Here is a 110,875-nt window from a genome sequence, read left to right as displayed (position 1 = left end):
TGCGTGGGAACCGGTACGGCCCGGCGCGCCCGCTCGGGCAGGAACGGTGTCAGCAGACGGGCGGCGCGTCCTCTCCGCGTGCGGCCGAGGTGGGTTCTGACCAGGGAGCGACGTACGTAGAAGTCGACGTCGTCGCGCGGGATGCGCCGCCAGCGGGCACGGACCCGGGCCAGCGTGGTCCGGACGAGATCCTCGGCCTCGTGGAGGTCGCCGGTGAGCAGGTGCGCGGTGCGGACCAGACGGGGCCAGGCCGCGGTGGCGTACGGGGCGAACTCGCCGTTCCCGGCAGGCGCGCCGGGGGTTTCGGAGGCGGCGTGCGAGGCGGCGTCGGAGGGGGTGTGGGAGGAGGTGTGAGGCACGGCCTGCGGTCCCTCGGAGTCGGGTACGTGGGGGGTGTGGGCGGGCGGGGAGCCGGGACCTGAACACCCGGCTCTCCCGCCCGCACGCTCACTTCAGCGCGCTGCCGGCCCGCCACTGGGCCCAGTCCGCGTTCCAGTCGCCGTAGCCGTTGCCCACGGCCACCGTGTCCTTGGAGCCGACGACGGTGACGACGTCGCCGGGGATGACCTCGTCGTAGAACTTCTTGGCGGTGCCGTCCGTCGCGAGTCCGACGCAGCCGTGGGTGACGTTCTGGTGCCCGGCGTACGTATTGGCCTTCGGGTTCTGGTGGAGGTAGGTCCCGGAGGTGGTGAGGTGGACGGCGTAGTAGTAATAGCCCGCGTAGGCGTCGCCGTAGCCGACGGTCTGCGAGTTCATGAAGACCTTGGTCGTCTTGTCGGAGACGACCATCGTGCCGTTCCAGGTGTCCATGCCCGGGGCGCCCGCGGTGATGGGCACATTCAGGGTCTGCCCGTCCTTGACGACCCTCATCATGTGCGTGCGCACATCGACCGTGGCGACGAGCGAACGGCCCACGGTGAAGTGCCGGGTGATGCCCGAGCCCGCCCGGACGGTGACTTCGGTGCCCGGGCTCCAGTACGCGCGGGGCCGGAAGTCCACCCGCTGCCCTTCCAGCAGATTGCGGTCCTTCACCCAGCTCCAGGAGCCCTCGACATCGGCGTCGACCTTCAACTGCCGTTCCACCTCGGCCCGTTCACCGGTCGGTATCGCGTGGTCGAAGGTGACGGATATCGGCATGCCGACGCCCACGGTCTGACCGTCGGCGATGTTGATGTGCGCGCCGGTCAGCTTCGCGAGGGGTTTGGCCTTGACGGGCTGGGCGGTCGGCTTCTGACCGGTTGTTGTACCCGGCTTCGTCGCCGTGTCCACCTCGGTGCCCGCGTTCCCCGTCACCGCCCCCTTCGAGCAGCCCACGAGCGCGAGCGCGCACACGGCGGCCGCCGTCCAACCGGTCGCGATACGACGGCTCCTGGCTCTCCTGGTCATCCTGATCCCCCTGCGGTGTGTTTCGATGTGCGGCGTACGGGACCTGTACGCACGGCACGGACCGCCGGGTTGCACGGGGCGGTGGAAATTCCGAAGTCTCCGGCGGGGGCACGACCGAGGAAGAGACGGGGGGCATGACCGAGGAAGAGTTCGACGCGTTCTACGCCGCCGCGTTCCCTCGGCTGACCGGTCAGTTGTACGCGTTCACCGGGGATCACGGCGAGGCGCAGGACGTCGTCCAGGAGGCGTTCGTCCGTGCCTGGGACCGGCGGCGGGATTTCCTCGCCGAAGGGGCGCCGGAGGCGTGGATACGGACCGTGGCGATGCGGCTCGCGGTGAGCCGCTGGCGCCGCGCGCGCCGCTGGCTGGAACTCGTCCGCCGCACCCCGCCGCCCGAGCACACGCCGGGCCCCGACCCCGAGCGCACCGCGCTGGTCGCCGCGTTGCGCACGCTGCCCGAGGCACAGCGGATGGCGCTGGTCCTGCACCATCTGTGCGACCTCAGTGTCGAGCAGGTAGCCTCCGAAACCGGTGCCCCCGTGGGCACGGTCAAGGCCCGGCTGTCCCGCGGCCGGGCGGCGCTGGCGCAGACGCTGGCGACGGCGGACGAGTGGGAGACCACCGACAGGGGCAAGAAGCGCGCGGACAGGGGGAAGCCGTCCGCGGGCTTCGCGGACTCCCCGGACTCGCCGCGCTCCGCGCGCTCGCTGAATCCAACGGACGAGGGGAAGAGGGAGGACGACCGTGTCCGATGAACTCGCCTCCGGCCTGCGCGAGTTGGCCCAGGACGCCGAGACTCTCCCGGCGGTGTCCGGTGCCGAGATCCGGCTGCGGGCCGTACGCCGCAGGCGCCGGCGTTTTCGATGGACCGCCGTGACCGGTGCCTGCGCCGCCGCGAGCCTGGCCCTGGTCGTGGCCCTGAACCTGACCGGCGGTGACCGCGAGGACCGCCCCTCCCCGGCCGCGAGCCCCACCGCCCCGCCCAGCACCCCCTCCCCGGCCGCGCCCGATGCCACCGTCGACCTCTCGCGGCGCATGCTGACGGTCGCGGGCCGCGACCTGCCGATCTCCTCCGGCTCCGTCCGCTACCCAACGGCCACGGGACGGATGACGGTCGTCACGAAGGACAGCGCCAGGGCACTGTCCTTGTTCGCGGGCAAGTACATGGAGAAAGTGGCCTGGGTGATCGGTCTGCGTGCCGCCGACGGGACGACGAATTTCATCGGAACCCTCACGAGCGACGAGAAGGCCCCCGGGACCTACGACGTCACGACCGGCTGGATCGGCCTGCGCCGCGCGGACGCGGTGTGGCTGTACAAGAAGTTGGCGCCGGGCGCGGTGGTCGAGATCAGGGGCGCTACCACCCCGACCCCGGCGACGGACCTGTCGCCGTCGGCGACCGAGGGCACGGTCCTGCCGGGCGGCACCGGCGGCGCCGCGACCTATCCCGATCGGACCGTTGTTACGCCCGTGCCGTCGGTGCCCACAGCGCCGTCGGTGACGGCGGGTCTTCCCTAGGATGTGACTCCATGGGAATACTCGGCTTCTTCGTCCTCGCCATGATCGTCTTCGCGTGCTACACGGGCCTCGAAGGCAGACTGAGCCGCAACGACCGCAGGGTCGCCCGCGTCGAGAAGAAGCTCGACCGGATCCTCGACCACCTGGGTCTGACGGAGGTCGACCCGGAGCTCGAACAGGTCGCCGCGCTCGCGCGCGACGGCAAGAAGATCCAGGCGATCAAGGCGTACCGGGAGGTCACGGGCGCGGGCCTCAAGGAGGCGAAGGACGCGGTCGACCGGCTGGTCTGACCGCCGCCGCGAGGCCTTCCGGTCCTCGGGGGTCAGCCCTCCTGGGCGGCATCGGTGGTGTCGGTGGTGTCGGTGGTGTCAGCGGCGGTGTTGTCGTCGGTGTCGGCGGGGCTCTCGGTGAGGGGTTCGGTGGGCGCGTCGGTGAGGGGGCCGGTCGGCGCGGTGGTGGGGACGGCCGGTGCGGTGGTGGGAATGGCTGGCGCGGTGGGGACGGCCGGTGCGGTGGTGGGGACGACCGGCGCGGTGGTGGGAACGGTCGGCGCGGTGGCCGGGGGGCGGCCCGCCAGGACGTCCTGGAGCCGCTGCGTACCGACCTGGACGGCCTGCTGGGTGGAGTCCTGCGCCGCCCCGCCGAGCCCGCCGTTGGTGAGGGAGACCGCCCGGTCCCCGACCCGCACGGCGGCGAAGTCCAGCGTCAGCATCGGCGCCCCGCCGGAACCGTCACCACGGTCGCCGGACGACGCACCGCTCATCGTCAGCCGCAGCCCCTCCCGCGCATCGCCCACCCCGGGCAACACCGTCGGCACGACCGTCACGTTGAGCCGCCCACCCCGCACGTCCGTGGACGTGAACTGCGCGCACTTCGCGGGCAGCGTCCGCAGCCAGGCCAGCTTGGCGTCCACCTCCGAAGGAGCGGCGTACGCGGCGACCTGGTAGCGCAGCTGCGCCGCGTTGCCGCTCTCGTCGAGGCCCACGACGGCCCGGGCTCCCGTCGGCTCGCCCAGCAGATCCTCGGCGTACAGACCGTCGAGCAGTCGCTGACAGTCCGGCGTGTCCGTCCTGGTTTTGAGGAGCCCGTCCCGCCAGGTCGCCCCGCCCTGCGTCGCGGACCAGCGACCGCCCAGCTCGCCCTGGGTGATCAGCGCGGCCGAGGCCTGGGCGTCGGTGAGGGAGGGGGTGGCGGAGTCGGGCACGACGGACGGCGCTTCCGCGGGCCTCACGATGCCGTGCAACGAGCACGCGGACGCCGACACCAGGAGGCCCGCGGTCAGGGCGCGGACGAGGAGACGGTACGGACCGGTAGGACCGTTCGGAACCTGCATGGCGGAGGCCTCCTGGGGGGCGGACGCGCGAGTGTCCCTCCCACGCCACCACCGGGCCCGGCGGCCCGCCAGCCGTACCGGGCTGTCCGGGTGAGCGGCCCGGCCGATCATCCCGCCGCTGCCCGCAGGACCGCCCCGGCGAGGTCCTGCGGGCACATATCTGTCATGGCCGTGGTAGAAAATGAGCCGCCGTCCGGGCGGTTTTTTTATTCCCCGGGGTGGGGTGAGATAGTGCGCCGCCCTTCGGGAGCTGCACGTGCTAGTGTCGATATCAGTTGCAGTTGTGGTTCCCAAAGTCTTGGAGCGTACTTTCCGGTCCGTACCGGTCGGTCGCTTCTGAATTATCCGGGAGTTTTTCCGGATGGGGCAATCATTGCGGCGACGCGGACCCGCACAGTGTGGGTCCTCGAGCTTTGCCCCGAAGGAGATTTGACATGGCTACTGGCACCGTGAAGTGGTTCAACGCGGAAAAGGGCTTCGGCTTCATCGAGCAGGACGGCGGCGGCGCCGACGTCTTCGCCCACTACTCGAACATCGCCACCCAGGGCTTCCGTGAGCTCCAGGAAGGCCAGAAGGTGACCTTCGACGTCACGCAGGGCCAGAAGGGCCCGCAGGCGGAGAACATCGTCCCCGCCTAGTCCGGGACCTGCTGACGCCTGACTTCTGAGTCGGCCGACGCTTACAGGTGGCCGGGACCTGCACCATGAGGTGCGGGCCCCGGCCACCTGCTTTTTTCTTCCGTCCGGGTCGGCCCCGGTTCAGCACCGGCCGTTCCCGGTCGTTCCGGATTGAATTTCCGGCGAATTTTCTGGCAGCTGTGCCCACTTTCCGGTCTGCCGTGCCCACCTTCCGGCGCCGTGAAACTTCATCCCGCGGAGACACCATGCGTTGTGTGATCGCCCGTTTCCCCTTCGACCTCATCAAGAGTGAGGTCGAGCACTCGATGGCGGGCCGCGAGCCCGAACCCGTCACCAGCGCGTCCGTGGTCATCGGCCCGCACACCTACCCCGTCAAGCAGGTCGGGGAGGTCATCACCAAGCAGGACCGCCGCGACTTCACCGAGGTCGAGGTCGCCCGCGCGCTCACCCGTCTGGGCTTCGTCTGCCGCCCGGCCGTCACCCCGGCCCGCTCCGCCGTCCCCAGCTGGGCCGAGACCGCGTAACACCCCGTCCGGCCCAGCATCCCCGTTTTTTCTCCTCAGCCCTTCATCCACGGGGCGCCGGGGACGTCCGTCCGTACCCTCGTCGCCACGAAGTCCACCGTCGCGTAGTGGCCCGGCGACATCCGGGCCGTGACGCGGCGGAGATTGCCGTCGGTGTCGATCCAGTAGGTGAGGGTGGAGTCGTCGGCTGGGCTCCCGGAGGCGCTCGGGCCAGGGCGCGGGCCGGAGAAGACACCGTAACCGTGGCCGTCCAGGCGTTCGTCGCGCAGCCACAACGGACCTGAACGGGCGAGGAGTTCCGCGTTGTCGGGCCGGTCCGCGGCCACGGAGAGCACCAGGCGCAGGGCTCGGTCCAGGGGCGCCGTGGAGTAGGGGCGGCGGGTCCACTCCTCGCGCTTGAGGGTGCCGGCCCTGCGGACGGCCCCCGCGGCGGTCGTCACGATGTCCGGGGCGGGGGGCCTGGCCGTCGTCCGGCCGGGCTCGGCGCCGCGCGCGGCAGCCGACGGGCGGGCCACGGCGAGGCCCTCCAGGTCCCAGGCGAGCAGGCCCTGCACGGTCCGGGTGTCGTCGACGATCTCGTACGCGCCCACGGCCCGGCGCACATGGTGGTCGACCACCGCACGCACCGTGATCGTCCCGTCCCCCGTCTCCGCCGCGGGCAGCCGGACCGTCACCTCCGAAGGACTCGCCTCGTAGGCGCGGAACCGGGCCAGTGCCATGCGCTGGGCCTCGTCCGCCGAGACCGGGTGCGGGGACGTGTCTCCGTTGCCGGAGAGCACGAGCAGGAGGGCCGTCAGGGCGCCCGCCAGCGCCGTCGTGGCCGCGACCGCCGTCACCCAGATCTTCTTGCGCGGCTCGCGCGGCGTGCGCGGAGTGCGTGGCTCGCGTGGCGGTTGCGGCACGTGGGGCTCACGGGGCTCACGGGGCCCGTGGGGCCCGTCAGGAGAGAAGCGCATGCTTGTCTCTACCTGTGGGCGGGCTCTCCACCGGTCGACTCCGCTGGACGGTCCGCCCCGGGTCACTCTCCCGGGTGAGGCGGGGCGGGGCTACACCGCCAGGATCGCCCGGACGGTCTTGCCGCCGACGCCCGTGTTGACGACTTCCAGGCGGTGGGCGAGCTGCTGGACCATCGCGAGGCCGCGGCCGCTTTCGGCGTCGGCGTCCACCAGGCCGACCCGGGGGCGGCCGGGGCTGTCGTCATGGACCTCGACGGTCACCTCGCCGCCGTGTCCCAGCTGGAGCCGCAGCCGGCAGCCGGTACGGCCGTGCCGGACGGCGTTGGCGACGAGCTCCGAAGCGATGAGCGTGGCGTCGTCGACCTGGTCGGCGGTCGGCGCCGCCGTCCGCGGACGGGGACGGGTCAGGAACGCCGAGGTCAACCTGCGGGCCCTGCCTGCCGAAACGGCCGCGCGCGGCAGTGTGTACTCCACGCGGGCGGTCAGTCGGACGGCGCGCTGCTGCGCACGCATGACAACCTCACTTCCCCTCCCAGGACAACCGCTACCCGGCGACCGGACCCCCGCCGGCCGGGACCCGCGCGAAACGGTGCGCGGACGGCCCTGCCCCCGGGTGATGCCCGCCCCCGGCGATCGGCAACCAGGGGCGGAGGTCACAAAGCCGCCAAGGATGTACAGAGTTGCTGGTGGTTCACGGCAGGGTTGCCGTCGGTTCACGGCCCGTTGCCGAGGAGGCGGAAGTCCGCGTAGTCGAAGCCGGGGGCCACCACGCAGCTGACCAGGACCTCTTGGTCACCGGCCGGCCGGGCGGACTGCCAGACGTGGCCGGGGACCAGGGCCTGCGGGCGTTCACCGCTTTCCAGGGCGGGGCCCAGACGCAGGACCGTCGGCTCCGCGTCCGGGGCTTCGCCGTCGCCGCCGAGGAGGAGGTCGAGGGGGCCGCCGCGGTGCCACAGCCACAGTTCGTCGGAGCGGACCGTGTGCCAGGCGCTGGTCTCCCCGGGGGACAGCAGGAAGTAGATGGCGGTGGCGGCGGCCCGGGGACCCGGGTAGCCCTCGGGGTGGAAGTCCCGCGCCGCCCGCCACGTCTCCACGAACCAGCCGCCCTCGGGATGCCTTCGCATGCCCAGTGCGGCGGCCGTCGCCGGTTTCTCCGGATCGGTGCTCGTGTTCACTCGCCGTCCTTCCTCTCGAAAGTTCTCCGACCACTCCCGTGTCTCACAGGAGTCTGAAAGGGTGTGGGGATGCCGACCCTCTACAGAACAATGCTCGGTCTGCTGCCCCGGATCGGGGTGCGGGTTCTTGATCTCGGTTCGGGTGCGGCGGTGGTCTACCGGCGCGGCAAACGTACCCGCGTCCCCGTGGGGCGCGCCGCCGATCTGATCGCCCGCGGCAGCGGACAGTACGTGGTCACACCGGTGGGCGCGGAGGCCAAGGCGGACATGTGGGTGGTCGCCCGGGAGCCCTCGTCGCCGGGAGACGTCTGGGGCAGTGTCTCCTTCGGTGAGTCCGGTGGGCGGCTGCTGGTCGACGAGACGGCCTCGGCGGCCGACGAACGCCGTTTCCAGCTGGCCGCCGCCGAGTATCTGTGCACCCAGCACGTTACGGCCCTGCTGGAGAAGTACCAGGTCAACTGTGTCTTCGACGTGGGCGCCAACTCCGGCCAGTACGGGCGGCGGCTGCGCAAGCTCGGCTACACCGGCCGGATCGTCTCCTTCGAACCCACCAAGGACGCCTTCGAGAAGCTGGAGCGCGCCGCCAAGAAGGACGACGACTGGTGGGTGTACAACGTCGGGCTCGGCCGTGAGGACTCCGCCCAGTCCATCCACGTGGGCTGGAACACCATGAACTCCCTTCTCCCGCCGAGCGACTACGGCAAGGACCGCTACCTCCGGTTCGCGAAGACCAACACCGAGGAGATCGAGATCCGGCGCCTCGACGGGATGCTGGAGAAGGCGCTCGACGGCATCGCCGACCCCCGGCCGTATCTGAAGATGGACACCCAGGGCTACGACCTGGAGGTGTTCGCGGGGGCCGGGGAGCGGATCGCGGACTTCGTGGGCATGCAGTCGGAGGTCGCGGCCCTGCGGCTCTACGAGGGCAGCCCCCGGATGAGCGAGTCGATCGCCACGTACGAGGGCAGCGGGTTCGAGATCTCGGGGATGTACCCGGTGACGCGTGAGGAGAGCACCGGCCGGGTCGTCGAGTTCGACTGCGTGATGGTCCGCGCGGACGCGGTACCCAAGGCGGAGTGACCCGAAGGAGTGACCAGAAGGAGTGATCCCACCTGGTCACTCCTCGTCAGGCCGGATACGCGTGCGTCTGGGCGGCCTTCACCGTCGCCCAGACCGGCGCCCCGGTGTGCAGGTCGAGCTCGGCCGCGGCGACCGTCGTCAGGTCCGCGGCGAGCGCTAGTTCTCCGGTGAGGTCCGCGCGGATCTGGTCGCCGTGCGTCTCCAGGCCCGCGACCTCGCACCGCCACACGTTGCGCGCGCTGGAGCCGGTCGGACGGTCGCGGTACAGCGTGACGGCGCTGGGCGGGAACGCCACGAGGACGGGACCGGCCAGATCCTCGGTCGTGGTGATCGCCGGACCCGTGTCCAGTCGTACGGTGTGGCCCTCGGCCGCGCCCCGGTAGAGGTTGAGGCCGACGAGCTGGGCGATGTAGTCCGTGCGTGGATGGCGGGCGATGTCCGACGGCGTCCCCTCCTGGACCACCCGGCCGTGCTCGACGACCACCAGCCGGTCGGCGAGCACCATCGCGTCCAGCGGGTCGTGCGTCACGAGTACGGCGACGGCCTCGAAGTCGCTTAGATGGCGCCGGAGTTGGGAGCGCACGTCGAGGCGGGTGCGGGCGTCGAGCGCGGCGAGCGGCTCGTCCAGCAGGAGCAGCCGGGGGTGGGTGGCCAGTGCGCGGGCGAGCGCGACGCGCTGTGCCTGTCCGCCGGACAGCCGGCGCGGCTTGGCGGCCGCGTGCTCGGCCAGCCCCATCCTGTCCAGCCACTCGGCGGCCCGCTCCCGCGCCACCGCTTTCGGTACGCCCTGGCAGCGCGGCCCGAACGCCACGTTGTCCAGGGCGGACAGGTGCGGGAAGAGCAGATAGTCCTGGAAGACGACGCCGACCGGACGGGCCTCGGGCGGCGTACGCCCCAGGTCCGCGCCGTCCAGCCGGATCCGGCCGCCGTCGGACAACGGGGTGAGCCCCGCCAGCGCCCGCAGCGCGGTGCTCTTGCCCGCCCCGTTCGGCCCGAGCAGCGCGACGACGTCACCGGGCGCGGCGGCCAGGGCGATGTCGAGACGGAAGGCGTCGCGGTGGACGACCAGGTGGGCGTCGAGCCCTTTGTCGGAAGCGGGGGGCTTGCCCAGGGGGAGCGTCGGGTCCGTCATGACGGCGCCGCCGTCCAGCGGTCCCTGAGGCCCGCCAGGACCGCGATCGACACCGCCAGCAGGACCAGGCTCAGGGCGATCGCGGCGGCCGGGTCGTTCTGGAGGGCCAGGTAGACGGCGAGCGGCATGGTCTGGGTGCGGCCGGGGAAGTTGCCGGCGAAGGTGATCGTCGCCCCGAACTCGCCCAGGGCGCGTGCCCATGCCAGTACGGCACCGGCGGCGATCCCGGGCGCGATCAACGGCAGGGTGACCCGGCGGAACGCGGTGAACCGGGAGGCGCCGAGCGTCGCGGCGGCCTCCTCGTAGCGCGGATCGGCTGCCCGTAGCGTGCCCTCCACGCTGATGACCAGGAACGGCATCGCCACGAACGCCTCCGCGACCACGACGCCCGCCGTGGTGAACGGCAGCGTGATCCCGAACCACGAGTCCAGCCACTGCCCGACGACGCCGTTGCGCCCGAGCGCCAGCAGCAGCGCCACACCGCCCACCACCGGAGGCAGCACGAGGGGCAGCGTCACCAGGGCCCGCACGAAGCCCCGCCCGGGGAAGTCCGTACGGGCGAGGAGCCAGGCCAGTGGCACGCCCAGCACCAGGCTCACCCCGGTCGCCGCCGTGGCGCAGACCAGGGACAGCTGGAGCGCCTGCCAGACCGCCGTACTGGTCAGCTGGTTCGGGAGGTCCCGCCAGGGGGCCCGTACGAGCAGGGCGATCAGGGGGAGCAGGAGGAAGGCCAGGCCGACCAGGGCGGGGAGGAGGAGGGGGAGCGGAATCCCGGCCGCCCGTCGGCCCGTCCGGACGCGCCGGCGCCGCGGCCCACCGGTGAGGGTGTCGGCCGCGGCGTCGGAGGCGTCCAGTTCGGTCACGGCTGCAGGAATCCCGCGGCGGTGAGGACCTTCTGGCCCTCGGCGGACTGCACGAGCGCGATGAACGCCTTCGCCGCCTCCGCGTTGGGCGCGTCCTTGAGCAGGGCGATGGGGTATTCGTTGACGGCCTTGGCCGACTCGGGGAACTCCACGCCCTCCACCTTGTCACCCGCCGCCTTCACGTCGGTCTTGTAGACGACGGCGGCGTCGGCCTCCTTCAGCTCCACCTTCGTCAGGGCGCTCTTGACGTCCTGTTCGTAGGAGACCGGGGTGAGCTTCAGCTTGCTCGCGTCCAGCGCCTTCTGCGCGGCGGCGCCGCACGGCACCGTCTTGTCGCAGAGCACGACCTTGAGGCCGGACTTGGTGAGGTCCTTCAGGGAGGCGACCTTGTCGGGGTTGCCGGGCAGGGTCGCGATCTCCAGCTGGTTGCGCACGAAGGTCGCGGGCGTGGTCGCGGCGTCCTTCTTGTCCGTCACGATCGCCATCGTCTTGGGGCTGGCCGCGGCGAACACGTCGGCCGGGGCGCCCCCGGTGATGCTGGCGGCGAGCGCGTCGCTGCCGGCGAAGTTGAAGGTGACCTTCGTGCCCGGGTTGGCCTTCTCGAACTCCTTGCCCAGGGTCGTGAAGCTCTCCTTGAGCGAAGCGGCGGCGAACACGGTCACCGTGCCGGAGAGCTTCGCCGAGGAGGAGGCCGAGGTGTCCGACTTCGGGGAGGAGTTGGAGGAGGAGTCGGAGTCGGAGGACGAGCAGGCACTCAGGGCCAGCAGCGCGGCGGCGCCGACGCCGGCCACACGCAGAGTGCGGGTGCGGGTCCGGCGCGTGGATCGGGTCATCACGGGTCTACTCCCTCAGAAGCCTCAGGCATGCTTACACCGATCATACTTCCGCAGATGCAAGCCGGAAGTCTCCTGTCACATCGCATGAGCTGCACGATCGTTGCCTGGGTGTACGCATGTGCGTTTGTACGGGACCGCCTCCTGGGTACGGACATTCGGGAGGTGGTGCCCAGTGGGCCAGTCCCTGACGCAGTCGCCCGCTCACTCGCTCGCGTCGGTCGCCCTGACCGGCGACCTCGCCCGTCCGGTCCGGCTGACCGTGCCCGACCTGTTGGCCTGGCCCCAGCACCGGGCCCGGGTCAGCTTCGAGTGCGCCACCAGCGGCGTACAGCACCACCGCTTCGAGGGGCCCCTGCTGCACGACGTCCTGCACGACGCCGGACCGGGCTTCGACCCCGCCCGCCGCAAGGACCGGCTGCGCTTCCTCATCGCGGTGGCCGGGGCGGACGGCCATCACGCGCTCCTCACCTGGGCCGAGATCGACCCGGACTTCGGGCACGCCCCGGTCCTCCTCGCGGTCGGCATCGACGACACCCCGCTGGACCGGGCGGGCCCCCAGCTCGTACTGCCCCAGGACCGCTGCGGCGCCCGGCACATCAGCGGCATCAACGCGATCCGCGTGGACGGGCGCTACCCGTCGTGGACCTAGGCCCTGTCGTCACATTCCCGTCTGCCCCGCGACGCCATGCACGCCCTCTCGCCGCACCGGGCACAGACCCAAGTACATCCAGTACGAGGGCCTGCGCCCGGCACGCCGAGAGCACGCACCTGACCCCGCAGGGCCCGCCCTCCGGGCGGACGACGGGAATGTGACGACAGGCCCTAGCCGCCGAGGGCATGGACGTGGCGCGGGGGCGCCTGCGAGCCTGGCCCGCCGGGGAGGTCGTGGATGCTGCTGCGTCAGCTGGAGTACCTGGTCGCGCTGGCCAGGGAGCGGCACTTCGCCCGTGCGGCGGCCGCCTGCTTCGTCTCGCAGCCCTCGCTGTCCGCCGCGATCCGCCGTCTCGAACACGAGCTGGACGTGCCGATCGTGCGCCGGGGCAGACGGTACGAGGGGCTGACCCCGGAGGGGGAGGTGGTACTCGCCTGGGCGCACCGCATCCTCGCCGAGCGCGACGCCCTGCACCAGGAGTTGTCGGCGCTGCGCGGCGGCCTCACCGGCACCCTGCGCCTGGGTATCGTCCCCACCGCGCTGCCCGCCGCCTCCCTCCTCACCACCCCGTTCTGCGAACGCCACCCGGGGGCCCGCGTCCGCCTGGAGTCCCTGTCGTCGGCCGAGATCACCCACGGGCTCGCCGAGTTCGAGCTCGACGCGGCGATGACGTATCTGGACGACGCAGAGCTTCGTCACGTACGCCGCTTCCCGCTGTACGAGGAGCGGTATGTGCTCCTCACCCCGGTGACCGGTCCGCTCGGCGCGGCGACGACCGCCCGCTGGGCGCACGCGGCCGCCCTGCCCCTGTGCCTGCTGAGTCCCCGGATGCGCAACCGGCGGATCATCGACGAGTGCTTCGCGGCGGACGGCGCGAAGGCGACCCCGGCGATCGAGTCGGACAGTGTCGCCGGGCTGTACGCGCATCTGCCCAGCGGCCGCTGGTCCAGCGTGATCTCCCATGCCTGGCTGCACATGTTCGGGGTGCCGGAGGGGATGCGGGTGGTGCCGCTGGAGGGGCCCGCGCACGGGCCGAGGGTGGGGCTGGTCGTGGCGCGGGACGATCCTCCGTCCGTTCTGGCGGAGGCGCTGTTGAAGGTGGCGCGCGAGGCGGGGGTGAGGGACGCGCTGGACGCTCTGCTCCACACCTATCTGGGCGGGCGCGGTTGAGGGCCTGTTGATAGCCGCCGTCTATCCGGGCATAGCGACGTTCGCTTTGACCAGCGCGATCGGCTCCGAGGATCGTGACAGCACCGTCCGTTCGACGGAGCCCACGATCAACGGAGTTGAGGAGAGCCGCGTCATGGCCAAGGTGCTCTGCGTGCTGTACGACGACCCGACCGACGGATACCCCACCACGTACGCCCGGGACGATCTCCCCGTCATCGACCACTATCCCGGCGGCCAGAGCGCGCCCACCCCGAAGGCGACCGACTTCACCCCCGGCCACCTTCTCGGCAGCGTGAGCGGCGAACTCGGTCTGCGCCGCTTCCTGGAGGAGCGCGGGCACACCCTGGTGGTCACCTCCGACAAGGAGGTGCGCGGCGGCGTTGGCTCGGTCTTCGACCGGGAGCTGCCGGACGCGGACGTCGTCATCTCGCAGCCGTTCTGGCCCGCCTATCTGACCCCCGAGCGGATCGCCGCCGCGAAGAACCTGAAGCTGGCGATCACGGCGGGCATCGGCTCCGACCACGTCGACCTCGACGCGGCCATCGCGCACGGTGTCACGGTCGCCGAGGTGACGTACTGCAACAGCATCAGCGTCGCCGAACACGTGGTGATGATGACGCTCTCCCTCGTCCGCAACTATCTCCCCTCCCACCAGGTCGTCCTGGACGGCGGCTGGAACATCGCGGACTGCGTGGCCCGTTCGTACGACCTGGAGGGCATGCACGTCGGTACGGTCGCCGCCGGGCGCATCGGGCTCGCGGTGCTGCGCCGCCTCGCGCCCTTCGACGTGAAGCTGCACTACACGGACCGGCACCGGCTGCCGGCGGAGGTGGAGCGGGAGCTCGGGCTGACCTTCCACGCCACGGCCGCCGAGATGGCGCCGCACTGCGACGTCGTCACCATCAACGCGCCGCTGCACCCGGAGACGGAGGGCCTGTTCGGCGACGAGTTGCTCGCCACGATGAAGCGCGGTGCCTATCTCATCAACACGGCGCGGGCCCGGATCGTGGACCGGGACGCCGTCGAACGGGCCCTGCGCGGCGGGCAGTTGGCGGGGTACGCGGGTGACGTCTGGTATCCGCAGCCCGCCCCGGCCGACCACCCCTGGCGCACCATGCCGCACCACGGCATGACCCCGCACATCTCGGGTTCGTCGCTGTCCGCGCAGGCCCGTTACGCGGCGGGCACCCGGGAGATCCTGGAGTCGTGGCTCGACGGGACCCCGATCCGCGACGAGTACCTGATCGTCGACGGGGGTGCGCTGGCGGGGACGGGGGCGCACTCGTACTCCGTCACCCGATGAGCGGGTAGACCGACGGCCGTCGAGGCCGCCGCCCGAGGGCCTGATTCGAAGGACAGGCCCTAGTCTCCTGACTCAGGAGACTAGACCCGGTCGATGTGCACGTTCGTCGACTTCACGCGGGCGGTGGCCTCCATGCCGACCTCGAGGCCGAGTTCCTCGACGGCCTCCCGGGTCAGCAGGGAGACCAGCCGGTGCGGTCCGGCCTGGATCTCCACCTGGGCGGCCACGTCGCCGAGCTTCACGGCGGTGACGATGCCCGGGAACGCGTTGCGCACAGAGGTGTAGGAGGCGTCCTCCTCACCGCTGCCGCCCTTGGCGAGCTCGACGGAGAACGCGGCCAGATCCCGCCCGTCGATCAGCCGCCGCCCGCCCTCGTCCCGGTGCGTCGCCACCCGCCCGGCGTCCGCCCACCGTCGTGCGGTGTCCGGGCTCACGCCGAGCAGCCGGGCCGCCTGACCGATGGTGTAGGACTGCATGCGCGCCAAGATAGGCGCGAGATCCTTGCATATGCAAGCAAGCCCGTGGGGTGCGTCAGAGATCGCCCTTGACGTACGAGCGGGCCGCCGCCATGACGTCCTTGTGCCGGTCCTCGGCGATGGCCTGCAGCGGTGAGTCGTCCTCCAGCTGCGGATTCATGCCGATCATCCAGGCGCGTGCCGTGTGGCAGTTCTCCTGGAGCTCGATGATCTGGAAGACCTGGTAGGCCGCCCGCAGGCGCAGCTCGGAGTCGATTCTCGGGCTGTTCTGGGCGCTGGACCACTTGCCGACCTGCTTCGGGTCCTCGATACCGGCGATGAACGCGGTGAGTTTCTGCCCGAAGTTGTCCTGGAGGAAGCGCGCTATGTCGGCGATCGACTTCTGGACCGTGTTGGCGTGCGCGGTGGTCTCGGTGACCTTGTCGGTGACGCTCGTGGTGACCGTCTTGGCCGCGGACTCTCGCAGTGGCTGCATGATTCCTCGCTTCGTGGCGGTCATGAAACGGGTAAGACGCGGGATGGCGCGAGGGGTGACAGACGGGGTGTCAACATGGCGTCTCCTCAGTTGTGTTGAGGGAAGTCTACCCGTCGGAGGGTCTCTCACTCCACCGTTTTCCCCCCTTCAATCCCCTGTGAAATCCCACCTCGAAAATGGCGTGAGGGGTTTGACCAGGGGTTTTCTCCGGTGCCGTCGATGGGTACGGGACGGAGCACCGCTCGATCGGGCGACGCGGGTGCGGCCGAACGCCCGGGGGGCGGGCGCCGTTCGGCGGACCCGAACGCCCCGTTCAGGAGATCGCGAGTCCCGTTCAGAAGATCCGAGAGTCCCGTTCAAAAGACACGCAGGCCGTATTCCGCCGCGACCGCGCGCAGTTCGGGGGACTCCGGCTGGATGGGGCGCCGCTCGGCCTCGACGAGATCGACGTCGTGGAAGATGGCCCAGCAGGTGCGCCCGCCGTATCCGGAGCGGTAGGCGATGCCCTGGGCCAGCCGGTGGCCGGCGTCGTTGCGCTGGGCGACCGTCCAGGCCGCGATCTGCCGGGCGAGCCTGCGGTCGCGCCCATGGATGTGCAGGTCGGTGAGCGGGGGCTCGATGTCCCACGCCGTCAGCTCGCCCCGGAGTTCGCGTGCGAGGACGGTCCGGGTGGCCTCGGCGTCGACGTCGAGGAACTGGGCGTCCTTGGCGGGTTCGAGCCGGACCAGGATGTGGTCCTCGCGCCAGCCCGAGGCCAGGTGGCCGAGCCTCATGTGGCTGGGCCGCTCGTCCCACTCGTGGCCGATGAGCCCGCGCAGCTTGGGATGGACGCGGAAGGGCGCGAGCGCCTCGGCGTAACAGCCGGCCGGATCGCTGGCGCAGTACAGCATTCCGTAGGTGGCGAGGCTGAAGCGGCCCGCGCTGGAGCCCTGGCTGGTCTCGGGTTCGAGCCGGTTGTACTCCTTGGGGTGATCCCTCTTGCCCAGCCGCCACACTCCGCGTTCCGGAGCGGGGACGAGGGACGGTAAGTGGGCTGTGGTCACCGCCGAAGGGCTGTTGTTCATCCTGGTCCTCGCTGCTGAGCCGATGGTCTGCGGCCGCTGCCGCACTGCCGGGGCGCCGCCCGGCGGGCCGAGGGGCCCCGGGCCCGGGTGGCCCGCGCGGCCCGCGTGCCGTGCGGAAGGTGCCGCGCGGTCCGCACGAGGCGCGTGATCCCTGTGTCCCGCAGGTTTCCGAGCCCGTACGTTCCCGTAGCCGTACGTTCCCCTCGCCCGCATGTTCCGCCGGAACATGCGGGCGATCATTCTCCCGTGGCGCGCGCCCCAGGATGCCCGCTTCCACGCCGTGGCGGGGGCGCGAGAGGGGGGCGCTGGGGCACACGGGAGGCGCACGCGCACATTCGGCGGCCCGGCGGGCGCCGGATCAGCGCCCCTCCACTCGAACGTCGAACACGCATACGCCGGCGACTCCCGCCGCGAGGAGGACGGGGTGCTTGGGGTGCGGGCCGCCCGGCTGCCGGGCGTCGAGGGTGCCGAGCGGGCTGCCCGTCACGATCCGCAGCAGGTGCGAGCCGGTGTCGATGTCCCACAGGTGGATGGTTCCGCCGGGGCCCGTCGCCGCGAGGCAGGGGCGGCCGGTCGCGGTCCGGAAGAACGCCAGCGCGGCCACCGGCCCGTCGCCGATGTCCAGCCGCCGCCCGACCGGCCGCCCGGTGCCGGGATCCCAGAGCCGGACCGTGCCGTCCTCCCCGCCGGACGCGACGAGGACGGCACGGTCCGAGTCGTCGACGGGCACGGCGGCGACGGCGTTGACGACCCGCTGCTCGCAGTGGAGCGGCGCCCCCGCGGGCCGCAGCGTGGCCGGATCCCAGAGCCGTACGGTCCCGTCGGTGCCCGCGGAGACGATCAGCGGACCCTGTGCCGTGTCGAGCACGGCGACGTCCCGGACGCTGAGCAGATGGTCCTCCCGGCACGCCAGCACACACCCCCGGTCGAGGTCCCAGAGACGTACGGTGCCGTCGGCGCCCCCGGTGACCAGCAGGGTCCGTCCGTCGTGCGGGAAGGCGGCCATCGACCGTACCGGCAGGCTGTGGCCGAGGAGTCCGGCCAGCCGTGCGGGAGCGGCGTGGGCTCCCCGGTCCAGGGACCACAGCTGGACCCCGGCGTCGCTGTGCGCGGTCACCAGCAGGGGCTCGCCCCGGACGAGCGCCGAGGCGAAGGCGGTGACCGTGGCGTGTCCCGCCGGGAGGGCGACCGAGCGGCCGGTCCCGGTGTCCCACAGCGCCGTACCGGACTCGTCGGCCACGGCGATCAGCGGCGCCCCGGCGGTGGACCCCGGACCGGACAGCGCCGCCGCGGTGACGGGCCGCCGGACCGCGCGCCCGGCGCCGACGCCCGGGCCGCCCGGCTTCCAGCGCCGCAGGGTGTGGTCCGCGCCGGCCGAGACGAGGAGCTCCTGCGGGGTGCCCGGCAGCGTGGTCAGAGCCACCGGAGGAGCGGTGTGTCCCTCCAGGGCGCCGCCGATCGCCGCGCCCGTCCGCGCGTCCCAGACCCGCAGGGTGTGGTCGCTGCCCCCGGACGCCACCGCCGCCCGGCCCGCCACGGTCAGGGCGGTCAGGGCGATGGCGGGCCCCGCGGGCGGAGCCGGCGCGACGGCCGTCTCCCGGCCCGTCGAGGCGTCCCGGAAACCGACGTACCCCGAGTCGTCGCAGAGCGCGTACCGTCCCGGCGCCGCGAGGTCCACCAGGGCCCGCACCGCCCCCTGGTGCTCGTGCTCGTGCGTGTACCCGTCGGGCCGCCGGGGATCCCAGACGCGCACCCGTCGGCCCTGGGCCACGGCCAGCACCATCCCCTCCGCCCCGCCCAGACCGACCCCGCTCAGCAGGGCCGGAGCGGGATCGAGGGCGGGCAGCGGGGTGTCGACGGGTCGGAAGGTGACGGGGTCCAGCGCGCCGAGAGCGCCGTCGCTGTGGGCGACGAGGACGACCTCCGGGGCGTCCTTCGCCGCGAAGAGTGTGAGGGCGCTGACCCAGGTGCCGGGGCGGTGGACGGGTTCGGCGAGCAACTGGCCCCGGGTGAGGTGCCAGACGCGCACCGAACCGTCGGTGCCCGCGGAGAGCAGCAGGTCGCCCGGGAGCGGCAGCAGATGCTGGACCGCGCCGCCGTACGTGTGCAGCGGCGCCATCGCCGGTACGCCGTGCGGCTCCCACATGCGGATCGTGCCGTGGCTGTCGCCGCTGACGAGCAGCGAGCGGCCGTCGGCGGTCGTGGTGCGGGTCAGCGATTCGAGGCGGGTCTCGGAGACGGCCAGTACGTTGTCCTGAGCCGTCCAGTCGCTCCACAGCGGCGTGATGCGCGAACCGGACACCCGCGCGGCGGACGTGTCGAGCGGGGTGCGGGGGCGGGTCGCCGCGTGCTGGGCCAGGTGCAGGCTCGTCAGCCGGGAGTCCGGACCGGCGCCGCCGATGAACGGCTCGATGCGGGCCCACGCCTCCAGCCACTCCTGCCGCAGCGCGGCGCCCACGGCGCCGCTCTGCCGCAGCAGTGTGCGCACGTTCGCGCTGGACTCCCAGGGCAGTACGGCCAGCGGCACATGGGCGTCGTCGAGGACCTCGCCCCGGGCCGCGTGCTGGGCCAGGTGGCGGCTGAGATACGGGTGGGGCGGGATCGTCGGGTCCGCGGCGACGAGCCGGGACAGCGCCTCGGCGATGAGCCGGTGCGCGTCCTTCGTGTCGGCCCACGCCTTCGAGTCGTCGGCCCACGCCCTCGAGCCGCCCGTGTCGGAGCGGCCCGGCCGGGGCGCGCGGTACGGGGTGTCCGCGTCGCTCATACGGCGTCGCCCCCGACACCGGCCAGCAGGTCCTGGCGGGGATCCCGCAGGAGCTCGGCCAGGGCTTCGTGGGCCGGCCGGTACACCAGCCGGTCGTCCTCGTCGTCGTGGGCCAGATATCCGGCGAGCCTGCTCTTCAGCAGGTTCTCGATCATCCGGTCCGGCTCCTCGAGGGGCCGGCCGAGCAGCGCCCCGGCGACGGCAGGCCACACGTCCGACCAGGGGATGCCCGCGCCCAGCGCGAACGCGGCGGCCCGCAGCAGCGCGAGAGCGACCTCCGGGGGCAGCCCCTCGTCCTCGACGAGCGCCAGATCGCGCCGGAGCAGACCGACGGTGCCCGCCTGCAGCAGTTCGAGCCAGTCGGGGTTGTCCGCCAGCGCGCCGGGGTCGGACGCGTGGTGCAGCTGCTCGCCGGCCAGCCGGGCGTCCAGGAACGAGGGCCAGACCCGCTTGGCGACGGTCTCGGCCGCCTGCCGGGTGCTGTCGCCGCCGGACGTCTCGTCGCCGACCAGCGCCTGGACATAGTCGGCGATGTCGCTCTCGCTGTCCGTCTCGTCGGTGCGCAGCACGGACGCCGTGGGGAAGACCTCCCGGAGCGCGCCGAGCAGCCCCACCTCCCGCCCCGCGGGCCCGGCAGGGACGGCGCGGTCCGTACGGGGACGGCTGCTGCGTACGCCGATCAGCAGCCGCAGGGACCGCTGCCGCTCCGGACGGCGCTGGCCGGGCAGGGCGGGGGCGCCGCCGCAGTGGGCGGTGAGCGGGGCGAGTACGTCCCTGACCACGCGGAAGGGTTCGACGGACTCGTCCAGGCCGTCGAGGACGAGCGTGACCGGGTCGCCCGGCTCGTCCAGGTGGGCCATCAGCTGGGCGCGGCGCAGTTCCACCGGGTCGTCGCTCGGCCCGGCCGGGCGCGGTCGCAGTTCCAGGGCGCGCAGCAGGTCGCCGAGCACGTCGGAGGCGGTGCGGTGGCGGGCCAGTACGGCGGCGGTGACGGAGTTCTCGGGCGGGACGGTCTCGGGTGCGGCCGAGCGCAGCGCGGGGCCGTAGCGCGGGTCGTCGCGGAACAGCGGGTCGCTGAACGTCACGGCCCGCGCCAGCACGGCCGACTTGCCGCTGCCGGCGGTCCCGGTCAGCAGCAGGACGCCGCGGGGACGGCCGAGGAACGCGGTGATGGCGCGGCCCAGTCCCTCGCGACCGCTGAAGTACCAGCCGGGGTCGGTCTCCTGGGGGCGGCCGCTGGCGCGGTCGAGCCAGTGGTCGACCTCGTCGGCCGGGGTGGCGACCTGGCGGCGCGCGGGCCCCACCAGTTCCCGTACGGGCCGGTAGCCGGGGTTCGGCAGACAGGGCGTCAGGGCGGTCTGGCCGCCGCCGTCCAGGACCCGCTTGAGCCGGTGCTTGCGCCGCTCGGTGTCGGTGCCGAGTTCGCTCTCGAACTCCGTCATCAGATGGGCGACGCTCAGCCAGGGCGTGGTGATCTGGGCGGTGGTGCGCAGCCGCTCCAGCACACGGCGCATCACCGAGGGGAACTGCCGTACCTGGACCAGCTGGTCGTGGGCGCAGGTGGCGACGACGTCCAGGCTGCCGCCGGTGCGCCGGCTCGGCAGGATCTCCTGGTGCAGCTTCTCCAGCTCCTCGGCGATCCCGGCCGCGTAGCAGGTGTTGATGACGACCAGGACGTGTTCGGCTCGGGAGTCGAGGGCGGCGGCGACGATCTCGCTGGTGCGGATGGCCGTGGCCAGCTGGCGCCGGGGTTCGGTCCTCGGCAGCTGGAGGAAGTGGGTGCGGGAGGCGCCCAGTTGGCCGTGGCCCGTGATGAAGACGACCAGGGCGCGGCCGCGCATCTCGCGCACCTTGCTCTCGTGCAGGAAGCGCTCCACGTCGAAGCGCTCGCGCAGTTCCGGCGCGGGGACGTGGGTGAAGGGCTCCGGTGCTCCCGGGGCGCACCACCAGTCGGCCACGACGGAGAGCTGTTCGTCGATGCCGGCGGTGAACTCCGTGTCCCCGTCGTCGTAGTCACGGACGGCGAGGGTCAACAGGGTGCGCCGCGCGGAGTGCTCGTCCACGGCGGTCACGGCGTTCACCGACGCACGGCCCGCCGTGGCCCGCCCCGTATCGCCGGCGTCACCCGGCTCCCCGATCCTGACAAGCCCGCCCGCCCGCCCTCGCATGGTCTCTATTCTTCCCGCCATGACCGAGTCGTCGCAGCCCAATACCGCAGGCCGCCGCCTGGACGAGCGTCCCTACAGCCTCCCCGGCCTCTCCCCGAACACGACGCAGGACGCCGTCGTCGTCGTTCCCGGCATCATGGGGAGCGAGTTGTACGACACCGAGTCGGGCGACGTCGTGTGGGGCCTCGCGAACGCCGGATGGCTGCTGAAGGCCTGGACGGCACCCCGGGGCTTACACGCCCTGAGCCTCACGCCCGACGAACGCGAGGGCCGCCTCGGCCGCATCCGGGCCCGGCGCCTGCTGAGCACCCCCGCCTGGAGTCCGTTCCTGCGCGGCATCGAGCCCTACGGCGACCTGGTCGCGACGGTCACCCGGAGCGTGGCCGACCCTCGGGCCGTGCTGCCCTTCGCCTACGACTGGCGGCTGTCCGTCGCCACGAACGCCCGGTTCCTCGCCCAGGCGGCGCGCGAACATCTGGAGCGGTGGCGGCTCCACCCCGCACACGCGCTCGCCCGCAAGCACCGGGTCGACGAACGGGAGGCACGGCTCGTCTTCGTCGCGCACTCCATGGGCGGACTCCTCACCCTCGCCGCTCTCACCGACGGCCCCGACGCCGACCTCGCGGCGGACACCCGTGGGGTGCTCACCCTCGGTACGCCCTTCCAGGGGGCGGTGGCCGCCGCCGCGATCCTCAACACCGGGCAGGGCGCGCCGGTTCCGCTGCCGCACGGCAGGCTCAGGAGACTCGCGTACACCATGCCGGGTCTGCACGACCTGCTCCCGACGTTCCCCTGTCTCGACGAGGGCCTGAACATCCGCCGGCTCAGCCCCACGGACATCGCCGACCTGGGCGGCGACAAGGACCTGGCCGTCGACTCCCAGACCCTGCACGACACCCTGCGCGGGCGGGCACTGCCCGGACACCGGGCGCTGGTGGGCATCAGCCAGCCCACCCTCCAGTCCCTGACGCTTCATCAGGGCGTGGTGACCGTCTCCGAGCACTGCTATCGCGAGCACAGCGACGGCGAGCTGATGCGCGACGAGACCGGCGCCCCGCGCCGCTTCGACGTGGGTGGCGACGGCACCGTACACAAGGAGTCCGCGACATCCCCTTTGAACCGCGCCATCGTGCCCCTCGCGCTGCAGCACGGTGCGCTGGCCCAGGGGGAGGCCGCGTTGGAGGCGGTGACCTCGTTCCTGGAGGAGGACGAGCACCTCGGTCCTCCGCAGGCCGGGGCACGGGTCGGCATCGAGGTCCCGGACCTCGTCGCCCCGGGCACGCCCTGGACGGTCCGGGTGCGCGGCGCCGACAGTCCCGCGGGGCTGGACTGCGTGGTCGAGGAGGTGGGCGGGGCCTTCGCCGGACCCGCCCGGCTGTACGGCGACGACGACCACCTCGCGGCCCGTGTCACCGTGCCCGCGCCCGGCCTCTACCGGGTCACCCTGGACACGGGCGACCCCACCCCGCTGACCCAACTCGTCCTCGCGGCCCCGGACGAGCGGGGGAACGACGGCTGAGATTCGCCCGCAACCTGCGCCGACTATGGTGTCGACACGAATCGAACGCGAAATGGTTCGAACCTGTCCGGAGCGAGCGGTCCGGAAAGAACGGCAAGGGGCACGCGGTGGCGGACGAGGGGCGGCTGGTCGCCGGGCGCTACCGGCTGATCGAACAGATCGGCCGTGGCGGCATGGGCACGGTGTGGCGTGCCGAGGACGAGGTCCTCAACCGCGAGGTCGCGGTCAAGCGGCTGCATGTCCAGCGGCACCTGACCGACGACGAGCTCGCCACCCTCCACGAACGCACCCGCCGCGAGGCGCGCAGCGCCGCCCGTATCGCCCATCCCCACGTGGTCGTCGTGCACGACGTGGTGGACGACGAGGGGCTGCCCTGCATCGTCATGGAGTACGTGCCCTCCACCACCCTCGCCGCACTGCTCACGGACGGCGGCGCGGTGCCGCCCACCCATGCCGCCCGGATCGGCCTCGGCATGGTCGCCGCGCTGCGGGCCGCGCACGCCGCCGGGGTGCTGCACCGTGACGTCAAGCCGGGCAACGTCCTGCTCGGCGCCGACGGCCGCGTCGTCCTCACCGACTTCGGCATCGCCATGGCGACCGGCACCTCGACGCTGACCAAGACCGGCGAGATCATCGGCTCGATCGACTACATCGCGCCCGAACGGATGCGGGGCAAGAAGCCCGGACCCGCCGCGGACCTGTGGGCGCTCGGGGCGACCCTCTACCAGTCCGTCGAGGGGCGGCCCCCGTTCCGCAAGGCCACGGCCGTGGAGACGGCGTACGCCATCGCCGTCGACCCGGTCGACCCCATGAAGCAGGCCGGCCCGCTGGAACCCCTCATCGAGGCGCTGCTCGCGAAGGAGCCGGAGGAGCGGCCGTCGGCGGAGGAGGTGGAGCGGGTCCTGAGGGAAGTCGTGTCGGGGGTACCGACGCAGCTGACGCCCACGCGCCCGGTACCGGCGACGGCGCCGATATCAACACGGACACCGGCACAGTCTCCGCCGACCGCCACGACGGTCGCACCGGCGCGGGAAGACGCACCGCCCCGGGCCCGCGGGCGCCGTGTGGCCGTCTGGAGCGCGCTGGCCGTGGTGCTGGTGGCCGCGACGGTGGCGGGCGGGTGGTCCCTGACCCGGGACGGCAAGAGCGGCAACCACCACAAAGCCGCCGCTTCCGCCGCCACCTCCGCGCCCCCGGCCGTTCCCGCGGGCTACCACCTGGTCACGGAAAAGAAGCTGGGCGTCTCCTTCCCGGTCCCGGACGGCTGGAAGCGCGGCAAGGCGTCGGCCGAACAGGTCACTTACGCCGACGAGACGGGTCTCGTGGGCCTCACGATCGGCATGGTCGAGCCGGCGGGTGCGAACCCCGAGTCGCACTTCACGAACATCGAGGCGAACACCAAGCTCAACTACCCCTCCTCGTACCGGAAACTGCGTATGCAGCGCACCACGTTCCAGGAGAAGCCCGCGGCCGTGTGGGAGTTCACCTTCAAGGGCAGGGTCCGGGCGTTCCGCGCGATCGACCTGGGCTTCGGGCAGGAGGGCGGCCGGGAGTACGACATCTACCTCTCGGCCCCGGACCTCAAGTGGGACACCGCCCGCCCGGTCTTCGACACGGTCTTGGCGGGCTTCCGGGTCGGCTGAGTCGGGACGGCGGTTCAGGACCTGCCGTCCGTCAGTTCACTGGCGTCGAGCGGCAGGCGCAGGCTGACCCGGCGGCGTACGGAGGCGAGTTCGCGGTGCAGGGGTGAGCGGGGTACGGCCAGCACCGGGCAGGCGGCGTGCGCGAGGCAGTAGCGCGCGACGGACGGGAACAGCGCCCGGCGCATCCGGCCGCGCCGCCCGCCGCCGATCACCAGGAGGTCGCCGATCCGGTCGGCGGTCCGCACCAGGGCGCGCCCCGGCCGGTCCCACACGACCAGCCCCCGGCACGGCACCCCGGGCCCGTCGGCGCCGAAGGCCGTGCCGAGCGCGGTGAGCAGCCGGTCGTCCGCCATCCGCCGGAACTCGGTCATCGGCGGCGCGAGCATCGAACTCGGGTGGGCGAGCGCGCCGTGCGGCGGTTCCCAGGCACCCACGGCCAGCAGCACGGCGCCGGTGCGGCGCGCCTCGAACGCGCCCCGGTGCAGCGCGGCCAGACTTCCCGGCGAACCGCTCACCCCCACGACGACCCGCCGCCGCTTTCCCTCGCCCATCGTTCGCTCACCCCTCGGCGTACGTCGACACGGGTATCCGCGTTCCATCGAACGCGGGGGGAGGGCGGCGGGCCAGGGTGTTGGCGTTCACCTGACGAGGTCCCGACCGTTCATGACACTTCGGCACACACCTCTGTCCTTGGCCGTTTCGAAGCGGCGCCTTTGAAGTGATGCCTTTGGAGTGATGCCTTTGAAGCAGTTGCTTTAGAGCAACGTCCAAGATCTCGGCCGGTGACGCTCAGGGTCTTCTGCGGATCGCACTACTCCGACATAGTGACGCCCACCACGATGTGGAATCGAGTTTCCACATGGCAGAAGTTGCTCTGGAGGAATACCGTGCCACCGTCCGTACCGTCCCTGCCGCGACGCGTCGCACGCACGCTGCGCACCTCACTGTTCGCGCAGGTCGCCTGCGCGCTCGTCCTCGGCATTCTCGTCGGAAGGCTGTGGCCCGACGTCGCCACCGCCGCCCAGCCGCTCGGTGACGGCTTCGTCCGCCTCATCAAGGCGATGATCGCGCCCCTGGTGTTCTGTGTGGTCGTCGTCGGCATCACCAGGGCCGGAGACCTCAAGGCCTTCGGCCGGATCGGGCTCAAGGCCCTGGTCTGGTTCGAGGTCGCGACCTCGTTCGCGCTGCTCGTCGGGCTGCTCGCGGGCAACCTCGTCGCGCCCGGCACCGGCATGAACGTCGACCCCTCGAAGCTGGACGCCTCGGCGGTCGACGGCAAGACCGGCGGCGGATCGCTGCCCTCGACCAGCGAGTTCATCCTGCACGCGCTGCCCGACAGCGCGGTCGGCGCGTTCGCCGAGAACTCCCTGCTCCAAGTCCTCGTCCTCGCCTGCCTGGTGGGCGCGGCCGTGCTGCATCTCGGCCACGGCAAGGTGCCCGCGATCCTGCCCGCCGTCGAACAGGCACAGGAGGTCGTCTTCGCGGTCGTCGGCTTCATCATGAAGCTCGCCCCGCTCGCCGTCTTCGGCGCGACGGCCCATCTGGTGGGTCAGTACGGGGTCGGCGTCATGTCCACCTACGGCAAGCTCATCGGCGTCTGTTACGCGGCCGCGCTGATCTTTCTGCTCCTGCTGGCCCTCGCCCTGAAGGCGGTCACCGGCATCAGCCTGTGGAAGTTCGTCCGTTACACCCGCGAGGAGATGCTGCTCGCTCTCGGTACCGCCTCCAGCGAGACGGTCATGCCCCGCATGATGCAGAAGCTGCGCCAGGCGGGCTGCCGCGACGACGCCGTGGGCCTGGTCCTGCCCACCGGCTACTCCTTCAACCTCGACGGCGCCTCGATCTATCTGTCCATCGGTACGTTGTTCATCGCGCAGGCGGTGGGGGTGGATCTGAGCCTGGGCCAGCAGATCACCGTCGTCCTGGTCCTCATGCTGACCAGCAAGGGCATGGCGGGTGTGCCGGGTTCGGCATTCCTCGCCCTCTCCGCGACGGCCTCCGCCCTCGGGGTCATCCCCGTCGGAGCGGTCGCCCTCCTTCTGGGCGTGGACCGCATCATGGACTCGATGCGCGTCGCCACGAACCTGCTCGGCAACTGCGTCGCCGTCTTCGTCGTGTCCCGTTGGGAGGGCGCGCTCGACACGGAGCGGGTGAAGAAGGTGTTGGACGGTGAGATCGCGTTCGTACCCGATCAGGCGGACGGGTCCGAAGAGTTCGACGGGTCCGCCGGGTCCGCCGGGTCCGCCGGGTCCGACGAGTCCGACGAGGACGTACCGAAGCGGGCGGCCACCGAGGTGGGCTGACTCCGTCCGCCCCGGTCGTCGGAGCTCGCGACGACTGGGGCGGGGTGGCCCGGGTGGCCGGGGTGTCCCGGATCAGCCGGCGCAGAGGGCCAGGTTGATGGTGGCGCCGATGGACACGGTCTTCGGGCTGTGCGGGTCGACCGAGTGGACCGAGCCCGGCTTGCCGTTCTTGCCGCAGTCCACCTTGCTGACCGTGCCGAGCTTGAGCCGGCCCTTCAACAGCAGTTGCTTGGCGAAGTCCAGGTCCAGGCCCGCGAACTCCAGCGGGAACTTGCTGCCCTTCAGCAGCACGTTGGTGGCGTCGTTGCCGGTCGCGGTGGTCGCGGCGGCGGGCTTCGCGGCGTGGGAACCGTTGGTGACGACGGTGGCCAGGGCGGTGCCGCCGCCGGCCACGATCAGGGCGGCGGCGAGACCCGCGATGGCCGTGACGCGCTTGCGGCGGGTCCTGCGCACGATGCCGACGGTGTCGACGGACGGCGCGTCGGCGGAGTTCGCGAATTCGTTCATGGCGTTCACCAGTTCCTCTTCGAAGGATGTGTAACCGGTGCGGCTGGAAGGCCGTGCATCGTGTGAAGTCATCGGTTTCCTTCCGTGGGCCGCTGCGGTGAAGGGCCGGAGAGCGCGGGGAACTGGCTTCTCAGCTTCTCGATCCCACGAGCGAGCTGGGACCGTACGGTACTCGCCGAGATCTTCAGATCGGCCGCGATCTCCGCATCCGACAGATCGTGGAAGTACCGCAGGACCACGACCGTGCGCATACGCATCGGCAACTGCTGAAGAGCGCGAACGAGCTGGTCCCTGCTGTCTATCCGCCCGTACTCGTCCCCCGGAGCGGCCCGGTCGCCGCCGCTGTCGGGGTGCGGGGTCGTGCGGCGGAACCTTCGCCAGCGGTCGTTCGCCAGGTTCACCATGATCCGCCGCACATAGGCGTCGGGGGCGTCCTTGGCGGCGATCGTGCGCCACTTGCGGCAGGTCCGTTCCAGCGTTTCCTGGAGCAGGTCCTCGGCGGCTTCGCGGTTTCCCGTCAACACGAGGGCGCCACGGAACAGGGCGGCGGACCGGGCGGCGACGAAAGCGGGAAAGTCCATGTCCAGCGACTCGGTCCCGCCGCGCTCGGCGCCCAGCTTCCACTCGGTTGCCAGATCCACACGCTCCTCCCTTCCTGTCACCCCTCCTCGACGGGGGAGCCCCTTCATCTGCTGCATGGGGGAGATGAGAGCTGGGTCACAGCCGGCCGTATCGGTTCAGCATGCAGTCGGTATGCGGTCGGTATGCAGTAGGCATGCACTCGGCATGTACACGGCCCGACGGCCTGACATAGCGGGATTTGCCCTCGGGGCCGGTCGTTAGGGTGAGCGCGCCAAAACGTCCAGCGCGAAGAGCGAAGAGCGAAGAGTGAAGAGGTGACGGCGGTGGGGGCGCCGATGCGGTCGCACATATCCGACTACGCCGAGACCGGGTCACCCGAGCCACCGGCCACGGCCAAGTCGTCGAACCTGGAACTTCGTCCGTCGGACCCGGAACCTCGTCCGTCGAACCCGCAGCCGCGTCGTTCGCGCCTGCTCGACTACGCCGAGGCGGAGCCGCCCGTACGGCCGGACGCGGAAGGACGGCAGGCCCCGAAGCCCGGCGTTCCGGCCTACCACACCCCCGTGTTGGTCCCGGCCCATCCGCGCTATGTCGACGCGCTGGACCCGTCCGGCCGCCCCACCCGGGTGCCCTTCATCGCCTACGAGCTGTTCGAGCACCCCACGGACGGGACCGTGGCCCTCGCCTTCACCACGCCGGCCCGGCTGGTGGCCGCGCTCGGCGAGGCCCAGCCGTGGGTCGCCACGTCGATCGGGCCGCTGGCCGAGGGAGTGCGCGAGCACGGCGTCACCGTCCGCGTCGACCCGCGTGTCGCGCCCGGACACCACAACTGGCAGTCGGCCGACCTGGCCGCCTACGCACGGGAGGTGCGCTGATGCCGCCCGACTTCAAGGCGGTCCTGAGTGACCTCACCTCGATGTCCAAGACCTTCCACGACGAGGCCACCCACTACCGGAACCTGCACGACCAGGTCGCCCCGCCCGTCGTCAGCGGCGGTGACAGCGGCCTCGACCACGCCATCAAGGAGGTCGCCGACCTCATCGTCGCCCTGCACACCGGCTTCGCCGACCGGCTGGACGACCACGGCGACAAGGTGGCGTACGCCCGCGACTCGTTCCAGCGGCACGACATCGACGTACACGGTCTGTTCGAGGACCTGATGGTGGGGGACGGCTGATGGGCGACAGCTGGGTCGGCGGCGACATCGGTGGACTGCGCACGATGGCCGAGACGTACAAGAACGCGAAGAAGAAGCTCGAGGACGTCGTCCATCCGCTCAGCAGCGCCGTCGAGGAGCTGGTCGGCGACGCGAACTGGAAGGGCGACGCGGCCGAGACCTTCCGCGCCACCTGGAGCGAGGACGCCCTCACGGCGGGAGCCTTCGCGGGCCTCGTCCACGACGCGGGCGACATCCTCGACACCCTCGTCGGCGCGCTGTCCGCCTGCGAGACCGCCCTGCAGAACGCCGAGCACATCGCCGCGAAGAAGGGCGTACCCATGGGCGCCCAGGGCGCCCCGCTCCAGTTCGTCACGTCCGACCCACCGAGTGCCGACGAACAGAAGACGATCTCGGCGTTCGGCGAGTACGACAAGGCACGCACGGAGATTCTGCATACGGCGCAGCACGCGAGGCTGGTCGCGGCGGACAAGTTGCGGGGGCTGTACGCACAGGTCACCGCGTCGGTGTCGCCGGGCGACAAGATCACCCTTGCCGACTACCTGCGCGGCCTGTACGCCTATGACGCCGAGGACGCCCGGGCGGGCGGCGCCAAGGCCCGCACCGAGCTCGACGACGCCAAGGCCGAGGAGCAGGCGGCCAAGAAGGAACTCCGCGCCGAGCGCAAGGCCTTTCAGAAGGCAGGCCGCGCACTGCCCAAGGACCTCCCTGCCAAGAGCGCTTACCGCGACGCGATGACGAAGGTCGACTCGCTGGAAGAGGACATCGCCCGCGCCGATCACGGCAGCACCAGACTCCCCTACGACCGGGCCTTGAACGTCAAGCTGACCGACGCCGCGGCGGCGCTGCGCGCGGGCGAGAGCCTCGACAAGCTGCCCGACTTCCTCAAGGAGGTCCCGGTCCTGGACGTCGCAGCGGCCGGCGCCTGCGGAATCCTCGAAGCCTCCGACGACCATGACAAGGGCTGGTCCTGGCAGCACTCCGTCACGGTCGACGGCGGTGCCAACCTGGCCGGCCTGGCCGCCGGTACGGCCATCACGGCGGGCCTGGTGGCGGCTGCGCCCTTCGAAGCACCCGTGATCGTGGTGGCGGGGGTCGGCGGTGCGGTGGTGGTCGGCGCGACCGGGGTCATCGACCACGCCTTCCACGAGCACTGGAGCGAGGACATCCACGACCACGGTGTCGTCGGCGGCGTGCTGCACGGCACAGGCCATGTCTTCACGGAGACCGGGCACGATTTCGTACGACTGAAGGATGACGTCTGGCATGGCATCAAGAGCATCTTCTGAAGCCCCCGCCTCCGGAACTCCCGCCCGCATCCCGGCCCTGCCCGGGCTCGGTACCACCTGGTACGAGCGTGGCGCGCGCTACTGGCTGCGCCGTGCCTTCGGAGCGGTCCTCTGGTTCGCTGTGCTGGCCTTCGCCTGCTACATCGCGCTCGTGCTCTACCAGTCGTTCCGCGGCGACCTGCCGTCAGGCGTGCGCATGGTGTGGGACTGGGCGCAGGTGGCCGCCTCCTGCGTGGCGGTGGTCTGGGGTTGGGTGGTGCAGCGCCGCGGCCACCGCAGGGACCTCCTGGACCCGCCGACCCCCAGCGAGGCCCGCGGCCGCAAGCGTGACCAGACCCGCCGTTCCACGGGGCTGGCCCTCGCCGGCCGCATCCTCTTCCTGATCGCGGCGCCCGTCCTGCCCGCCCTGCTCGCGTACGCCGTCGGCTGGGTCCTCGCCGCGTTCACCGTCCGCGAGTACCCCAGCGAGGTCGGCGCGCGGCGGGTCGTGGAGGGATGATCGGGCGGGTCACATGGGTGGCAGGTGGAGCAGGCGGGTGATCGTGCGGAGGACACCGTTCTCGTTGTTGGACGGGGCGAGGTGGCGGGCCCGGTCGATGATGGCGGGGTGGGCGTTGGCCATGGCGAAGGACCACTCGGCGGTGTCGAGCATTTCGAGGTCGTTGAGGTAGTCGCCGAACACCATCGTCTGGGCGGGTGTGATGCCCAGGTCGTCCTGGAGACGGCGTACGGCCGCGCCCTTGTCGGCGGTGACGTTCATGATGTCGACCCAGTGTTCGCCGGAGACGACGACCTGGTGGGTCGAGGTGAAGGGGCTCAGGGCCGGGGCGGTGGTCCGCTCCACCGGTCCGAAGTCGAAGAGGGCGACCTTGAGGATCTCGTCGTCGACGGCGGTCGCGTCGGGGACGGGCTGGAGCCGGGTGTAGTACTGCCCTGCCTCGGCCAGGAACGCTTCGTCGGTCCGTTCGACGTACGCGGACCGCTTGCCGCAGACCACCGCGCCGACGTCCACGCCCTCGGCCCGCAGCCCCCGTGTCGTGGTGACGATCCGCGCGGCGACGGACGGGTCCAGCGGGTCGGAGCTGAGCTCCACGCCGTCCCGTACGACGTAGGTGCCGTTCTCGGCGATGAACACCATGCCCTGCCCCGCGTCGGCGAACTCCTTGGCCAGGGTGGCGTACTGACGGCCGCTCGCCGGGCAGAAGAGCACGTCCCGTCGGCGCAGCTCGGCCAGGAGCGACCACAAGCCGTCGGGTATGCGCTTGGCGTCGTCCAGGAGCGTGCCGTCCATGTCGGTGACGATGAGCCGGATGTCGGCGGCTCCCTCCGGGGGCTGGGGCGCGGTGACGGTCAGGGGGGTGGTCGCGGCGGTGGCGGTTGCGGCGTGAGAAAGGGGCATGTTCTTTCCTGTGGCGGAGATTGCGGGGCGACGCGCGGCAGTGGGCGTGCGGGGCTGCTTGGGGGAGTGGCCTTCGGGCGGTTCAGTCGGCGTCGCCGAGCGCCCCGGCTTCGACCGACGGCGGCGGTGGAGCCGGTGTATTCGCGGCGTCCCGTACGGGTTCGGGCGGGGCGGCGCCGACCGTCGCTTGGCGGATCTCCATTTCCGTCACCCTACCCGGGGGAAATGTTCCGTCCCCGAAGCTGAAACGGTCCGCGGAGCGGAGACGACCGCACCTGACCTGACCTGACCTGACCAGTTCCTCACAAGTCACCCCCAGGCTGACGATCATGGCTTCCTCCACCCGTCGCCCGGCCTCCCCCCGACAGCGTCTGCGTACACCGTTGATCGCCGCCGGGGCTCTGGTCCTGTCCGTCACGCTCACCGGATGCGGAAGCGCCGGCGCCGAACGGTCCGTCGGCGCTCCCGCTACGACGCAGGCCAGGCCCGGGCGGCCCGCACCGGACAGCGCGGAGTCCGCCGCGCCGGTCGTACCGGCGCGGCTGCCGGGTGTCGGCCCCGCGACGCTGGCCGGGATACCCGGGAACGCGCGGCAGGTCGTCCTGGTCACCGGACGGGGCAAGGACTCCCCGGTGTCACAGGTGGTGCTGTACCGGCGTACGAGCGCGGGCTGGGAGCCGGGAGCGACCTGGCCGGCCCACAACGCCCTCAAGGGCTGGACGGACGACCATCACGCCGGTGATCTCCGCTCGCCCGTCGGCGTGTTCACCCTCACCGACGCGGGCGGACTCCGGCCCGACCCCGGTGCCAAGCTGCCCTACGACCGGTCGGTCGGGTTCACCATCGCCGGCACGGGCTTCGAGGGGGAGTCACTGGCCGGCTCCTTCGACTACGTCGTCGCCATCAACTACAACCACGAGCCCGGCACTTCACCCCTCGACTGGACCCGCCCGCTCGGCGCGGGCAAGGGCGGCGGCATCTGGCTGCACGTCGACCACGGGGGCCCCACGCACGGCTGCGTGGGTCTGGCTCAGGAGCACATGAAGGAACTGCTGCGCACGCTGGATCCCGCCCAGCACCCGGCGATCGTCATGGGCGACGCCAAGTCCCTCGCCCGCTGACGTCCCTTTGCCCCCGGCGCGCTTGTCAGCGCGAGGGTGTCGCCGGACTTCCCGCGGCGGGCAGGGCCGGAAGTCCGGACAGTCCGCCGCCGAGTAGCCCCGTGACCACCCCGACCACCGGCGACAGCAGGCCGGTCACCGTGCCCAGTGCCCCCGTCAGGGCCTTGACCAGCCCGTCGACCGTCGACTGGAGCTGGGAGAGGAGATCCGAGACCGGATCGGCGACCGCGATCCCGGCCCGGTCCGTGATGCCGGGGGCGGTGGAGGATCGCTCCTTCAGCCGCCGTTCGAGGGACGCGTGCGCCGTCTCCAGGGCCCGCGCGTACCCGGCCGCCTCGGCCGCGTCGAGGCGGCCGCCCCGTTCGGCGACGGCGGAGAGCACGTTCAGCAGGGGGCGGAGCACGGCGTCGCGGTCGGCCCTGGCGAGGGCGTCGAGCTGTTGCACCACGGCGTCCCGCTCGGAGGAGGCCTCCTGGCGTACGTCCACGGCGGCCGCGGCCGTGCCGACCGGGGGTGGCAGGAGGGTTCCGCGGGATCGGGATATGAGGGCATGCATGCGTGGCCCTTTCGTCGGCTGTTTCTTCATGGGCCCACCGTGAGATCCACGACCCCCCGCCGCAACCCGCCCCGCGCCCCCGCCGCGCGCCCCGCTCCCTCCGCGGTGCGGCGCTGAACAGCACCTTCCCCCGATGTGCCGCGACCGTCCCGGCCCGCCGCCATCCGGCTGAATCGATCACGGTCTCCGCTCCCGGTGTCACCAGCCGGTCAGCAGGAGGTGGTTGAGGAGCAGGGCCAGGGTGGCCTGGGCGGTGAGCCAGGCACGGGGGCGGGGCAGGAACGCGCAGGTGGGCAGGGACCACATCGCGAACGGCAGCCAGATTCGTTCCGTCTCCGCCTTGCTCATGCCGGAGAGGTCGGCGGCCAGGAGGGCGAGCAGGGCGGCGAGAGCGAGGAGGGCGAGGCGGGGCTCGGGGGAGAGGAGGTGGGGGCGGCGGAGGGCGCGGGGACCTTCGCGTACGGCCGTCGCGACCGTTCGGCGCAGGCCCGCCACCGTCGCCGGGCCCACGATCAGCGCCGTACAGGCGAGGTTCGCCCAGACCCAGTAGCCGTACGGCCGTACGCCGCCGACCCCTTCGTAGTAGCGGGTGACCAACAGGCGGTACCCCTCCCACCAGTTGAAGCCGAGCAGCGTGAACAGGAGGGGGACGACGGCCAGTCCGGCGAGGACGTACGGGAGGGGGCGGAGTCGGCGGGAGCCGAGCAGCACGACGGCGGCGGCGATCACGGCGAACAGTGTCAGGCCGTAGGAGAGGTACGCGGTGAGGCCGAGGAGGAGCCCGGCGGCGAGGCCCGTCGCCCGGGGCCGGGGTCCGGTGACCGCGAGGGCGAGGAGGGCGACGGCCCAGGCGGCGACCGCGGCGAAGTAGCCGTCCGCGGAGGCGCCCACCCACACGGCGGCCGGGGCGAGGACCAGGAAGGGGGCGGCGCGGCGGGCGAGCTCCTCCGCGGCCAGCGCCCGTACGGCGACCATGACCGCGGCCGGCGCCGCCGCCCCGGCCACGATGCACCACACGCCCGCCCAGCCGCCGCCGGCCAGCCCGGCCCGGTCGAGGAGTACGAAGGTGACGGTGGCCCCCGGCGGGTGGCCGGCGATGTGCGCGGGCCAGGGAGCGGGGGAGTGACTCACGATGTGGTGGGTGAAGTCCCGCAGGGTGGCGGGGATGTCGTGGAAGCGGTCGATGACCGTGAGGTACTCGTTCGTGGCCGTCAGCCGCCCGGCGATCCCCCGCTGCCACCCGTCGACCAGCGCGAGGGAGAACGTCCAGGCGGTGGCGGTGCCCCAGGACGCCCACAGCAGCGCCCGCCACGGCAGACGCGTGGCGAGGAGCGGCCCGTGGGCGACGACGGCGACGGCCACGGCGAGCGCGGCCGGGGTGCCGGGGCCGACATGCGGCTCCCACTGGGCGAACAGGGGAGGCCAGCGTACGAAGAGCGTGTGGTGGCGGCGTTCGATCGACGTGCCGACCAGCGCGGCCGCCGTGACGAGCAGGGCGGCGGCCAGGACGGCGGCCAGGTCGAGGAGCGGATCCCGGCGCCGGTCGAGCCGTCGATCGTGACGCCGGTCGAGGTGAGGAGCGCCGGGGAGATCGCGGGGACCGTCCGGGGGAAGGCCCTGGGGAAGATCGCGGTTCACATCCGCACGCTAGGCCGCGGATCGGCCGCAGGAGCCGCCGCAGGAGTTGACGTCAGAGTTTCGTCATGGTTCGCGGACCCGTTCGGGGGGTGTCGCGGACCTACGGTCGAGGCATGCCACGGTCTCCCTCCTCCCCCGCGTTCTGGCGCAGCCCCTTGCGCGGCCCCTGGTTCACCTCGGTGCTCGGCGTCGTCCTGCTCGGCGGCATCACCGTGCTGTTCGTGACGGGTCTCGTGTCGTACGCCGCCTACAACCCGGACCTGTCGCCGGTGAACGACATGACCCCGGACAAGGGACTGCTCGGCTTCTACCTCTTCTCCTGGCCGACGAACCCGTCGTGGCTGTACCGCCTCACCCAGGGCGTCCACGTCACCCTCGGGATCACGCTGATCCCCGTACTGCTGGCGAAGCTGTGGTCGGTCGTGCCGAAGTTGTTCGCGCTGCCGCCCGCCCGGTCGCTCGCGCACGCGCTGGAGCGGATCTCGCTGCTCCTGCTGGTCGGGGGCGCCCTGTTCGAGTTCACCACCGGCGTGCTGAACATCCAGCTCGACTACATCTTCCCCGGCTCCTTCTATCCGCTGCACTTCTACGGGGCCTGGGTGTTCTTCGCCGCGTTCGTCGCGCACGCCGTGCTGCGGGTACCGGCGGCGCTCCGCAATCTGCGCCGCCTCCGGGACGAACACACCACGGAAGAAGGGGAGTTGGTCTCACCGGACCCCACCCCGCCCACCGTCTCGCGGCGCGGTGCCCTCGGGGTCGTCGGCGGCGGATCGCTGCTGCTGTTCGCCACGACGGCGGGCCGCAGCTTCGACGAGCCGCTGCGGGAGACGGCCGTGCTCGCGCCGCACGGCGGCCCCGAACCGGGCAGCGGACCCGGCGGCTTCCAGATCAACAAGACGGCCGAGGCGGTCGGCATCGACATGCGGGAGACGACCGGTGAGGTGTGGCGGCTGGTCGTCGAGGGGCGCGGGCGCACGGTCCGGCTCAGCCGGAGCGAGCTGCTGGAACTCCCGCTCCACAGCGCCGCGTTGCCCATCGCCTGCGTGGAGGGCTGGTCGACCTCCGACCAGTGGTGGCGGGGCGTACGGCTGCGGGACCTGGCGCGGCTCGTCGGATACGAGGAGGGCGCGGCGCCCGATGTGCTGGTGGAGTCGTTGCAGCGGCACGGGGCGTTCCGGCACGGGGCCCTGCGCTACAACCAGGTGCGCGACCCGCGCTCCCTGCTGGCCCTGTTCGCCAACGGCGAGGACCTGACCCCCGACCACGGCTATCCCGCGCGGATCATCGTCCCCGCGGCGCCCGGCGTGCTCAACACCAAGTGGGTGGCCCGGATGACGTTCGGAGAACTGTGATGCGACGGCCTGTGGTGCGACGGCCTGTGGTGAGACGACCTGTGGTGCGGCGGCCGTTCGGGAAGCCTGTCCTGGGCAGTCCGCTGCAGATCCTGCTGCTGGCCTGTTCGTTCGCGCTCGCCGGGTACGCCGGGGTGCGGCTGCTCGCAGGGGACTGGTTCGGGGTGGCTCTGTGGTTCGTGGGGGTGGCGGTCCTCCACGACCTGGTGCTCGTTCCGTTGTACGCGGGGGCGGACCGGGCCGTGGCGAGGGGTCTTGGCGCGGTCGGCCGCCGGGAGTGGACGGTCTACGTCCGGTTCCCGGCCGCGTTCTCGGCGCTTCTGCTGCTGATGTGGTTTCCGCTGATCAGCGGGCAGATGGCGGAGCACTACCGGTTGGCCACCGGGCTCTCGGGCGACGACTTCCTGGCCCGCTGGCTGCTGATCACGGCGGTGCTGTTCGGGGGTTCGGCGGCGCTGCTCGTACTGCGGCTGTTCCGGTCGTCCCGGTCGTCCCGGCCATCGCGATCATCGCGGTCGTCCGGGCCATCGCATCCGTCGCGGTTGCGCAGGGCGACGAACGAGCGGCCCCCGGCCGACCACTGACCCTCCCGGCGCCAGCCCGCGCGTGCCGCGTGCCGGAGCAGCGCCGGGGTGCCGAGGCGGGCCCACGGGAAGGCCGGCCCGTCCGTGCCCCGGGGGTCGGTGACCCGGACGATGTGGACGCTGACCCGTTCGTCGACGTCCACGTCCGCGAGCGTCTCGACGATCAACAGTCCGCCGGGGGTGAGGAGTTGGGTCATCCGGCGGAGCAGGGCGGCCGGGTCGCCACCGATGCCGACATTGCCGTCGAGGAGGAGCGCGGTGTCCCAGCGGCCCTCACCGGGGAGCGGCTCGAAGACGGAGCGCCGCAGGGCCTGGCCGCCGAGTCGGGCGGTGTGCGCGACGGCCGCCTCGCTGACGTCGATGCCGAGCGCGGGCCGGCCCCGGGCGGCGAGTTCGGCGACGAGCCGCCCCGGCCCGCAGCCCACGTCGAGCACGGTCCCCTCGCAGCGCCCCAGCACGGTCAGGTCCACCGCGTCGGCCCGTGCGCACCAGCGCTCCACCTCCAGCGGCAGCAGCCAGCCGTCGGTGCGCCGGAGGAAGAGCGGGCCCCGGCCGGTGACCAGGGCGTCCGAGTAGGGATCGGCGGACCAGGGGCGCGGGCCGGGCACCCCCGGCGGTGTCGTCGTCCCGTGCGCGGTGCTCATCGTCCGGTGGCCGTCCGCAGACGCCCGAGCTCGGCGGCGAAGCGGCTGCCGGGCGGCGCGACGGCGGCGACCGCCTCCGCGTCGGCGGCCGTGTCGACGTCCCGGAGGCGGGGCAGGTCGCGCACGCACAGCCCGGCGGCGACGAGCCGTTTCCGCTGTACCGCACCCGTCGTGGGCGTCGACATCGGCACGCCCCGCAGAAGCGCCGGATCGGGGGCGGCGAGCCCGAGGGCCCAGAAGCCGCCGTCCTCGGCCGGGCCGAAGTACGCGTCGCAGCCGGCGAAGTCCACGGTGAGGAGCTCGGGTGTCACCTGCGGTGTGTCCATGCCGATGAGCAGCGCGGGCCCGTCGCAGCCCGCGAAGGCGGCGGCCAGCCGTTCGTCGAGGCTGCCCGCGCACTGCGGTACGACGTCGAAGCCGCCCGGCAGCCAGTCGCCGGCCGCTCCGTCGAGCACGAGCACCCGGCGCCGTGCCGGGGTCGCCGCCACCGTGCGCAGGGTGTCCACGAGGGACGCCTCGGCGAGCAGCGCCGCCTCCCGGGGCGTGAACGGCGGGGTGAGCCGGGTCTTGACCCGTCCCGGCCGTGGTTCCTTGGCGATGACGAGGAGCGTCGTCACTGGCTGGTTCCTCCCTGGGAACGGGAATCCGTGGAGGTGCGGGAAGGGGCGAGGGCGGCGTGGGCGTGGCGCGGCGGCGCGGGCGGCTCGGCGAGGACGCGGCGCATGTCCCGTACCGCCTGCCAGGTGCCGCGCCAGGTGCCGGTGACCTTGGAGGCGCCGGTGCGCGGCAGATAGGGCACGTCGTGCTCGGTGACGCGCCAGCCGGCGTCGGCGGCGCGCACGACCATCTGGAGCGGGTAGCCGCTGCGGCGGTCGGTGAGGCCGAGGGCGAGCAGCGGTTCGCGGCGGGCGGCACGCAGGGGGCCGAGGTCGTGCAGACGCAGTCCGGTGCGGCGGCGGAGCATCCGGGCCAGGGCGAGGTTGCCCGCCCGGGCGTGCGCGGGCCAGGCGCCGGGGCCCTGTGGGCGGCGCCGCCCGAGCACGAGGTCGGCCTCGCCGTCCTGTACCTCGCGGACGAAGGGCAGGAGCCGGGCCGGGTCCAGCGAGGCGTCGCAGTCGCAGAAGCACACGATGTCCGCGGTGGCGGCTCGCAGACCGGCGTGGCAGGCGGCGCCGAACCCGCGGCGCGTCTCGCGCACGACGGTCGCGCCGAGGCCGCGGGCCAGTTCCGCCGAGCCGTCCGTGGAGCCGTTGTCCACGACCAGCGCGCGCCACCCGGCGGGGACGCGGGCGAGGACCCAGGGGAGGGCCTCGGCCTCGTTCAGACAGGGGAGGACCACGTCGACGGGCGCCGGTTCCGTGTCCGGGGGCTTGTCGGGGTCGGGTTGGGGAGAGGTCGTCACGGCTTTCACCCTACGAACGCGAAAGGGAGATATCGGACTTCGGGTCCTTACGAAACACGGACGTCGCGGCGGGATCGCGGCATGCGGGTGCGGCCGGTGGGACGCTGGATTCATGCAGCAGCCGTACGAATCCGCAGGTACCGGACCTGCCCCGGGCGGGCCCGGGCGGAGCGCCCGCGTCCTCGTCGTCGACGACGATCCCACCGTCGCCGAGGTGGTCTCCGGCTACCTCGACCGCGCCGGGTACGTCGTGGACCGTGCCGCGGACGGACCCGCCGCGCTCGCCCGTGCCGCCGCGCACTGGCCCGACCTGGTGGTGCTGGACCTGATGCTGCCGGGGATGGACGGCCTGGAGGTGTGCCGCAGGATGCGCGGCCACGGGCCCGTCCCGGTCATCATGCTCACCGCCCGCGGTGACGAGGACGACCGGATCCTCGGCCTGGAGGTGGGCGCCGACGACTACGTCACCAAGCCCTTCAGCCCTCGCGAACTGGTCCTGAGGGTGGAGTCGGTACTGCGCCGCAGCCGCCCCGCCGCAGGCGCTCGCCCCCTGCGGCTGGCCGGTCTCGCCGTCGACCCCGACGCCCGCCGCGCCACCAGGAACGGCGAGGATCTCGCCCTCACCATCCGAGAGTTCGATCTGCTCGCGTTCTTCCTCCGCAATCCCGGCCGGGCGTACAGCCGCGAGGACCTGATGCGCGAGGTGTGGGGCTGGGACTTCGGTGACCTGTCCACGGTCACGGTCCACGTGCGCCGGCTGCGGGGCAAGGTCGAGGACGATCCGGGCAGACCGCGGCTGATCCAGACGGTGTGGGGGGTCGGTTACCGCTTCGAGGAGCCCACGCCCGGCGAGGCCCCGACTCCCCGAGAGGAAGCGGTCTGACCATGCGCGCCATGCCCCTCACACACGCCCTGCAAGCCGCACACCCCGTGCAAGCCACACACTCCATGCAAGCCATGCAAACCGTGCACTCCACGCACGACATGCTGCTCATCGCCCTGTACGCCTTCCTCGGTGCCGCCGTGGCCGGGCTGCTCGGCGCGGGGGCGCTGTGGCTGATCCGGCGCCGGTCGCTGACCGTGTCCCTCGCCGTCGTCGCCGCCGTGGCGGTCACCGCGATGCTCGCGGGGACGCTGGCCGTCGCCTGGGCGATGTTCCTGTCCTCGCACGACCTGGGCGTGGTCACGACCGTGGTGGCCATGGCGGCGGTGGTGTCCCTGGCGACGGCGTTGTTGCTGGGGCGTTGGGTGGTGGCCCGCAGCAGGGCCCTCACCCTGGCCGCGCGTTCCTTCGGCGACGGCGGCGACTTCGCGGCCCCCGAGGGTCCCGCGACCGCCGAACTCTCCGCGCTGAGCCGGGAGTTGCAGGCGACCAGCGCGAAGCTCGCCGAGTCCCGCGACCGTGAACGCGCGCTGGAGACCTCCCGCCGTGAACTCGTCGCCTGGATCTCGCACGACCTGCGCACCCCGCTCGCCGGACTGCGGGCGATGTCGGAGGCGCTGGAGGACGGGGTGGCCGCCGACCCGGACCGCTACCTCCGGCAGATCCGCACCGAGGTCGAGCGCCTCAACGACATGGTCGGCGACCTCTTCGAACTCTCCCGCATACACGCCGGGACCCTCGCCCTGTCCCCCTCCCGCATCTCCCTCTACGACCTCGTCGGCGACGCCCTCGCGGGCGCGGACCCGCTCGCCCGCGAGCACGGCGTACGCCTGGTCGGGGACCGTATCGAGCCGGTGCCGGTCGAGGTGGACGGCAAGGAGATGAGCCGGGTGCTGGGCAATCTCCTCGTCAACGCGATCCGCCGGACTCCGGCCGACGGCACGGTCGCGGTCGCCGCCGAGCGCTCGGACGCGGGGGTCGTCCTGTCCGTCACCGACGGCTGCGGCGGCATCCCGGAGGAGGACCTCCCGCGCGTCTTCGACACCGGCTGGCGCGGCACCCACGCCCGCACGCCTCCCGCCGGAGCGGGCCTGGGTCTGGCCATCGTCCGGGGCATCGTCGAGGCCCACCAGGGCCAGGCCGCCGTCCACAACGTCCCCGGCGGCTGCCGCTTCGAGGTCACGCTGCCGATGTCGAGGGCGTGAGGCGGGTGCCCATGGCGAGAGCGTGAGGCGCGGGCCCCGGCCGCCGCGCTCCCGCTCTCCTGCCCCCTGCCCCCCCTACTCCCCGCGCAGCCTCGCCGTCGCGAACTCCCTCATCCCCTCCGCGAAGTCGGTCTCGGGCTTCCAGCCCAGTTCGGCGCGCAGCCGTGCGGAGTCGGCCGTGATGTGGCGTACGTCGCCGAGGCGGTACTCCCCGGTCACCACGGGCTCGGGTCCGCCGTGGGCGGTGGCCAGGGCACGGGCCATCTCGCCGACCGTGTGCGGCTCGCCGCTTCCGGTGTTGTAGGCCGTGAGGACCCCGGCGCGCGAACCCGCCTCCAGGGCCGCCACATTGGCCGCGGCCACGTCCCGTACGTGCACGAAGTCCCGTCGCTGCCCGCCGTCCTCGAAGACACGCGGCGCCTCGCCCCGGGCCAGCGCGGACCGGAAGAACGAGGCGACCCCCGCGTACGGGGTGTCGCGCGGCATCCTCGGCCCGTACACGTTGTGGTAGCGCAGCGACACCGCCGAACCGTCCGTCGACCGGGCCCAGGCCGCCGCCAGATGCTCCTGGGCCAGCTTGGTCGTCGCGTACACGTTCCGGGGGTCGGCCGGAGCGTCCTCGCGCACCAGGCCCGGCGTCAGTTCCTCGCCGCACCGCGGGCAGCGGGGCTCGAACCGTCCCGCGTCGAGATCGGCGACGGTCCGGGGCCCGGGGCGTACCGGCCCGTGCCACTCACAGCCGTACGCGCCCTCGCCGTACACGACCATCGACCCGGCGAGCACGAGGCGGCGTACCCCCGCGTCGGCCATCGCGGTGAGCAGCACCGCCGTGCCGAGGTCGTTGCGCGACACGTACTCGGCCGCGTCGTCGAACCCCTTCCCCAGCCCCACCATCGCCGCCTGATGGCACACGGCGTCCATGCCCGCCAGCGCCGCGCCGACCGCCTCGGCGTCCCGTACGTCCAGGCCGTCGCGCAGGTCGAACACGACCGCCTCGTGCCCCCGCGCGGTCAGCGCCTCGACGACATGGGACCCGATGAACCCGGCACCGCCGGTGACCAGTACTCGCATACGCCGAACGCTAGGACCGCGACCGTGGCGTACGGCAGCACCGCGCCCGTCACGTCACGGGTCCGTAAGACCCGCCGAGAGGCCCGGGGCCCACGCGGGCCGCAGCCGCGTCTCGTACACCGGCCGGATGACATCCGTATGGCACGGAAGTACTAACCGCCGGGCCGTATTCACCTCCGGAGTGCCGCCGAGTGGCGACCGGGCGTTCCTAGCCTGGCGCAAGGAGGCCACGAAGGCCTCTTTTCCCCTCCCCGGGAGTCATTCGTGGCCACGTTCCTCTATCGTCTCGGCCGGTTCGCGTTCCGGCGGCGACGACTTGTCCTCATGCTGTGGATAGCCGTCCTGGCGGCCGTCGGCATCGGTGCCGCCAGTGTGTCGGCCGGTACGTCGGACTCCTTCACCATTCCCGGAACCCAGTCCCAGAAGGCGCTGGACCTGCTGGGGAAGGAGTTCCCGCAGGCCTCGGCCGCCGGAGCCACCGCCCGTGTCGTGTTCGAGGCCCCGGACGGCCGGAAGCTGACGTCCGGCGACGACAAGGCCGAGGTCGTGTCCCTCGTCGCCGACCTCAGGAAGGCCTCCCAGGTTGCGAGCGTCGCCGACCCGTTCGCCGGCGGCACCGTCAGCAAGGACGGCTCCGTCGCCTACGCCCAGGTCACGTACAAGGTCGCCCAGGCCGACGTCACCGACCGGGCCCGCGAGGACCTGAAGTCCGTGGCCGACCGGGGCGACAAGGCGGGTCTCGCGGTGAGCATGGGAGGCAACGCCGTCCAGGTGAAGTCCGCGCAGAGCGCCGGTGAGCTGATCGGCCTCGCGGTCGCCGCCGTCGCGCTGGTCATCACCTTCGGCTCGTTGCTCGCGGCCGGACTGCCCCTGCTGACCGCGGTCTTCGGCATCGTGGTGGCGGTGTCCGGGATCACCCTCACCAGCGCGTTCGTGGACCTGAGTTCCTCCACCTCGACGCTGGCGCTGATGCTCGGCCTCGCGGTGGCCATCGACTACGCGCTGTTCATCGTCTCCCGCTACCGCGGCGAGATCAGGGAGGGGCACGAACCGGAGGAGGCCGCCGGACGCGCGCTCGGCACGGCCGGCTCCGCGGTGGTGTTCGCCGGTCTGACCGTGGTCATCGCGCTGGCGGGGCTCAGCATCATCGGGGTCGGCCTGCTCACCGACATCGGTCTCGGGGCCGCGGGCGCGGTCGCGATCGCCGTGCTCATCGCGCTCACCCTGCTGCCCGCCCTGCTGGGCTTCGCCGGTCCCCGGATCATGAAGGGGAAGCTCAAGACCCGCCGGATGCGGGCGATCGAGGAGCGCGGAGAGGGCGAACCCGCGGGCGTGCGCTGGGCGCGGTTCGTCACCCGCAACCCGGTCAAGGTCCTCGCCGTCGCGGTGGCCGCCCTGTTCGCCCTGGCCATTCCCGCCCTGTCGCTGCAACTGGCCATGCCCAGCGACAGTTCGGCCGCCCCCGGTTCCACCCAGCGCATCGCCTACGACACCATCACCAAGGGGTTCGGGCCCGGCTACAACGGGCCGCTGACCGTGGTCGTCGACGCCCGTAGGAGCGACGACGCCAAGGGCGCCGCCCAGGACGCGGTCACCCTGCTCGGCACGATGCCGGACGTCGCCTCGGTCAGCCCCGCGACCTTCAACCAGGCCGGTGACGTCGCCCTGATCCGCGCCGTCCCGAAGAGCTCCCCCAGCAGCCAGGACACCGTCGACCTGGTCTCCGCCATCCGCGACCGCGGCACCGCCCTGCACGAGGACACCGGCGCCGAACTGATGATCACCGGCACCACCGCGCTCAACATCGACATCTCCGCCAAGCTCGGCGACGCCCTCGTGCCCTATCTCGCCGTGGTCGTCGGCCTGGCCCTGGTACTGCTGCTCCTGGTGTTCCGCTCGGTCCTGGTCCCGCTCAAGGCCGCCGCCGGGTTCCTGCTCAGCGTCCTCGCGACCCTCGGCGTCGTGGTCGCCGTCTTCCAGTGGGGCTGGTTCGCGGGCGCCCTCGGCGTCGACCAGACCGCGCCGATCGTGAGCCTGCTGCCGATCTTCCTGGTCGGTGTGGTGTTCGGGCTCGCCATGGACTACCAGGTCTTCCTCGTCACCCGGATGCGCGAGGAGTACGTCCATGGCGCCGAGCCCACCGAGGCGGTGGTCGCGGGCTTCCGGCACGGCGCCCGCGTGGTCACGGCCGCGGCGATCATCATGATCTCCGTCTTCGCCGGGTTCCTGCTCAGCGACACCGCGCTGATCAAGTCGATCGGCCTCGGTCTCGCCGTCGCCGTGCTCCTCGACGCCTTCGTCGTCCGGATGACGATCGTGCCCGCCGTCATGGCGCTGCTCGGCCGCCGCGCCTGGTCGCTGCCGCGATGGCTGGACCGCGTCCTGCCCAACGTGGACGTCGAGGGCGAGAAACTGCGCCATCTGCTGGCGAAGACGCAGGACACCGAGGGCACGCGGGACTCCGAGCCCCTTCCCACCGCAAGGGGCTGACCTGTCGGCCGTACGATCCGCGGCAGGACGTACGGCCGCACCGGCCGTGACCATCGCGCCCCGTCCGCCGGTCCCCACTCCCCCGGGGGGCCGACGGACGGCTTCCCGTACCGAGAGGGCGTACGACGTGACCGCACCGACCGCGCCCGGGCCGACTTCCCGCCCCGTCACGCCCGAGAAACTGCTGGGCGGGGCGCAGCACCGCTCGGACGTCGCGGTCCTGCAGTGGCTCACCCGGGTGAGACGGGCCGACCTGGCCCATCCGTGGGTCAGGCGGGTGACGGCGCCGCTCCTGTGCGCGGCGCTGGGCGTCCCGGCCCTGCGGGACGCGGCGGACGGCATCGGACGCGGCGTCCCCGTGGTGCTGGCGGTGATCGTCGGATACTGCCTTCCCCTGCTGTGGCGGCAGCAGCGGCCCGTCCTGGTCTTCGCCCTCACCTCCGCCGTCGGCGCGGTGGGCCTCGCCATGGACGTCAGCACGGGCTCCGAGGCCGCGCGGATCGTCGCGCTGCTCAACGTGGGCCGCACGGTCGGGCCCGCCCAGCTGGTGGTCTGTATGGCGATCGCCGTCGCCCAGACGTCCGTGGGGGTCGTCGCCCGCGCCGCCGGCCAGCCGGCCAGTTCGTTCCTGGAGACCGCGGTGCTGGCGATCGTGCAGGCGGCCCTGGTGGCGGCCGTCGCCGCGGCGGGCCTGGTCGGCCGGGTCGTGAACGCGTACGTCGGGGCCCTGCACGAACGCGCCTTCCGCCTGGAGGTGGAGCGCGACCAGCGGGCCCGGCTCGCCGCCGCCGCCGAACGCGCCCGCGTCGCCCGGGAGATGCACGACATCCTCGGCCACACCCTCGCCGTCATCGTCGGCCTGGCCGGTGGCGCCGCCGGGCTCGCCGAGAAGTCCCCCAAGCGCGGCGCCGACACCCTGCGGATCATCGCCGACAGTGGACGCGGCGCCCTCGGTGAACTCCGCCGCCTGCTCTCCGTCATCGGTGAGGAAGGGGACGGGAGCGACGAACCGGGCGGCACCCCGCTCGCCCCCCAACCGGGCCTCGCCGACCTCGCCGCCCTCCTGGAACGGGTCCGGGCCGCAGGCCTCACCGTCACCCTGGACACCGAGGGCGACCTGACGGGCCTCGCCCCCGGTATCCAACTCGCCGTCTACCGCATCGTCCAGGAGGCGCTGACCAACACCCTCAAGCACGCCGTGCCCGACACCACCGCGCACGTCGGCGTCACCGCGGACCGCGACCGCGTCCGCCTCACCGTCGACGACACCGGCCCGCCCCGCACCCCGCGCGCCGACCACGCCCGGGACGACGCGCGCGGTCTGGTCGGCATGCGCGAGCGGGCCGCCCTCTACCAGGGAACCGTCACCGCGGGCCCGAACACTCGTGGCGGCTGGACCGTCCGTGCCGTCCTGATCCCCACCACCGCTCCCACGGAGAACCATCCGGCATGACCACCGTGCTCATCGTCGACGACCAGGCCCTGCAACGCCTCGGCTTCAGCATGCTCCTGGAACAGCACTCCGACCTGACCGTGGTCGGCGAGGCCACCCACGGCGCCGAGGCGGTCCGTTCGACCGCCGAACTGCGCCCCGACGTCGTCCTGATGGACGTCCGGATGCCCGGCATGGACGGCATCGAGGCCACCCGCCGCATCGTGGAGTCCGGCGGCCGCTCCCGGGTCCTCGTCCTGACCACCTTCGACCTCGACGAGTACGCCTACGCCGCGCTGCGCGCCGGGGCCAGCGGCTTCCTCCTCAAGGACGCGCTGCCCGACGAACTCGTCGCCGGAATCCGTGCGGTGGCCGCCGGGGACGCCGTGATCGCCCCCGGCCTGACCCGCAAACTCATCGACGCCTACACCGAGCGACGCCCGGGACACACCCCCGAGCAGGAGCGCCGGCTCGACGCCCTCACCGACCGCGAACGCGAGGTCCTCACCGCCATCGCCTCCGGCTGGAGCAACGCCGAGATCGCCGACCGCCTCTCCCTCGCGGAGTCCACCGTCAAGTCCCACGTCAGCCGCGTCCTCGCCAAGATCGGTGTACGGGACCGGGTGCAGGCGGTGATCTTCGCGTATGACGTGGGCCTGGTACGACCGGCCTAGAGCAACGGCTGATCTGGAACAACGGCTGATCTAGAACAACGGAAGGGCGTCCGTGTACGCGTTCACCGGCTTGGCGACCTTCTTGACGGTACGGGCGTCCAGCGCGGCCGGGGCGGAACTTGTGCCCAGCGTTCCGCCGGGGTGCCACGTTCCCGTGACGGTCACCCAGGTGTCGGCGGGCAGGGCCGCCGCCCCGTGGATCCGCACCTTCACGGACTGGGCGTCCGCCGCGCAGCAGGTGAAGATGATCCTGGTCAGGTACCAGCCGTCGGCCCCCTTGTCGGGCGTGACGAAACCGGTCATCCGGACGCTACGGCCGCCGATGTCCCGCTTGTGGTCCTGCTGCACCCGGCTGGTGAACTGGGTGAGTGTCAGCAGGACGGGCGAGGTCGCGGGCAGCGGATCGAAGTACCGCTGCTCCGTGACGGCCTTGGGCGCCTCGCGCGCGGCGGTGTAGGCGCCGAGGGCCGGCGGGGCGTAGAAGAGCAGACTCAGCGCGGGGAGGAACAGCAGCCAGGCGATACGGGGCACGGTGGAGTGGTCGTGGCTGTGATCGTGATCGTCGGCGGCGTCGCCGCTGCCCGGCTTCTGGCTCGACCACGCCTCCGCCACGCCCAGCACGAGCAGCAGCACCCCCGACGCGACCAGCATGGGACGCATCCCCTCCTTCACGAACCTGAGGCTCAGGTCGGTGAAGAGCGAGGCGTGCAGCAGGCCGAGGCCGCTGAGGACGAGCAGGGTCACCTGGAGGGGGCGTTTCACAGCAGTACTCCTCCGATGAGCGCGCTGCACAGGATCGCGACGACCGTCGTGGCCGTGGAGAAACGGACCGCGAAGGCCCGGCCGAAGGTGCCCGCCTGAAGGGCGATCAGTTTCAGGTCGACCATCGGCCCGACGACCATGAACGCCAGCCGGGCGACGGGCGAGAAGCCGGTGAGCGAGGCCGCGACGAACGCGTCGGCCTCGGAGCACACCGCGAGCAGGATGGCGAGCGCGGCCAGGAACAGCACCGACAGCCAGGGCGAGCCGGAGAACGCGTCGAGCACGGTGCGCGGGACCGCCACGTTGAACGTGGCCGCCGCCATGGCCCCGAGGACCAGGAAGCCGCCCGCGTGCAGGAAGTCGTGCTGGAAGCCGCGCCGGAACTCCCGCAGGCGGTTCTGCTCGGGCTGGTGACCGGTGTGCCGTACGACAGGCTTGAGCCATTTGTCGCGGCCCAGGAAGAGCCACAGCCAGCCCATCACGGCGGCGGTGGCGAGCGAGGCGAGCAGCCGGGCCAGCACCATCTCGGGGTGGCCGGGGAAGGCGATGGCGGTGGCGGTCAGCACGACCGGGTTGATGGCGGGCGCCGAGAGCAGGAACGCGAACGCGGCGGCCGGGGTGACACCCCGGCCGATCAGGCTGTTGGCGACCGGCACCGACGCGCATTCGCAACCGGGCAGCACGACCCCGGCGACTCCGGCGACCGGGACGGCGAGCACGGGCCGCCGGGGCAGCACCCGGGTGAACACCCGGGCCGGCACGAACGCGTTGATCGCGCCGGACAGCGCCGTGCCGAGCAGCAGGAAGGGCAGTGCCTGCACGGTCACGGCGAGACAGACGGTCCGCCACGCCTGCATGGCCGGTTGCTCCGTCCACCGGCCGAGGACGTAGAGCGCGGGCCCGGACAGCGCGCACGCTCCGAGCAGAAGGGGCCAGTGGCGGGGCCAGTCGCGCCGGGGACCTGTGGCACCCGCCTCCGCCGCGGGGACCGCGACGGCCGCCTCCGCCGCCTTTGTGGACGGTTCATCCGCCCCGACGACCCGTTCGTCTGTCTTCTGCACGCCAGCTCCGAATCTCGGATGATCGCACCGAACATAGCGGGCCCGGGCCCCAGCGCTCACCACGACTTCACCACATCTCGGTCATGAGTCGGACCACTGCGGCGACCGGCGACTCCGGGCGTCGGAACGCCCCCGCGTCCGGAGCCCTCTCAAGGTGTGGTGGGTGGGAGCCGTGCTGGGTCTCGGGCCGGGTTGTTATATTGCGCAACCATGCAAGTGAGGCGCCCCGCAACGCCTGACGTATGTCTGAACGGCCCGACCGTTTCGTGGGAGTGCGAACATGACTGACCTTGGGGACGCCCCCGCCGGCAACGCCACACGCAGCCACACACGCGGGGTGCCCGGGCAGCGCCACACCTCCGGTTCCGCTCCCTCCGGTTCCGCGCCCTCCCGTTCCGCGCACTCCCGTTCCGCGCCCTCCCGGACGGGGTCCCGTGCGCGTCCCAAGGTCGGCGCGGGGCGCCGGGGCAGGCCCGTACGCCGGGGCAGGCGGATCCTGCGGACGGCCGCGATATCGCTGTCGGTGCTGGTCCTGGCCACGGCGGGCGTGGGGTGGTGGTTCTACGAGCATCTGAACGGCAATCTCCACAGCGTCCCGCTGACCGACGGCACGGGCGACAGCGCGGGCAAGGAGAAGGCCGACTCCTTCGGCAGGACCCCGATCAACCTCCTGGTGGTGGGCAGCGACGGGCGTACCAACGCGAGCGACTGCAAGCTGGGCGGCGGTTGTTCGCAGACCGGCGTGCAGTCCGGGTCCAACGCGGACGTGGAGATGGTGATGCACATTTCCGCCGACCGCTCCAACGCCACCGTGATGAGCATCCCCCGCGACACCGTGACCACGGTCCCCGCCTGCAAGGACACCGAGACCGGCATCTCCACGAACGGCTACACCGGCATGGTCAACAGCGCCCTGCAGTACGGGCCCGCCTGCCAGGTGGCCACCGTCCACCGGCTCACCGGCATCCCCATAGACCACTTCGTCAAGCTCGACTTCTCCGGCGTGGTGAAGATGTCCGACGCGGTGGGCGGGGTGTCGGCCTGTGTCGACAAGGACGTCTACGACACCTACTCGCACCTGAAGCTCGCTCAGGGCACGCACACCCTCAAGGGCGTCGCGGCCCTGGAGTTCGTCCGCTCCCGGCACGGCTTCGGCGACGGCAGCGACCTGGGGCGCACCTACTCCCAGCACCTCTTCCTCAGCTCGATGATCCGCAAGTTCAAGAGCGCCGGCACCCTCACCGACCCCACCGCCGTCTACCGCCTGGCCGACGCCGCCACCAAGGCCCTCACCGTCGACACCGGCCTGGGTACCATCAGGAAGCTGATCGGGCTCGCCGCCGACGTGGACAAGGTCCCGGCGAAGCGCATCACCTTCACCACCATGCAGACGGCGCCCGACCCCAATGACAGCAACCGGCTCGTGCCCGCCGCCACGGCCCAGAGTCTGTTCGCCACCATCGCGAACGACCAGTCCCTGACCGGCTCGTCCGGCGAGAAGACCGCCGAGGCCTCCGCGACAGCCAAAGCCACGGCCACCGCCTCCGCGGTCCCCGCCGCGCAGATCGCGGTCACCGTGGAGAACGGCACCACCGTCACCGGCCGGGCCTCCGCCGTCGCCACCGCCCTGATCGACAAGGGCTTCAGCTCCGGCACCACCACCGGCAACGCCGCCGGCACCACGTCCACGACCACCCTCACCTACGGCAGCGGGCACAAGGCCGAGGCCCAGACCGCCGCCAAGGCCCTGGGCCTGCCGACCTCCCACCTCAAGCAGAGCGACACCACCGGCAGCACCGGCCTGACCCTGGTCATCGGCACCGACTGGACCAGCGGCACCGCCTACCCCGCCACCACCCCCGCACCCGCCGACACCAAGGCCGCCACCTCCAACGCCCACGCCGAGACAGCCGACCAGTCCAAAACCTGCGCCAAGGTCAGCCCGTACAGGACCGTCAGTCTCAACGGCGTCGCCATGACCCCCACCCAGGCCTACCGAGCAGCCTCCGGCACCAAAGACTCGGCACCGTGAGCCGGTGCTCGAAACCTTTGGGGATTGCGCAATCCGGGAACCATCACACTGGCGCGCGGCGACGGGGGAGACATGGCGGATCCTGAGCCCTCAGGGGCGGACATCGGCTACATCAGCGTGACTTTCGAACGGGTCCTGGACCAGGCCCTGAACTCCCGGCGGATCAGTGACGCGCTGGAGCGGTCCGCCGGGACGCTCAACCGGGAACAGTTGCGCACCCGCGCGCTGCGGGAGCGCGCCGCCATCGCCGCGGTGGCGGCCGTCGAGTACCACGCGTACACCGCGAGCAAGGCCTTGGCAGCCGAGCAGACCGATGAGCGCGACAGCAACGGCAACGGCGGCAGCGGCGGGAGCGGGCTGCTCCCCGTGCTGGCGGTGTTCGTGCCGAGTCTGTCGGCCGTCGCCGCGGCGGTGTTCCTGGTGTCCGGGCTCGTCCTGCGCGCCTTCGGCGGGCGCCCCTACATCGGCGCGGGACTGCTCACGGCCGGGTTCGTCGCGGCGGCCGTGGCCGTCGGAGGCGCGGTCGCCGATCTCGCCTGTCTGCTGGTCGCGGCGGCCCACAACCGCTCCGCGGTGGAGGACGGGGTGCCCGCCGGCGAGGACGCGGAGGTGAAGCGGGCGCGCGAAGCGTGGCAACTCGCCCTGCGGGAGCGCGGGATGATGCCGTTCCTCCTCGCCCGCCTCGACGAGGCCGACACCAGGGACCACGTGTGACCTACGCGTCCGGCCTCCGGCAAGAGGATCGAGTGGAATTCGAACGAGTGCTGCAGTGCGCACTCGACGTCGTCGACATCCGTTCCGCACTGCGCCGCGACCTCACCGGAAGGGCCGCGAGACGGCTGCGGGACCTGGCGCTGGAAGCCATGGAGGAGATCGCCTCCGCAGCGGCCGACGAGTACCGCGACTACCTCGCCGCCCGTGAGACCCGTGACGCCCGTGAGGCCGCCGAAGGCGGGCTGTGGCCCGTTCTCGCCGTGCTCACCCCCGTGGTGGCCGCCGTCGCGGCGGCGGTGCTCCTGCTGATCGGGTACGGAGCGCGTCTCGCCGAGGTGGCCACCGGGTTCGCCACGTCGGTCGTCACGGCGGGCTGGGTGCTCGCGTTCACCGCGGCGCTCACCGCGTGCATCGGTCTCTGGGCCCTGTTGCGCACGGCCCTGCGTCAGCGCGAGGGCACGTCCGACGGCCGCCGGGAGCCCGTCGGTGGAACCGACGTGGACCGGGCCCGGGAGAGATGGCGGCAGGCCCTTTTGGAGCGGGGCTTGTTGCCCTACCTGCGGAGCCACCTGGTGGCGGACGCCTAAACTGAGTCGGCGCGGACGCGGGCACGGATGCCCGGGGCGGGACAGGAGAAGAGACTGTGACGGCATACGCCGGTGGCTTCGAAGATCCGCCCGCCGAGGTGCTGGCGGACGCGGCCGCCGCGTTCGGACTGCTGGCCTCCTCGCACCGGCTGCACATCATGTGGGCCCTCGCGCAGGGCGAGAGCGACGTGACCCACCTCGCGGAGCGTGTCGGCGGCGCCCTGCCCGCCGTCAGCCAGCACCTGTCGAAGCTGAAGCTCGCGGGTCTCGTCCGCTCCCGGCGCGAAGGCCGCCGACAGGTCTACTACGTCGACGATCCCGATGTCGTGACCGTGGTGCGCGTGATGGTCGGACAGCTGGCCGCACGTGCCGAGGAGGCATCGGCACCCGTACGCAGGCTGCGCGGGATCGGTGGCTGAGACGTCCGCGACGGCGGGAGGGGGCGCCGAGCGCCCCACCTCCGCGGACGGCCCGGCGGCAGAGAAACCCCAGGTCTTTCAAGGCACTTCGGGCGGGGAGGAACACGGCGAGCTGACCGCGCTTCAGCTGCTCCGGCGGCTGGACAGCGGTCCGCGGGGACTGACGCAGGCGCAGGCCGACGAACGCCTCGCCCGGTTCGGGGAGAACATCCTGCCCGCCCGGCGCCCCGTTCCCTGGTTCGGGCGGTTCCTGCGCAGTCTGCGGGATCCTTTCACCGCCGTACTGCTCTGCCTCGGCCTGGTCTCGGCGCTCGTGGCCTCCTGGGGCACCGCGAGCGTGATCACCGTACTGGTCGTGGTCAGCTGTGTGCTGCGGTCGTCCGGTGAGCACCGGGCCGACCGTTCGATGGCGGCGCTGCGCGACCTGGTCGCCAGCACCGCCACCGTGCTGCGCAGGACCGACGCGGACGCGGTACCCACCGACCATGACCTGCCGGTCGACCAGCTGGTGCCGGGGGATGTGATCCGGCTCGGTCCGGGCGACCTGGTCCCCGCCGACGTACGGCTGCTGCGGGCCGGCGGGCTGACCGTGTACCAGGCCGCGCTCACCGGGGAGTCGGTGCCGGTCGCCAAGTACCCGGTCGACGCGCCGGGCGCCACGGCGGGCGAGCTGTTCGAGCAGCCGCAGCTGTGCTTCCAGGGCAGCAGTGTCGCCTCCGGCAGTGGCACCGCCGTGGTCGTGGCGACCGGCGCGCACACGCGGTTCGCCGAGGGGTACCGGGACCCGGGGCGGCGGGAGGCGAGCGCCTTCGACCGGTCCGTGCACGGCATCTCCTGGATACTCATCCGGTTCATGCTGCTCACTCCGCCGCTGGTCCTGATGGCGGGCGCGGCCCTGCGCGGGCGAGGTCTGGAGACCCTGCCGTTCGCCGTCGCGGTGGCGGTCGGGATGACCCCGGAGATGCTGCCGGTCATCGTCACGACCTGCCTGGCCCGCGGGGCGTCGCTGCTGGCCCGTACGCACGGAGTGATCGTGAAGCGGCTGCCCGCGCTCCACGACCTCGGCGCCATCGACGTGCTCTGCGTGGACAAGACCGGCACCCTCACCCAGGACCGGCCGGTCGTCGACCGCGCGCTGGACGCGGACGGCGAGGACGCGCCCGAGGTACTGCGCCGGGCTGCCGCGGCCGCCTGGTGGACGCTGCAACTCGGCGACCTGCCCGCACCCGACGCCCTCGACGAGGCGCTCCTGCACACGGCCGACGAGGACGACCTGACGGCGTACGACGGGATCGCGGCGCTGCCCTTCGATCCCGTACGCCGCCTCGCCACCGCCGTCGTACGCACCCCCGGCGCCCTCGGCTTCCACACCCTCCTGGTCAAGGGCGCCGTCGAAGCCGTACTGGAGCGCTGTGCGCTGGAGCCGGAGGAACGCGCACGGCTGCTCGCCCGGGCCCACGAGCTGACGGACGACGGGCTGCGCGTCCTGGCGGTCGCCACCGCCGTCCGCCCCGCCCGCCACCGCGACTACACCCCGGCCGACGAACGCGACCTCACCTTCGAGGGGTTCGTCACGCTGCGGGACGCGCTGGTGCCGAGCGCGGCCGACGCGCTGCGGGTGCTCGCCGACCGGGGCGTCGCCGTACGGGTGCTGACCGGGGACCACCCGGGCACGGCCGCCCGCGCCTGCCGCGACCTGGGCCTCGACCCCGGGCAGGTACGCACCGCCGCCGACCTCGACGGTCTCACGGACACCGAACTCGGCGAGCTCGCCCATCGCACCACCGTCTTCGCCCGCTGCACGCCCGAGCACAAGGCGCGTATCACCGTCGCCCTGCGCGCCCGCGGACACGCCACCGGCTACCTCGGCGACGGTGTCAACGACCTGCCCGCGCTGCACGCCGCGGACGTCGGGATCTGCCCGCGCGACGCCACGGACCTGGCCCGGGAGAGCGCCGATGTGGTGCTGGCCGACAAGGACCTCACGGCGATCTCCCACGCGATCACCGCGGGCCGCTACTCCAGCGGCAACATCGGCACCTATCTGCGGGTCACCCTCTCCTCCAACCTCGGCAACGTGATCGCGATGCTCGCGGCGGGCATCCTGCTGCCTTTCCTGCCGATGCTGCCGACGCAGGTCCTCGTGCAGAACATGTGCTTCGACGCGGCTCAGCTCGCCTTCGCCTACGACCGTCCCGCGCCGGGCACCCTGAAGCGCCCCACCGTGCTGCGCTCGCGCGATCTGCTGGGCTTCATCACCGGCTTCGGCCTGCTGAACGCCATCGCCGACCTCGCGACCTTCGGCGTTCTCGCGCTCGCCGTGCACGGGCCCGGGACGGCGAACGACGAGTCCGTGTTCCACTCCGGCTGGTTCACCGAGAACCTGCTCACCCAGGCCCTGGTGATGCTCCTGCTGCGGCTCGGCCGCCGGGGCGTCGAGGGCCGGCGGAAACCGGGTCCCGTCGGCTGGGGCGCGGCCGCCCTCACCGCCGTCGGCCTCGCGCTGCCGCTCTCCCCGCTCGGCCCGCCGCTGGGCATGACCGCGCTGCCCGCCCTGTACTACCTGCTGCTCGCCGCCGTCCTCGGCCTGTACGCGCTGGGACTGGTGGCCACGCGGTCACGCTACGAACGCCGTCGCTCCGAGGACCAGGGCGAAGACGAGTGCGAATACGCGTACGCGTACGGGTACGACCACGGGATCTCACACAGTGATCAAGGTCCGCGCGGCGAGCGCATCCACGACGGAGGGTGACGCGGGCTTACTCTTCCCTCCAGCGCTTCGCCTCGGCGCACCGGTGAACGGGCGGAAGAGAGAAGGCGGGACATGGCCGCATCCTGGACGCGGTGGCGGTGGCTCACTCTGCTGGTCCTCGCCCTGGCCCTCTACGTCATCGTGCGGGCGGCCAACACCCCGCAGGCCACCCCTTCGCACGACACCCCTCCGCGTGCCACTCCTCCGCGTGCCACTCCTCCGCGTGCCACTCCTTCGTCGGCCACTCCTTCGTCGGCCGCCACGCCGCCTGAGACCACTCCGCCTCCGGCAGGCGCGGTCTATCCGTAGGACAGGTTGGAGCACACGTCGTCGTCGGCGGAGCGCGCGTCACGCGCCACCGAAGTGGGCAGGGCGGTGGGCGTGGACGTGGGTGAGGCCGGGGCCGACGTGCTGCCCGTGGTGACGTAGGCCCGGCCCAGGACGACGTCGACGCCCGCGCCCGGCACGGACTTGAGCTCGGCGCCCGGAAAGAGCCGGGCGACCGTCTGGGCCCGGGTCCGCAGGCCCGCGCCGTACTCGATCACCGTGCCGGCGCGGTCCCGGTCGACCGCGTTCGCGGTACGGGTGACGGTGAAGCCGTGCTCGGTGAGGGCCGTCGCGGCGAGCGAGGCCAGGCCGCGTGTGGTGGTGCCGTTGTAGACGGCGACGTCGATACCGTCCCCCGAGACCTCCGCGGCGGTACTGGGCGCGGTGGCCGCGGCGGTCTGCCCGCCTTGTGTGCCCTTCTTTCCGCCGGCGTCGGTGCCGTCGAGGGTGCGGTCGGCCTTGAGCGCGGCCCACAGCTGATCGGCGTCCGGCTGGACGATCGCGACCCGCTCCCCCTGGTAACGCCAGGGGATGGTGGCGAACTTTGTGTCGTGGAGGTCGATGTTCTTCAGGGACATCGCGAACCCGATCAACTGCTTCGCCGTTCCCAGACCCGGGTCGACGGTCAGCGACTTCGTCGCGGCGTCGGCGAGCGGCAGCAGTCCGGTCGGGGTGAGCCCGTCGCTCTTCACCTTCTTCACCAGGCCGGCCACGAAGGCCTGCTGGCGTTTGATGCGGCCGATGTCGGAGCCGTCGCCGATGCCGTGCCGGATACGGACGTAGTCCAGCGCCCGCTGCCCGGAGAGGTTCTGCTCACCCTTTCTGAAGAGCAGCCCGCCCCGGGTGGCGCGGTTGGGGTTGAGATCCTTCTCGTACACGTCCTGCGGGAGGCACACCTTCACCCCGCCGACGACCCGCGTCAGTGCCGCGAAGCCCTTGAAGTCGATGACGACGGTGTGGTCGACGCGCAGGCCGGTCAGCTTCTCGACCGTGTTCTGGGTGCAGGCAGGGTTGCCCTTGGCCGTCTGCCCCACGGAGTACGCCTCGTTGAACATCGTGTTCGGCCGTGTCCTGGTCCACGTCCCGTCCGGGAGCTTGCACGGGGGGAGGGTGACCAGTGTGTCGCGGGGGATCGAGACGGCGACGGCGTGCCGGTGGTCAGCGTAGACGTGCAGCAGGAACGCCGTGTCGGAGCGGCCGATGTCGCCCTTGTCGCCGCCGCCCAGCGCACTGTTTCCGTCCGTGCGCGCGTCCGAGCCGATGACGAGGACGTTCTCGCCCTTCGTCGAACCGGCCGGCCGGTCCTTGGAGAGACCGTCGGCGCCGAAGGTGTCGATGTTGCCGTTCAGCTTCAGATAGATCCAGCCGAGTCCGGCCGTGCCGAGCAGCAGCACGGTCAGGGCCACGACGAGGGCGATCCGCAGGGGGCTCCTTCTGCGGCGCGGCCGCCGTGCCTGGTCGCTGGTCGTCACACGTGAGCTCTCATCCGTCCGACTCATACGTAGGGGACGCTCAGCCCCGCCCGATGGTTGTAAAGTTGCGCAATGTGGCAATAGTGATGGGCGCTGCCGCGCGTTCACGGAAGCGCCGGGTCCGGTGAAGGGAAGAGGTGGGCGGGATGCTCCGTAACGGACTGGAACCCTGGCACCTGCTGATCGTGGCGATCGTGATCATCGTGCTGTTCGGCTCGAAGAAGCTGCCCGACACCGCCCGCGCGCTGGGCAAGTCGATGCGCATCCTCAAGAGCGAGACCAACGCCATGAAGCACGACGGCACCGCACCCTCCGGCGGGCCTTCCGCCACACCCCGGTCCGGGACCGCGCCCGAGGGCGAGTCCGAGACCGCGTCCGGGAACGCGTCCGAGGGCGAGTCCGGGAACGCGTCCGCCGCACCGGCGCCCCACGTCGTCCAGTCCGCACCCGGCGAGACCGCTTCGGCCCGCCCGGTCGACGGGGGCACCGCGACCCGCTGAGCGTTCTCAACAAGCGTGCCCTCCGGCCTGGTTGGCCGAGGTTCGCACTCCGGGTGGCTACGAGGCGGGCTCGGCGGTCCATGTGATGTGCGGGGGTTCGACCCGCGCGCACAGGGGGTTGCCGTGCGCGTCGGTCAGGCCGAGGCGTCCCACCAGCAGGCCCTCACGCGCGGCGGCGGCGAGCACCTCGGCGGGGATGACGTCGAGCATGAGCTTGGCGCGCCGGAACATGCTGAAGACGCCCGACTCGTCGACCGTGCCCCATGACAGGTAGATGAACCGACGGCCCAGACGGTCCTGCACGTAAGGCCCTTTGACGTCCGTGCCGGCCGGCGAGGCGAGCGCGGTGCACTCCAGGGTCCAGGTCGCGGACGCGGCGTCACCGGGCTGCGGTTCGAGGAGTTCGGCCGGACGGTCCCGGCGTTGTACGGCCACGTGGATGTTGTCGTACGTCGGCGCGCCGCTGCCGGCGGGGGCCGGACAGGTGCGGCCGGGCAGGTCGACGGCGTCGATACGGATGAGCATGCCGACCATCATCCCGCCATTCCGGCGACGGTTCTCCACGAGCTGCCATGCGACAAAGGGGACGATGCGATGAAAAACGGCCTCGCGTCTCACGGGGCAGCCCAGTGAACGAGCGGGGCGTACTGCCCAGATGGGGTGATGCGCGCACGGCGTGGCGGAGCGGGGCTTTCCCACCGGTGTCCTGTGCGGCCGATGCCACGGGTGACGGAGCCGTCACGCCCACCGGCCGCACTGGTAGCACCCGAGAGAGGTGGAAAGATGAACCGGACACGCCGTCTCGCAGCACTCACGTTCGTGGTCGTCCCCGCACTCGCGCTGGGCCCCGCGGTCGCCGCCCACGCGTCGCCCGCCACCACGCCCCGCGCGACCTGCAACGTCGAAAGAGAGTCGAACGGCAAGTACCACCTGTGGGGTGTGGGATTCCCCGGTGGCGCCAGCGTGACCTTCTCGGGCTCCAGCACGGGCACCGTCTCGACGGACCACACGGGAAGGTTCGACGTCGACGGTCTGAGCGGAAGCAAGTTCGTCGTCAGGACGGCCCACGGGAAGACGACGCTCACCTGCGCAAAGATCAATCACTGAGGTCTGCGCGCGCTGCGCGGTTCTGGCGCACCGTCAGCCCACTGGCCGTGAATCGACGTACCCCCAGGTCCCCGACCTGGGGGTTTCGCGCGGGGTGGGACGCCATGGAGGACGGGGCCCTAGTCGATGCCGATGCCGACGCCGATACCGCGCGTGAACGGTTCGAAGATGTGGCTGAAGGACCAGGTGTCCTGGGCGATGCCCGAACAGGAGTTGGCGCCGGCCGTTCCCACGCAACCGCCGTTGTCGCGCTGGAGGGCCCAGAAGGAGAGCGTGTCGATGCCCTTGGCGACCGCCCAGTTCTCCACCTTCACCGCGTCCTGCGTGGTGAAGGTCTCCTCCGGGCCGAAGTCGTCGATGCCGGGCATCTCGGTGACGCCGATCATGTGCCAGAGCTTCGCCGGGTTCTTCTTCGGGTAGAGCGCGGCGAGTTGGCCGTGCAGCCCGGAGGCGGCGGTCTTGGTGTCGGCCGCCATGTCGTGGGTGGCGCCGTCCCAGTAGTCGAACGTCATGATGTTGACGACGTCCACGCGCGCGCCGTTGTCGACGGCGTTCTTCAACAGCGCCACGCCGTTGGGTGCGAGGCCGGTGGCGGTGGTCGGCAGGGTGTAGGAGAACTGCACGCTGCGGCCGGTCCGTTCGGCCCAGCGCTCCACCTTGGCGATGGCCTTGTTGCGGCGGTCGATCCCGGCGGTGTTGTTGATGGAGTCGGCCTCGATGTCGAGGTCGATCCGGGTGACGCCGTAGGTCTTGACGAGGCTTTCGTAGACCGAGGCGATGGCGTCGACGTCGGTGCAGCTGTCGGCCAGTTCGGTGTTGGTGGTGTCGGCGCTGTAGCCGCCGAAGGACGGGATGACGTTGCCGCCGCGCGCCTGGATCGCGGCGATGTCCCTGCCGAAGGTCGCCTTGGCGATCGGCTGGGTGGCCGCGCCGTTCCAGTACGCGGTGCACGAGCCCGCCGCGGCCGTCTGGAGAAAGGCCATCGTGAGGTACTTGTTGCCCGACTCGGCGGCGAGCGCGGCGGGGCTCTCGCCCGTCCACGCCTCGAAGTACGGCGCCGCCACATGCGCGGGCATGTGCCGCGCGGCATGCGCGGGCGCCCGTTCCGCGGCGAGCGCGCCGCCTCCGCCGAGCGCGACCAGCCCGGCTGCGAGAGCGGTCGCGGTGGCGCCGGACAGCAGCGCGCGAAGTGGCCCAGATCGTCTCATTGACGCTCCCATGGTGAAGGAAGAGCAGGTACAGCGGGAATCCGGAAAGGTTCGTGCGATGTCCACCGGTCGGTACACGCCGGAGAGCTCTCCATGACCAAGGGCGAACAGGGACCATGGTTGGACTAGACCAATTGTCTGTCAAGGTTCTTTACAGTTAACTGTTCAAAACATGGCGCAGCCGCTCTCGGAACCGGGCTGTTCCCCGGGAGAGTCGCGCGGCGAGTGTTGTTCAGCAGCCGGTGCGGGTCGGGGCGAACTCCATGCGGGCGTGCTCGTCCGCGTCGCGGGCTTTGTCGTAGGTGGCCGGGGTGACCTGGTACCAGACGTCGTCCCTGGCGGTGTCGCCGTCGACGTTGTCCAGGCTCACGCACCACCGCTGCGGCCGAACGGTCCGGGTGTACGTCTCGGTGCCGCTGCGGACCTTCTTGCAGCTCTGGTACCGCTCCGTGGTGTACCAGGTGCGGGTCGTCCGGTGCGTGCCCGTGCCCGTGCGCTGGGTGTGCCTGACCTGCCTGGTGGCGGACGTGCACTTCCTGACCAGGTGCGGGCGGGTGGCCCTGGTGGTCTTCGCGGCGAGGTGGCGGACCGAGTCCCTGAGCCCGGAGACGGTGTCCGGGCTCGGCGGGGCCTCCTGGACGGTGCCCGCACTGCTCTGGCCGACGTCGGTCACGGCTCCCGGGTCCACGCCGCGCGAGCCGCCCCCGCCACCGCCGCCGCACGCGCCAAGCCCGGCTATGAGAACCGCGGTCGCTCCGGCCATCAGCAGCCGCTTGCCGAACATGTCTCCCCCTGAGGTCGGCGGCGGTCAGCGTAACGGATCACCGGCCACGCGGCGCCCGGGGGAGCATGGGGAACCTTGCGCTGTCAGAAGACCTGTGTGAAGCAGCCGAAGCCGATCACGAGCACCGCCACGATCGCCGTGAGGGCTTTGAGGGCCTGTGGTGTTCTCGTCGTCATCCCGGACTCCTTTCTGTTCACAGGCAGTTGCGGACGAGCCAGTCGTCCGCGCTGTACGCGTCCCGCGCCGGGTCGGGCACCGTGGCGGGCCGCTCCTCGACCGTGTCCTCGATCCGAACGCGCTCCGGCAGCGCGCCGAACCGCGCCCGGCGTGCCGCCTCCGCGGCGTCGGGGGCCTTCTCCGTTCGCTCCGCCTGTGTCATCTCGCGTACCTCGCTTCGCTATGACCACTTCGGTGTGAGCACCGCAGTCGGTGACATCGACCAGTCACCAGTTCAACTGGTGATGGTGTCCACATGTTCCGGCCTCGCACATCACCTGTCAAGATGGTGATGTGGATCTGGATCACGTCTTCGTCTGCGGGAACCCGGCACTCGACTTCGCCGCGACACTCCGCGCTCGCCGCTCGCTGCGGTTCGAGATGCTCGCCTCGCCGGACCGCCTCGACGCCTGGTACCTGGAGTCCGGAGTCGTCGACTCCGTCACCGGGAGCCAGGACTCCGACGTCGGGCGGGCGACGGCGGTGCGGGAGGCCGTCTACGCGCTGGTCACCGCCCGCCGGCTGGGCGACGCGTACGACGACGAGGCGCTGGCCGTGCTGAACGCCGCGGCCTGGAAGCCCGCGGCGACACCGCAGCTCACCCCGGCGGGCCGGTGGACGGCGGCGACCCCGGAGGAAGCGCTGTCGACCGTGGCGCGGCTCGCCGTCGAGCTGCTGGGCGGACCGGATGTGCCGCTGCTCAAGGAGTGCGGCAACCCGGAGTGCACCCGCGTCTATGTCGATCGCTCGCGAGGCATGCGTCGGCAGTGGTGCGGCATGGAGTCCTGCGGCAACAGGATCAAGGCCGCGGCCTACCGCGCCCGTATGAGGGGGACGCGGGCGGTCGCGACCGCCTGATCTACGGTCGGCGCGCGCACCGGCTCAGTCGGAGGCGGGTGACTCCTCCGGCGAGGATGCGTTCGCCGGCAGTTGGAACCACATGGTCTTGCCGGTGGCCGTACTGGTGCTGCCCCAGGCCTCGGCGAGCAGATCGAGCAGGTCGATGCCACGCCCGCTTTCCGCGTCGGCGTCGACGACACGCCGTACGGGCCCGGTGGGGTCGGTGTCCTCGACTTCGCACCGCAGGCGGGAGTCGCGCACCTGCAAGTTGAGCCGCAGCGGGCCGCGCGTGTGGCACAGGGCGTTGGTGACCAGTTCGCTGACCAGGAGCTCGGCCGTCTCGGCCAGGTCCTGCAGACCCCAGTCGCCCAGTTGCGCGATGACCAGGCGTCGGCCCCGGCGGACCGAGGTCAGCTCCCGCGACAGGGGCCAGGAGGCGTCCCAGTCGGTGGCGCGGCCGCGAGGCGCGTCAAAGGGGCGTACGGGTGCCAGCGTGCGCGCCCAGAGAGCCTGGTGCCGGGCGATCCACGAGGTGAGTGCGGCCTTCCGCCCTGACTCTTCCTGTCGGCGGCAGAAAAGCCGGGCAACGTATCCCTTGTGCGAGGTCGCGGCGAGGCCGATGGCCTGGAAGGCCATGGAGAATCAGTCCCTTCTGAAGCGTCGGCGGCCGTGGTTGCCGCGGCGGCGGAAGTGCGCCGCTGACCGGGCAGGGTGTGCCGGGCCTCGCATTCGCGTAGCACTCGCTACATCACAAATATACGCGTAGCACGCGCTACAGTAAATACCTCAATGAAGGCAATAAATCGGACATGCCGCATCTGCCTCGCTCCGCCCCGCGCAACGGCAATCGCCGACCCGACCGCACTGGGAGCCCCCATGCCGCGCCCGCCCGACCCGGCCAAACGACGCGACCTGCTGGGTCAGGTCCGCGAGTACATGATCCGCAATGGCCTGACGGACCTGTCCCTCCGCCCGCTGGCCCGGGCCTTGGGTACCAGCGACCGCATGCTCCTGTACTACTTCGGCACCAAGGAACGCATGGTCGCCGAGGCGCTCGCCCTGGACGAGCGGCGACCGCTCCTGCGTGCCCGGAGCCTGCTCGGAGCCGGCGACGCCCCCAGGGACCCGGCGGGGCTCCGCGGCTTCATGGAGGAGGTCTGGCAGCAGTACAGCGACCCGCACCTGCGCGCCGCGCTACCCCTGTATCTCGAGATCATGGTCACCGGTGTGCTCCGTCCCGACCGGTACGGACCCGTCATGCGCGACACGCTCACCGAGTGGAAGGGCCTGTTCACCTCCGTCTTCCGCGAGATGGGTCTGCCCGAGGAGCGAGCGCGCATGGAGGCCGTCCTCCTGGTCGACGCGTCCCTCGGTCTGGTCGTCGGCCCCGCGGTCGACGGTGACTGGGACGAGGCCGACGCGGCCTTCCGTGTCCTCCTCGACCGCCTCGAACCCGGCTGGCGAGCCACGTAGCGAACGCCGCCCCGGTGCGCGCGGCGCTGTGGGGGACGTCGCGCGAGGGGACGTACAAACCGTTACGTTGGGAATGAAGGGCACATTTCCGCCCCCTGTGGGAGTCCCACCATGCGCAGGATCAGTCAGCGCTGCCTGAGCGCGGTCGCGGGCCTGGCCGCCGCCCTCGTCGTCGCCCCGCCGGTGTCGGCCGCGACATCGACCCCGCACAGTCGGCCGAACACCCAACAGCGCACGGAAACATTCCAGTTGGTCGCCAAACAGACCCAGTCCGAATCCCTCGACCTGGGCAAGAAGGGGATCGGCCGGGGTGACCAACTCGTCATCGCCGAGGACCTGTACCGCGACGGCCGGAAGATCGGCGACCACAGCGTGGTCTGCGTCTACGTCCACCTCGATCCGAGCGAACTCCAGTGCGTGGGCACCTTCGCTCTGCCGCAGGGGCAGATCACCTCGCAGGCGCTGCTCCACCTGCCGCCGGCCCCCTCCATCGACATCGCCGTCACCGGCGGTTCGGGTGCCTTCAGTTCGGCCCGGGGCTACGTCCACACCGTCCCCGCCGGGAAGACGGTGCGCAACCTCACCTTCCACATCACCGTTGACGGCCCCTCAGGAAACTGAGTCCCCGTTCCGCACGCCGGAGTGGGCGGTGCGTCGACGTCGAGAAGAAAGACCTCCGCATGGACCTGAAACTCGAAGTCATCGTCTTGCCCGTCTCCGACGTCGATCGGGCCAGAAGTTTCTACGAGGCGGCGGGATTCCGGATGGACGCCGACCACGCCGCCAATGACGACTACCGGGTGGTGCAGTTCACGCCGCCCGGCTCCGAATGCGCCATCATCTTCGGCAAGGGGGTCACCTCCGCCGAGCCCGGCTCGGTCCGAGGCCTGTACCTCACCGTCCCGGACATCGAGAAGGCCCACGCGGAGCTCAGCGGCCGAGGCGTCGAGATGAGCGAGGTGTTCCACGACGCCGGAGGGATCTTCCAGCACAGCCACGGCGCCCAGGGGGTCACCTACCAGGGCGGGGAGGCGGAACGGGTGCCCGGCCCGCACCCCGACCGCGCCGACTACGGCTCCTACGCCACCTTCAGCGACCCGGACGGCAACGGCTGGGTGCTCCAGGAGGTGAGGCAGCGGGCCCCCGGCCGCTGACACCACGTGCCCATGACAGGAGAACCAGGCCGATACCCGGAGGCAGAGATGACGGGCAGCGAACCCGGCCACGGCCACGGCCTCGCCGACCGGACGGTCGTGGTCATCGGCGCCGGCGCGGGAATCGGGCTCGAGACCGCCCGCCAGGTACGTGCGGACGGCGGCCGGCTGGTCCTCGTCGGCCGCAACCCCGAACGGCTGCGGCAGGCCGCGCTGGAGCTGGACCCCGTCGCCACGGCGGCGTTCGACGCCACCGACACCGACCGCCTCCGGCAGTTCTTCCAGGACCTGCCCGGACCGGTCGACCATGTACTGGTCACAGCCGGCAGCCCCTACTACATGCCGCTGGAGAGCATGGACCTCGCCGACGCCCGCCGCGCGTTCGACGAGCGCCTCGGCGTGACACTCGGGGTCGCCCTCTACAGCCGTGACAAGATCCGCGCCGGCGGCACCCTGTTGTTCATCGGCGGCACCGGCGGCCGACGCCCCGGTGTCGGCCTGGCCATCGCGTCGGCCGCCACCGCGGCTCTGCCCGCCCTCGTTGCCAACCTGGCGCTCGAAATGGCGCCGGTCCGGGTGAATCTCATCGCCGCCGGGTTCGTCGACACACCCCTGTCGGCCTCACTGCTGGGGGATCAGGTCGATGCCCGGCGCGAGGAACTGCGCACCAGGCTTCCCATCCGACGGGTGGTCGGTCCGGCCGATGTCGCCGCTCTCGCCGTGCACATCATGTGCAACGACGCGCTCACCGGCGCCACGTACGACATCGACGGCGGCCAGCAACTCCTCTCCCACTGAGAACCGCCACGGTCTCCTTGTCCGGTGCCGCTGCGTCGACTCAGGAGACGGTGAGCCACTGAGTCGGTGGTCCTTGTCGGCCTCGGCGGGCTTCACGTCCATCTGGAGCGGGAGCCGTGCTCGGCCGGCCGGTGTGGATCCCGCCGCCGCGTCCGTTCAGGCGCGGCCCTTCGCCGCGTCGTAGTCCTGCCGCGCCTTCTCCACCCGGTCCATGCGGTCGTTGGTCCACAGCGCCAGCGTGCGGATCTGTACGGCCGCCTCGCGGCCCAGCTCCGTCAGGGAGTAGTCGACGTGGGGCGGGATCACCGGTTTGACGTCGCGGTTCACCAGACCGTCCCGCTCCAGGCTCTGGAGGGTCTGTGCCAGCATCTTCTCGGTCACCGGGCCGACGGAGTCGGTGGAGTTGATCGCCCGGCGCAGTTCGGCGAAGCGGTGCGAACGCTCCAGGAGCCGGATCAGGACGAGGACGCCCCACCGGCTGGTGACGTGCTCCATGGTCAGGCGCTGGGGGCACAGTTGCCCGGTACTCACGGCCATGTCAGTACCGTACTTCAAAGTACGTACTCACGCAGAGTGACGAAAACTCCTAGGGTTTCGGGCAGATCCTTTCACGCCCTTCACAAGGAGTTGTCCTCATCATGAGCTTTGTCGTCACCGGAGCCTCCGGGCATCTCGGCCGTCTGGTCGTCGAAGGACTGCTGGAGAAGGTCCCGGCCGACCAGGTCACCGCGCTCGTACGGAGCGAGGAGAAGGGCGCCGCCTTCGCGGCCCGCGGCGTGCGGACCGCGATCGCCGACTACAACGCCCCCGAGACCTTCGACGGCCTCTTCACGGCGGGTGACAGGGTGCTGCTGATCTCCAGCAGCGAGATGACCAGGGACCGTGTGGCCCAGCACGAGGTGGTCATAGACGCCGCCCGGGCCGCCGGGGTCGCGCTCGTCGCCTACACCAGCGCCGCCGGCATGCACGAGGCCCCGCTCACCGAGGCCCACCGGGGGACGGAGAAGGTGCTCGTGGACTCCGGCCTGCCGTACGTCCTGCTGCGGAACAACTGGTACAGCGAGATCTTCGTCGACGGGTTGGAGACGGTGGTCGAGCACGGCGTCCTGGTCCGGGCCGCGGGCGAGGGCCGTATCGCCTCCGCGACCCGCGCCGACTACGCGGCGGGCGCCGTGGCGGTGCTCACCGGCGAAGGCCACGAGAACACGACATACGAGCTGAGCGGGGACCGTGCCTGGAGCTTCGCGGAGTTCACCGCCGAGCTGGGCCGGCAGACGGGCAAGGAGATCGTCTACCGGTCGGTCACCGTCGAGGCGTACGTCGACCTCCTGGTCGGCGCGGGGATGCCCGAGCTGTACGCCCGGATCCTGGCGGACGCCGACGCGTCCTTCTCCAAAGGCGAACTGGCTTTCACGAGTGGGGAGTTGTCCCGTCTGATCGGTCGCGCCACCACGCCGATCGGCGACACCGTCGCGGTCGCCCTGAAGCGAGCGCGGCCGTGACCGCACGGATCACGCCCCCTTTCACGGTCGCGTCCACCGCCGCCTGGGTGGCCGGCGGCGTCGACCTCTTCTGACCCGCAGTCAGTTGTCGGGGTGTGGTCAGGGTTTACTCAGGGGCGTTCCCTGATGAGCCGGGGTGTCGGGTCGCAAGAGACTCGTGGGCGGGCCGTTCGACCGCCGGTCCGACCGCCACCACTTCGGAGAGCCTCACTGTGAACTCCTCTGCCACCCGTACCCGTTGGACCACCGTGACCGCGTCCGGCGCCGTGCTGGTCGCCCTGGCCGCGGGGATGGCCACTCCCGCCTCTGCCGCCACCCCGGCACCGGCGCCCGCCTCCGCCACGAGCGGCGCGCCGCTGCCAGGGCTCGACCCGACCGAGCTCCGGGCGGCCATCGGTGGCCTGCCGAGCGCGGACGTCACCGGCGCACTGCTGCGGATCACCGGCAGCGCGGGCCACTGGTCGGGCACCTCGGGCGTGGGGGACCTGGAGACCGGTCAGGGCGTCCCGATCGACGCGCACATCCGGATCGGCAGCATCTCCAAGGTCTTCACCGCCACCATCGTCCTCCAGCTCGCCGCCGAGCACCGGATCGACCTGGACAAGCCCGTCCAGCAGTACCTTCCGGGCGTCCTGCCCGCCGACCTGCCGCCCGTCGAGGTCGGCCGACTGCTCAACCACACCAGCGGCCTGCCGCGGGGCGCCGCGAGCCCGGACTTCGGCGACGGCAGCCCCGAATGGTTCGCCGCCAACCGCCTCAAGAGCTTCACCCCGCAGCAGGTGGTCGACCTGATGGCAGGCCGGCCGATGGAGTTCGCACCGGGCACCGCGCAGCAGTACAACGGGATGAACTACTACGTCGCCGGCCTGCTGGTCGAGAAGATCACCGGGCACACCTTCGCCCACGAGGTGCGATCCCGGATCACCCGGCCGCTCGGACTGCACGACACCTACGTCCCCGACGCCGACGACCCGCGCCTGCCCGGCCCGCACTCCCACGGCTATCTGACGGTCACGTCCTCGGACGGCACCACGCACCCGGTGGACGTCACCGAACAGAGCCCCTGGCCCTGGGCCGAGGGCGGCATGATCTCCACCCCCGCCGACCTCGACCGTTTCATGACCGCTCTCTTCCGCGGCCGTCTCCTCCCGCCGGCCCAGCAGGCCGAGCTCTTCACCGTTCCCGACGTCCCCAGCTTCCACAGCAGCCAGTGCCGCACCGAGGCCGACGCAGGCCGGGCCTGCATGACCATGGGCATCATGCGGGTGAAGGCCTCCAACGGCGTCGTGGTCTGGGGCAAGACCGGCTCCCGCCCCGGCTACACCAGCGGCGTGTTCGCCACCCGCGACCTCTCCCGCAAGGTCGTCTACTCCGTCAACCCGACCAACCTCAACGGCACCGAGATGCGCTACGTCCAGCAGATCGCCGCCGCCTCCTTCGGCACCGTGGTCCCGGCCACGAACTGACCCCGTGCGAGCGGCGAAGGGTTGTGTGGCCGGTCGCCTCCGGCGATTCATCGGCCTCGGCGGCGCCACTCGCGGCGTACGCGCCGGTCCCGCGGCACGGAGGCCCTCAGGTTCTGTTTTCGCTGGTCGTAGCAGTGACGGCGCCGTGTGCGCCAGCAGGATGAGCTGCCTGTAACAGGGGTACCGTGAACTCGTGACCTACGGCGCAAATGCGAAAAAACCTGAAATGTGATGCCATGCCTCACCGCCGCACCGATTCGGCCAGTGGGACCGCAGAGCTGCTGAACACGCTCGGTGATCTCACCGGCCGGATACTGGACCTGATCAAGGTCCAGCAGGCCCGCGTGGAACTCGCTGCCGCGCTGCAGCGCCAGGTCCTCGCCGCCGAACTGCCGGTCCTGCCATATCTGCACGCGGCGGGACGGTACGCACCTGCACGGGACGGCCTGGACATAGGAGGCGACTGGTACGACGGCTTCCTCATGCCGGACGGCTCGGTGGGATTCGTGATCGGAGATGTACAGGGCCACGATGTCGAGGCCGCGGCTCTCATGGGGCAGGTGCGCACCTGCCTGCGCGCCGTCGCCACCGCCACCACGGACCCGGCGGAGGTGCTCCGGCGCACCAACGATCTGCTCGTCGCCATGGACTGCGGGCTGTTCGTGACCTGTTCGTTCCTGCGCTTCGACCCGGCCACGAGCGAGCTCGCCGACGCCCGTGCCGGGCACGTCCCCGCCGTCTGGGCCACGGCCGACGGCTGCTGCGACATCGTCCTGAACGACGGCGGTCTGCCGCTGGGCATCCAAGCCGGCGAGAGCTACCGGTCGACCCGCCGACCGCTCACTGGCGTGGGCGCGTTCGTACTGCTCACCGACGGTGTGGTGGAAGGCCCCAGCTATCCGATCGACAAAGGGCTCGAACAGGTGGCCGACCTGCTCGTCGGCGCCTGTCGCACCGACCCCGAAGAGCTGGCCGCACAGGTGATCAAGGTGGCGGATCTCACCGGCCACAGCGACGACGCCGCCGTCCTTGTCCTTCGTTACGGAGGGCTCCAGGAACAGCGGCAGGGCGAAAGATGAGCGGCATGCGAGGCATCTGCGACCCCGGCGCGGTACGCCACGCCCGGTGTGACCGCCGGGGTGGGCGAGGATGAGCGATGCGGCGCGCGATGAGCGGCTCCGGCGTTACACCGTCAAGGGCCTTCAGCTGGCTGCCGTCGCAGCCGCCTACTACGTCAGTGCCAAGATCGGGTTGCAGCAGCAACTGGTGAGAGGGCAGGTCACGCCGCTGTGGCCGCCCACCGGCGTCGCTGTCGTCGTCCTGTTGCTCTGGGGCCTTCGCATGTGGCCAGGAATCGCTCTCGGGGCGTTCGTGGTGAACGTGATGCTCGGGCCGTCGATCCTCCCCGTCTTCGCCATCGCGGTGGGCAACACGCTCGCCCCGGTCTGCGCCTACCTCCTCCTGCGGCGTGTGGGATTCCACGCCGCACTCGACCGGCTGCAGGACGCTCTGGCTCTGGTCTTCCTCGGGGCCTTGGGCGGGATGCTGATCAGCGCGACGCTCGGTACCGGAGTCCTGGTGGCCTCCGGCGCGCTGGCGGTCCATGCCTTCTGGCCGACCTGGTCGGTGTGGTGGACGGGCGACGCGATGGGGGTCCTGGTCATCGCGCCGTTGCTGCTGGCCGTGCGCATCGCCCGATGGCCACGCGGCGTACCTGTCCTGCGCTGGGTCGAGGCGGTGGCCCTGCTGGGCGGCACCGCCGTGGTCGGCGTGGTGGCCACTCACAGCTCTGTCGACCTTCTCTTTCTAGTCGTCCCCTTCCTGATCTGGGCGGCCTTCCGCTTCCAGCTGGTGGGCGCCGCGCCGTGTGCGCTGATCGCTTCCGTGATCGCGATCAACGCGGGTGCCGCCGGGGCGGGTCCGTTCTCCGGCCACGATCTCCTCGCCAAGATGGTCATCCTGCAAGCCTTCAACGGCACCGTGTCACTGACGGCCCTTCTGCTCTCGGCGGTCGTCACCGAGCAGAACCGCACCCTCCGGGAGATCGAAGGGGCCTGCGAGCGCCTGAAGGAGGCGCTGTCCCGGCTCGCGCCGGACGAGACATTCGACCACTGGCCGTCTTCCCGCCCGGAAAGGCCGGATCGCCAGAAGTGGCATCGCCCTTGAAACGTGCGGGGTTTTGGCTGCTGGAGTCGGCCTCCCGGAATGCCGGCCCTCTCGTCGGCACGGTGGGACTCCGACGCGGACGAGGAGCCCGCCGCGTGAACGAGACCCGGCACGGATCAGATGGCGTCGATCCGCCAGGCGATCACACCGGTCGACCCCTTGGTGCCGTCGACATCGATGCGTACCGGCTTGTGCACGGTGATCCGCCGCTCGACCACCGCCTGGTCGCACGGCACCTTGGTCTCTGTGCCGGTGCTCGCCGGTGTGAAGGTCAACCGCGCACTGCCGTTGCCGACGCACACCAGGTTGAGCCTGTATGTCCCGCCCTCGCTCAGGCTCGGCTCGGTGTGGATGCCGTCGGTCACCCGCTCCGCGCCGGCCTCGACCATCTTCCCGCTCCGGACGGCGGTCAGGGCCGCCTGAGCCTGCTCGGTGAGCTTCTTCTGGGACGGCTCTGTCACCGCCCGCGACCCACTCGCAGCAGGCGGCGAGAGATCTTTGGAGGCCTTGCCGTCACCGCTGCCGGACGTGCACGAGGCGAGCAGGACCACTGACGCCGCCACAGCGCATCCGGCGAGCCATGTCCGCGGGTTCGAACAGGTCATGATGAGTCTCCGGGGTGTCTCAACTGGGCCGATACGTCGGCGAGGTCGCTGCGGCTCGTCAGGGTGTCCGGGTGTTCGGGACCCAGTACGCGAGTGCGGATGTCCAGGACAGTGCGGTGTTCCGCCTCTGATTCCTCCAGGCGTCCCAGGGCCCGCAGTACGTTGGCGAGGTTGTTGCGGCTGATCAGGGTGTCCGGGTGTTCGGAGCCCAGTACGCGAGCGCAGATGCCCAGTTCGACACGCATCTCCCCCTCTGCCTCCTCCAGACGCCCCAGGGCCCACAGCGCGGAGGCGAGGTTGTTGCGACTTGTCAGGGTGCTTGGGTGTTCGGGGCCCAGAATGCGAGTGCGGATGGCCAGGACGGTGCGGTGTTCCGCCTCGGCTTCCTCCTCCCGCTCCAGATCCTCCAGCACGATGGCGCGGTTGTTGCGGCTTGTCAGGGTGTCCGGGTGTTCGGGGCCCAGAGTGCGGGTGCTGATGTCCAGAACGGTGCGGTGTTCCGCCTCTGCCTCTGCCGGGCGTCCCAGGTCGCTCAGTGCGAGTCCGAGGTTGTTGCGGCTTGTCAGGGTGTCCGGGTGCTGGGGGCCAAGGGTGCGAGTGCGGGTGTCCAGGACGGTGCGGTGTTCCGCCTCCGCTTCCTCCGACCGCCCCAGATTCCCCAATACGAGCGCGCGGTTGTTGCGGCTTGTCAGGGTGTCCGGGTGTTCGGGACCCAGTACGCGAGTGCGGATGTCCAGGACAGTGCGGTGTTCCGCTTCTGATTCCTCCAGGCGTCCCAGGGCCCGCAGTGCGTTGGCGAGGTTGTTGCGGCTGATCAGGGTGTTCGCGTGGTCGGGGCCCAGTACGCGGGTGCTGATGTCCAGGATGGTGTGGTGTTCCGCTTCTGATTCCTCCAGGCGTCCCAGGGCCCGCAGTGCGTTGGCGAGGTTGTTGCGGCTGATCAGGGTGTTCGGGTGCTCAGGGCCCAGCGTCGCTTCCCTGTCGTCGAAGACCAGGCGCCAGCTGATCTCCGCGATTCGATAGCGGCCTTGGTCGAGGGCTGTTGCGGCGATGTCGTCGGCGTCTTCCGGGGCGCAGTTCGCCAGCACGGCCTGGATGACGGATTCAGGGACGTGATCACCGGGGGCACTCTGCCGCTGGACGACGTCGGTCAGGTAGTCGAAGACCTGGACGTTGTTGTCGTCCTCCGACTGGAGCAGCGCGGTTGTAGTGGCCCGCTGTGGGCGAGTGGCCCAGGCCCAGGCCTCCTCCAGAGATTCGGGCTGAAGGCGACGACCGCCCCGTCGGGCGAGGTAGTGCTCGTGGGTGGCTTCCAGCAGGCGGCGCGGCAGTGGCGCGGTGCAGCCGGCCCGGCGGATGTCGACGGCGGCGGCGATCAGGGCGGCGGCACGCGGCCGCGTCGGCGCGGCGGGGTCGGTGTTCGGGCTCCAGGCGTTCTGCCAATCACGCAGCAGATCCGGTCCGGCAGCCATGTACTCGGCAATGCCGTAGGTGTCGGCGTGGCTGAGTGCGTCGGCGATCCGCGGATCCCAGTCGCGGGTGCGAGCCCGTTGCCGCTCGGTCGGGCTGAACACCCGTTCCACGCGCAGTTGGTGGGCTTGTTCCAGGACTTCACGGGCCTCGTTGTAGGTCAGTCTGCCTGCCTCGTCCTGCGTGGCGGGGCCGCTGGTGAGGCGCGCTTGCTCGGCAGCGCGCAGGCTCGCCAGGATGACCCGGTGGTGCCCGGTGCCACCCAGTACCCGCGCGATGCCGGTCCGCGTCAATCCGTCGGCGCCCAGGTAACGCTCCAGATCACTCAGCCACAGCACGCACCGTCGCTCGTCGGCCGCTTGGGCCAGTGCCGCCGGCACCGCGGCACGATCCTGCGGTGCGATCAACACGTGATCCGGAAGCGTGGCGAGCATCGCCTCGTAGGCCGCGCGGGACTTCCCCGCGGTGGAATCCCCCACCAGCAGCACGAATCCGCCCCGTGCCAACTGCTCGCGCAACTCCTCGTCGATGTCGCGCGGCACGTACACGGGAACCCGTTCCGCCGTCGTGGCAGCAGTGTGCCCGGGCGGGGCGACCACGCCGTCCGGGGCGGGATGCACGCCCAGGCGGAGCGGATCAGTCGCCTGGGCCACCTTCGGCAGCCGCCCGTTGGGCAGCACCAGACAGCCGTTCTCGATCTTCAGTGCCCGCTCGTCCCGCTGTTGTACGGCGCGCTTGTAGCGCTCCTGCCACACCGCGGCCACCGCCACCAGGACGGACGCACCCGCGACCGCGGCGCTGACCGCCCATTGGTTCGTGATCTTGAACGTGGCCAACAGAGCCGGAGCGGTCGCCAACACCGCCAACCCGGCCACGACCAGCAGGAGTCGATTCTCCCGCCACCCACCCGTTCCCATCGAACCCGTTCCCGTCAAAGCGCACCCCCGGAACTGGGATAGCGGGCCGACGCTCATCCGCGCAAGAGGATCAACGGCTCGAAGCGTACGAGCGCTCTGCGCGCCTAGGTCCTGTCGTCAAATTCCCGTCGTCCGCCCGGAGGGCGGGCCCCGCGGGGTCAGGTGCGTGCTCTCGGCGTGCCGGGCACAGGCCCTCGTACTGGACGTACTTGGGTCTGTGCCCGGTGCGGCGAAGGGGGTCCCTCCCTGTTCGAGCGAAGCCGAGAACTTGGGGGCGCGTGCATGGCGTCGCAGGGCAGACGGGAATGTGACGACAGGGCCTAGACGGCTCCGACGCCGTGATCACGCCGGCCACAGCGAGATCATCCCGCACCCGCTGATCCCCTCGACTCGTGAGGACGGGCTCCGGAAGCGACGGCGAGGATGTCGTTGATCGCTTCGCGCAGGCTCCCGAAGTGGCGGTGCACGCCGTCCACCGCGACGGGTGCGTTGACCCCCCACACCGTCATCCCGGCTCGCAGCCCGGACTGCACACCGGAGGGTGCGTCCTCGATGACCAGACAGTCCTGCGGCTCGGCGCCGAGCCGCTTGGCGGCCAGGAGATAAGGGACGGGCGAGGGCTTGCCTTCCTCGACGGAGGCGGCGTCGACGATGAGGCTCGGGACCGGCAAGCCGGTCCGGGCGAAGCGGCCGCGCACCCGGTGCTCGTAATTCGACGTCACCAGTGCCCAAGCCTCCGGCGGCAGGGCCTCCAGCAGCTCGGACGCACCGTCGAAGGCCGCATACGTGCCGGACCGGACGTCCTCGTCCTCGAGTTCGTGCAGTGCGGCCAGGCACTCCTGCGGGTCACGGTCCGGAACGACCTGCGCGAAGGTCTCCAACGGCCTCGTCCGCAAGGCCACTTGGTGGACCTCGTCGGGGTCGAGTCCGTATCGCTCCGCCCACACTCCCCAAACCCGGCGCTGGTTGTCCACGGCATCGATCAACGTGCCATCGACGTCAAACAGGACGTACTTCCTGGCTCCGGGCCGAGCAGGTTCACCGATCATGTCCTGATCATGCCATCAGGCCCCCGAACAGCCCCCGAACAGGCAGTTTGCGCACCTGCGTTGTGGCCACGCGGATCCATCCGACTCGGAGCACCCCAACTCCGTGTCGACGCTTCAGGTGCCTTTCGACCGGCGGGCCAGGAGCTTGCCCAGTTCCCACAGGAGCAGGAGCGCGAGGGCGGCCAGCAGCGCCCAGCCGAACTGCCGCGCGTTGATCTGGGTCGTCCCGAGGATGCGGCGGAAGCCGTCCATCTGGGTCACCAGCACGGCGAGCACGAACTGGGCCAGCGCCACCCAGTTCATCTGCTTGCTGTCGAAGGTGGACGTCGTCAGCACCGAATCCGTCTCGCTGCGGCACTCGAACGCGGCCACGATCAGACAGAGGGCGAAGGCGGTGAACGCGATCGACCGACCGGTCTCGACGCTGTCGAAGTGGGCCTGGCCGAGCTTGATCAGTCCGAGCAGGACGACGGTGATCGCCAGCCCGCCGATTCCGACCGTGACCAGTACGGGCCGGGTGAGCACCGACTCCCCTCGCGGACGCGGCCTGCGTCGCATGAGTCCGGGGCTCTCCCGGTCGAAGCCCAGCGCGAAGCCGAAGGAGGCGTTGACCACGAAGTGGATCCACAGCACCTGCGGCGGGGTGAAGGGCTCACCGGCGGCGATGTTGAAGACGGTGGCCCCGAGAAAGGTCAGCACGAAGGTGACCAGCAGGAGAAGAACGAACCGGATGTACTTGGTGAGGTTGTCGTAGATTCTCCGGCCCTGCTCCACGGCGTACACGATGGTGGCGAACTTGTCGTCGGAGAGGATCATGCGTCCGGCGTTCTTCGCCACGTCCGTGCCGCTGCCCATGGCGATACCGATGTCGGCGGCCTTGATGGCGGGTGCGTCGTTCACACCGTCCCCGGTCATCGCCACGACCTCGCCCTTCTTCTTGAGCGTGTCGGCGAGCAGCACCTTGTGCTCCGGCGCGACGCGCCCCACCACACCGATGCCGTCGATACGGGCGAGTTGCTCGTCCTCGCTCATGGCGGCGAAATCGGCGCCGAGGACCGCCTCGCCGGGGATGCCGAGCTGCCGGGCGATCGCCGCACCGGTGGTGACGTCGTCACCGGTCACCATACGGACCCGGATGTGCCCGGCCTGGGCGCCGGCCACGGCGGTCTTGGCGTCCTCGCGGGGCGGATCGACCATGCCGACGAGACTGGTCATCCGCAGTTCGGTGACGTACGCGAGCAGGTCCCCGTCCGGATCGAAACCGGCCGGGTCCAGGTCACGGGTGGCCGCGGCCATCACCCGGCGCCCCTCGCCGCCCATCCGCTCGGTCTGCGCCTCGGCACGCGCGACCAGTTCGGCGTCCCACGGGACGGTCTCGCCCGCCGCGAGCGCGGTGGAGGCCCGCGCCACCAACGCCGGGACCGCGCCTTTGACGAAGCATCGGACGACCTGCCGTCCGGCGGTGTCGACCGCTGAGTTGAAGGTGGCCATCAGCTTGTAGCCCGGGTCGAACGGCAGTGTGGCGAGCCGGGGAAGGCTCTCCCTGGTGGCGTCGATGTCCAGCCCGGCCTTGTGCGCGAGCACCAGCAGCGCGCCCTCGGTGGGATCGCCCACCACCTTGCCGTCCACCAGCTTCGCGTCGCTGGCCACCACGTACGGCAGGATCGCGTCCTCGATGCCCGCGGAGGAACCCGCGGCATGGTGGATCCTCCCGTCGAGCCCGTAGCCCGTGCCCGAGACGGTGTACCGGTCGGTGGGACTCACGACCTCGACGGCGGTCATCTGGTTCATCGTCAGGGTGCCGGTCTTGTCCGAGTTGATCGCCGACGTGAACGCCAGGGTCTCGACCGACGGCAGCTCCTTGACGATCGCGTTCCACTTCGCCAGGTTGAGGCTGCCGACGGACAGGATCGCCTGGGTCACGGTCGGCAGGGCCTCGGGGATGGCGGCGATGGCCAGCGAGACCGCGCTGACGAACAGGACGTCCCAGGCCTGGTCGCGGTGCCGCCCGAGGGCGAACATCACGATCATGGTCAGGCCCGCCGCCCCCGTGATCCACAGCGTCAGGGTGTCGAGTTCCTTGGTGAGCGGCGGTACCTCCTTCTCGGTGGCCGACAGCATCCCGGAGATCTTGCCGACTTCGGTTCCGACGCCGGTCGCGGTGACGACGAGTACGCCGCTGCCGTGAGTCACCGGGGTGTTCATGAACGCCATGTTCGTCTGGTCGCCGGGTGCCGGCCGGGCGCCAGGCAGCGTGCGGGCGTCCTTCGAGGCGGGAACGCTCTCGCCGGTGAGCGCCGACTCGTCGATCTGCAGGGCACTGGCCTCGATGATGCGTCCGTCCGCCGCCACCTGGTCCCCGGCGGCGATGAGCACGATGTCGCCGACGACCAGCTGTTCGGCGGGGATCTCGGCCTCCGTCCCGTCCCTGCGCACCCGCGCCGTCGCCTTCATCATCGACTGCAGCGCGTTCATCGCGCTCTCGGCCTTGCCCTCCTGGCGCAGGCCCACGACCGCGTTCAGCAGGGTCAGGACGATCAGCAGGATCCCGGTGGTCCACTGCTTGATGAGCAGCGAGACGATCGCCGCGGCCACGAGGACGATCTGCATGTAACTGCGGTACTGCTTGAGGAACCGGCGCCAGGCCGGAGTTCGCTTCTCCTCGGGCAGCGAGTTCGGGCCGTGCGCGGTCAGGAGCTGCGCGGCCCGTGCCGCGGAGAGGCCGACCGCCGGATCGACGCCGAACGCGGCTACGACCTCCTCGGGAGCGCGCGTGCACCAGCCGTCCTTCGAAGCCCGAGGCTGTTCTCCCACGGAATCCGACCGCACCGTCATCGTTCTGCCTCCGATCCGTGGCCACGGATGCGTCCGGGCCGGTCACCCGCCGCTCCGGACAGGCCCTAGCCGCGCTTCTTCTTCGTCGGCCTGTCTCTCCGGTCAGATGTTCGAGCGGCCGACGGATGACGGGAGGCGTACGGATCGGCCGGGGCTCCGGCGGGGGCTTCCTGCTCCAGCTCCTGTTTGGTGGCGAGCAGATCCTTCCGCGCCTCTTCCCCCACGTCGGGGTACTGAGGATCGATGTCCATCAGGGTGTGCGCGAGGACCGCCGCCGCGCAGATCCGCGCGAACCACTTCCGGTCCGCCGGCACGACGTACCACGGTGCCCACTTCGTACTCGTGGCCGAGAGCATCTCGGAGAACGCGTCCTGGTAGTCGTCCCACCGGCGCCGCTCCCGGACGTCGGCCGCGGAGAACTTCCAGTTCTTCTCCGGCAGGTCGATCCGCTTCAGGAAGCGGGTGCGCTGCTCCTCCTTGGACAGGTTCAGGAAGATCTTCACCACTTTGAACCCGTTGTCCGTGAGATAGCGCTCCCAGTGGTTGATCTCCCGGTAGCGCCGGTCCCACAGGCCCGGCCCACGTGCGTCCTGCGGCAGCTTCTGCCGGAGAAGGTTCTCTGGGTGGACTCGTACGACGAGAACCTCCTCGTAGTGCGAGCGATTGAAGATGGCGATCTCGCCGCGCGTGGGCAGCCGCCGGGCGTAACGCCACAGGTAGTCGTGGTCGAGTTCCTCGGTGGAGGGCACCTTGAAGCTGCTGACCCGTACGCCCTGGGGATTGACGCCGCTCATCACATGGCGGATCGTCCCGTCCTTGCCTCCGGCGTCGAGTGCCTGGAGACAGAGCAGTACGCCGTACGTGTCCTGGGCGGCCAACCGCTCCTGGTACTCGGCGAGCAACGACACCCCGGTCCGCAGCAGCTCGGTCCCGTCCCGCTTCTTCAGACCGGCCTTGTAACGAGGATCGAAGTCCCGGTCCAGGCGCACCTTCGACCCCGGTTCCACGCGTAGTGGCCCGATGAAATCCGCGATGCGTTCGGCTCTCTCGTCCGACATCACCTATCAGTCCTTTTCCGGGACCGGCGTTCGACCGAGGGGCAGGCGGCCCTCAGCCGCGCCACCATGTTCCGGACTCCCTCGCGGGCACCAAGTTCCGGACTCCCTCGCGCTCATTGTCTGCTCGCCCGGACAAGATCGCCCCCTGAGGCCGAGTACACCTCGTGCGCCCGGTTCCCGGTTCACCCGCCGCGGGTGCGGTCTTGTGAACCGGTACCCGCCCATCGCGGAACACGGCATGGTCGGCGATCTCCAGACCGCCGCCCTGGTGTCGTCCGGCGGAACCATCGACTGGTGGTGCACGCCCCGCTTCGACTCGCCCAGCCTCTTCGCCTCACTCCTGGACAGTGAACGCGGAGGGCTTTGCCGTCTCGCCGCGCAGTCCCCGGACCCGGACGGCAACGGCAAGTGCGACGGCAACGGCAAGGGCGAAGACAACGGCAAGGGCGAAGACAACGGCAAGGGCGAAGACAACGGCGGCGACGACGGCATGACGGTCCGACAGCTGTACCTGTCCGACACAGCGATCCTGGTCACCCGGTTCATGGCACCCGGCGGAGTCGGTGAAGTGGCCGACTTCATGGTGCCCGTCGACTCCTCGGCGCCGACGGACGTGCACCGTCTGGTGAGGGTCGCACGGGTCGTCCGGGGCAGCCTGCCCTTCGCCCTCACCTGTCGCCCGCGTTTCGACTACGGCGACGACATCACCGCCCGTTTCACCCTGTCCGCCGGACAGACGGCCGCGGCGGCGTTCCTCCCCCGGCAAACGGGATCCGGCACCACGCGTACCCCTCGGACGCGAGCCGGTTGGCCCTCCCCCTACGCCAGGCTTGAGGCTGAGGTCGGACGAAAGGGCAGATGTACGGGCCACTCCGTGGGTCAGGTCTCCTCGCTCGCCGGGGTGACCGTGCGTACGTTGCATCACGGCGAGCGGGGCGGGACGGAACGGGCAGGGGTACGACGCGGTCAGGCCGACGCGTCGGGCTTGACGATCGTGCTGACGAAGTCCCCGATGGCTTCGAGGGTGCGTCCCATCTGCTCGATCTGCGGGAAGTGCCCGGCGTCGGGGATCGGGGCGAAGCGCCCGCCCGGAAACGAGTCGGCGTAGCCGCGCCCGTACTTCAGGGGCGCTATGCCGTCCTCCTCGCCCCAGACGACCAGCACCGGCACGGTCACCCGGTGCAGTCGGCCGCGCAGCTTCGGGTCGTACGTGAACCCCTCGCCCCCGTACACGGCGAGGGTCTTCTGGTTGGCGGCGGCCGCGGCCCGCTGCGCATCGCTGAACGAGGCGAAGTCGGGGCGGAACTGCGCGTTGGCGAAGGACAGTTGGCTCACGTCGGCCGGGGCCAGGGTGCGCGGGTCGACGACCCGGTTCTCCTTCATGTGGGCGTGGATGCCCACCGCGTTCAGCAGGGTCAGCGCGCCGATCCGGCCGTGGTTGTCGCGCAGGGCCATCTCGGCGGCGATCCAGCCACCGATGGAGTTGCCGACCACCATGACGCCCTTCAGGTCCAGGGTGTCGAGCAGATCCAGGTACGCGACGGCCAGGTCGGCGACGGTGTCGAACCGCTCCGGGCGGGGAGTGCCGTCGAAGCCGGGGTGGGTCGGCGTGACGACGTACACGTGCTCGGACAGTGCGGAGGAGATCCCGGCCACCGTGCGCGGGCCGGCGCCGCCGTGCAGCATCAGCACGCCGGTGCCCTCGGTGTTCTCGCCGTACTCCTGGATGGTGACGGACAGTCCGCCGGACAGGTCGACGGTGCGGGAGGCGGGGGTGGAGGCGGGGGTGGTCATGGTGAGGTCCTTGTCATCGCGTGGTGAGAGCTGACTCTCATGAATCTAGGAGGTCCGCTCTCTTTATGCAAGTGAACTCTCATGACGAGACCTGGCTATCTGGTGGACGGCCCGGTCATCGACAGGAACAAGATCCCGCCGCTGGGCGGGCGCGCGCACGACGACGCCGGTCGGACCGGCGCCTGGAGCAAGGCGGCGACCACCGGCATCCCGGTCGACGACCGTGCGGCGGCACTGCACTGCACGGGCACCTGGAAGTCGGCGGCGGCATCCGCCGCCTGGCCGGGCACCGAACGTGCCTCCGCCGCCAAGGGTGCGTACGTGTCCTTCTCGGCGGACGGCACCCAACTGCGCACAGTGGCGACCCGGAAGTCGAACGGCGGGCGCTTCGCGGTCGTGGTGGACGGAAAGACGGTCGGTACGGTGAACACCTACGCCGCGAAGACCGCCTACCGGCAAGTGGTGTTCACCCGCACACTCGGCACCGCGATCACGACCCACAAGGTGCAGTTGCGGATCCTCTCCGACAGCACACCCGGAAGATCCACCGTCGCCCTGGACGCCGTGATGGTCACGCGCTGAGCCGACCGCCCGGGCCGTGAGACCGCTGGGATGCGCGAACCGGCTCTGAACTGGGGAAACGTGGCCTTCCTGGGAAGCCGAACGGAATGGAGGACTGTGGGGGCGGCAGACTGGACCGCCGGCTCTTGCGAAACGGGCACGCATGAACACCTCGACGCACATCGACATCGGCTCGACTTCGACATCGGCTCGACCTCGACATCGGCTTGGACGGCCAGGAGTTGAGCCCTCATCTGGACGGATGACCCATCGCACGGCTCAGGGGCACAGGGACACCGGTGCGTGACAGGCGCGGCTCCGTTTCCGGGGCGGCAGGCCCTACTCTGATCCCCGTGAGGCAGGCAGGCGTTGGGAAGGATGATCGGCGATGACGCCCCTGAGCACCGGGGACCCGGAGTCCATAGGCGGGTACACCCTTCTCGGTCGGCTCGGGGCGGGCGGCATGGGAGTCGTCTATCTGGGAGTCTCCGCCTCGGGACGGCAGGTCGCGGTCAAGCTCGTGCGCGGGCCGTACGCCCAGGAGGAGGAGTTCCGGACGCGCTTCCGGCAGGAGATCGAGGCAGCGCGCAGAGTGAGCGGCGCCTTCACCGCGCCTGTCGTGGACGCCGACCCGGACGCCGACCGGCCGTGGATGGCGACGCTCTACGTGCCGGGGCTCAACCTTGCCGAAGTCGTGGAGAAGGACGGCCCGCTGAGCCAGCGGGAACTGCGCGCGCTGGGGATGGGGCTCACCGAGGCGCTGCGCGACATCCAGCGGGCGGGCCTGGTGCACCGGGACCTCAAACCGCGCAACGTCCTGATGACCGAGGACGGGCCGCGCGTCATCGACTTCGGCATATCACGGGCTTCTGACCACCAGAGCCTCACCACGACCGGGCGGATGATCGGCACTCCGCCCTTCATGTCGCCGGAACAACTGGCCTCTCCCCGGGACGTCACCCCGGCCTCGGACGTGTTCTCGCTGGGGTCGCTGCTGGTGTTCGCGGCTGTCGGCACGGGACCGTTCGACGCCGACAGCCCGTATATAACCGGCTATCAGGTGGTGTTCGGGACCCCGGACCTCGGCGGTGTGCCCGAAGCGCTCCTGGGCATTGTCGAGCGCTGCCTGGACAAGGACCCGGCCGCACGGCCGGAACTGACGGACATACACCGCATGCTCCAGGCGCTGCCGGAAGACGACGCCACCGGGCCCCCGCAGACCGGGCAGTCCGCGAACCCCCGGCGCCGCCCCACTTCTCGGAGCGCGGCCACCACCTCCGCGGGCGCCGCGACCGGCATTGGTACCGGCAAGCGACGCCGAGCCCGGATGCTGCTCACCGGCCTCGGTGCGGCGATGGCCGTCACGGGGCTGTGTATCGGGGTGGGTGTCTTCGTGTCCGATTCGGACACCGTCACCGTCACCGCCACCGCCCATGCCGCGTCACTGCCCGACGGCTGGCGGCCGTGGCAGACGGAGCTGCGGTACGACGTGAAGGGTGTCCCTCTCGACTACGACAGCCCGGGATGCGTGGCGGAGGGAAGCGCCCTGTTCTGTGGCGGTACGGGTTTCACGGCCGCCAGGATCGACGCGGCCTCCGGCCGCACCCGGTGGCGGACCGGCACCCGCCCTCAGGGGGCGCAGCCGATCGGCGTTCGCGACGGGCTGGTCTATGTGTACGAGGATCCGGACGACAGGACCAGGCGCGTGGTGGTCCTCGACGCCGCTACCGGGCACCGGCGGTGGCAACGCGACATCAACAAGTCCGAGGACCCGGTCCTGTACGACGGCGGACTGCTGACCCTGTCTCCCGACTACTCGTCGTTCGTGGCTTACGGGCCTTCCGGCAAGGAACTGTGGCGGGCGCCCTCGCTGGGCGAGTACTGCACTCCGTCGGCGCTGGGAGGCGTCCCCTACGCCCTGTGCTCGGAGGGCAACGAGCCCGGCCAGGCCCCAGTCGAGCTGATGAAGCTCAGATCCGGCAGCCTGACCGAAACGGCCACACTGCCCAAGAAGGCGGAAGCGCTCGGCGCTGTCGGCGGGCAACCCCTGTTCCTCGCCCCCCAGACCGCGAAGGACGTGTACGAAGCCGGGTACGAACGGCCGTACAACGCGCTGCTGCGGGTGGCCTCGGAAACCGGGCAGGTCAGACGGATACCGCTGGCGCATCCGCTGACCGGCGCGGCCACCCTTGTGGACGGCGTCGTCTACTTCGTCAGGTCCGACGGGTCGGTCACGGCGGTGTCGGCGGACAGCGGCAAACAACTCTGGCAGAAGACGACGGACATGGAGAGTCTGTCCGCGCCCGCGGTGTCGGCGACGTACAAGCGGGTCTATTTCTCCAACCGCTTCGGCCGTCTGCTGGCCCTGGACAGCCGCACCGGAGCGGAGGTTTGGCGCACCTCCGCACTGGACGACCCCGGGGACAAAGTGCAGAGCTACCCGCCGCGCGTGCTGCTCGTCAAGGACGCGATCGTGGCGACGGCCGGCGACACGGCCTTCTCCCGGAGCCCTGACGGGCCCACCTGACCGACCGAGGCAATCACCGCGCACCGTGCGGATCATCCCTCAGACCGCCTACGCTGCCATAGGGGTGTGCATCCGCAAGTCCTCAAGGCCGTCACAGACGCCGAAAAGTACCTAACCGGTGAAGCGAAGCGCCAGGCAGGACAAGAGGCCGAACACCAGGCCATGGAGGCCAAACAGAGGGGCGTGCAAGCCGAGAATGCCCGCTCGGACGGCCTTGCCGTAGAGGCCGCGGAACAGCTTCGCGCTGGTGTCGCACGGCACCTCGTTGACAGATGGCTGGAGCGTGTTCGACGGGGCCGTCCCTGGGCCGTCCAAGGCCGCTCGGCAGTGGCCACGGGCGACCAATGACGACCAATGACGACCGCTCATGTATGCCACGGCACCGCCTGGACCTGCAAAACCCAGCTCATCGAGATCCCCGGCAAGACCCGGGGCAAGAAGAAGCAGCCCCTGACGATCAAGCCCCCTGCCGGCGATGACCCGCGGGTAGGGGGCTTGTCGCTGTGGACGCCGATCGGCGGTCAGGCTGCCGGCATCGGCGATCCCGCGATCAGGAAGTCCCCGATCTGACGATCAGAAGGAGACGTTGACGCCGACCTGGTGGTACTGGCCGGCGGTGTCCAGGACCTCGTCCTTGACGGCGCCGAACTGACCCACGAGGTCCGAGCTACCGATCGCCGTGGGGCCGGCGGCGATGCCGGCCTGCGGGCTCAGGCCGCCGGAGACGGTGTCGAGCTCGGCGTCGGAGATTTCGAGGGTCTGAACCTGGGGAGCGGAGTTCATGATGAAACTGCCCTTCGTATGAATGTTCCACAAGGGGGAGCGGCCAAGTTGGGGATAGACGGTGGGCCGCGACCGCAGGCGCGTGCCATCCGTTTCCAGACGTCTTGGCGCGATCCCGTCGGCGCGAAGGATCAAATCACGGAGCATGCCCGGCATCCAGTCGGTCGCTGCTCCCGGCAGGGCAGTTGAAACAGTCGGCTTCTCATCCATGCGCGCATGCACACGAATTGGGGGCAGCTTCTCTACATGTAGCCCCGCACAGGAAAGCGACAGCTATTGCCACGGCGGCTCCGACCAGGACAACTCCGCACCAACAGAACGCTCCCGTGACCCAGTTGCGCATTCGCTGTGCAGATTCAGTCACGTTCATATCCGCGCGTCCTTCAGCACCTTGTCCACCACGTTCCGCGGCCCGTACACAGCCGGCCTCATCAGGTCCAGCTCCTGCGTCGGCACGGCCCGGACGGCGGCGCGGTTGCCTTGCAGGACCTTGCGCTGACGCCGGACGCCGCGCGGGTTGTCGTCGCCTGCGCCTCGCCCTATCACCACCAGGCGTTCCGCACCGCCGACCTGGCGGACGACGGCCGCTACACCACCAGCAGCTACCCCAATCAGGAGCTCACCCTCACCGGAAAGCTCGATGCGCCCGTGGGGTTCGGCACCGGAAGCGCCGTCGACATCTGGCGGCTCGACGACCCCTTGGCGGGTGAGGGCACGCTGATCGGGTCCGCGACCGTCGCCGCGGACGGGCACGGTCAGCTACACCGACCGTCCGAGGAAGTCGGCCTTCACGACCGCGTATGCCGGATCGTGAAGGCCGATTTCGTGCTGGGGGACCGCATGCCCCGGTCGGCGTGGCGCGCCGCGTCTTCGCTGGGCTTGGGCTACTTGATGTAGACGAGGCTGTCGGTGGTGACGGTGGGACGGCCGCTGGTGCCGACCACGACGATCTTGATGGTGTGCTTGGCGCTGCTGGACCAGGTCTTGGTCCAGATCGCCTGCCGGTACAGGGTGGTGGAGGACTTCAGGTCGACGGTGGAGATCTTGGTGCCGTCGACGTAGATGTACGCCTGGCCGGAGCTGGCGGCGCGGGAGACGACCCAGGCGGCGGAGCGGCCGGTGAAGGTCCAGGTGAGGCTGGCGCCCTTGGAACCGCTGGAGTAGGACTGGCCGCCGAGGTAGCCGGTGGAGGAGCGGGTGGTCCAGCTGCCGGACTTCGTGGCGGCGGTCTCCTGCAGTATCACCGGGGTGTACGAGGGGGACGACGTGCGGTAGTTACCGGCGTAGTCGTAGGCCCGCATCGACCAGGTGGTGGCGGCGCCGGACTTGGCGGTGCGGTTGGAGGTGGTGGTGGTCGGGCCGAAGGTGGCGGTGGTGGGGGACAGCAGCTTCACCTCGCGCAGGGCCTTGTCGTCGGTGGCCTTCCAGCCGAGAGTGACCGGGACGGCGCTGGTGCTGACGGTGCCGGAGCGCAGGGAAAGCTTCGGGTTGGTGGTGAAGGTCGGTGCGGTCGTCTCCGCGACGACGGTCAGCGCGGCACTGGTCGCGGTCCTGCCGGACTGGTGCACGGCCCGTACGGCGACGGTGTGGCTGCCCAGGGCCAGGGTGACGCCGGCGGACGTGGCGGTGCCGGAGGTGGTGGCGACGCTCTTGCCGTCGACCAGCAGCTCGAACTTGGAGATCAACGACGCCGGTGTGGTGGCCGTCCAACGGACGGTGATGCCGCCCTTGGTGTAGTACGTCGAGCCCGAAAGGCCCGCGCCGTCGACCGAGCTGACCTTCAGGCCCTGCACCGGGCCGGATGCCCAGGTGCGGATGGTCGGCAGTTGGTCGTAGAGCAGGCCGCCGGGGCACTGTGTGTTGTAGCCGTCCCGGTGGCCGGAGATCCGCTGGAAGGTGTATTTACTGCCCGCGGTGAAGTCGGTGTTGAAGTAGTTGTGCTGGCTCGCGCCCGCCGTGAGCTGGGTGGTTCCGGCGGGATCGGCGCCGTACTGGCCGAGCTTCCAGGCCGCCAGGCGGGCGACTGATGCCAGCGTGGCGTTGGTGGCGCTGGTGGTGGTGTAGTCACCGAGCACCGCGATGCCTGCGGACTCCCGGTTCCAGCCGTAGGTGTGTGCGCCGAACACCGGAAGGTCGACGCCGCCCTTGCGGCCCTCGAAGATGGTGCCGCATTTGTCGACGAGGAAGTTGTAGCCGATGTCCTTCCAGCCGCTGACCTGGACGTGATACGCGTAGATGCTCCGGATGATCGACGGCGAGTCGGCGCAGGAGTAGTCGTTGGCCCCGTCGGTGTGGTGGACGAAGACCGCCTTCACGTCCGCGTTGTACTCCGGCGCCTCGGGGCTGATCGACTCGTCGGCACCCCAGTCGGCGCGCGAGACGATCGGCGGTTCGGGCACGGTGGACGGCGGCGCCGAGGGCGGCGCGCTGGAGGACGTGCTCGGCGACGGCGACACGGAGTCCGTGGGGGACGCCGAGTCCGAGGGCGAGAGGGAGTCCGTGGGGGACGCGGGCGCGGAGGGCGGGACGGAGTCGGTGGCCGTCGGCGTGGTGTCCGTCGCAGCCGGGGATGTGGTGGTCTGTCCGTCCGTCGGCGCGGTGGTGGTGGTGTCGCTGGGCGCGGCGGAGTCGGTGGGCGCGGATGCCGTGGCGCCGGGACTCTCATCGGCGACGAACGCGGCAGGCTCGGCCGCGGTGCCGCCGGACTTGGTCTCGGCGTCGGTCACCACCCCCGGGTCGACCAGGTTGGCCTCAAGGCCCTTGGGCAGAGCGGAGCTGCTGGTGCCGTTCTTGCGGATGACCTGCACCTGCATGCCGTCGGACGGGCCGACCCACAACGGCTCGGACGCTCCGCGCACTCCGACGCCGGGGTTCTCGAGCGGGTCGACGTTCAGTTCGAGGTCCTGCCAGGCGCTCCACTGGCCGGTGCCGAGGCTGCGGGTGCGTACCTGCGCCGTGCCGTCGAGCCGCTTGGCCGCCCCTGTCCAGGAGACGCCGAGCATCGAGAACCGCTCGGTGTCCGTGCGCGGCAGCTCCCGCTTGTCGCCTGTGCCGCCTTTCAGTGCGAGGTCGTACACCTTCGCCGGCCGCTTGGCCCGCCCGGCCGCGCCGGGATCGGAGGACGGGCTGGCGACGGCGTAGGTCACCACGCCCCCGCCTCCGAGGACCACCGCACCGAGCGTCAGCCACGCCCGTCGTTTCATGTTCAGCGGTCTGTACACATGTGACGTACGACGACCCACCACGTATCCACCCCTAGAAGGCCCGAAAAGGCCACAGAAAAAAGTCACACGAGGCACACCTGTCACACAGGAGGCCGCCCTCTACAGCGCATCGCGTCCGACGAACATCACGGGGCGACAGGCCTCGGTGATGCAGATCACTGCGATGGCGATGTGTCGTGCGTGCCACGGATGGTGCGGGCCGTCGAGGTCCGTCCGAGTGAGGCGGGCGATCGGCTGATGCCTCCTGCCGTGGCCGGTGCAGTCGCGGTCAACGGCACTTGTGGCGGTGGCACTTGGAACCGGATGCTGAGGCGCCCGGTCTGGGGGCGGCAGTGGTGGTCGTCCTCCTGCCGGTCTTGCCGCCCCGCTTGGCGGGGGCCGCGGACGGGGAGGGCGTGGGAGCGCCGAGCTCGTCGGTGCCGCGGCCGAGGGGGGCGGGCGGGGGGAAAGGGGCGTCGGGCAGGCCGGCGAGGGCGTCGCGCATGTACTGGGTCCAGATCTCGGTGGGGATGTCGCCGCCGAACACCTTCTGGAGGCCACCGACGCCTGCCAGGGACTGCAGCTGTGGGTGGTTCGAGTCCTCTCGGAAGAGGACGACAGAGGTGGCGAGTTGCGGGGTGTAGCCGATGAACCAGGCGGAACGGTAGTCGTCGGTGGTTCCGGTCTTGCCCGCCGCGGTCCTGCCGAGAGCCTGGGCCTTGGTGCCGGTGCCCCGGGCGATGACGCCCCGGAGCACGTCGGTCACGTTGCCGGCGACCGCCGCCGGCAGGGCTCGCACGGGAGCGGGGGCGGAGAAGCCGGCCAGTACCGAGCCGTTGTGGATGACCTTCGTCACCGAGTACGGGGTGGCCTGCATCCCGTCGGCAGCAAAAGTCGCGTACACGCCTGCCATGCGAATGGCGCTCGGTGTGGAGGTGCCGATGTAGAAGCCGGCGCTGGGGGCGGCGAGGCTGCCCGGGCGCAGGCCGAGGGATTCGGCCGTCCTCGCCACGTTTCCGTAGCCGACGTCCTCTCCCAGTTGCACGTACGGCGTGTTGACCGACTGCTCCATGGCCTTGCGCAGAGGGATGTAGCCCCAGCGCTGGGGGGTGTCGTTGTGCTGGTGGAGGAGCCCGGTGGGGTCCTTGGGGTCGGCGACGTAGTTGCCCTGCTGGTCCTTGATCTTGATGCCGTCGTCACCGTTGAACTTGCCGGCCGGGGTGATCGGCTCCGGTGACTTGCCGGGCTGTAGTACCGCTCCGTGCTGGAGTGCGGAGGCGAGGACGATGGGCTTGAAGGTCGATCCCACCGGGACGCCGGAGGTGTCGGCGTTGTCCGAGTAGTGGGCGTGGTCGAAGCCGGGGCCGCCGTAGACGGCGAGGATCCTGCCGGTCGTGGGTTCCACCGAGGCGGCTCCGACCTGGACGTCCCGGTCGACCGGCCGGTGGGCGGGGTCGAGGCGTTGCCCCCGCACCGTGGCGACAGCCCTCGTCAGTTCCGCCGTCTTCTTCCTGTCGAAGGTGGTGTGGATCTGGTAGCCGCCCCTGCTCAGGCCGCTGTCGGTGATGGTCGGGGCGTGTGTCTCGGCGTACGACCTGGCGAGTTGGACCAGGTAGCCGGTCTCGCCCGTGAGCCCTGAACCGCGGGTCCACTTCCTGGGTGTGGGGAAACCGGCGGCCGCGTACCGTGCCCGCTGCCCGGATGTCAGTTTGCCGGTCGTCACCATCCGGTCGAGCACCCAGGACCAGCGTGCTTCCGCCTTTGCCCTGGCCGCGGGATCGGAGTCCGCGTACTGGAAGAGACTCGGCTCGTTGACCGCCGCGGCGAGGAAGGCTCCCTGGCTCGCGTCGAGCCTCTCCACCGGGAGGCCGTAGTACATACGCGCCGCGGCCTGGATGCCGTTGGCCTGACGACCGAAGAAGCAGGTGTTCAGATACCCCTGGAGGATCTGCTCCTTGGTCATCGCGGCGCCGATCTTGGTGGAGATCAGCAATTCCTTGAACTTGCGTGAGACCGTCTGCGACTGGTCCAGGTAGGTGTTCTTGACGAACTGCTGGGTGATCGTCGAGCCGGACTGGACGGAGCCGCCCGCGGCCATGTGGACGACGGCGCGGAGGATTCCCTGCGGGTCGATGCCCGGGTCGGTGTAGAAGGAGGCGTTCTCCGCGGCGATGAAGTCCCACCGCACGTCGGCGGGTACCTGTGAGAGCGACACGTTCTGCCGGTTGACGCTGCCGTCGGTCGCCAGGACCGTGCCGTCCGACCAGTAGTAGACGTTGTTCTGCAGCAGTGCCGTGGGATTGGGGTCGGGGATGGTGACCGTGGCGTAGGCATAGCCGACGACCGCTGCCGTGCCGCCGAAGAAGAGCAGGAAGAGCGCCAGCACTTGGCGCACCGACGGCAGCCAGCGGCGCGGGCCCGTCCTGGCTCGGCGCGGGTAGTCGATCCAGCGTCTCTTCTGTGGCGCCCTTCTCCCGGCACGGCGTGGCATGTCCTGTCGGGGGGCCTGGTCACGATGCGCGGCCCGGTGGCCCGTGGCGCGGTCACCTTCGGTACGCGTGCCGCCGACGGAGCGCTGCGGCGGTCGGCGCCGGTGTCCGCTCATGGGCTCTGATCACTGTCCTCTCAGTACAACTGCGGTGTCTTGGACGGTCCGGGCTGCCGGAAACCGGGGTAGTGGGAGGGCTGTGGGAGGCCGTCGTACAGTGCCGGACGCCGTACCGCCCCATGCGCTGCCGGCGATCGGTCACATCAGGGCCTTGGATCACTTCACGGGATGGTGGGGCGAGCCGTTGGCACGACCCTTGCGGGTGGGGGCGGGAGCGGCGGTCGAGGTCGGGGACGTGATCCTGGTGGGCGCCGCGGTGGGCCCGGACGTGGCCGCAGGAGCGGTGGAGGCGGCCGACCGGTCCGTGGGACCGGGGGTCTTCTGCACCGTGGGGCCGGAGTTCCGCTGCCCTGCGGTGGGACTCGCGGTCCCTGCGGAGTGGCCCGTGCCGGGCGAGGCGTCGGGCGCGGTCGCCCGGGGCGTGGTCGGGTGCGTGGAGTCCGGCTGCGGGACGAACGGAGAACCGATGCCGGGTCCGCCCAGCATCGTGCTGATCAGCAGGGTGACGTAGCCGCCGGCGGGGATAACCAGCAGCCGGGCGGCGCGGAGTACGCGGCGCCGGCGTCGCCCCGAGGAGTCGACGAAGACGGGCCGCACCGACTCGTTCGCCGGAGTCTCCGGTTCCGGTACCGGGGCGCCGGTGTCGAACTCCGGGGGCGGCACGGTGAGGACGTCACCGTGGGGAGAGTCCCACGCCGTCGTGGCGGGGTCCGGTCCGGCCACGTAGGGATGCGGTCCGGTGGCGTGGGGGTCCGTCCCCGTCGCATGGGTGTTGTACTCCGAGTGCGTCCACTGCGCGAGTTCCACCGAGTCCCAGGACATCGTGCCCGTGTCCGTGCCGACGCCGGCGCCGTACTCGTAGCCGTAGGCATACGCGTGCCCGGCATCGCCGTACGGATCCTCGCCGTACGCCCCGCCGCTTTCGTCCATCCGCCGCACGAGTCGTGTCCCCTGTCCTGGCCGACCGACGCGGTCGTCCGCATGGAAAGAGCGCACTCGGCCGGAAGTGTTACACCTCGGCCTCGCCGTCGTACCTGCTCCACCGCGATGAACGAGTCGGACGAGCCGGACGAAAGGTGAACGATCATGACGATGGCTTGCCTGGGGCCCGCGGGCGGGAGAACGGCCGGCGGGGAGCAAGCGGGCCGTTCGCCCCCCCCGGCGAGGCGGACACGCGGCGCCTCTGTCGGCCGAAGATTCCTGACCCGCGCCCTACGCGCGCCTCAGGTCGGCAGCCACTTCACCACCGCGTCCCCGCACTCGGCCGTCTGTGCGTAGAACGCCCTCAACTCCTGGTGCGCCACCGCGAACGCGTACCACGTCTCGGGCTCGGCGGTCACGCCGCCGTAGCGCGGCAGCAGTTCGGCGCGGGCGAAATCCCACAGCGCGTCGAAGTCGGCCACCGCCAGGAACCTGGCCACCCGGCGGGCCTGGGCCGCCGTCAGCACCAGGAACGGCGACTTGTGCCGGTCGGCGCGGAACACCGGCCGACCACCGAGCACCACCTGGGTCTGGGGCCGGCCTTCGGCACGATGCGCGGGAGCGCCGGCGTAGATGCGTTCCTGGTCCAGATAACGCTTGTCCAGCTCCTCTTCACGGTGCCGGCCCACCCGGCCTCGGACGGTCTCCGAGTCGTCCTCGAAGAGTCGTTCGAGCCAGGTCGTACTGTTGCGCAGTGCGGGCGGCGGCACCGCTCGCAGACGGAGGTACGTACTCATGCCAGAGGGAGCGCACGGGGACGCCGAAGCATTACGCCGCCCGCGCCGGTTGCCGGGAATCCCCCGGAACCGGGTAACGGATCGACCGCCGACCTCGCTCTCTTCGTATGTGACGAAAGATCAGGAGACGAGACCCCATGCGGCGACCAGGCCCGTGCGGTGGGCGGCGGACACGGTGGCGACAATGCGGGAGGGGGCACGGCTGCACCTCGACTACTCGGCATCCAGCCTGTGGCGCGTCGACCGGATGATCGACGACCTGCGACGGGAGGACACGCCCTACGCCGCCGTGGAGAGCGTGCTGCGCGGCTTCGGGGCGTACGCGGGTGAGGTGATCGTCCGCCAATCGGGCGCCGAGTGGTGGGAGGCGGACGGCCACCACTGGATCCGCACGGCCGGGGGACGGCTGTGGGATCCCATCGACGAGGCCCGCCGCTGCTTCGCCGAAGACGGCTCACTGCGGCTGCTGTGCCGCGACGCGACGGCGGGCGCGCCCGAACCCCGGGATCGGCAACCGCGGCAAGGTCCGTCCGGGGGTGCGGCGCCGGCGACGACGTGAAGGGGCGCCCAGGCGTTGTGACACTTCTGTGAGGACAGACGCTGATCACCATGGGGCCGTCGATGCGACCGGAGCACGGCGGACGGCATGCACTCGCCATGAACCCGGTACGAACGAGGACAGCCTTGGGCCAGGTACGGCAACCCCGGCGTGTACAGGCGTACGACGGGGAATTGGGCGCGGCGGTCGCGCGGGCCCAGGACGGCGACGAGACGGCCTTCGCGTTCGCGTACCGGATCGTGCAGCCGGGCCTGCTCGGCTATCTGCGCGGCCTGGTCGGTGACGACGCGGAGGACGTGGCCTCCGATGCCTGGCTGGAGATCGCCCGTGACCTCGGCCGCTTCAAGGGGGACGGGGCCGGGTTCCGCGGCTGGACCTCGACCATCGCCCGGCACCGGGCGCTGGACCATCTGCGCCGCCAGCGCGTACGGCCCCGGACAGGAGGGACTGAACGGGACGTACTGGACCTGCCCAGTCGGCACAGCACCCATGAAGAGGCCCTGGAGTCCCTGTCCACCGAGCGGGCGCTGGAACTGGTCCGCGGGCTGCCGCGGGACCAGGCCGAGGCCGTGCTCCTGCGGGTCGTCGTCGGCCTGGACGGTCCCGCCGCCGCACGCGTCCTCGGCAAGCGCCCGGGAGCGGTGCGCACTGCCGCCCACCGGGGCCTGAAACGCCTCGCCCGCCAGCTGGGCGTCGCCAATGAATCGGACAAGGGTGTGACGAATGAGGCTTCCCCAACGCTGGGGAAGTCGAAATGAACAACGCCGGCAACAGTGACCGACTGACAGGCATCAGGCTCGGAACACCGAACGAATCGAATCGGTCGAACAGGAACGGAAGCGGACATGGGTGAACGGCTGGGCGGCGAAGGAGTGCCGGGCCGTCGACGTGTGCGCCCTGGCGGCGCCGCGTCCGACCCGTGGGAGGTGCGGGACGCCGCCACGCTGGAAACGGAGCTGGGCGCCGTCCTACGCGGAGGCCATCTCGACCCCGAGGCCGAGCAGCGGGCCCTGACCGCCTTCCGGGCCGCCCATGACGCAGGCACGCACCGGGCGCGTACCCGGCGCCGGGACGACTGGCGGCTGCCCGCGGAGCGGCGTGCCAGGCGTCCTGTGAAGATGACGCTCGGCGTGGTGTTCGCCAGCCTCACGCTGGGTGGAGTCGCGGTCGCGGCCATCGGTTCCGTCGGCTCGTCCACGGACGGTGACGGCGCCGGGCGGGGTACCGCGCACCCGTCGGCGGTCGCCCCGGACCAGCCGGGCGGTGAGGCCTCGTCGGCGCCCTCCGGCGTCCCCGGACCGACGGACGGCCCGGCCACCGCTCAGGACACCGAAGCCCACTGCCGCGCCTACGAGCAGGTCAAGGATCGCGGCAAAGCGCTCGAAGCGCGAGCCTGGCAGCGGCTCGTCACGGCCGCCGGCGGGAAGGACAAGGTCGCCGCGTACTGCTCCGAGCAGCTGGCGCTGGCGACAGCCGCGCCGAGCGGGACCGCCGGCAACGGCAAGGCGGGGAGCGCCGGCGCCTCCGGCAGCAACCCCGGCGACACGGGCAACGCGGCCGGAAACGGCAAGGGAAGCGGCGCGAAGGGCAGAGGGAAGCACAAGTAGCCCCCGCCGTGCTCAATCCGTGCCCGTAGGGGCGGACAACCATGGTCACCAGCGGTGCGATCAGGCCGCCGCAACGGCGTCGGCACGACGAACACACGCTGGTCCGCTTCGGCCCAGGACATGTCCTCGGTGTCGGGACCGTGGAGATCAGTTCTCCGCCACGCTGTACCACTTGGTGCCGCCGAGCAGGTACTCGTAGACGGGACGGCCCCGACTGCCGCTGGTGCGGAACGGTATTCCGTGGTCGTCGATCCGTGTGGTTCCCTGACGGCCGCCGCTGGACCACTGCAGCTCCACGTACCAGTTCACATCGTGGGCACTGGCATGGGCGGTGATGTACAGCACCTCGGGATCGGACTGGCTGACCTTGTAGGGGAGACCGCGCTGGCCGGCCTTCGGCACGATGGTGGGGTGACCGGCGTCGAGGTCCGTGTCGAACGACCTCGTCTCCACGCCTCCGCCGCAGCCCGACGACCCCAGGTATGCGTTCCAGGCCGGGGGCGTGCTCGAGTTGGCCACACGGACGTGCATGGACTCGATGACGACGGTTGCGTCCCCGGTGCCCTGGACGGTCAGCGCCACCCGTTGCCCGTCGGCGGCGATGGCGCCGTGCGCCTTCACCCAGCCCGGCACGTCCTGCCCCATCACCGGTGGCGAGACTTCGCCGGGAGGCCGGTTGATCAGGTACTTCCCCTCGCACTGCGGGTCGTCCCAGGCATAGGTGCGGGTGCTCACCGTGAGCGGGACCTCATCACCGTCCTGGGCGCGGCCCGTGTCGGTGCTGTGCACCGACGGCTTGGCGTCGGGCGTTGCGGGGGTTGGGGCCGGGGAGCGGCTCGGACGCGCGGAGGGGGACATGGACGCCGATGGGTGCAGCGTGGAGGCGGCGGAGGCCGACTGTCCGGAGGAGGCCACGGTGTCGGCCGGCCGGCCGTTCTCCGCCAGGTCCGTCCCCCCGCCCTTCAGGTCGACCGTGAGCGCGGTGGACACGGCGACAACGACGGCGGTGCTCGCCGCGATCAGGGCCCACCGCCTGCGGGCGGTCCGGATGAGCGTCGGCGTGCGGCGAGCGAGGACAGCCGCCTCCGGCGACGGTTCGTCGACGGACCCGGGAGGGTCCCCCGGCTCACTCGTGGATGTGGGCGCGGTTGCGGACGCGGTCGGCTGCGCGGGTGCGGGCGGGGGCGGAACGTCTGACACGGCCTCCGGCTGGGGCCGGTCCGTGCGTCCCTGCGTGGAGCATGGCTCCTGGCCCGAGCCGGACGTGGACGCTCGGGCCCGGTCCGCGGAGTCCGGTTCCGATTCCGCCGCGGCCCGCCGGGCGCGTTCCCGCGCCGCGTCCGCCAGGACCCAGCGCCGGTGCAACTCGACCTGTTCCTCGGGAGTCGCCTTGCACACCCGGGCGAAGCGGGAGACGGCCGCGTGGTCGGCCGGCACTCCTTCCCCCTTGCAGTACCGGTGCAGCGTCGAGGTGCTCATGTGCGCCCGCTTCGCCAGAGCCTCGTAACTCAGCCCGGATCGCTGCTTCAACTCGCGCAGCAGCGCCGCGAAATCAGCGATCTCCTCAGCCGCCCCCACCAGTCCTCCATTCCGTTCGGCTTCCCAGGAAGGTCACGTTTCCCCAGTTCAGAGCCGGTTCGCGCATCCCAGCGTCCCGAAATTCCCGATGGAATGGCGGATGGGACGCCGCATGGCACAGGCTTGGGCCATCCAAGCACGGCGCCTCGCCGGACACGGTGATCGGCCCCGCCCAACTCCCCTTTCATGGCCCGCACTTCCGGCGCGCCCAGATGTTCAGAGAAAGCAGTCCATTCATGCGTAGCACTACTCGTTTCGTCTCCCGCACGGCCGCCTCCTCCATGGTCGTCGCCGCCGCCCTCGCGCTCGTCGGATTCCAGGCCGCCGGGCAGACCGCCTCCGCCGCCACCACGAAGGCGTCCTCGGTCGTCACCTGCACGACGGCGAACACCAAGCTGACCGTCACCGAGGTGTCCCGCCCGATCAACCACCTGCTGCTCAAGGCCACCAACACCGGCACCAAGCCCTGCTACGCCTACAGCGCCCCCTTCCTGAGGGCCGGCGCCGACGCCCAGGCCCCGCTGCCGTGGGCCGAGGAGACCATTCCGCAGGCCGTGCTGGTGCTCGAACCCGGCCGCTCCGCGTACGCGGGCATCACGACGTACTCCCCCGACGGCGAAGGGGGCAGCAAGGAGAAGACCCTGGGCGTGATCTTCACCGACAGGAAGGGCAACGCGACCAACACGGAGAAGACCCTGAAGCTGCCGAACGGCGGTGTCTTCTTCAACAGCGCCGCCACCGTCACCTACTGGCAGGACAACGCGGCGGACGCCCTCTCCTGGTAGCCACCCTGGCATCCCAGCGGTCTCACGGCCCGGGCGGTCGGCTCAGCGCGTGACCCCAACTTGGACGAGCACAGAGCCTGCCGTGAATCCCGGTGTCACTTGCCTGCTTCGGGCCCGTACCACTGGAGCGCCTGTCCGGTCACGGCGGTGATGCACTCGAAGTCGCGGGGCGGATGCGGCGATCGCCGTCGGACCCGAGCGTCCGCTTCAGGGCCCGGATGGCGACAGCGGGAGGCGGGCGACGATGCCGGCGCCGTACGGGTGGGGTTCGACGCGGAGAGTGCCGTGGTGCTGATGGGCGATGTCGCGGGCGATGGCCAGCCCGAGGCCGGCTCCGCCGTGGTCCCGGCTGCGGGCGTCGTCCAGGCGGGTGAAGCGCTCGAAGATCCGCTCACGGTCGGCCTCGGGAATGCCAGGTCCGTCGTCGGTCACCTCCAGTACGGCCAGGCCGGCGTCGTCCGGGTCGGTGTGCAGCGCCAGTTCGATGCGGCGATCGGCATGCCGTTGGGCGTTGTCGAGGAGGTTGGTGAGGAGTCTGACCAGCCAGCCGCGGTTGCCCTCCACGGTGAGGCCGGGTTGCAGCCGTGTGTCGATGGGGAGCCGGTCGCCGTGACGCGCGGCAACGGTCGTACGGCAGAGTTCGGCCATGTCCAGCGGGCGGCGGCTGACCGGCTCGGCCGTATCCAGACGGGCGAGGAGCAGCAGGTCGGAGGCGAGGTCCTGGAGCCGGACGGTGTCCTCCAGGGCGTCACTGACCAGGTCGGGCCACAGGGCCGGGTCCGGATGGGCGAGGGCGACCTCCAGCTGGGTGCGCAGGACGGTGATGGGGCTGCGCAGTTCGTGCGAGGCGTCGGCGATGAATCGGCGCTGGCGGACGACGGCGTCCTCCAGGCGGTCGAGGGTGGCGTTCATGGTGCGGGCGAGGCGGGCGACTTCGTCCTGGGAGGCCGGTACCGGGACGCGGCGGTGCAGAGCGCGTCCGGTGATCTCGGCGACCTCGGAGCGGATGGCTTCCACCGGACGCAGGGCCCGGCCGGTCACCCACCAGGTGACCAGGGCGACCGTGGCCAGCAGCAGCGGTGTGCCGATGCCCAGCGCGACCTTGGTGATCTCGTCGGCCGCGTCCGCGTCCCGCAGCGACGTGCCCGCGTACACGGTGACCGCGCCGCCGGGGGTCTGGGCGGTGACGGCGACGATCCGCTGGCGGTGTCCTTCGCCGAATGGTTCGCCGGACCAGGTGGCGCGCAGCCTGCCCTCATGGGGGCGCAGGTCGGCGACGGCCGGACGGCCGACGAGGTTCTGGCTGGCGGCCACCACGCGCCCACTGCTGTCGACGACCTGGATGAAGTCGGCGCCGTGGGTGAGAGGCAGCAGGTCGGGCAGTTTGCCCTCGGCGGCCAGCTGACCGACGGTGTCCGCCTGCGCGGTGGCTGCGTCGTTGGCATTGCGCTGGAGGTCGACATGCAGCATGGCGAACAGCGCGAAGGAGGCTGCGGTCAGTGCGAGGGCGACGACCGCGGTCGCCCCGACCGTCGCCCGGGCCCGCACCGATCCCGGCCACGGATGTCGTACGAGCCTCACGGCGGCGAAGCGCAGGCGCCGGATCGCTGCCCGTATCTCGCCGACGCGGGGGACGAGCCATCTAGCCACCGTCGGCCGCCAGCCGGTATCCGGCGCCGCGGATGGTCTCCAGGGCGCAGCGCCCGAAGGCGGTGTCGATCTTGCGGCGTACGGCGCTGACGTGGACCTCGACGAGATTGGGGTCCGCCTCGAAGGCCGAGTCCCAGACGTGTTCGAGGATCTCGGGCTTGGACACCACCTCGCCGGCCCGGCGGGCCAGGTACTCCAGAATGGCGAACTCCCGTGCGGTGAGCCGGACTTCGGTGCCGCCACGGACGCATGTGTGGCCGGCCGGATCGATCACCAGGTCACCGAGCCGGAATGCCGGAGGGAGCCGGTGGCCGGTACGACGGTGGAGCGCGCGGAGCCGGGCGACCAGGACGACGTAGGAGAACGGCTTGGACAGGAAGTCGTCGGCACCGGTGTCCAGCGCCTCGGCCTCGTCGTACTCCCCGTCCTTGGCGGTGAGCATCAGGATCGGTGTGACGCTCCCGGCCGAGCGCAGCCTGGCGCAGACCCGGTAGCCGTTGAGGCCGGGCAGCATGATGTCGAGCACGACCACGTCGTAGCTGTGCTCCAGGGCGAGCCACAGTCCCTGGTTCCCGTCGTGGGCGACATCGACGGTGAACCCCTCGGCCCTGAGCCCTCGCTGCAGAGCGGCGGCCAGCCGCTTCTCGTCCTCGACCACCAGTACGCGCACGGCATACAGCCTCGCACGCCGGACGGACGGTGGCTGAAGACGCCTTCAGCCACCTTCAGCCTGGCTTCAGCAACGGCATTCCAAGCTGATCGCAGCCGCCGGCACCGGGCCGGTCGAGGCGATCAGGAGCCCGAGCATGTCCCAACCCGAACCGCCGCAGCAGCCCGAGTCGACGCCGGACTCACCGGTTGCGCTGCCGAAGCCGGCCAAGTCGGCCAAGACCTTCCGGGCGCGCCTCCCCCGGGTGAGCCGTCGCCGTGGCACCGTCCTCGGCGCCGCGGTTCTCCTGGCGGCCGCGGCCGGCGCCGCTGTGGTCGTCCACCACGACCACGGTGAAAAGGGCGACCACGGCCGGTTTGCGGCAGAGCACAGGCGGGCGGACGGCCGCGACGACCGGCAGGGCGCATACGGGCAGGCACGAGGCGGTCGCGGCGGCCAGAACGACGAATCCAGGCTCGGCGGCAACGGCCAGGGCACCCAGAGCAGCCAGGGCGGTCAGAACAGCCGGAGCGGTCAGAGCACTGCGGGGACCCTCGCGCCCGCGCCGCTGCCGGTGGTATCGGCCGCTGCGGCGATCGAGGCGGCCGGCAAGGCGGTTTCCGACAGCAAGACGGAGGCGCTGCGCGTGGTCGCTGAGCAGGGTGGCGGAAGCGCGTGGGAGGTCGAGGTGCTGGGCGCCGACGGTGTCCGGCACCTGGTCACCATCGACGGAGCCACCGGCACGGTGACCGGCAACACCGTCGCGCCGGCCACCTCGGACACGGCGAGCTGACGGCCCGGCCCCCGAGCCGAGGGTGCGGCGCGGCCCGCCCTCGGCCCGGGGGTGCACCGCCTCGGCGCCGCGAGCGCGCAGCGGCATGGTCCGACCCGGCCCGCCTCAGAGGTTCACAGCTACCTCGTCCGGAAGGAAACCAGGGAAACCCATGAAGTCGCCGCTCGCGTCGAAGCCGGAGACGGCGCGCGAAACACGGTGTGGCACCCGGGTCACGCCGCGTACGGGGCGGATGGCGACCGACCGGAACGACGCACGGTGGACCCCGGTCGTTCCCGGTCCAGCCACTGCCTTCGCCCGTTTCGTCCTGTGCGGCGGCGGTGTCGGGGCCGCCTCCAGTGCCGCTGTGTCACTGTGCGCCGCCCTGATGCCCTGGATGGTGGCGAACGCGCTGATAACCGCCGCCTCCACCGTCCTCTGTACGGAGCTCCACGCACGCTTCACCTTCGGGGCCGGGCGCCGCGCCGGATGGCGCCGGCACTGGCAGTCCGCGGGGTCGGCCGCTGCTGCCTACGCGGTGACCTGCTGCGCGATGGCCGTTCTGCACATGGTGCGGCCGTCGCCGGGGATCCTTTCCGAACAGGCCGTCTACCTCAGCGCCGCCGGGCTTGCCGGAACCGGACGTTTCCTGGTGCTGCGGCTGTTCGTCTTCGCCGATTCCGCTCATGGCGGGACCCGGATCGCGGCGCCGGATCAAGGACGTCGTACCGGCCGGGCCGCACCAGGGAGTCACGCCGCGGCCTCCGGCGACGCCGTCCTCGCCTCGCACACCATCTGCGGCCTCGTCGACCGCTGCGGCCGGATCGCACCCCGGCCCCACGACGACACCGCGGGCGCGCTCCTCGACCAACTGACGACCCGCGAGAAGGACGTCCCCCACCCCCGTCGCCGACGGTCCGACCAACACCAAGATCGCCGAACGCCTGTTCCTCACCCAGGCCACCGCGAAGACGCGCGCTACGGGACCGCGCGCAGGTCGTGATCTTTGCCTACGGGCATCGTCGTGATCTTCGCCTACGGGCATCAGCTGCGCACGCACGGGACCTGAGTCCGGCGCATGCCCATGCGGCGGGCCCGCGAACAAGGCCAGGTATCCGACCTGGGCCTGCCGCTCGTCAAGGACGCGGTCGTGGCGGTGGCGGGTGACACGGCCTTCTTCGTACGTACGGACCGTCCCCTGGCCCGGACGATCCCATCAGCGCAGAACCCGATTTCGCGCCCGCGCTCTGCTCACCGTTCCTCGATGCCGTGCCCACAGCGTGCCCGTGAGAGCGGCAAGCACGGTCAACGGCGTCGTCCGGCGTGGCCGTGCGCCATCACTCCACTCCGGTGTCGCGATCCGGCGCGGGCAGGCGGCGGCGGTGGTTGGCGGAGCAGAGGTCGTCGTAGGTCGCCGACAGCACCGGTACGGACGGGTCCTTCATCTGGTGCGAGGTGGACACAGGGTTCGTACATGTCTGACAACCGTCGCGGTGGCGAGGCCATCTGGTTCACCATGGGGTGTGCGATTCGATTCCGTTCCCATGCCGGCGACCGTCGAGGCCAGACCTCGTGACAGCCGTGGCTATCCCGTACCCGCCATCACCCCGTGGGAGGGCGACGAGCCCCAGTTCGCGCTCACCGACTACGGGCGCAGCGCCGAGTGCGCACGACAGCGTCTGTGTTCCGTCTGCAACACCCTGATACCCAAGGGTCCGGTGTGGCGGGTGGTCGGTGCCGCGGAGGGTTCCGCGATCCGCGAGGCGCTTGCTGCCGGGCGGCCGTACCGCAACATGGCGGCGACCCTGGAGGCGCCGGGGCACCGCGCGTGCATGCTCTACGCCTCGATGGTCTGCCCGTATCTGGCGCGCCCCAACGCGCGGCGGGGGCTGACGGCACAAAGCCCGGACGACATGACCGCGCATGTCGTCCGGGGTGCTGTTCGCGGCGATATGGGTGCCGTGGTGGGGTACGGCGACTACGAGTTCGCCGTCACCAAGACCCAGGTTCTGTTCCGCTTTCTCGATGTGGTCGAGTACCTGCCGCATGACACGGCCGACCAGCACCTGCCCGAGCTTCAGGCTGAACTCGCCCGCTCCGGCGGCCGGTTGGGTGGCGGTCAGCCGCGGTAGGCGGGCAGGCCGGTGTGCTTGGAGACCTTGACGGGCTTGCCGAAGCCGTGGGCGGTCTTCGTGATGGTGTACGTACCGGTCGGGGCGCGGAAGGCAATGGTCTTGCCGTTGGGCGACCAGGTGGGCTCGGTGTAGTCGGTGGTGGCGTTGGGGGTGACGTCCTTGACGACTTTGGTGGAGCCGCCGAAGTCCTCGACGAAGAGGTGGTCGTGCCCGTGGACGGAGCGGACGAAGACGACCTCCTCGTTGTCGGGGGAGAGAGCGGGCTCGGAACCCTTGGTCAGCGCGCCGCCCTGCTGCCGCAGGTAGTCGTCGCGGATGTAGACCTCGCCGGTGTGGGTGTTCTCGTAGACGGCCGAGCCGTAGCTGCCGCCGACATTCGGCCAGGTGTTGTTGGTCTGGGGGACGTTGCCGTCTCCCGGGTCGCCGTTCAGGCTGATCTTGGTCGGCTTGCCGTGGTTGCTGGTGGCCTTGACGCCCTCCAGGACGGTGCTGCCGTGGATCTTGGCCGAGAAGATGAGGTTGTTCTTCGCGGGGATCTGGTTCGTCCGGTCGGCGGCGGTCACCTGCCAGGTGGGGTGGGACCAGGTCTGCCCGCCCGGGTTGGCGGCGACGGTGACGCGGTGGCTGCCGTCGGGGTTGGAGACGACGAGGTCGCCGTGCCCGTCGATGAAGGCGGCCTTGCTGCCGCTGGGGTTCCAGGCCAGGTCACGGACGGTCGTGCCGAAGTCGATCGACTTACCGTTGACCATGACGTGGCGGGTGCCGTCGCTGATGGTGAGTCCCCTGGGCACGGTGACCGTGTGGGCGGACGCGGCTGCGGCGACCATCGCGGCGCTGCCCTTGGCGTCGCCGCCGGAGGACGGGGCAGCCATCGCGGTTGCGGCCGTGCCGCACAGGGTGAGCAGTGCGGCGGCACCTGCGGTGGTGACGGCTGCGGTGTTCCGACGGTTACGAGCGGACATCGAGGTTCCCCCAGGGACGTGAATGACGCTGCGATGAGAGTTTCGCGGGAACCGCCTGCCGTCCCCGGGACCTGAACCGGTCCGTCGGCTTGCTGCCCTTCGCGATGAGAAAAGTCTTCCAACAGGGGGTGACAGGGCTGTGCGCTCGCTGTCACAGCTGTGCAATAGCGGGTCAAATGAGATGAAGAAACGTCAGGAACGGGTGCCGACGCACTGAACCCGCCTGCGTGGGGCAGACGCCGTGCACTGCGACAGGCCGCTGACGAGATCGTTCCAGGCCGAAATCGCAGGTCACCGCACCGATCACCGTCGACACCATCAACAACTGGGCCGTAGGGCGCCTCCGGCACCCGTGCAGGGGCATCCCGTCCGACACGTACGGCACAGGTATTTCCGTCATCGTCCTGGTTCCGCCGCGGCGCGCAGGCGGTTCTCGCGCGCCTTCGGAGCCGGGACGTGCGCCGCCGAAGGCCGAGGTTCGTGACGTGTTGCCGACGCGATCCGCACCCGCGCCGACATCGAACGCAACCACGGGCGCGATCCGGACGCCGGCGCGGTCGACTTCGAGAAGTACGCGCTCCGTTGGAAGGAGGAGCGCGGCCTGGCCCCGACAACGCACGACCGTTACGACGGTCTGCTGCGCCTGCACATCCTGCCGACCTTCGTCGGCAAGGATCTGGACGAGATCACTCCGCCGGCCGTCCGCGCGTGGCGCGCCGAGCGACTGAAGGCGACCGGCGCCACGACGGTCGCCAAGTCGTACCGCCTGCTGAAGGCCATCCTCCAGACGGCGGTCGACGACGACCTCCTGGGCAGCAACCCGTGCCGCATCAAGGGCGCGGGCAAGGAGGAGGCCGACGAACGCCCCACCGCCACCATCGAGCAGGTCTTCGACCTCGCTGACGCCATGGGCCCACGCCGGCGCCTGATGGTCCTGCTCGGCGCCTTCGCCTCCCTTCACCCGGAGGAGCCGGCCGAACTGCGCCGTCGCAGCGTCGCTCTCGACGAATGCTCCCTGCGCGTTACACAGGTTTGCCCCGAGCTGACCAACGGCAGGCGCGTCACCGGCGACCCCAAGACCCGGGCGGGCAAACGCGCCGTCTACCTGCCCGACTTCGTGCTCCCGGAGTTGCGGCGTCACTTGCAGTGGTTCGCGAAGAAGGGGGTGGACGGTCTGCTCTCCTTCGGTGAGAAGGGCGCCCCGTTCCGCCGCTCGACCTTTGGTCGGAAGTGGCGCAAGGCCAGGACCAAGGTCGGGATGCCGGACAACTTCCGCTTCTACGACCTCCGCCGCACCGACAACACCCTCGCCGCCGACACCGGCGCCGACCAGAACCTGACAGTCCGGACCGCCGCGCCCGGCTCCGCCACCCATGACCGGCTGCGCGTCCTCGCCTCCTGGGCCGCCGACCAGAACCTGCCGGCATCGCCCTCCGCCGGCTGACGGAGGGGCTCAGTAGGTCAGCTGCTTTGCTCCGGCTTCCGCGCGGTGTCGCCCGCCGGGACGGCGCGGAGCATGGCCCTAACGCATCCTCTCCGACATGACCGCGGCACTGCGCCACGGCCTCGGCGTATGAATCGGCCGACGCACCGGGCCCGCGACCGCGCAGCCCGTCACGATGCGGAGACCCGTACGCAGGTCGACGAGGGCATCACACACGTCTTCCAACTCTTCGGAAAGCGCTGGAACGGCCCCATCATGTCCGTGCTGATCACGGGACCGACGTACTTCGCCGACCTGCGCCGGGCGATCCCCGGAATCAGCGAGCGCACGCTCTCCAACCGCCTGACCGAGCTTGCCGCCACGGAACTCGTCGTGCGCGAGGTGGACAAGGGGCCGCCACTGCGGGTGTCCTACCAACTGACGGAAGCGGGCGCGGCATTGGAGCCTGCGCTCAAGGAGCTCGCACAGTGGGCGAAGACCCATCTGCCGGAGCCGAGTCGGCCGACCGGCTGCTGAAGCCGTACGTCCAGGGCGGCGGCAAGCCGTCGCGCCCTACTCGGCGGCCAGCGTGCGGCTGCCAGGATGCCTTGTCCCAGTAGCTGGTCGGCGTCTACGACGTGGGCCGCATCATCAGCCCCAAGCTCGCCGAGAGCCAGGCGATCGGCGGTCGCGATTTGAGACGAATTGCCTCTTCGTCTCGAAGGCCCTAAGGAGACTCCGGCGGCGCATCCCACCTGCACTTAGGGCGCGCGGAGGGCACGCCGCCCCCAAATTGGACTAGACAACAAACAACCCCCAGGCCGCTGACCTGGGGGCGAATTCTGGAGCGGGTGACGAGAATCGAACTCGCACTCTCAGCTTGGGAAGCTGATGTTCTACCACTAAACTACACCCGCGTAAGACGCCGGTCACCCGGTGTCGAATGCTCGCTCACTCTACCTCATGCCCGGTCCCTGGCGCTGGCGCCGTGGGGCCGGTGCGCGTTTCGGGGGGTGGACGCGGGTGCGGGGGACCGGAGTTGGGGCGTACGGTGGAGGCGTGGAAGAGGGTCTGGGCGGGGCCGGAGTGCCGCCTGGAGAGCCGTCCCTTTCATCCCGTAATGTGGCTTACGTCGTCAGTCAGACGCGGCTCTTGGGGAAGGGACTCTGAGGACTTGATGGAGCGCACCGTCGTCCGTTGTGCCGAGGGGCACGTGTTCAGCACCGCTTCGTTCCCGATGCAGCAGGCCGAGCGACTCGGCCCCGGTCGATTGGTCCGGTGTCCGCGGTGTGCGCGGCTCCGGAGCGTCGTTCCGGTCACGCTCGAGAAGCGGTAGGACTCAGCGGTAGGACCAGCGGTAGGACCTGGGGCGCGGGGACTGTGCGAAATGCTGACAGTCCCCGCGTATCCTCGGGGCGTGCTTCTCTCAGACAAGGACATCCGGGCCGAGATCGACGCCGGCCGGGTCCGTATCGACCCGTACGACGAATTCATGGTGCAGCCCTCGAGCATCGACGTGCGGCTCGACCGCTACTTCCGGGTGTTCGAGAATCACCGTTATCCACACATCGACCCCTCCGTCGAGCAGGCCGATCTGACTCGGCTCGTCGAGCCCGAGGGGGACGAGCCGTTCATCCTGCACCCCGGGGAGTTCGTGCTCGCGAGCACGTACGAGGTGATCTCGCTTCCCGTGGATCTTGCCTCGCGGCTGGAGGGCAAGAGTTCGCTCGGACGGCTGGGGCTCGTCACGCACTCCACCGCCGGGTTCATCGACCCCGGCTTCTCCGGGCACGTGACCCTGGAGCTGTCCAATCTCGCGACGCTTCCGATCAAGCTCTGGCCGGGCATGAAGATCGGGCAGCTGTGCATGTTCCGGCTGAGCTCGCCGGCCGAGTTCCCGTACGGCAGCGACCGGTACGGCTCCCGCTACCAGGGCCAGCGCGGACCGACCGCCTCCCGGTCCTTCCTCAACTTCCATCGGACCCAGGTGTGAGCGGGAGCGGGGAGAGCGAGGACATGAGCTTGTCCGACGCGCGGGAGAACCTCACCTACGAGCGGTTCGGGACCGCGGTCCGTGAGCTCGCCCAGACCATCGCCGACGACGGCTACCAGCCCGACATAGTGCTCAGCATCGCCCGCGGGGGTGTCTTCGTCGCGGGTGGACTGGCGTACGCCCTCGACTGCAAGAACATCCACCTGGTCAACGTCGAGTTCTACACCGGTGTGGGTACGACGCTCGACATGCCCGTCATGCTCGCTCCCGTCCCGAACGCCATCGACTTCTCCGACAAGAAGATCCTGATCACCGACGACGTCGCCGACACCGGCAAGACGCTCAAGCTCGTGCACGACTTCTGCGTCGACACCGTCGCCGAGGTCCGCAGCGCCGTGATCTATGAGAAGCCCCACTCGCTGGTGAAGTGCGAGTACGTGTGGAAGCGGACCGACGACTGGATCAACTTCCCCTGGAGTGTGTTGCCCGTGGTACGTAAGTCGGGCGAGCCGATCACACCGTCCAGAGAAGCGCTCTGACCTGCGGTTTCTTCGTAGATTGCAGATGTGCGAGAGCCCCTCGAAGATCATCGAGGGGCTCTCGTGTTGTTCGGGATGCTGGTGACCTTCTGATCCGTAGCTCTATAGAGATCAGCCGCTGACGGTCGTATCAGCCCCTCCACGGCCTTTGCAGGGCGCTGATGGTTGGGGTCGGTTGCTTTGGTTGCTGTACTTCGCCGCGGTACAGCAACCGCCTGGGCCTTGCTCATCCACGTAGCGGCAAGCTCGCTTCGTCGTCGCTCATCGCGGTGTAGACGGTGAGGCAGGATGCGACGACACCGACCTCCGAAGGCCCTGCGATCCGGAGCCGCACCAACTCGGGGAGATCGGAAGAGCGGTCGATGAGACCGATGGCATCGGCAGGCCATGGGTGTGGCAGCCGCGGGAGGTACTCCACCAAGATCTCGTCGATGAAGGAGCCCTGAACCGCGATCGAATCTCCTGTCTCGACGTGGTGCAGATAGGTAAGCGAGATCACGACGTCTGGCTTGTGCGGACCCTCCCTGAGGAAGACATCCACACAATCACCGCCGTCCACGGCCCCGAACGAGACCCGTTCGACGAAGTAGCTCACGCATGGGGCAAGCATGCGGGCTGCTCGCAGGCAGCGGTTCTTGACGGCATCCTCTGCCCCGACTGCGTCACTCATGGCGTGAGGCTAGGGCTCACTGCGGGCCGCGTCGACTCCAACAATCAGTTCCGCTGGAAGTGAAGGGCTGGGTCTCTGACCTGCGGCCGTGTAATCGATCAACGCTGCGACCTGCGACTTAGCTGTCGGTGGTTGTCAGCGTTGGTCGTCGTTGAGCACCCCCGCACGGCCCAGAGGCGGCCCGAGCGGGGTGTTGCGGTGTGCCCCTCGATGCGAACTATGGGCGGGGCGGTCGCTGAGGCTTGCTCGGCAGGTCAGTCGACTGTCGGAGGTTGGTGGCGCATGGCCACGGTTGCTGTGGTTGCTGTACTTCCTTGCTGTACAGCTTGCTTCGCCGCCGCGTTCTGGACATGAGCCTCATGCCGCAGCCGACGCTCATAGTCCGCAATCTGTTGGGGTACGGGCCTGCTGGTTGCAGCTCGGATAAGCCGCTCGTTCTCCCGATCCACCAAGAAAGGGCCGTTCCCACCGAGTGTTGGCCGTTGGCCGACGGGACGACCGATGTCCTGTCGCGCGCACCAGTAGAACACCCACCCGAAAGGCACGGATTCAACCCTGGAGATGGCGAGCTCTAGGTGTGTCGCTCTTTCGGCCCGCGCAAGCTCCGCCAGAACGAGCCCTCGCGCTTCGTCTTCAGTGAGCATCTGCCCAGCGTCTCAGACGGGGCGGCGCGCATATGTCTGCTTGTCCCGAAGTCAGCGCCGCCGCGCTCGGGATCCTGGAGCACCAGCTTGGAAGATCGCGTAACCGGCCCCGGCCTGACCTGCCAAGGCGCTGACCCGCGCGTTTCCAGGAGACTCGCCGACGCTCCCCGTTGTTCCCTGCTGCCTGCCATCTGACCGGGCACGCCGGGGGCACGTGTGCTGCTCTCCCACTTTCGGTTCCCGGCCTGAGCGCTCTTCTTCGGTCCAGAGAAGCCTGAAGCCAGCGTATGAAGCACAGCGGGTCATCGGGGCGATTTCTGAAGGGCCCCGGGCATGACGAACCGTCATGAGATCAGGAAGGCGCTACCTCTTGATGCCGAGGAGGTTCCTCCTCAGGTCAGAAAGGATCTCCATGTTCGCTTCGCTCAAGCGCAGGGCTGCCCTGGCTACCGTCGGTCTCTGCGCCATCGCTGGTGTCCTGGCGAGTGCCCCCACCGCCTCGGCCTCCACCGGCAACTGGGGCTGGCCGCAGAGGTCTGCTCCAGTCCACCACGGGAGGACAGCTCTCACCACGTTTGGAATGCAGTGTCTTACGGCGGACGGGTGCACCGCCCAGCCTGGCACAACGCTCACGTTCTCGCCTCAGGGCGGTGCGAGCGTCATCAACCCCAACAACGTGACCTTCCCCTTCATCATGAGCGGCACCGGCACGCAGGTCGGCACCTGCGCCTCCACTTCACACAGCTGGATCCAGTGCACTCTCTCGTCACCTGTGAGCGTCGCCTACGGAGACCGCCTGATCGGTAACGCCAACGACAAGGGAATTTCGCTCGACGTTCCCTACTACCTCCAGTGGGGCACGGTGGTGGGCGAGTTCACCTGGTACGACCCGAGTGGGATGTCGGGCACCTACGCACCCACCGAGACGATTACCGCCGTGGTGGAATGATCGGAATGCCGCTCGGCTCCGAGAGTAGAGAAACCTGTAACAACGCCCTGGCCGGTACGGGTCTTGGCCGCACCTTGGCTCCGTGATGACCTGGACAGGTTGGCTCTACGGGGGGGGATGGCGTGCACGCTGCTCAGGATGACTTGGCGTTGAATCGACCCGGCGATGCCGTGCGCCGCAAGATCATCGAACTCCAACCAAGCGCCCCAAAGAGGCTCCTCGGTCGCTGGTTACGTGGCTCCGAAATCCACAGTTGGAGCAACGGGCTGGTGGGCGAGCGTGTGACTGGGCGGCGACTCAACAGGCTCAGGAGCAGGGGATGGTCTGTCCTGCACGCCGTCCAGTGGTCCAGTGGTTCGGACATCGATCATCTGGCAATCGGCCCTGCTGGTGTTTTCACGATCAACTCAAAACGCCACAAAGGCAAGGCTGTTTGGTACGGCGACACTGCGATCACCGTGAACCGCGCACCAACGCGCCACATAGTGATCAGCCAGCATGAAGCCCGTCGCGTCTCCCGGGTCCTGTCGCAACGCTGTGGGTTCCATGTTTCGGTTCGTCCGGTGATCGCTGTTGTTCACGCAGCCAAGGTGACGGTGAAAAACGCCGCCCCTCCCGTCCTCGTCTTGTCGGCTGATCAGGTGGATCGAGTCTTGTCCGGCCTGTCTCCGTCTCTTTCTGAGGATCAGGTGCGCCGGGTCTACGCCGTCGCCCGCGACCCTCGAACGTGGCTCAACGCCTGATTGGTGCTAGGGCGTGTCCGACGGGTCGGCACAGTCCCTGCGACTCTCCCGGCTACGCTCGCGCGGGAGCGCCCCGCGGCGCGTGGCTGCGGGGCGCCTTGTGGGGTTTAGTCGACCGACTGGCCGTCGTACGTACCGCCCACGCAGGGGTTGCCCGGCAAGTCGATCCGGGGCTCTCCGCCGCCCTGCCTGCACTGAGAGGGGGTGACGTACGACGGGGCACCCTGTGCGGTGGCGGCGGTGGCGGTGGCGGCGCTTGTGAGGCCGAGTCCGGCGAGGGCTGCCGTGGCGATGACGGAGGCGAGGATTCGTCGAATGGGCATTTTGTTCCCCTTTCACGGATTGCCTTGATTGCGGCACTAGCCATCTTGATCTTCACCCATACGGGTGGCACCTCATGTTGCGCCATTCGGGTGACATGGCTGTCGGGAGCGGGGCCGCTGACCCGGCCCGCCCAAGGCCTTCGCGGCCGACTGGGAAGGCGGGACGGACGGCGGAGCGATGGCAGCTCTGGCGGTGGGGACGGTCTGCATGACGCGACCCGTCAGACACGCTCTAGGCTCCTGCCGGCCTCGCGTTCGTCGTGTTCCACCTCGGTTATCGCGCTGACCTGCGTGTATGAGGCGTCCGCGACTACCCTCATTCAGTCAACGACGCCTGGAGTGCTTTGCCTCCAGTGCATAAGTCGGGAGAAGCCGCCAAGGTGAACAAGGAAGCGCTCTGACCTGCGGTCGCTTCGTGGGTCTCGTGCGCTGGGTCGTCCCGTCGCCCTCGGCCACCCGGCTCCCGCCGTGACAGAAGGAGGATCGGATGAGTGACGACGCACGGCCGCGGATCGAGGTCACCATCGCGGCGCCGGTGGACGTGGTGTGGGATGCGTTGCGGTCCAAGGACAAGATCCGCCATTGGATGGGCTGGGACTACGAGGGCCTGCACGGCGAGATCGACCTGATCTTCTTCACCGACACGGTGGAGAACGCCTTCGCACGCACGCTGACACTGCACGGTGGCGACGAATTCAGGCTCGAACCGAACGGCGAGGGCACCCGGGTCACGCTCACTCGCGCCCCCCGTGGTGACAACCCGGACCGGGACGCCTACTACGACGACGTCACCGAAGGCTGGGCCACCTTCCTGCAGCAGCTGAAGTTCGCCGTCGAGCGCCACCCCGGCGCCGTCCGCCGCACACTCTCGTTCGTCGGCGGCAATGACAACGCGGTGCACCTCATCGACGCACTCGACCTCGCGGACATCGCCGCGGGCACCCCGTTCCAGAGGAATCTGCTCGGCGAGGACGTCGCAGGGGACATGTGGTTCCGCTCTGGCCACCAACTCGGCATCACGGTCGACGCCTGGGGCGACGGACTCCTCATCGTGTCCAGTGCGGACCCATCACCCAGCAAGCCGAACGGCGCGGCCATGGCGATCCTGAGCACCTACGACCTCGACGACGCCCAGCTGGCCGAACTGGACTCCCGCTGGCGGCCCTGGTGGACGGAGCGATTCCCGGGCGGCGAATGAACCAAGCAGAAGCGACGCTTGAACCTGTGGCCTCATCCTTATCAGGTCGATGACGGGGCGCTGTCGATGTCGGTCCGCCCACCCGGCTCCTCGACTGGCTGTCCGCTCACGTTCGGCGTCGACCACAGTTGTTCGCCCTTGTTGGTGTCAGGCGCTGATGTCAGGGGAGTCATCGGGCTTGATTCTCCGCCGCAGGAATGGTCCGGGGATTCTCCGGTCGTGACGGCCGGGGCCTGAGTACGCG

General features: G+C 70.8%; 106 protein-coding genes, 1 tRNA gene and 5 pseudogenes (1 of these 112 cut by a window edge). 59 read left to right on the top strand and 53 right to left on the bottom strand.

The window, feature by feature from the left end; genetic code table 11:
- A protein-coding gene (locus ACFVWD_RS17780; protein ID WP_389597087.1) for a SigE family RNA polymerase sigma factor crosses the window boundary here: on the bottom strand, positions 1-359 show its 5' portion. The gene continues 280 nt to the left of window position 1, outside the view; only the first 359 of its 639 coding nucleotides appear in the window; its start codon is at positions 357-359; its stop codon lies off the left edge, out of view.
- Between the two features lie 88 nt (positions 360-447).
- A complete protein-coding gene (locus ACFVWD_RS17775) occupies positions 448-1,386 on the bottom strand; it encodes a L,D-transpeptidase (protein ID WP_389597085.1) in 939 nt (312 codons plus the stop codon).
- 134 nt (positions 1,387-1,520) lie between these two features.
- On the opposite strand from ACFVWD_RS17775, the pseudogene ACFVWD_RS17770 reads away from it, so the two are divergent.
- The 3 genes and pseudogenes from ACFVWD_RS17770 to ACFVWD_RS17760 form a co-directional block, all read left to right on the top strand.
- Positions 1,521-1,997: pseudogene (locus ACFVWD_RS17770) on the top strand (SigE family RNA polymerase sigma factor); the annotation flags it as partial.
- Between the two features lie 133 nt (positions 1,998-2,130).
- Complete coding sequence (locus ACFVWD_RS17765) at positions 2,131-2,904, top strand: L,D-transpeptidase (RefSeq protein ID WP_389597083.1); 774 nt, start codon at positions 2,131-2,133, stop codon at positions 2,902-2,904.
- An 11-nt stretch (positions 2,905-2,915) separates the two neighbouring features.
- Entirely contained in the window at positions 2,916-3,194 is a 279-nt protein-coding gene (locus ACFVWD_RS17760) for a ribosomal protein L7/L12 (protein ID WP_389597082.1), read from the top strand.
- A gap of 32 nt (positions 3,195-3,226) precedes the next feature.
- On the opposite strand, the gene ACFVWD_RS17755 is transcribed toward ACFVWD_RS17760, so the two are convergent.
- Positions 3,227-4,237, bottom strand: a complete 1,011-nt coding sequence (locus ACFVWD_RS17755) for a hypothetical protein (protein WP_389597081.1) — start codon at positions 4,235-4,237, stop codon at positions 3,227-3,229.
- Between the two features lie 434 nt (positions 4,238-4,671).
- On the opposite strand from ACFVWD_RS17755, the gene ACFVWD_RS17750 reads away from it, so the two are divergent.
- Positions 4,672-4,875, top strand: coding sequence for a cold-shock protein (locus tag ACFVWD_RS17750; protein WP_010986199.1), 204 nt, complete (start codon positions 4,672-4,674; stop codon positions 4,873-4,875).
- Between the two features lie 245 nt (positions 4,876-5,120).
- On the top strand, positions 5,121-5,399 hold the full coding sequence (locus tag ACFVWD_RS17745; RefSeq protein WP_385372962.1) for an SCO5918 family protein: 279 nt from the start codon (positions 5,121-5,123) through the stop codon (positions 5,397-5,399).
- A 35-nt stretch (positions 5,400-5,434) separates the two neighbouring features.
- On the opposite strand, the gene ACFVWD_RS17740 is transcribed toward ACFVWD_RS17745, so the two are convergent.
- From ACFVWD_RS17740 to ACFVWD_RS17730, 3 genes are all read right to left on the bottom strand, one after another.
- On the bottom strand, positions 5,435-6,301 hold the full coding sequence (locus ACFVWD_RS17740) for a hypothetical protein (protein ID WP_389597079.1): 867 nt from the start codon (positions 6,299-6,301) through the stop codon (positions 5,435-5,437).
- 144 nt (positions 6,302-6,445) lie between these two features.
- Positions 6,446-6,868: an ATP-binding protein gene (locus ACFVWD_RS17735; protein WP_389597077.1), complete on the bottom strand. Its 423-nt coding sequence runs from the start codon at positions 6,866-6,868 to the stop codon at positions 6,446-6,448.
- A 200-nt stretch (positions 6,869-7,068) separates the two neighbouring features.
- Positions 7,069-7,530 (bottom strand): cupin domain-containing protein, encoded by a 462-nt coding sequence (locus tag ACFVWD_RS17730; protein ID WP_389597075.1) that lies wholly within the window; start codon positions 7,528-7,530, stop codon positions 7,069-7,071.
- Positions 7,531-7,599: 69 nt separating this feature from the next.
- Here ACFVWD_RS17730 and ACFVWD_RS17725 point away from each other — a divergent pair, with 69 nt between their 5' ends.
- Complete coding sequence (locus tag ACFVWD_RS17725; protein WP_389597074.1) at positions 7,600-8,610, top strand: FkbM family methyltransferase; 1,011 nt, start codon at positions 7,600-7,602, stop codon at positions 8,608-8,610.
- Positions 8,611-8,656: 46 nt separating this feature from the next.
- On the opposite strand, the gene ACFVWD_RS17720 is transcribed toward ACFVWD_RS17725, so the two are convergent.
- The 3 genes from ACFVWD_RS17720 to modA are packed head-to-tail and all read right to left on the bottom strand — an operon-like array spanning position 8,657 to position 11,438.
- Positions 8,657-9,742 carry an ABC transporter ATP-binding protein gene (locus ACFVWD_RS17720; protein ID WP_389597072.1) on the bottom strand — a complete coding sequence of 362 codons (1,086 nt, stop codon included), beginning with the start codon at positions 9,740-9,742 and terminating at the stop codon, positions 8,657-8,659.
- Positions 9,739-10,605 carry a molybdate ABC transporter permease subunit gene (modB, locus tag ACFVWD_RS17715; RefSeq protein WP_389597070.1) on the bottom strand — a complete coding sequence of 289 codons (867 nt, stop codon included), beginning with the start codon at positions 10,603-10,605 and terminating at the stop codon, positions 9,739-9,741. The genes ACFVWD_RS17720 and modB overlap by 4 nt, the downstream gene beginning before the upstream one ends.
- Positions 10,602-11,438: a molybdate ABC transporter substrate-binding protein gene (modA, locus tag ACFVWD_RS17710; protein ID WP_389597068.1), complete on the bottom strand. Its 837-nt coding sequence runs from the start codon at positions 11,436-11,438 to the stop codon at positions 10,602-10,604. The genes modB and modA overlap by 4 nt, the downstream gene beginning before the upstream one ends.
- Positions 11,439-11,613: 175 nt before the next feature.
- On the opposite strand from modA, the gene ACFVWD_RS17705 reads away from it, so the two are divergent.
- From ACFVWD_RS17705 to ACFVWD_RS17695, 3 genes are all read left to right on the top strand, one after another.
- Positions 11,614-12,090: a molybdopterin-dependent oxidoreductase gene (locus tag ACFVWD_RS17705; protein ID WP_389597067.1), complete on the top strand. Its 477-nt coding sequence runs from the start codon at positions 11,614-11,616 to the stop codon at positions 12,088-12,090.
- 240 nt (positions 12,091-12,330) lie between these two features.
- The gene (locus ACFVWD_RS17700) at positions 12,331-13,263 is read left to right on the top strand and encodes a LysR family transcriptional regulator (protein WP_168509752.1); all 933 of its coding nucleotides are present in this window, start codon (positions 12,331-12,333) and stop codon (positions 13,261-13,263) included.
- Positions 13,264-13,396: 133 nt separating this feature from the next.
- Positions 13,397-14,566 carry an NAD-dependent formate dehydrogenase gene (locus ACFVWD_RS17695; protein ID WP_389597065.1) on the top strand — a complete coding sequence of 390 codons (1,170 nt, stop codon included), beginning with the start codon at positions 13,397-13,399 and terminating at the stop codon, positions 14,564-14,566.
- An 80-nt stretch (positions 14,567-14,646) separates the two neighbouring features.
- Here the strand turns inward: ACFVWD_RS17695 and ACFVWD_RS17690 are convergent, their stop codons facing one another.
- The 5 genes from ACFVWD_RS17690 to ACFVWD_RS17670 all read right to left on the bottom strand — a co-directional run bounded on the left by ACFVWD_RS17690 (position 14,647) and on the right by ACFVWD_RS17670 (position 21,426).
- Complete coding sequence (locus ACFVWD_RS17690; RefSeq protein WP_101399329.1) at positions 14,647-15,042, bottom strand: helix-turn-helix transcriptional regulator; 396 nt, start codon at positions 15,040-15,042, stop codon at positions 14,647-14,649.
- Between the two features lie 55 nt (positions 15,043-15,097).
- On the bottom strand, positions 15,098-15,517 hold the full coding sequence (locus tag ACFVWD_RS17685) for an XRE family transcriptional regulator (protein ID WP_389597063.1): 420 nt from the start codon (positions 15,515-15,517) through the stop codon (positions 15,098-15,100).
- Positions 15,518-15,873: 356 nt separating this feature from the next.
- Positions 15,874-16,581 carry an RES domain-containing protein gene (locus ACFVWD_RS17680; protein WP_389597061.1) on the bottom strand — a complete coding sequence of 236 codons (708 nt, stop codon included), beginning with the start codon at positions 16,579-16,581 and terminating at the stop codon, positions 15,874-15,876.
- A gap of 358 nt (positions 16,582-16,939) precedes the next feature.
- Positions 16,940-19,345, bottom strand: a complete 2,406-nt coding sequence (locus ACFVWD_RS17675; RefSeq protein ID WP_389597060.1) for a WD40 repeat domain-containing protein — start codon at positions 19,343-19,345, stop codon at positions 16,940-16,942.
- Positions 19,342-21,426 carry an AAA family ATPase gene (locus tag ACFVWD_RS17670; RefSeq protein WP_389597058.1) on the bottom strand — a complete coding sequence of 695 codons (2,085 nt, stop codon included), beginning with the start codon at positions 21,424-21,426 and terminating at the stop codon, positions 19,342-19,344. Before ACFVWD_RS17670 ends, ACFVWD_RS17675 begins: the two co-directional genes overlap by 4 nt.
- Before the next feature lie 223 nt (positions 21,427-21,649).
- Here ACFVWD_RS17670 and ACFVWD_RS17665 point away from each other — a divergent pair, with 223 nt between their 5' ends.
- The gene (locus ACFVWD_RS17665) at positions 21,650-23,032 is read left to right on the top strand and encodes a hypothetical protein (protein ID WP_389597123.1); all 1,383 of its coding nucleotides are present in this window, start codon (positions 21,650-21,652) and stop codon (positions 23,030-23,032) included.
- A 107-nt stretch (positions 23,033-23,139) separates the two neighbouring features.
- The gene (locus ACFVWD_RS17660) at positions 23,140-24,675 is read left to right on the top strand and encodes a protein kinase (protein ID WP_389597057.1); all 1,536 of its coding nucleotides are present in this window, start codon (positions 23,140-23,142) and stop codon (positions 24,673-24,675) included.
- A 14-nt stretch (positions 24,676-24,689) separates the two neighbouring features.
- Here ACFVWD_RS17660 and ACFVWD_RS17655 read toward each other — a convergent pair whose 3' ends face one another.
- Positions 24,690-25,226 (bottom strand): universal stress protein, encoded by a 537-nt coding sequence (locus ACFVWD_RS17655; RefSeq protein ID WP_389597055.1) that lies wholly within the window; start codon positions 25,224-25,226, stop codon positions 24,690-24,692.
- Positions 25,227-25,562: 336 nt separating this feature from the next.
- Between ACFVWD_RS17655 and ACFVWD_RS17650 the strand changes: the two genes are divergently transcribed.
- Positions 25,563-26,978, top strand: coding sequence for a cation:dicarboxylate symporter family transporter (locus ACFVWD_RS17650; RefSeq protein ID WP_389597053.1), 1,416 nt, complete (start codon positions 25,563-25,565; stop codon positions 26,976-26,978).
- A gap of 72 nt (positions 26,979-27,050) precedes the next feature.
- Here ACFVWD_RS17650 and ACFVWD_RS17645 read toward each other — a convergent pair whose 3' ends face one another.
- Positions 27,051-27,557: a hypothetical protein gene (locus tag ACFVWD_RS17645; protein WP_389597051.1), complete on the bottom strand. Its 507-nt coding sequence runs from the start codon at positions 27,555-27,557 to the stop codon at positions 27,051-27,053.
- Positions 27,554-28,126: a SigE family RNA polymerase sigma factor gene (locus ACFVWD_RS17640; protein ID WP_389597049.1), complete on the bottom strand. Its 573-nt coding sequence runs from the start codon at positions 28,124-28,126 to the stop codon at positions 27,554-27,556. Before ACFVWD_RS17640 ends, ACFVWD_RS17645 begins: the two co-directional genes overlap by 4 nt.
- Positions 28,127-28,402: 276 nt before the next feature.
- Between ACFVWD_RS17640 and ACFVWD_RS17635 the strand changes: the two genes are divergently transcribed.
- From ACFVWD_RS17635 to ACFVWD_RS17620, 4 genes are read left to right on the top strand one after another with little or no spacing between them, the layout of a single operon-like run.
- On the top strand, positions 28,403-28,942 hold the full coding sequence (locus tag ACFVWD_RS17635) for an SAV_915 family protein (protein WP_389597047.1): 540 nt from the start codon (positions 28,403-28,405) through the stop codon (positions 28,940-28,942).
- Complete coding sequence (locus ACFVWD_RS17630; protein WP_101399342.1) at positions 28,942-29,244, top strand: DUF6317 family protein; 303 nt, start codon at positions 28,942-28,944, stop codon at positions 29,242-29,244. Before ACFVWD_RS17635 ends, ACFVWD_RS17630 begins: the two co-directional genes overlap by 1 nt.
- The gene (locus tag ACFVWD_RS17625) at positions 29,244-30,533 is read left to right on the top strand and encodes a WXG100 family type VII secretion target (protein ID WP_389597046.1); all 1,290 of its coding nucleotides are present in this window, start codon (positions 29,244-29,246) and stop codon (positions 30,531-30,533) included. Before ACFVWD_RS17630 ends, ACFVWD_RS17625 begins: the two co-directional genes overlap by 1 nt.
- Positions 30,511-31,032, top strand: coding sequence for a hypothetical protein (locus ACFVWD_RS17620; RefSeq protein ID WP_389597044.1), 522 nt, complete (start codon positions 30,511-30,513; stop codon positions 31,030-31,032). Before ACFVWD_RS17625 ends, ACFVWD_RS17620 begins: the two co-directional genes overlap by 23 nt.
- Positions 31,033-31,041: 9 nt before the next feature.
- On the opposite strand, the gene ACFVWD_RS17615 is transcribed toward ACFVWD_RS17620, so the two are convergent.
- The gene (locus ACFVWD_RS17615) at positions 31,042-31,932 is read right to left on the bottom strand and encodes a Cof-type HAD-IIB family hydrolase (protein WP_389597042.1); all 891 of its coding nucleotides are present in this window, start codon (positions 31,930-31,932) and stop codon (positions 31,042-31,044) included.
- A 329-nt stretch (positions 31,933-32,261) separates the two neighbouring features.
- Here ACFVWD_RS17615 and ACFVWD_RS17610 point away from each other — a divergent pair, with 329 nt between their 5' ends.
- Complete coding sequence (locus ACFVWD_RS17610; RefSeq protein WP_389597041.1) at positions 32,262-33,053, top strand: L,D-transpeptidase family protein; 792 nt, start codon at positions 32,262-32,264, stop codon at positions 33,051-33,053.
- Between the two features lie 25 nt (positions 33,054-33,078).
- Here the strand turns inward: ACFVWD_RS17610 and ACFVWD_RS17605 are convergent, their stop codons facing one another.
- Together ACFVWD_RS17605 and ACFVWD_RS17600 are read right to left on the bottom strand one after the other, a co-directional pair.
- Positions 33,079-33,609 (bottom strand): hypothetical protein, encoded by a 531-nt coding sequence (locus ACFVWD_RS17605; protein WP_389597039.1) that lies wholly within the window; start codon positions 33,607-33,609, stop codon positions 33,079-33,081.
- Positions 33,610-33,807: 198 nt separating this feature from the next.
- Positions 33,808-35,247 carry a hypothetical protein gene (locus ACFVWD_RS17600; protein WP_389597037.1) on the bottom strand — a complete coding sequence of 480 codons (1,440 nt, stop codon included), beginning with the start codon at positions 35,245-35,247 and terminating at the stop codon, positions 33,808-33,810.
- Positions 35,248-35,360: 113 nt separating this feature from the next.
- Between ACFVWD_RS17600 and ACFVWD_RS17595 the strand changes: the two genes are divergently transcribed.
- Complete coding sequence (locus tag ACFVWD_RS17595) at positions 35,361-36,599, top strand: molybdopterin-dependent oxidoreductase (RefSeq protein ID WP_389597035.1); 1,239 nt, start codon at positions 35,361-35,363, stop codon at positions 36,597-36,599.
- 367 nt (positions 36,600-36,966) lie between these two features.
- Here ACFVWD_RS17595 and ACFVWD_RS17590 read toward each other — a convergent pair whose 3' ends face one another.
- The 3 genes from ACFVWD_RS17590 to ACFVWD_RS17580 are packed head-to-tail and all read right to left on the bottom strand — an operon-like array spanning position 36,967 to position 39,238.
- Entirely contained in the window at positions 36,967-37,827 is an 861-nt protein-coding gene (locus ACFVWD_RS17590; RefSeq protein WP_389597033.1) for a class I SAM-dependent methyltransferase, read from the bottom strand.
- Complete coding sequence (locus ACFVWD_RS17585) at positions 37,824-38,444, bottom strand: DUF2064 domain-containing protein (protein ID WP_389597031.1); 621 nt, start codon at positions 38,442-38,444, stop codon at positions 37,824-37,826. The genes ACFVWD_RS17590 and ACFVWD_RS17585 overlap by 4 nt, the downstream gene beginning before the upstream one ends.
- Complete coding sequence (locus ACFVWD_RS17580) at positions 38,441-39,238, bottom strand: glycosyltransferase family 2 protein (RefSeq protein ID WP_389597029.1); 798 nt, start codon at positions 39,236-39,238, stop codon at positions 38,441-38,443. Before ACFVWD_RS17580 ends, ACFVWD_RS17585 begins: the two co-directional genes overlap by 4 nt.
- Positions 39,239-39,341: 103 nt before the next feature.
- Here ACFVWD_RS17580 and ACFVWD_RS17575 point away from each other — a divergent pair, with 103 nt between their 5' ends.
- Both ACFVWD_RS17575 and ACFVWD_RS17570 read left to right on the top strand, forming a co-directional pair.
- Positions 39,342-40,112, top strand: coding sequence for a response regulator transcription factor (locus tag ACFVWD_RS17575; protein ID WP_101399360.1), 771 nt, complete (start codon positions 39,342-39,344; stop codon positions 40,110-40,112).
- Positions 40,113-40,186: 74 nt separating this feature from the next.
- Complete coding sequence (locus ACFVWD_RS17570; protein ID WP_389597027.1) at positions 40,187-41,317, top strand: sensor histidine kinase; 1,131 nt, start codon at positions 40,187-40,189, stop codon at positions 41,315-41,317.
- Between the two features lie 75 nt (positions 41,318-41,392).
- Here ACFVWD_RS17570 and ACFVWD_RS17565 read toward each other — a convergent pair whose 3' ends face one another.
- The gene (locus ACFVWD_RS17565) at positions 41,393-42,388 is read right to left on the bottom strand and encodes an NAD-dependent epimerase/dehydratase family protein (protein ID WP_389597025.1); all 996 of its coding nucleotides are present in this window, start codon (positions 42,386-42,388) and stop codon (positions 41,393-41,395) included.
- 264 nt (positions 42,389-42,652) lie between these two features.
- Between ACFVWD_RS17565 and ACFVWD_RS17560 the strand changes: the two genes are divergently transcribed.
- From ACFVWD_RS17560 to ACFVWD_RS17550, 3 genes are all read left to right on the top strand, one after another.
- Positions 42,653-44,878, top strand: a complete 2,226-nt coding sequence (locus ACFVWD_RS17560; protein WP_389597023.1) for an MMPL family transporter — start codon at positions 42,653-42,655, stop codon at positions 44,876-44,878.
- A gap of 127 nt (positions 44,879-45,005) precedes the next feature.
- Positions 45,006-46,331: a sensor histidine kinase gene (locus tag ACFVWD_RS17555; protein WP_389597021.1), complete on the top strand. Its 1,326-nt coding sequence runs from the start codon at positions 45,006-45,008 to the stop codon at positions 46,329-46,331.
- Positions 46,328-46,984 carry a response regulator transcription factor gene (locus ACFVWD_RS17550; protein WP_099942444.1) on the top strand — a complete coding sequence of 219 codons (657 nt, stop codon included), beginning with the start codon at positions 46,328-46,330 and terminating at the stop codon, positions 46,982-46,984. The genes ACFVWD_RS17555 and ACFVWD_RS17550 overlap by 4 nt, the downstream gene beginning before the upstream one ends.
- Positions 46,985-47,014: 30 nt before the next feature.
- Here the strand turns inward: ACFVWD_RS17550 and ACFVWD_RS17545 are convergent, their stop codons facing one another.
- Complete coding sequence (locus tag ACFVWD_RS17545; protein WP_389597019.1) at positions 47,015-47,746, bottom strand: TIGR03943 family putative permease subunit; 732 nt, start codon at positions 47,744-47,746, stop codon at positions 47,015-47,017.
- Entirely contained in the window at positions 47,743-48,807 is a 1,065-nt protein-coding gene (locus ACFVWD_RS17540) for a permease (protein ID WP_389597017.1), read from the bottom strand. Before ACFVWD_RS17540 ends, ACFVWD_RS17545 begins: the two co-directional genes overlap by 4 nt.
- Positions 48,808-49,087: 280 nt before the next feature.
- Here ACFVWD_RS17540 and ACFVWD_RS17535 point away from each other — a divergent pair, with 280 nt between their 5' ends.
- The 6 genes from ACFVWD_RS17535 (at position 49,088) to ACFVWD_RS17510 (ending at position 55,620) form a co-directional block, all read left to right on the top strand.
- Positions 49,088-50,839: an LCP family protein gene (locus tag ACFVWD_RS17535; RefSeq protein WP_389597016.1), complete on the top strand. Its 1,752-nt coding sequence runs from the start codon at positions 49,088-49,090 to the stop codon at positions 50,837-50,839.
- A gap of 72 nt (positions 50,840-50,911) precedes the next feature.
- A complete protein-coding gene (locus ACFVWD_RS17530) occupies positions 50,912-51,553 on the top strand; it encodes a hypothetical protein (RefSeq protein ID WP_389597014.1) in 642 nt (213 codons plus the stop codon).
- A gap of 32 nt (positions 51,554-51,585) precedes the next feature.
- Positions 51,586-52,140, top strand: coding sequence for a hypothetical protein (locus tag ACFVWD_RS17525; RefSeq protein WP_389597013.1), 555 nt, complete (start codon positions 51,586-51,588; stop codon positions 52,138-52,140).
- 56 nt (positions 52,141-52,196) lie between these two features.
- Positions 52,197-52,559, top strand: a complete 363-nt coding sequence (locus ACFVWD_RS17520; protein WP_101399368.1) for a metalloregulator ArsR/SmtB family transcription factor — start codon at positions 52,197-52,199, stop codon at positions 52,557-52,559.
- A complete protein-coding gene (mgtA, locus tag ACFVWD_RS17515; protein WP_389597011.1) occupies positions 52,552-55,311 on the top strand; it encodes a magnesium-translocating P-type ATPase in 2,760 nt (919 codons plus the stop codon). Before ACFVWD_RS17520 ends, mgtA begins: the two co-directional genes overlap by 8 nt.
- A gap of 72 nt (positions 55,312-55,383) precedes the next feature.
- Entirely contained in the window at positions 55,384-55,620 is a 237-nt protein-coding gene (locus ACFVWD_RS17510) for a hypothetical protein (protein ID WP_389597010.1), read from the top strand.
- Here ACFVWD_RS17510 and ACFVWD_RS17505 read toward each other — a convergent pair.
- Entirely contained in the window at positions 55,611-57,137 is a 1,527-nt protein-coding gene (locus ACFVWD_RS17505) for an LCP family protein (protein ID WP_389597009.1), read from the bottom strand. The two genes, ACFVWD_RS17510 and ACFVWD_RS17505, sit on opposite strands and share 10 nt — an antisense overlap.
- A 119-nt stretch (positions 57,138-57,256) precedes the next feature.
- Between ACFVWD_RS17505 and tatA the strand changes: the two genes are divergently transcribed.
- Positions 57,257-57,610, top strand: a complete 354-nt coding sequence (gene tatA / locus ACFVWD_RS17500) for a Sec-independent protein translocase subunit TatA (RefSeq protein ID WP_389597007.1) — start codon at positions 57,257-57,259, stop codon at positions 57,608-57,610.
- A gap of 57 nt (positions 57,611-57,667) precedes the next feature.
- Here tatA and ACFVWD_RS17495 read toward each other — a convergent pair whose 3' ends face one another.
- Entirely contained in the window at positions 57,668-58,135 is a 468-nt protein-coding gene (locus tag ACFVWD_RS17495) for a DUF5990 family protein (protein ID WP_389597006.1), read from the bottom strand.
- A 258-nt stretch (positions 58,136-58,393) separates the two neighbouring features.
- On the opposite strand from ACFVWD_RS17495, the gene ACFVWD_RS17490 reads away from it, so the two are divergent.
- Positions 58,394-58,717 (top strand): hypothetical protein, encoded by a 324-nt coding sequence (locus ACFVWD_RS17490; RefSeq protein ID WP_389597005.1) that lies wholly within the window; start codon positions 58,394-58,396, stop codon positions 58,715-58,717.
- Positions 58,718-58,836: 119 nt separating this feature from the next.
- Here the strand turns inward: ACFVWD_RS17490 and ACFVWD_RS17485 are convergent, their stop codons facing one another.
- The 3 genes from ACFVWD_RS17485 to ACFVWD_RS17475 all read right to left on the bottom strand — a co-directional run bounded on the left by ACFVWD_RS17485 (position 58,837) and on the right by ACFVWD_RS17475 (position 61,088).
- Positions 58,837-59,925, bottom strand: coding sequence for a chitinase (locus tag ACFVWD_RS17485; protein WP_389597004.1), 1,089 nt, complete (start codon positions 59,923-59,925; stop codon positions 58,837-58,839).
- A 232-nt stretch (positions 59,926-60,157) separates the two neighbouring features.
- Positions 60,158-60,709, bottom strand: a complete 552-nt coding sequence (locus tag ACFVWD_RS17480) for a hypothetical protein (protein WP_389597003.1) — start codon at positions 60,707-60,709, stop codon at positions 60,158-60,160.
- Positions 60,710-60,902: 193 nt separating this feature from the next.
- Complete coding sequence (locus tag ACFVWD_RS17475) at positions 60,903-61,088, bottom strand: hypothetical protein (protein ID WP_389597002.1); 186 nt, start codon at positions 61,086-61,088, stop codon at positions 60,903-60,905.
- 131 nt (positions 61,089-61,219) lie between these two features.
- Here ACFVWD_RS17475 and ACFVWD_RS17470 point away from each other — a divergent pair, with 131 nt between their 5' ends.
- The gene (locus ACFVWD_RS17470) at positions 61,220-61,783 is read left to right on the top strand and encodes a CGNR zinc finger domain-containing protein (protein ID WP_389597000.1); all 564 of its coding nucleotides are present in this window, start codon (positions 61,220-61,222) and stop codon (positions 61,781-61,783) included.
- A 24-nt stretch (positions 61,784-61,807) separates the two neighbouring features.
- Here ACFVWD_RS17470 and ACFVWD_RS17465 read toward each other — a convergent pair whose 3' ends face one another.
- Complete coding sequence (locus ACFVWD_RS17465; RefSeq protein ID WP_389596999.1) at positions 61,808-62,401, bottom strand: ATP-binding protein; 594 nt, start codon at positions 62,399-62,401, stop codon at positions 61,808-61,810.
- A gap of 240 nt (positions 62,402-62,641) precedes the next feature.
- On the opposite strand from ACFVWD_RS17465, the gene ACFVWD_RS17460 reads away from it, so the two are divergent.
- From ACFVWD_RS17460 to ACFVWD_RS17445, 4 genes are all read left to right on the top strand, one after another.
- Positions 62,642-63,238 (top strand): TetR/AcrR family transcriptional regulator, encoded by a 597-nt coding sequence (locus ACFVWD_RS17460; RefSeq protein ID WP_389596997.1) that lies wholly within the window; start codon positions 62,642-62,644, stop codon positions 63,236-63,238.
- A 111-nt stretch (positions 63,239-63,349) separates the two neighbouring features.
- Entirely contained in the window at positions 63,350-63,859 is a 510-nt protein-coding gene (locus ACFVWD_RS17455) for a hypothetical protein (protein WP_389596996.1), read from the top strand.
- A gap of 59 nt (positions 63,860-63,918) precedes the next feature.
- A complete protein-coding gene (locus ACFVWD_RS17450) occupies positions 63,919-64,392 on the top strand; it encodes a VOC family protein (protein ID WP_389596994.1) in 474 nt (157 codons plus the stop codon).
- 48 nt (positions 64,393-64,440) lie between these two features.
- The gene (locus ACFVWD_RS17445) at positions 64,441-65,190 is read left to right on the top strand and encodes an SDR family oxidoreductase (RefSeq protein ID WP_389596993.1); all 750 of its coding nucleotides are present in this window, start codon (positions 64,441-64,443) and stop codon (positions 65,188-65,190) included.
- Between the two features lie 156 nt (positions 65,191-65,346).
- On the opposite strand, the gene ACFVWD_RS17440 is transcribed toward ACFVWD_RS17445, so the two are convergent.
- Positions 65,347-65,727 carry a winged helix-turn-helix transcriptional regulator gene (locus ACFVWD_RS17440; RefSeq protein ID WP_389596992.1) on the bottom strand — a complete coding sequence of 127 codons (381 nt, stop codon included), beginning with the start codon at positions 65,725-65,727 and terminating at the stop codon, positions 65,347-65,349.
- 101 nt (positions 65,728-65,828) lie between these two features.
- Here ACFVWD_RS17440 and ACFVWD_RS17435 point away from each other — a divergent pair, with 101 nt between their 5' ends.
- From ACFVWD_RS17435 to ACFVWD_RS17420, 4 genes are all read left to right on the top strand, one after another.
- Complete coding sequence (locus tag ACFVWD_RS17435) at positions 65,829-66,692, top strand: SDR family oxidoreductase (protein WP_389596990.1); 864 nt, start codon at positions 65,829-65,831, stop codon at positions 66,690-66,692.
- A gap of 212 nt (positions 66,693-66,904) precedes the next feature.
- Positions 66,905-68,158 carry a serine hydrolase domain-containing protein gene (locus tag ACFVWD_RS17430; RefSeq protein ID WP_389596989.1) on the top strand — a complete coding sequence of 418 codons (1,254 nt, stop codon included), beginning with the start codon at positions 66,905-66,907 and terminating at the stop codon, positions 68,156-68,158.
- Between the two features lie 236 nt (positions 68,159-68,394).
- Entirely contained in the window at positions 68,395-69,237 is an 843-nt protein-coding gene (locus ACFVWD_RS17425) for a PP2C family protein-serine/threonine phosphatase (RefSeq protein ID WP_389596988.1), read from the top strand.
- Between the two features lie 70 nt (positions 69,238-69,307).
- Positions 69,308-70,324 (top strand): MASE1 domain-containing protein, encoded by a 1,017-nt coding sequence (locus tag ACFVWD_RS17420; protein ID WP_389596986.1) that lies wholly within the window; start codon positions 69,308-69,310, stop codon positions 70,322-70,324.
- 116 nt (positions 70,325-70,440) lie between these two features.
- Here the strand turns inward: ACFVWD_RS17420 and ACFVWD_RS17415 are convergent, their stop codons facing one another.
- The 5 genes from ACFVWD_RS17415 to ACFVWD_RS17395 form a co-directional block, all read right to left on the bottom strand.
- A complete protein-coding gene (locus ACFVWD_RS17415) occupies positions 70,441-70,785 on the bottom strand; it encodes a hypothetical protein (RefSeq protein ID WP_389596984.1) in 345 nt (114 codons plus the stop codon).
- 140 nt (positions 70,786-70,925) lie between these two features.
- Complete coding sequence (locus ACFVWD_RS17410; protein WP_389596983.1) at positions 70,926-73,316, bottom strand: tetratricopeptide repeat protein; 2,391 nt, start codon at positions 73,314-73,316, stop codon at positions 70,926-70,928.
- A 362-nt stretch (positions 73,317-73,678) separates the two neighbouring features.
- The gene (locus ACFVWD_RS17405) at positions 73,679-74,365 is read right to left on the bottom strand and encodes an HAD family hydrolase (protein ID WP_389596981.1); all 687 of its coding nucleotides are present in this window, start codon (positions 74,363-74,365) and stop codon (positions 73,679-73,681) included.
- 114 nt (positions 74,366-74,479) lie between these two features.
- A complete protein-coding gene (locus ACFVWD_RS17400) occupies positions 74,480-77,200 on the bottom strand; it encodes a cation-translocating P-type ATPase (protein ID WP_389596979.1) in 2,721 nt (906 codons plus the stop codon).
- Positions 77,201-77,265: 65 nt separating this feature from the next.
- A complete protein-coding gene (locus tag ACFVWD_RS17395; RefSeq protein WP_389596977.1) occupies positions 77,266-78,258 on the bottom strand; it encodes a polyphosphate kinase 2 family protein in 993 nt (330 codons plus the stop codon).
- A 205-nt stretch (positions 78,259-78,463) separates the two neighbouring features.
- Between ACFVWD_RS17395 and ACFVWD_RS17390 the strand changes: the two are divergent.
- A pseudogene (locus ACFVWD_RS17390) lies at positions 78,464-79,045 on the top strand (trehalase-like domain-containing protein); the annotation flags it as partial.
- Positions 79,046-79,224: 179 nt separating this feature from the next.
- Here the strand turns inward: ACFVWD_RS17390 and ACFVWD_RS17385 are convergent.
- Positions 79,225-80,052, bottom strand: a complete 828-nt coding sequence (locus ACFVWD_RS17385) for an alpha/beta fold hydrolase (RefSeq protein WP_389596975.1) — start codon at positions 80,050-80,052, stop codon at positions 79,225-79,227.
- An 81-nt stretch (positions 80,053-80,133) separates the two neighbouring features.
- Here ACFVWD_RS17385 and ACFVWD_RS17380 point away from each other — a divergent pair, with 81 nt between their 5' ends.
- From ACFVWD_RS17380 to ACFVWD_RS17370, 3 genes are all read left to right on the top strand, one after another.
- The gene (locus ACFVWD_RS17380) at positions 80,134-80,634 is read left to right on the top strand and encodes a hypothetical protein (protein ID WP_389596974.1); all 501 of its coding nucleotides are present in this window, start codon (positions 80,134-80,136) and stop codon (positions 80,632-80,634) included.
- Positions 80,635-81,001: 367 nt separating this feature from the next.
- Positions 81,002-83,140 (top strand): PQQ-binding-like beta-propeller repeat protein, encoded by a 2,139-nt coding sequence (locus ACFVWD_RS17375; protein WP_389596973.1) that lies wholly within the window; start codon positions 81,002-81,004, stop codon positions 83,138-83,140.
- Between the two features lie 354 nt (positions 83,141-83,494).
- Entirely contained in the window at positions 83,495-83,710 is a 216-nt protein-coding gene (locus ACFVWD_RS17370) for a hypothetical protein (protein WP_389596971.1), read from the top strand.
- 3 nt (positions 83,711-83,713) lie between these two features.
- On the opposite strand, the gene ACFVWD_RS17365 is transcribed toward ACFVWD_RS17370, so the two are convergent.
- The gene (locus ACFVWD_RS17365) at positions 83,714-83,923 is read right to left on the bottom strand and encodes a hypothetical protein (protein ID WP_389597121.1); all 210 of its coding nucleotides are present in this window, start codon (positions 83,921-83,923) and stop codon (positions 83,714-83,716) included.
- 366 nt (positions 83,924-84,289) lie between these two features.
- Positions 84,290-84,400 (bottom strand): annotated as a pseudogene (locus tag ACFVWD_RS17360) (DUF2000 domain-containing protein); the annotation flags it as partial.
- A 3-nt stretch (positions 84,401-84,403) separates the two neighbouring features.
- Between ACFVWD_RS17360 and ACFVWD_RS17355 the strand changes: the two are divergent.
- On the top strand, positions 84,404-84,820 hold the full coding sequence (locus ACFVWD_RS17355; RefSeq protein ID WP_389597128.1) for a hypothetical protein: 417 nt from the start codon (positions 84,404-84,406) through the stop codon (positions 84,818-84,820).
- On the opposite strand, the gene ACFVWD_RS17350 is transcribed toward ACFVWD_RS17355, so the two are convergent.
- The 4 genes from ACFVWD_RS17350 to ACFVWD_RS17335 form a co-directional block, all read right to left on the bottom strand.
- Positions 84,808-87,126 (bottom strand): N-acetylmuramoyl-L-alanine amidase, encoded by a 2,319-nt coding sequence (locus ACFVWD_RS17350; RefSeq protein ID WP_389596970.1) that lies wholly within the window; start codon positions 87,124-87,126, stop codon positions 84,808-84,810. The genes ACFVWD_RS17355 and ACFVWD_RS17350 overlap by 13 nt on opposite strands.
- Positions 87,127-87,415: 289 nt before the next feature.
- Complete coding sequence (locus ACFVWD_RS17345; protein ID WP_389596968.1) at positions 87,416-89,521, bottom strand: transglycosylase domain-containing protein; 2,106 nt, start codon at positions 89,519-89,521, stop codon at positions 87,416-87,418.
- A 369-nt stretch (positions 89,522-89,890) separates the two neighbouring features.
- The gene (locus tag ACFVWD_RS17340) at positions 89,891-90,664 is read right to left on the bottom strand and encodes a hypothetical protein (protein WP_389596966.1); all 774 of its coding nucleotides are present in this window, start codon (positions 90,662-90,664) and stop codon (positions 89,891-89,893) included.
- A gap of 293 nt (positions 90,665-90,957) precedes the next feature.
- Positions 90,958-91,452, bottom strand: coding sequence for a DUF1877 family protein (locus ACFVWD_RS17335; RefSeq protein ID WP_389596964.1), 495 nt, complete (start codon positions 91,450-91,452; stop codon positions 90,958-90,960).
- Between the two features lie 109 nt (positions 91,453-91,561).
- On the opposite strand from ACFVWD_RS17335, the gene ACFVWD_RS17330 reads away from it, so the two are divergent.
- The 3 genes from ACFVWD_RS17330 to ACFVWD_RS17320 all read left to right on the top strand — a co-directional run bounded on the left by ACFVWD_RS17330 (position 91,562) and on the right by ACFVWD_RS17320 (position 93,618).
- Positions 91,562-92,011, top strand: coding sequence for a hypothetical protein (locus ACFVWD_RS17330; RefSeq protein ID WP_389596963.1), 450 nt, complete (start codon positions 91,562-91,564; stop codon positions 92,009-92,011).
- A 125-nt stretch (positions 92,012-92,136) separates the two neighbouring features.
- Complete coding sequence (locus tag ACFVWD_RS17325; protein WP_389597119.1) at positions 92,137-92,769, top strand: RNA polymerase sigma factor; 633 nt, start codon at positions 92,137-92,139, stop codon at positions 92,767-92,769.
- Positions 92,770-92,856: 87 nt separating this feature from the next.
- Positions 92,857-93,618, top strand: a complete 762-nt coding sequence (locus ACFVWD_RS17320) for a hypothetical protein (RefSeq protein WP_389596961.1) — start codon at positions 92,857-92,859, stop codon at positions 93,616-93,618.
- 147 nt (positions 93,619-93,765) lie between these two features.
- On the opposite strand, the gene ACFVWD_RS17315 is transcribed toward ACFVWD_RS17320, so the two are convergent.
- On the bottom strand, positions 93,766-95,196 hold the full coding sequence (locus tag ACFVWD_RS17315; protein WP_389596960.1) for a helix-turn-helix domain-containing protein: 1,431 nt from the start codon (positions 95,194-95,196) through the stop codon (positions 93,766-93,768).
- A 236-nt stretch (positions 95,197-95,432) separates the two neighbouring features.
- Between ACFVWD_RS17315 and ACFVWD_RS17310 the strand changes: the two genes are divergently transcribed.
- Positions 95,433-95,981, top strand: coding sequence for a DUF4232 domain-containing protein (locus ACFVWD_RS17310; protein ID WP_389596958.1), 549 nt, complete (start codon positions 95,433-95,435; stop codon positions 95,979-95,981).
- Between the two features lie 207 nt (positions 95,982-96,188).
- Here ACFVWD_RS17310 and ACFVWD_RS17305 read toward each other — a convergent pair whose 3' ends face one another.
- Both ACFVWD_RS17305 and ACFVWD_RS17300 read right to left on the bottom strand, forming a co-directional pair.
- Positions 96,189-97,562: a sensor histidine kinase gene (locus tag ACFVWD_RS17305; RefSeq protein ID WP_389597117.1), complete on the bottom strand. Its 1,374-nt coding sequence runs from the start codon at positions 97,560-97,562 to the stop codon at positions 96,189-96,191.
- A gap of 61 nt (positions 97,563-97,623) precedes the next feature.
- Positions 97,624-98,301 (bottom strand): response regulator transcription factor, encoded by a 678-nt coding sequence (locus tag ACFVWD_RS17300; protein WP_389596957.1) that lies wholly within the window; start codon positions 98,299-98,301, stop codon positions 97,624-97,626.
- Positions 98,302-98,437: 136 nt separating this feature from the next.
- Between ACFVWD_RS17300 and ACFVWD_RS17295 the strand changes: the two genes are divergently transcribed.
- Both ACFVWD_RS17295 and ACFVWD_RS17290 read left to right on the top strand, forming a co-directional pair.
- Entirely contained in the window at positions 98,438-99,073 is a 636-nt protein-coding gene (locus ACFVWD_RS17295; RefSeq protein ID WP_389596955.1) for a PepSY domain-containing protein, read from the top strand.
- Positions 99,074-99,305: 232 nt separating this feature from the next.
- Positions 99,306-99,812, top strand: a pseudogene (locus ACFVWD_RS17290) (GtrA family protein); the annotation flags it as partial.
- Between the two features lie 577 nt (positions 99,813-100,389).
- Here the strand turns inward: ACFVWD_RS17290 and ACFVWD_RS17285 are convergent.
- Positions 100,390-100,515: a hypothetical protein gene (locus ACFVWD_RS17285; protein ID WP_389596953.1), complete on the bottom strand. Its 126-nt coding sequence runs from the start codon at positions 100,513-100,515 to the stop codon at positions 100,390-100,392.
- Between the two features lie 81 nt (positions 100,516-100,596).
- On the opposite strand from ACFVWD_RS17285, the gene ACFVWD_RS17280 reads away from it, so the two are divergent.
- Positions 100,597-101,184, top strand: coding sequence for a hypothetical protein (locus ACFVWD_RS17280; protein ID WP_168509811.1), 588 nt, complete (start codon positions 100,597-100,599; stop codon positions 101,182-101,184).
- On the opposite strand, the gene ACFVWD_RS17275 is transcribed toward ACFVWD_RS17280, so the two are convergent.
- The gene (locus tag ACFVWD_RS17275; protein ID WP_389596952.1) at positions 101,172-102,149 is read right to left on the bottom strand and encodes a TolB family protein; all 978 of its coding nucleotides are present in this window, start codon (positions 102,147-102,149) and stop codon (positions 101,172-101,174) included. The genes ACFVWD_RS17280 and ACFVWD_RS17275 overlap by 13 nt on opposite strands.
- 508 nt (positions 102,150-102,657) lie before the next feature.
- Between ACFVWD_RS17275 and xerC the strand changes: the two are divergent.
- Together xerC and ACFVWD_RS17265 are read left to right on the top strand one after the other, a co-directional pair.
- Positions 102,658-103,497 (top strand): annotated as a pseudogene (gene xerC, locus ACFVWD_RS17270) (tyrosine recombinase XerC); the annotation flags it as partial.
- A gap of 225 nt (positions 103,498-103,722) precedes the next feature.
- The gene (locus tag ACFVWD_RS17265) at positions 103,723-104,109 is read left to right on the top strand and encodes a winged helix-turn-helix transcriptional regulator (protein ID WP_389596950.1); all 387 of its coding nucleotides are present in this window, start codon (positions 103,723-103,725) and stop codon (positions 104,107-104,109) included.
- A 306-nt stretch (positions 104,110-104,415) separates the two neighbouring features.
- Here the strand turns inward: ACFVWD_RS17265 and ACFVWD_RS17260 are convergent.
- Positions 104,416-104,489: transfer RNA gene (locus ACFVWD_RS17260), tRNA-Gly, on the bottom strand.
- A 500-nt stretch (positions 104,490-104,989) separates the two neighbouring features.
- Between ACFVWD_RS17260 and dcd the strand changes: the two genes are divergently transcribed.
- Together dcd and ACFVWD_RS17250 are read left to right on the top strand one after the other, a co-directional pair.
- The gene (dcd, locus tag ACFVWD_RS17255; protein ID WP_261688281.1) at positions 104,990-105,565 is read left to right on the top strand and encodes a dCTP deaminase; all 576 of its coding nucleotides are present in this window, start codon (positions 104,990-104,992) and stop codon (positions 105,563-105,565) included.
- A gap of 23 nt (positions 105,566-105,588) precedes the next feature.
- Positions 105,589-106,104, top strand: a complete 516-nt coding sequence (locus tag ACFVWD_RS17250) for a phosphoribosyltransferase (RefSeq protein WP_389596949.1) — start codon at positions 105,589-105,591, stop codon at positions 106,102-106,104.
- Positions 106,105-106,330: 226 nt separating this feature from the next.
- Here ACFVWD_RS17250 and ACFVWD_RS17245 read toward each other — a convergent pair whose 3' ends face one another.
- Positions 106,331-106,774, bottom strand: a complete 444-nt coding sequence (locus tag ACFVWD_RS17245) for a hypothetical protein (protein WP_389596947.1) — start codon at positions 106,772-106,774, stop codon at positions 106,331-106,333.
- Between the two features lie 1,224 nt (positions 106,775-107,998).
- Between ACFVWD_RS17245 and ACFVWD_RS17240 the strand changes: the two genes are divergently transcribed.
- Together ACFVWD_RS17240 and ACFVWD_RS17235 are read left to right on the top strand one after the other, a co-directional pair.
- Positions 107,999-108,367 carry a hypothetical protein gene (locus ACFVWD_RS17240; RefSeq protein ID WP_389596946.1) on the top strand — a complete coding sequence of 123 codons (369 nt, stop codon included), beginning with the start codon at positions 107,999-108,001 and terminating at the stop codon, positions 108,365-108,367.
- Positions 108,368-108,489: 122 nt separating this feature from the next.
- Positions 108,490-109,110, top strand: coding sequence for a nuclease-related domain-containing protein (locus tag ACFVWD_RS17235; protein ID WP_389596945.1), 621 nt, complete (start codon positions 108,490-108,492; stop codon positions 109,108-109,110).
- A 107-nt stretch (positions 109,111-109,217) separates the two neighbouring features.
- On the opposite strand, the gene ACFVWD_RS17230 is transcribed toward ACFVWD_RS17235, so the two are convergent.
- Complete coding sequence (locus tag ACFVWD_RS17230) at positions 109,218-109,433, bottom strand: hypothetical protein (RefSeq protein WP_389596943.1); 216 nt, start codon at positions 109,431-109,433, stop codon at positions 109,218-109,220.
- Between the two features lie 487 nt (positions 109,434-109,920).
- Here ACFVWD_RS17230 and ACFVWD_RS17225 point away from each other — a divergent pair, with 487 nt between their 5' ends.
- A complete protein-coding gene (locus tag ACFVWD_RS17225) occupies positions 109,921-110,631 on the top strand; it encodes an SRPBCC domain-containing protein (RefSeq protein ID WP_389596941.1) in 711 nt (236 codons plus the stop codon).
- The last annotated feature ends 244 nt before the right edge of the window (positions 110,632-110,875 follow it).

This window comes from Streptomyces sp. NPDC058086 (assembly GCF_042885015.1).
Taxonomy (GTDB): Bacteria; Actinomycetota; Actinomycetes; order Streptomycetales; family Streptomycetaceae; genus Streptomyces.
The sequence above is the reverse complement of the archived record's forward strand: the minus strand, read 5'-3'. Positions and strand labels throughout refer to the sequence as shown.

What these genes read in the sequence shown, in the direction of transcription:
- ACFVWD_RS17575 (WP_101399360.1), top strand. Translation starts at nt 39,342, where the DNA reads ATGCAGCAGCCGTACGAATCCGCAGGTACCGGACCTGCCCCGGGCGGG.
- ACFVWD_RS17760 (WP_389597082.1), top strand. Translation starts at nt 2,916, where the DNA reads ATGGGAATACTCGGCTTCTTCGTCCTCGCCATGATCGTCTTCGCGTGC.
- ACFVWD_RS17350 (WP_389596970.1), bottom strand. Translation starts at nt 87,126, where the DNA reads ATGAAACGACGGGCGTGGCTGACGCTCGGTGCGGTGGTCCTCGGAGGC.
- ACFVWD_RS17445 (WP_389596993.1), top strand. Translation starts at nt 64,441, where the DNA reads ATGACGGGCAGCGAACCCGGCCACGGCCACGGCCTCGCCGACCGGACG.
- ACFVWD_RS17450 (WP_389596994.1), top strand. Translation starts at nt 63,919, where the DNA reads ATGGACCTGAAACTCGAAGTCATCGTCTTGCCCGTCTCCGACGTCGAT.
- ACFVWD_RS17625 (WP_389597046.1), top strand. Translation starts at nt 29,244, where the DNA reads ATGGGCGACAGCTGGGTCGGCGGCGACATCGGTGGACTGCGCACGATG.
- ACFVWD_RS17230 (WP_389596943.1), bottom strand. Translation starts at nt 109,433, where the DNA reads ATGCCCATTCGACGAATCCTCGCCTCCGTCATCGCCACGGCAGCCCTC.
- ACFVWD_RS17655 (WP_389597055.1), bottom strand. Translation starts at nt 25,226, where the DNA reads ATGGGCGAGGGAAAGCGGCGGCGGGTCGTCGTGGGGGTGAGCGGTTCG.
- ACFVWD_RS17680 (WP_389597061.1), bottom strand. Translation starts at nt 16,581, where the DNA reads ATGAACAACAGCCCTTCGGCGGTGACCACAGCCCACTTACCGTCCCTC.
- ACFVWD_RS17690 (WP_101399329.1), bottom strand. Translation starts at nt 15,042, where the DNA reads ATGCAGTCCTACACCATCGGTCAGGCGGCCCGGCTGCTCGGCGTGAGC.
- ACFVWD_RS17455 (WP_389596996.1), top strand. Translation starts at nt 63,350, where the DNA reads ATGCGCAGGATCAGTCAGCGCTGCCTGAGCGCGGTCGCGGGCCTGGCC.
- ACFVWD_RS17675 (WP_389597060.1), bottom strand. Translation starts at nt 19,345, where the DNA reads ATGAGCGACGCGGACACCCCGTACCGCGCGCCCCGGCCGGGCCGCTCC.
- ACFVWD_RS17420 (WP_389596986.1), top strand. Translation starts at nt 69,308, where the DNA reads ATGAGCGATGCGGCGCGCGATGAGCGGCTCCGGCGTTACACCGTCAAG.
- ACFVWD_RS17395 (WP_389596977.1), bottom strand. Translation starts at nt 78,258, where the DNA reads ATGTCGGACGAGAGAGCCGAACGCATCGCGGATTTCATCGGGCCACTA.
- ACFVWD_RS17775 (WP_389597085.1), bottom strand. Translation starts at nt 1,386, where the DNA reads ATGACCAGGAGAGCCAGGAGCCGTCGTATCGCGACCGGTTGGACGGCG.
- ACFVWD_RS17565 (WP_389597025.1), bottom strand. Translation starts at nt 42,388, where the DNA reads ATGCGAGTACTGGTCACCGGCGGTGCCGGGTTCATCGGGTCCCATGTC.
- ACFVWD_RS17725 (WP_389597074.1), top strand. Translation starts at nt 7,600, where the DNA reads ATGCCGACCCTCTACAGAACAATGCTCGGTCTGCTGCCCCGGATCGGG.
- ACFVWD_RS17475 (WP_389597002.1), bottom strand. Translation starts at nt 61,088, where the DNA reads ATGACACAGGCGGAGCGAACGGAGAAGGCCCCCGACGCCGCGGAGGCG.
- ACFVWD_RS17295 (WP_389596955.1), top strand. Translation starts at nt 98,438, where the DNA reads ATGTCCCAACCCGAACCGCCGCAGCAGCCCGAGTCGACGCCGGACTCA.
- ACFVWD_RS17440 (WP_389596992.1), bottom strand. Translation starts at nt 65,727, where the DNA reads ATGGCCGTGAGTACCGGGCAACTGTGCCCCCAGCGCCTGACCATGGAG.
- ACFVWD_RS17385 (WP_389596975.1), bottom strand. Translation starts at nt 80,052, where the DNA reads ATGACCACCCCCGCCTCCACCCCCGCCTCCCGCACCGTCGACCTGTCC.
- ACFVWD_RS17365 (WP_389597121.1), bottom strand. Translation starts at nt 83,923, where the DNA reads ATGAACTCCGCTCCCCAGGTTCAGACCCTCGAAATCTCCGACGCCGAG.
- ACFVWD_RS17745 (WP_385372962.1), top strand. Translation starts at nt 5,121, where the DNA reads ATGCGTTGTGTGATCGCCCGTTTCCCCTTCGACCTCATCAAGAGTGAG.
- ACFVWD_RS17380 (WP_389596974.1), top strand. Translation starts at nt 80,134, where the DNA reads ATGACGAGACCTGGCTATCTGGTGGACGGCCCGGTCATCGACAGGAAC.
- ACFVWD_RS17275 (WP_389596952.1), bottom strand. Translation starts at nt 102,149, where the DNA reads ATGTCCGCTCGTAACCGTCGGAACACCGCAGCCGTCACCACCGCAGGT.
- ACFVWD_RS17485 (WP_389597004.1), bottom strand. Translation starts at nt 59,925, where the DNA reads ATGAGACGATCTGGGCCACTTCGCGCGCTGCTGTCCGGCGCCACCGCG.
- ACFVWD_RS17685 (WP_389597063.1), bottom strand. Translation starts at nt 15,517, where the DNA reads ATGCAGCCACTGCGAGAGTCCGCGGCCAAGACGGTCACCACGAGCGTC.
- ACFVWD_RS17570 (WP_389597027.1), top strand. Translation starts at nt 40,187, where the DNA reads ATGCAAACCGTGCACTCCACGCACGACATGCTGCTCATCGCCCTGTAC.
- ACFVWD_RS17750 (WP_010986199.1), top strand. Translation starts at nt 4,672, where the DNA reads ATGGCTACTGGCACCGTGAAGTGGTTCAACGCGGAAAAGGGCTTCGGC.
- ACFVWD_RS17310 (WP_389596958.1), top strand. Translation starts at nt 95,433, where the DNA reads ATGCGTAGCACTACTCGTTTCGTCTCCCGCACGGCCGCCTCCTCCATG.
- ACFVWD_RS17700 (WP_168509752.1), top strand. Translation starts at nt 12,331, where the DNA reads ATGCTGCTGCGTCAGCTGGAGTACCTGGTCGCGCTGGCCAGGGAGCGG.
- ACFVWD_RS17245 (WP_389596947.1), bottom strand. Translation starts at nt 106,774, where the DNA reads ATGAGTGACGCAGTCGGGGCAGAGGATGCCGTCAAGAACCGCTGCCTG.
- ACFVWD_RS17610 (WP_389597041.1), top strand. Translation starts at nt 32,262, where the DNA reads ATGGCTTCCTCCACCCGTCGCCCGGCCTCCCCCCGACAGCGTCTGCGT.
- ACFVWD_RS17695 (WP_389597065.1), top strand. Translation starts at nt 13,397, where the DNA reads ATGGCCAAGGTGCTCTGCGTGCTGTACGACGACCCGACCGACGGATAC.
- ACFVWD_RS17410 (WP_389596983.1), bottom strand. Translation starts at nt 73,316, where the DNA reads ATGGGAACGGGTGGGTGGCGGGAGAATCGACTCCTGCTGGTCGTGGCC.
- tatA (WP_389597007.1), top strand. Translation starts at nt 57,257, where the DNA reads ATGCTCCGTAACGGACTGGAACCCTGGCACCTGCTGATCGTGGCGATC.
- ACFVWD_RS17595 (WP_389597035.1), top strand. Translation starts at nt 35,361, where the DNA reads ATGCCACGGTCTCCCTCCTCCCCCGCGTTCTGGCGCAGCCCCTTGCGC.
- ACFVWD_RS17480 (WP_389597003.1), bottom strand. Translation starts at nt 60,709, where the DNA reads ATGTTCGGCAAGCGGCTGCTGATGGCCGGAGCGACCGCGGTTCTCATA.
- ACFVWD_RS17550 (WP_099942444.1), top strand. Translation starts at nt 46,328, where the DNA reads ATGACCACCGTGCTCATCGTCGACGACCAGGCCCTGCAACGCCTCGGC.
- ACFVWD_RS17495 (WP_389597006.1), bottom strand. Translation starts at nt 58,135, where the DNA reads ATGCTCATCCGTATCGACGCCGTCGACCTGCCCGGCCGCACCTGTCCG.
- ACFVWD_RS17535 (WP_389597016.1), top strand. Translation starts at nt 49,088, where the DNA reads ATGACTGACCTTGGGGACGCCCCCGCCGGCAACGCCACACGCAGCCAC.
- ACFVWD_RS17620 (WP_389597044.1), top strand. Translation starts at nt 30,511, where the DNA reads ATGGCATCAAGAGCATCTTCTGAAGCCCCCGCCTCCGGAACTCCCGCC.
- ACFVWD_RS17755 (WP_389597081.1), bottom strand. Translation starts at nt 4,237, where the DNA reads ATGCAGGTTCCGAACGGTCCTACCGGTCCGTACCGTCTCCTCGTCCGC.
- ACFVWD_RS17530 (WP_389597014.1), top strand. Translation starts at nt 50,912, where the DNA reads ATGGCGGATCCTGAGCCCTCAGGGGCGGACATCGGCTACATCAGCGTG.
- ACFVWD_RS17405 (WP_389596981.1), bottom strand. Translation starts at nt 74,365, where the DNA reads ATGATCGGTGAACCTGCTCGGCCCGGAGCCAGGAAGTACGTCCTGTTT.
- ACFVWD_RS17490 (WP_389597005.1), top strand. Translation starts at nt 58,394, where the DNA reads ATGAACCGGACACGCCGTCTCGCAGCACTCACGTTCGTGGTCGTCCCC.
- ACFVWD_RS17335 (WP_389596964.1), bottom strand. Translation starts at nt 91,452, where the DNA reads ATGAGTACGTACCTCCGTCTGCGAGCGGTGCCGCCGCCCGCACTGCGC.
- ACFVWD_RS17250 (WP_389596949.1), top strand. Translation starts at nt 105,589, where the DNA reads ATGAGCTTGTCCGACGCGCGGGAGAACCTCACCTACGAGCGGTTCGGG.
- ACFVWD_RS17505 (WP_389597009.1), bottom strand. Translation starts at nt 57,137, where the DNA reads ATGAGTCGGACGGATGAGAGCTCACGTGTGACGACCAGCGACCAGGCA.
- ACFVWD_RS17340 (WP_389596966.1), bottom strand. Translation starts at nt 90,664, where the DNA reads ATGGACGAAAGCGGCGGGGCGTACGGCGAGGATCCGTACGGCGATGCC.
- ACFVWD_RS17645 (WP_389597051.1), bottom strand. Translation starts at nt 27,557, where the DNA reads ATGACTTCACACGATGCACGGCCTTCCAGCCGCACCGGTTACACATCC.
- ACFVWD_RS17400 (WP_389596979.1), bottom strand. Translation starts at nt 77,200, where the DNA reads ATGACGGTGCGGTCGGATTCCGTGGGAGAACAGCCTCGGGCTTCGAAG.
- ACFVWD_RS17460 (WP_389596997.1), top strand. Translation starts at nt 62,642, where the DNA reads ATGCCGCGCCCGCCCGACCCGGCCAAACGACGCGACCTGCTGGGTCAG.
- ACFVWD_RS17225 (WP_389596941.1), top strand. Translation starts at nt 109,921, where the DNA reads ATGAGTGACGACGCACGGCCGCGGATCGAGGTCACCATCGCGGCGCCG.
- ACFVWD_RS17265 (WP_389596950.1), top strand. Translation starts at nt 103,723, where the DNA reads ATGAATCGGCCGACGCACCGGGCCCGCGACCGCGCAGCCCGTCACGAT.
- modA (WP_389597068.1), bottom strand. Translation starts at nt 11,438, where the DNA reads ATGACCCGATCCACGCGCCGGACCCGCACCCGCACTCTGCGTGTGGCC.
- ACFVWD_RS17425 (WP_389596988.1), top strand. Translation starts at nt 68,395, where the DNA reads ATGCCTCACCGCCGCACCGATTCGGCCAGTGGGACCGCAGAGCTGCTG.
- ACFVWD_RS17320 (WP_389596961.1), top strand. Translation starts at nt 92,857, where the DNA reads ATGGGTGAACGGCTGGGCGGCGAAGGAGTGCCGGGCCGTCGACGTGTG.
- ACFVWD_RS17735 (WP_389597077.1), bottom strand. Translation starts at nt 6,868, where the DNA reads ATGCGTGCGCAGCAGCGCGCCGTCCGACTGACCGCCCGCGTGGAGTAC.
- ACFVWD_RS17605 (WP_389597039.1), bottom strand. Translation starts at nt 33,609, where the DNA reads ATGCATGCCCTCATATCCCGATCCCGCGGAACCCTCCTGCCACCCCCG.
- ACFVWD_RS17280 (WP_168509811.1), top strand. Translation starts at nt 100,597, where the DNA reads ATGCCGGCGACCGTCGAGGCCAGACCTCGTGACAGCCGTGGCTATCCC.
- ACFVWD_RS17665 (WP_389597123.1), top strand. Translation starts at nt 21,650, where the DNA reads ATGGGGAGCGAGTTGTACGACACCGAGTCGGGCGACGTCGTGTGGGGC.
- ACFVWD_RS17510 (WP_389597010.1), top strand. Translation starts at nt 55,384, where the DNA reads ATGGCCGCATCCTGGACGCGGTGGCGGTGGCTCACTCTGCTGGTCCTC.
- ACFVWD_RS17240 (WP_389596946.1), top strand. Translation starts at nt 107,999, where the DNA reads ATGCAGTGTCTTACGGCGGACGGGTGCACCGCCCAGCCTGGCACAACG.
- ACFVWD_RS17435 (WP_389596990.1), top strand. Translation starts at nt 65,829, where the DNA reads ATGAGCTTTGTCGTCACCGGAGCCTCCGGGCATCTCGGCCGTCTGGTC.
- ACFVWD_RS17615 (WP_389597042.1), bottom strand. Translation starts at nt 31,932, where the DNA reads ATGCCCCTTTCTCACGCCGCAACCGCCACCGCCGCGACCACCCCCCTG.
- ACFVWD_RS17375 (WP_389596973.1), top strand. Translation starts at nt 81,002, where the DNA reads ATGACGCCCCTGAGCACCGGGGACCCGGAGTCCATAGGCGGGTACACC.
- ACFVWD_RS17635 (WP_389597047.1), top strand. Translation starts at nt 28,403, where the DNA reads ATGCGGTCGCACATATCCGACTACGCCGAGACCGGGTCACCCGAGCCA.
- ACFVWD_RS17465 (WP_389596999.1), bottom strand. Translation starts at nt 62,401, where the DNA reads ATGGCCTTCCAGGCCATCGGCCTCGCCGCGACCTCGCACAAGGGATAC.
- ACFVWD_RS17630 (WP_101399342.1), top strand. Translation starts at nt 28,942, where the DNA reads ATGCCGCCCGACTTCAAGGCGGTCCTGAGTGACCTCACCTCGATGTCC.
- ACFVWD_RS17590 (WP_389597033.1), bottom strand. Translation starts at nt 37,827, where the DNA reads ATGAGCACCGCGCACGGGACGACGACACCGCCGGGGGTGCCCGGCCCG.
- ACFVWD_RS17720 (WP_389597072.1), bottom strand. Translation starts at nt 9,742, where the DNA reads ATGACGGACCCGACGCTCCCCCTGGGCAAGCCCCCCGCTTCCGACAAA.
- ACFVWD_RS17370 (WP_389596971.1), top strand. Translation starts at nt 83,495, where the DNA reads ATGACGACCGCTCATGTATGCCACGGCACCGCCTGGACCTGCAAAACC.